Below are 93482 nucleotides of genomic sequence, written 5' to 3' on the forward strand. Positions count from 1 at the left end.
GGTTCAGGGATGTCGCAGAGCTCATGGACGAGGCCGAACACGACGTGCTGGCCTACATGGCCTTCGACGAGAGCCTGCGCTCGAAGCTGCACAGCACCAACCCGCTGGAGCGCGTCAACAAGGAGATCAAGCGGCGCACCAATGTCGTCGGGATCTTCCCGAACCGCGAGGCCGTCATCCGGCTCGTCGGCGCGCTCATGCTGGAGCAGAATGACGAGTGGGCTGTCTCGCGCCGCTACATGCCGGTGGAAAAGCTGACCGCCATATGCAACGATGATGGTGAGACGGCGACGATTGCCGCTCAGTGAACGAGCAACACCAGCTATGAAGAAGCAGGTGGACGCCAGTTCCTACACCACTCCTCGGGACACTATCCGCAAAACCGTGGCGTCAGACATTTTGATGTCGTGATAGCGCTCCAAGTACCAGACGATCCGCATCGGGCCGAGATGATACTTGCGCCGAAGATAAAGCACCTTTTCCTCGCGCTCAGGCGGCGTCCGATTGGCATGCCACTTGGGAATGGGTGGCGCGTTGATAAGGCCAGCTTCGCCGCGCTCCGTATAGGCTTGACGCCATCGGTAGAAGCTGGATCGGCCTATCCCGAAATAACGGCAAGTCCTCGCGACGTGACCGATCTCCTCCGCATGTCGCAGTATCCGCAACTTGCGTTGAACCTCTCGTTGATCCTTCGTCATGAACATCTCCTTCTTCCCAAACCCGGGAGATTAAAGGAAATGTCCCGCGAGTAACGGCATATCTACACGCGCCGGCCGTTTGGTGACGAGACGGCACGGTCGGCCAACCCGGGGCAACCCTCGTCGGCAAAATGCCGGACGAGAGTCCACAGAGCCGGTCGGCTCGTCAGGCGACCATGGCGTCTAGGTGCCAGAGGAACGAGCACGCCACATGAACCAGGTCGGGACCAGCGCGAGCAGGAATATGCCGCATACGATAAGGAAGCCGTCCTGAAACGCAGCGTTCGAGGACTGAATCATCACGGTCTTTCCCAAGAACGTTGCCGCGGCGGGCACGAGCTGAGAATCTGGTAGTCCCGAGACGTGCATGAGGCCGGCAACCTCACGCAAGAGTTCCATCGTCGTGGCGTTGTCGCTGGTCTGGGTCGCGGCAAAGGCGTCTGCGTGCATGATCGTGCGCCGCTCGATGAACACGGCCAGAAGGTTCACCCCGAAGGCGCCGCCCAGTTGCCGGATGAAGTTCGAAGCGCCCGAACCCTGGCCGAGAAGGTCCGGCGGCAGAACCTTGAGCGCCCCGGATGATATGGCGGGAAACACGAGACCTAACCCCACGCGCGACAGGATGGTCCACCAGGCAAGCGTCCAAAAGGCTGTATGGACATTTACTGCTGCCATCAGCCAGGAGGACCAGGCAAAGACCACCATGCCGATGCCGATCATGATCGGCGCAGACACTTTGTCGGACAATCGCCCGGCAATAGGAAAGACCAGCAGCATCGCAAAGCCCGCAGGCATCAGAAGAAGGCCCGCCTGCGTGGGCGTCATACCCTGAATCTGCTGCACGAAAACCGGAAGCAGATAGGTGGAGCCGAACAGCCCCGCCCCCATGATAAAGGCAACGACCGAGGCCGAGGAGAAGGCGAAATTCGCGAAGAGCCGCATGTCGAGCATGGGCTTGGCGGTGGTCATCTCCCAGGCGACGAAACCGATGGCCGAAGCGGCGGAAATCATGAAACCTGACAGGATGATGTTGGACTCCCATCCCAGCCGCTGCGCGTTCGACAGAGTGCTGAGCAGGACGGCAAGAAAGACAGACAGGATCGCCACCCCGACAAAGTCGAAGCCCGGAATCGGCCCGCTTTCCTCGCGGCTCGGCAGGAACAGGTTCGCCAGCAGGATGGCGAGGCCTGCGAAGGGCAGGCCCAGGTAGAAGACGAAGCGCCAATCGAAGGCATCCATGAGCACGCCGCCGATCCAGGGGCCCAGAGCCGGAGCCAGCACGACGCCGACGCCATAGATCCCCATGGCTGCGCCGCGTTTGTCAGGCGGAAAGACCTTGAACAGCATGATCATGGCCAGGGGCTGCACGATGCCCGCGGCCGCCCCCTGCACCACACGGGCCAGCGTCAGCACGGTCTCGTTCGGCGCAAGGCCCCCAAGGACCGAACCCGCAAGGAACACGCCCATCGCGGTGTTCATCGTCAGCCGCATCCCGAAGGCACGGTTGGTCCAGTCGGCCAGCAGCATCGTGGCGGTCATCGCCGCCAGAAAGCCGGTCGAAATCCATTGCGCCTGCACCGCGCTGATACCGAAAGCCCCCATCACCGCCGGGATGGCGACGTTCACGATCGTCGTGGACAATACGACCGAAATGGTCGCAACCATGATCGTGCCGGTCGCGAACCACTTGTAGGCGGGGCCGTAACGCTCGAAATATCGGTCAATCTGCGACATTGATGGAAACCTCGACCATCATGCCGGGCCTGAGTTCGGTGCCTTCGGCGTCGATCGACACGCGGATCGGCAGGCGCTGGGTCACTTTCGTGAAATTGCCCGAGGGGTTGGGGCTGGGCAGTAACGCAAGCTGACTGGTCGCCGCCCCGCCCATGCCGATTACTTCCCCCTCAAACGTTCGGCCCGAAAAGGCGTCGACGGTGATGCTCGCCTTCGACCCAACGTGGATCCTGTTATAATCGGTCTCCTTGACATTTGCATCGATCCAGACGTCATCCAGCGCGTGATACATTGCAATGCGCGTCCCTGGTGTCACATATTCGCCAACATCGACGAACGTCCCATCAACAATGCCGTCGAATTGGGACGTGATCGTGCGGTGCGCGAGGTCGATTTCCTGCAGGCTGCGGTCGGCCTCGGTGCCGGCACGTCCGGCAAGAACCGACGCAATCTGGGACTCCAGCACTTTCATTTGCTCTCCGTCGGCCTCGACGATGGCCAGGCTGGCGCGGGCGTTTTCGATCGCCGCGAAAGCGGCACGCTCCTGCTGGGCGGCGGTGTCCAGTGCCGCCCGGGACTCGTCGAGGGTTTGCTGCGACGTGATGTTCTGCTCGGCAAGCTTGATCGCCCTCTCGTGACGGGTCCGGGCGTTCGTCAATACGGCGAGCGATGCCTCATGGTTTGCATCTGCGGCAGCTATGCCGGCCAGGGCCGCGTCCCGCCGCGCAGAGAGCTGCTTCTCGAGCAGCACCTTGCGCGCCCGAAGCTCAGCCAGTTGCGCATCGGTTGCGGCAAGTCTTGACAGGACGGCATCGAGCTGCGGCTGCGCATATGCGCGGTCGATTGCGGCGACAAGATCGCCTTTTTCGACGGCGTCCCCGACGAGCACCGGCATCGCCGTGACCCGTCCAGCGACCTCGCTGGATACGGTGACGACCTTGGCCGCGATCCGGGCATCGTTGATGTGCACCTGCGTGAACCGCGCGACCAGCCACGGGGCGGCCAGCCAGACTGAAACGGCGACCACGGCGCCGATCACGATCAGTCTGGTCCATCTTGTGCGGCTGCGCCTCGGCAGGAGCGGCGGTGCCGGTTTGTCCGCGGCATCTTCGTCCGCAACGGATGCCGCCGCCTTTATGTTACCCATCTTGACCACTGTTCAATATATTCAATCTGGCCGCGATGCGGCTCAGGACGTTCGTCGCGATACGCAGATCCTGCCGGGAAATGCCCTCGAGAATTTCCGCGCGGCTCACCGCCGAAATCTCTTCCATCCTGACGATGAGAGGACGCGCATCCTTTGTCAGGTGCAATGTCTTGGCTCGCCTGTCCTCTGCGGAGGGTCGGCGTTCGATCAGACCCGTGCCTTCAAGCCCGTCCAGCAGGCGGACCAGCGTCGCCGCCTCGATCCCCAGGCTGTGCGCCAGTTCCACCTGCGTCACCGCCTCATTGCGCGAAAGTTCGAACAGCACGTTCCACCTTGCCTGGGACAGGTCGAGATCTCGGAACCGGAGGTCAAGATACCGCCTCCACATGCGCGATGCCGCCGCCAGGGAACGTGCAAAAGCCTCCAGGGGCTTGTTTTTGTCGGGGTCGGCTTGCATCGTTTTCTTCTTTCATCAGCTTGCCATTAGTTGCAATGCTAATTAATATGGCCTCACTTATATTGCAAGTGCCATTCCTTTACTGGAGCTTCATCAATGTATAGCAAGATCCTGCTTTGTTTCGACGGCTCGCGCGAGGGGCGGCTGGCGCTGCGCGAAGGGGCGCGGATTGCGCAGATGACAGGTGCGGAGGTGATCCTGCTGGCTGTGGTCGAGACGGGCGCGGGCAACGCGCTTGCGCAGGGCGCGGATGCTGGCGCGCTTGCCCACCAGCAAGCCGATTTCGAGGAGACCCTCGACGAAGGCCATCAAAGGCTTTCCGCCATGGGGCTGGCACCCGAGGTCCGCATGGAGTTCGGCGATCCCGTCGTGACGATCACAAGTGTCGCGACCGAAACCGAGGCTGATCTAGTCGTCGTCGGGCATCACCAGCAAGGCCTCTGGACGCGCTGGATGAGCCGGTCTGTCGCTGCCGGGTTGGGCGACGCGCTGAAATGCAGTCTTCTTCTCGCACAAAAGGATATCGAGGATTCAGAGCTTTTCGCAACGATTGAAGAGGTGTAGCCAAGAGGTACTTACACCGCACTACCGCAGGAAGCCGCGGAACCGTCGCAAGGCGACGGCGAACATCGCAGCACCGATCAGCGCCAGCGCCAGCAGTTGCGGCCAGACCAACGCAAGTCCCGCGCCACGAAACAACACCGCCTGTGCAAGCGCGATGAAATGGGTGTTGGGCGCCGCCAGCATGACGTATTGCACCACCTCGGGCATTGATTCCCGCGGCGTCATCCCGCCCGACAGGATTTCCAGCGGCAGCAGCACCAGAAGCAGCAGCATGGCGAATTGCGGCATCGAACCCGAGATCGTTGCCAGGAGGATTCCCAGCGACGTGGTGGCAAACAAGTGCAGAGCCGCGCCCACCAGGAACAGCGTCACCGATCCCGCCACCGGCACTCCCAGAACCCCCTGCACCATGAAGGTCAGCGACAGCCCCGTCGCCACAAGCACCACACAGCCCATGCTGAGCACCTTGCTGGTCATGATCTCGACCGCGCTGACGGGCATGACCAGCAGGTGCTCGACAGTGCCATGCTCACGCTCCCGTATCAACGCTGCCCCGGACAGGATGATCGACAACATGGTCACGGCGCTGATCACCGCCGTCAGCGCGCCAAACCAGCCAGGGTCCAGAGACGGATTGAACCGGGCGCGCAGCGCAAGATCGACCGGCACCACGGCCTCCTGCCCGGTCCAGCTGGTGATTTCCTGATTGACGATGGCCTGGACATAGCCCGCGCCGGTGAAGGCCTGGCTGACTCGTGTCGCATCGACGTTGAGCTGCAACTCGGGCCGTGCGTCCGCGACCAGGTCGCCTTGGAAATCCGGAGGGATGACGAGCGAGAACGTATCGATGCCCGCATCCATGCGCGCATCCATCTCGGCCATGTCGATCTGGTCGGGTGTCACGAAATAGGGCGGAAGGAACGCATCCGCAATCCGCCGCGACAGGGGCGAGGCATCCTCATCCACGATGCCGATCGTGGCGCGGTTCAGCGTCTCGGGCATAGCGGTGGCGTGGGAGTAGATGTCCAGGGTGAAGGCATAGAACACCAGCGCCAGGAGCAGCGGATCGCGCAACAGCCCGCGAAGCTCCTTGACCGCAAGATACAGCACATGTTTGGGGCGCATCGCTCAGGCCTCCTGTTTGCGTACGAAGAACGCCCCGAGCGCCACAAGCACCGGCACCAGCAGAAGCATCGGCGCGAAGGATGCGGCGAGATCGCCGAAGTCCAGCGCCTTGGCAAAGACCCCGCGCGAGATGGTGACGAAATGGCTCGTCGGGAAAACCTCGCCGATCACGCGACCCATGCCTTCCAGTGACGAGACCGGGTCGATGATGCCGCCATACTGAGTGGCCGGGATCAGGGTGGCCAGCGCGGTAAAGAACAGCGCCGCGACCTGGCTGCGGGTGAAGGCCGAGATCAGCAGGCCCAGCCCCGTGGCCAGGATAACATAAACCAGCGCCCCCGCCGAAAGCGCCAGAAGGCTGCCTTTGACCGGCACTCCGAAGACAAACACCGCCAGCGCCAGCAGCAGCAGGAAGTTGATAAAGCCCAGCACAACGTAGGGCACTTGCTTGCCCAGCAGGAATTCCAGCCGCAGGGCCGGGGTGACATAGAGGTTCACGATGGAGCCTGTCTCTTTCTCGCGCGCGACGGACAGGACAGCGAGCATCGCCGGGATCAGCATCAGCAGGAGCGGGATCACAGCGGGCACCATGGCCGCCAGGCTTTCGACATCGGGGTTGTAGCGATAGCGCATTTCCAGGCTGTAGCTGCCGGCGACCGCATCATCGCCATAGATTTGGCGCAGTTGATCGGTCAGCCAGTGAACGTGCATTCCCTGGACATAGCCGCGCACCGTGTCCGCACGCATCGGCATGGCGCCATCGAACCAGGCCCCGATCTCAACGGGGCGTCCGCGTTCGACATCTGCCGCGAAACCCGGCGGGATTTCCAGCGCCAGGCTGATTTCGCCCGCGCGCATCCGCTGGTCGATGTCGGCATAGTCGACGAGAGGTGGCTGTTCGTCGAAGTAGCGCGACCCGGCCAGGTTGTTGACATAGGACTGGCTGGCGATGGTCTGGTCAAAGTCGAGCACCGCGAACCTGAGATCCTCGACATCCATCGAAATGCCGTATCCCAGCACGATCATGAGGATCACGCTGCCGATGCTTGCAAGCGTCAGGCGGATTGGATCGCGGCGTAGCTCCAGCGACTCACGCCAGGAAAAACTCAGCAGCCGGGCAAGGCTGAACCGTTCGCGCCGCCGCCGTGGCGCGGATGACACCTCGGCACCGAGATCCACCTGATTGGTGGCCGCAGGCTTGCCGCTCGCGCCTTGCGCCCGTTCAAGGTGATGGATGAAGGCATCGTCCAGCGTCGCCGCGCCGGCGCCTTCGCGGATGGCTTCGGGCGTGTCGCTGACAAGCACGCGGCCCTCGTGCATCAGCGAAATCCTGTCGCAGCGCGTGGCCTCGGACATGTAGTGGGTGGAGATGAAGATCGTCACACCGTCTTGTCGGGACAGGTCCACAAGCGCTTGCCAGAAGATGTCGCGCGCCACCGGATCGACGCCCGAGGTCGGCTCGTCGAGGATCAGCACCTCCGGGCGGTGGATCAGCGCCACGGCCAGCGACAGCCGCTGACGGAGTCCTAGCGGCAGTCGCAGCGGCAAGCTGTCCAGAATCTCCTCAAGATCGAACCGGTCCGCAAGTTCGGCGATACGGGGCGCGATCTCGGCGGATGCCATGTCGAAAAGCCGCGCGTGAAGATCGAGGTTCTGACGGACCGTAAGCTCGGAATAGAGCGAGAAGGATTGCGTCATGTAGCCGATGCGCTTGCGCGTGGCCATGTCGCGTGCATCAACCGTTCGGCCGTCGATCCGCGTGGTTCCTTCGGCTGGTTCCACAAGCCCGGTCAACGCCTTCATCGTCGTCGTCTTGCCGCAACCGTTTGACCCGAGAAAGCCGAAAATCTCGCCCTTACCGATGCGAAAGCTAACGTCCTTGACCGCTTCGAAGTCACCGAACCGGACGGTCAGGTTTTCGGCCTCGACGACGTAGCCGTCGCGACCTGCCGGGTCAAGCGGCGGGACGGTCAGATCGTGGTGCCGGGCGCGCATTTTCGCGGGCAGGAGTGATATGAAAGCCTCATCGAGGTCGGCGGCCCCGGTGCGGTCCAGGATCTCGGCAGGACTGCCGGTGGCAAGCACCCTGCCGTCATCCATCGCGACCAGGTGATCGAACTCGGCGGCCTCTTCCAGATAGGCACTGGCGACGATCAGGCTCATGCCCGGACGCGTCGCGCGAATACGCGCGATCAGAGCCCAGAATTCACGCCGCGACAGCGGATCGACGCCCGTTGTCGGCTCGTCCAGGATCAGCAGATCGGGGTCGTGGATCAGCGCGCAGCACAGGCCCAGCTTCTGTTTCATGCCGCCCGACAGCTTGGCCGCCGGACGGTCGGCAAAGGGCGCGAGGCCGGTCGCCTCCAGCAGATCGGCGATCCGCCGGTCGCGCTCGCCCTGGCTCTCGCCGAAAAGCCGGCCGAAAAAGTCCACATTCTCCCGCACCGAGAGCGTGGGATAGAGGTTGCGCCCCAGCCCCTGCGGCATATAGGCGATCCGCGGGCAGATCCGGGCGCGATGCCTCGCACGGCGCATGTCGCCACCCAGCACGTCAAGCTGCCCCGCCTGCATCTTCCGCGCCCCGGCGATCAACGCCAGAAGGCTGGATTTGCCCACCCCGTCGGGTCCGATCAGGCCGACGATGCAGCCCGCCGGCAGGTCGATCGACACATCGTCCAGGGCCCGGACCTTGCCATAGAGAAGCGAAAGCCCCTCCGCCCGCACCACCGGTCCGGAGGCCGTCATTCCAGCACCCTGCCCTCGGCGGCTTCCGGCCAGGGCAGCGCGGGATCCAGCCGGACCCAGGCGACGCCGGGCAGGCCGGTCTTGATGTAATCGAGGTATTTTTCCAACAGCTCCGGCGCGATGCGTGCGCGGACCCGGAACATCAGCTTCTCGCGCTCGACCTCGGTCTCGACCGTTTTCGGGGTGAATTGTGCCACGTCCGACACGAAGGAGACCTCGGCGGGAATGACGATGTCGGGTGCGGCATCCAGGATCAGGCGGGCCTCGGTCCCCAGTCCGGCACGCCCCGCCGCGGCGGTTTGCAGGAAGAACGTCATATACACGTCGTTGAGATCAATCAGGTTGATCACGCGCCCGCCGGCACCTATGACTTCACCCGCCCGTGCAACGATGTACTGCACCCGTCCTGGCCGGGGCGCTTTCAACGTGCTGTCCTCGATCTCGACATCGATCGCCTCTATCGCCGCAGTTGCCGCCGCCACCGCCGCTTCGGCCCCGACCACTGCCGCTTCGGCTGCGGACACGCCGATCCGCGCCGCCGCAAGCCGCGCCTCGGCCGAGGCGACCGCGGCCTCGGCACCAAGCGCGTTCGACCGGTCGATATCGAGTTGCCGCTCGGACGCGATACTGTTTCCCGCCAGCGCCTTCGAGCGGGCGAACTGGCGCTGCGCAGCATCTAGGGCCGATTTCTGCTGTGCCAGAACCGCCTCGGCCGCGCGCACTTCGGCCTTACGCTGCTGGATCATCAGCCCGGCGTTTTCAACCGCGATCTCGGCACGGCGCAGTTCCGCCTCTGCCTGATGGCGGTTGGCTTTCAGCTGACGCGTGTCAAGCGCGGCCAACGGTTGCCCCGCCTTGACGAGCTCGCCCTCCCGCACCAAGATCGTTTCAATCCGTCCAGGAAGCTTTGAGGCCACATCGATCTCGACAGCTTCGACGCGTCCGTTACCGCGCGCAAAGCCCTCGGGGACCGCGCCGTTGCCGTTGTCTTGCCAGACCAGGAAACCCAGTACGGCCGCGGCAACGACAATCGCTGTGAAGAGAAGGTACCTGGTGTTTTTCATGCTGTGCTCGATTGCTGCTATGGGCCGGAATTCGTGAAATTTTCGAACGATCACTTCACCATTAAACTTTCTGCACCTGATCTTGTAAATGCGTCGATCAGCCCTGCTTGAGTGGTCGGACTCATCTTGCCCTTCGGCGTCGCATCGGGACTTGCCCGTGCTCACATCGCGAACACTGTCTGATGGATTGACGACTTATCGCGTGTTGCCTGACGAAACCAGAAGTTTCATTCCAATCTTCGAATGTTCCATGTTTTTTAATAGGTTTCCGAAGAGCTCGGCCCCCGACCGGGTTTCGCGTCCGGGACGTATGGCCGACACCCAAACCCGGTCGGGGGCCGACCTCTTCAGCAGATTGTCAGGCTGAAACCGGATCAGGAGCCCGCAACGGGTGCTGTTCGGTTCGTCCCGCTAGAAAACGACGTTTTCGACCCGCCCGAGTTTCCCGCACGCAAACTCATAAGACAGGCGCAAGAGCCTGAGAACGATTTCGATTTCCGCATTGTCCCTTGGCGCGTAGACCATGACCGCGGTTGAAGGGATTATGCCCGCCGCGGCCATCGGGTGTGGCTCTGCCCAGTCCAGTTCGTCGATCTGCGCCACCGTACCCTCCGGCAGCATCATGTGCAGGCTTCCGTCTTTCGGCGGGTGGATGTGGGCGAACTCATTACCGATCATGAAAGCCTCGCGGCAGCCGCAGCCGTGTCCATGTTTGAGGCACAACGCCTCGGCACCCGGAACCGATATCCGCGATGGCTGGCGGGTGACAAAGGGAAACTCAAAGGCCCTGTCCTTGAATGCGCGATGGAATTCGGGCTCGGGGTTTTGACTGATCTGCGTATGCGGGGCGCAGGGCGTGGTGACGGGCCCTGGCCCAATGCGTGGCGGTATCTTCAGCATCACAGTGTCTCCGCAAATCTGGATGGTTCTGTCTCGAAGGTGGTGGAAATTCCTGAGTGGCGATCTCCAGCGTGGTCACGGTTACGGTTTCATGCGGCGAGGTCAATGGGCTGGTTGGCGAGCGGCTGGTCGAGGGTTTCCCAGCCATCGACCTTGCGCATGACGATCTGCCCCGAGGCGAGTAGAGCCCAGAACAGCATGGGCGCCGTTGCGGCCTGGGGCAGCACGGTCTGGGTCTTGATGCGCCGCTTGAACTCGGCGTGCAGGCGTTCGATGGCGTTGGTCGTCCTGGCCGATTTCCATTGGCCGGGCGGCAGGCGGGTGAATGTAAAGAGCCGCTCGCCGGCTTCTTCGAGGCTGTCGGCGACCGCTCGGCACTTCAGCCGCCAATTGCGGAGGAAGGCCTTGCGCCGACGCTCGATCTCCACGGCCGTTTCGGCATAGATCATGTCGCGGTAATCCTCGGTCAGCTCGTCATGCAGCCGCTTCGGCGCATGCGCGAGAAGGTTGCGGTGCTTGTGAACCGTGCAGCGCTGGACGGGCGCGTCGGGCCAGAGCCCGGCCAGCGCCGCCTCCAGCCCGGGTGCGCCGTCGACGATGACGAAGCCGGGCTCACGCAGACCGCGCGCGCTCAGGTTTTCGAGGAACGCTCGCCAGGCAGCGGTCGTCTCGCCGCCCATGTTCTTCAGCCCGATCAATACCTTCTGGCCGTCGCGGCGCACGCCGACCGCCACGAGGATCGGGATCGCCGTGGCCCTTTTGTCGATATGCGCCTTGACCACCGTGCCGTCGAGGATCAGCCGGACGATGTCCTCGCCGCTGAGATTGCGGGCGGCCCATGCCTCCCAGTCGGTCTTCACCTTGCGCCAGGCCCGGCTGACGACATCCTTGCCCACAGCGCCGGCGAAGAGGGTCGAGAGCGCACGCTTCACGCGACGGGTGTTGGTCCCGGCGAGATAGGCGCCCGCGATCAGCGCCTCGGCCTTCCGGGTCAGCCGCCGGTAACGCGGCAGCGCCTGCGAGCGCCATTCGGTGGTCTTGCCGTCCGCACCTGCGATCCGCGCGCGAGGCACGCGGATCGTCTCCGGGCCGAAAGTGCCGACGATCTCCCGGTCTCGGTGTCCGTTGCGATAGCCCGTCGCCCCCTCGCTCTTGCGTTCATAGCGACCGCGCCCGAGCGCAGCCTCCAGTTCCTCCTCGAGGATCGTCTCGATGAAATCCCGCACCCGGCTGCGGACGCCGTCCTCAAGCGGATCCGTCCAGTCGCCCCCGATGAGTGGCGCAGCGCGATCAGTCTTGGTACTCTCTGCCATGGCGTAATCTCCTTCGGCGGTGCCAGCCGCCGTTCATGGTTGATTCAACACCTGGAGATTACGCCGCCCTCCAATTTTCCACCAACCCCGCGACAGGACCTCTGGTTATCCTTGGCCAGTCACAGCAGCTGTGTTGGCTAGTAGAAAGTCGCGGACCGATTGCGGTTCGTGGCCGGTCAGTTCCTCCACGTCGCTGGTGGCCACGTCCAGACACCCTTCGGCGATGGCCATGTCGAAAGACGAAAACACATCCGCCATGAATTCCGGCAGGCCATTCCCGACCATTGCGGACACCAGGGCGTCACGGGTGATCGGGACATAAGGGATTTCCTTGCCGGTGACCTCGGACAGGATCGCGGCGATGTCGGATTGACCAACGGTTTCGGGCCCTGTGACATCGCGGACTGTCGACCCGGTCTCGTACAGAAGGGCGGCGGCGGCGGCCCGTGCGCAATCGGCGCGTGTCACATAGCCCGCCTTGCCGGCCCCCGCCGCGGCATAAAGCGCGCCCGCCCCGACAGCCTGTTGTCCATTCATCAGCAAGAGATCGGCATCGAGGCAGTTCCGCAGAATTGTATGAGAGATGCCCGTCTGCTTGATCAATACCTCCGTCTCGCGGTGATCTGCCGCAAATCCGATCGGGCTGTTCTCGTCCGGGTTTGTGAGAGAGGTATAGACGATATGCGATACACCGGCCTTCTTTGCGGCAGAGACGGCGTTCCTGTGCGCGGCGAGCCGTTTGCCCGGCTCGAGATCGTCGGTCGAGATGATCAGCAGCCGACCGCCGCCCTCAAAGGCCGTGCCGAGCGCGGCCGGGTCATTGAAATCACCGGCTCTGACGTCGACCCCCCGTTCCAGCAACGCGGCGAGCTTGTTCGGTGTGCGGGTGATTGCGACGATGGGTGCGGCCCCGCGCGCCAGCAGATTTTCGATGACCTGACTGCCGAGTTGACCGGATGCGCCGGTCACGATGAAGGGGCCGTTGATTGCCTTGGACATGTTGTGTGCTCCTCTCCAGGGTTTCTTTTCAGCCGAAGCGAAAGGCGCTTTCGACCGCGCCCGTCACATGATCCTCTAATGTCTTGATCCCGCGGTCCGCGCCTGCAGCCCCGGCCACGACATGCAGCGGGATGAAGTGTTCCTCGCGCGGATGCGCGTCGCGCGCGCCTGGGGCCTGCGCCCAGTTCGCCAGCATCGCGTCGCGGCTGGCAGTATCGTCGAGTGTGACCGCATCGCTCAGCCAGCGGTCGAAATCCGTTCCGGCGATGGCGCCCGTCGCCCCGCCATGCATCGCCCGCATCATCACCGCCATGTTGTGGTAGGTATTGCCCGATCCGATGATAAGAACGCCTTCGTCGCGCAGGGGCGCCAGTGCCCGGTCGGCCGCCAGATGCGAACTCGGGTCGAGATCGGCTCGCAGACTGAGCTGGACGATGGGAATATCGGCCTCTGGGAAAGCCATCTTCAGCGGCACGAAGACGCCGTGATCGAAGCCGCGTGCGGAATCGGCCCCGGTCTCAAAGCCCGCGCCCTCCAAAAGCTTACCCACACGGGCGGCCAAGGCGGGATCACCCGGTGCCGGCCAGGTTAGCTGATAGGTATGTGGCGGAAAGCCGTTGTAGTCGAACAGCAAGGCCGGTGCGGGGTTGGACTGGACGGTAAACTCACGCTCCTCCCAGTGACCCGAGATCACCAGCAGCGCTTTCGGCTTCGCCGGCAGGTTGGCGGGCAAGGTCTCCAGAAACTCGCGGTGCTTGTCCCAGGTATCAGGTGGATCCCATTCCATGAAAAAGCACGGGCCGCCCCCATGAGGAATGAAAAGAGTTGGCATGCGGGTCATGTCTGTCCGTCCCTCTGGGTTTGCAGGACACCTCCGGGTGCCATTTGACCACTACGGAATATTTGATTAATGGTGCATATTAAAGTAGGTACGGAAAAGTAACCAATCTTCAGAAGCGTGGATACCGATGCCCAAGACCCCACCACAGTGCCCGATGGATTCGATCCTGCGTCTGCTCATGGGGCCGTGGACGACCTATATCATCTGGGTCCTGAGCGATCAGGGGCCGCAAAGATTCGGTGCGCTGAAACGTGCCGTGCCCGGAATATCGACCCGCATGCTGACCGAACGCCTGCGGATGCTTCAGAGCGCCGGAGTCATCTGGCGCGAACAGGCGGAGACAATTCCGCCCGCGGTCACCTATGGCTTGACGCCGCGTGGCAACGACCTGCGAGGCGTTCTGGACACACTGGGACATATCGCGGAACGATGGAAGGATGAGGGTGTCTTTGCAGACGATAAATTGAGGGCTGTTTGAATGTGCCAACTCGACAAATGCGCGAGTGCGCAAGCTTTGAGGAAGGCAAGACATGTGACACAACGCGTTCGATATCACGTTTTGGCATCAGGTGATTGGCATGAGGCAAAGTAAAATTGCCGATGTGCTGAGCGGAGCCAAGGTGGTCTTTCTGAGGTGTGGCTTCGAAGGAGCCAACGTCGATGTGATTGCCGAGGAATCCAAGGTGTCTAAGGCGACGCTTTACGCCCACTTCCCCAGCAAAAACATGCTCTTTCTGAGCGTTGTGCAGGCTGAATGTGACAGGCTTTCGGCCGAGATTTCCCGGCCGCTTTCAAGCGGCGACGAACCGCGAGTTGTTCTGGAAGAACTCTCGCGGCGCATGATCGGGCTGGTCATGGATAATGACTACATTCGCCTTTTGCGTGCTTGCATTGGCGCGGTTGCGGTACTGCCCGAGGCGGGCGAAATATATATGGAAGCAGGTCCCAGACGGGCCACCAGAATTGTCGGGCAAGTCCTTCAAGGCCTCCATGAGGCGGGGTCATTGAAAGTGCACGATGCTCAAAGCGCCGCAAGTCAGTTTATCCATCTGTCTGTTTCCGGCGTCATCATGCCGCGAATGTTAGCCGTCGACCAGCCGATCGATGCGGTGGAGCATTCCAAGAGGGCGGTTGACGCGTTTCTAGAGATATATTCAGCGGTTATTAGCTTGGAGTGAAGGAGCCAACTACCCGCTTGCAGATGCTAACATGGAGGCCGCGGTATCCCTGCTCAGAGCAGATCTGACCGAACGCTTGACGCAGGTGCCTATGCAGTCTACCCGTCGCCGGAACTTAACCGACCGGACGGTACAGAGATGACGATGCAGAAGCACTCGGCGGAACCAAGAAACGCGGCTCCGAGAATTCTTGGTGCGGCGCGGACGATCGCCGCGCGTGAAGGGGCGGGAAAGATAACGATCGAAGCGGTCGCGAAGGAGGCGGGGCTCAGCAAGGGCGGCGTGCTCTACAACTTTCCGACCAAGAAGGCTTTGCTTTCCGGCCTGTTGGATCAGATGCTGGACGCGCATCGGGAGCACCTCGGGAAAGTGCCGGAGCGACATCCGTCGCGCACCTTGCGTGGTCATCTTGAGACAGTTCTGCAATCGCAGGAGGTGGACGACGACCTGTCCATGGCGATACTCGCGGCCGCCGCATCGGATCCGCGGCTGCTCGACCCGCTGCGGGCTGAAATGTCCGGCGACATTGAGCGTATCCTGACCGACACGCAGGACAATTCGGCTGCCATGATCGCCATTCTGGCAATCCAGGGGTTGCGGTTCCAAAGGCTTCTGAAGCTGCCGGAAGGCGGCGGGAATATCAGAGACCGCGTCATCGAACGACTAAGGACAATAATCGATGAACTCGAATAGTAAGAACCGAAATTGGAAACGGATCGCTTCAGTCATTGTGCTGGTGGCTACGGCGGCCTTGGCTGTGCCGTTCCTTCCGGTGGCCGTGACCGATGTATTTGCCCAAACGGAAATGTATGGCGGCGAATCCGATGCCGCCGCGACCGAAGCACCGCAATATGATCGACCGGTCACGGTCGAAGTGACCCGTGCACTCAGCCGCGTCATCAATCGCTCCCGCGCGGTTGCCGGTCGCGTCGAACCCGCCCGCACGGTGGACATTGCGTTTCAGGTGCCGGGTCAGATCATTTCTCTCGACGTCGAACCGGGCGACAGAATTCGCCAGGGCGACGTGATTGCGCAGCTCGATCAGGCCGATTTCAACCTCGCCGTCGATCGGGCCCAGGCATCGTTCGACCTTGCGAACTCCGAACTCAAGCGCGCGTCAAGTCTCGCCGAGCGGGGGGTCGCAGCCGATGCGCGTCTCGAAGCAGCGCGCGCCCAGTTCGCACAGGCGGACGTGGCGCTTAGGGAGGCCCGGCGGCGGTTGTCCCAGACAAAAATCGTTTCGCCCTTCGACGCGATGGTGGCGCGGACCTTTGTCGAGGAATACGTCAACGTCACTTCGGCCGCGCCCGTCGCGCGCTTGCAAGATGTCAGCGAGATGCGGATCATGATCTCGCTGCCGGAAGAGCTTGCGTCTCTCGCCCGGTCTGCGCCCGACGCTTTCGACATCGTTGCAAGTTTTCCCGCAGTGCCGGGATACACCGCGCCACTCGCATTGCGGTCGTTTGCGACCGATGCAGACCCGACGGCGCAGACCTACGACGTGGAATTTGCAATCACTGGTGATATAGATCCCCGCATCCTGCCCGGCATGACGGCGGATGTGCGTATATCGAACGCGTCCGAGGAAGATCGTCAGCAATCCGTCATCGTGCCGGTTTCGGCAGTGGACACGACGAGCCGAACCGACCCGTCCATCTGGGTTTACCAGGAATCGTCCGGCCAGGTCGCGCGCAGGACGGTCCGGCTGGGGCTTCCGTTCGATAACGAGATTGTCGTTCTGGAGGGCCTGGAGGGCGACGAACTGGTCGTTTCCGGCGGCTGGTGGCGGCTCAGGGACAATCAGACAGTGACGGTTTCGGGTCTCTGACCCCGGAATATATTGGCAGGACCCGGATAGACTTATGGCAATGAGCATCTCACGCGCGAGCATCAAGCGTCCTGTGGCGGTTTGGCTGGCCATCATCTTCTGCCTTGTCGGCGGCTATTGGGGGCTGAACACGGTGGGGCGCCTTGAAGACCCCAGCTTCACCCTCAAGACGGCGCTGGTCTTTGTGCCCTATCCCGGCGCCACGGCCGTAGAGGTCGAAGAAGAGGTCGCCGACGTCGTCGAGAACGCGCTTCAGCAGATGAAGCAACTCGACCGGGTGGAATCGAAGTCGATGCCGGGCATGGCCCAGATCACCGTCGAGATCGAGATGACCTATGGTCCGGACGAGATCCCGCAGGTCTGGGACGAGATGCGTCGCCGCATCAGCGACGTCGAGGGGGATCTTCCCGCCGGCGCGCGCGCACCCATCATCAACGACGATTTCGGCGACGTCTATGGCATGTTCTATGCGGTGACGACCGAAGGACTGAACCCGTCGGAACAGCGCGATCTGGCCACCACACTGCGGCTCGGGTTGGTCACCGTCGATGGCGTCGCCAAGGTCGAGGTCCAGGGTCTTGCCGAAGAAGTGATCAACATCTCGATTCCCTCTGCACGGCTCACGGAACTGGGCCTTCCGCCGAACCAGATCCTGGGTATTCTCGCCGACGAAAACCAGGTGTTCATGAACGGAGAGATTACCGAGGGCCCGGCCCGGATCAGCCTGTCGGTTCCGGCGGGCTATGTCAGCCCCGAAGGGATCGAGGAGCTTCGGCTCGGCGTGCCGGGACAGGTCGGGCAGGTGGCGGTCTACGATATCGCCCATGTGACACGCGAGGAGGCCGAACAGCCCAGTCAGGTCATTCGCCAGAACGGAGCCCCGGCTTTCACCCTGGGCGTGTCGGCACTGACGGACCGGAACGTAGTCGAGGTCGGCAAGGCGGTCTCGGCCCGGCTGGAGCGGCTCAAGGCCGGGCTGCCGGAGGGGGTCGAGGTTATTCCGATCTACGAACAGCACGTCGTGGTGGACGAGGCGGTTTCGAGCTTCCTCGTCAGTCTCGGACAGTCGGTCGGCATCGTCATCGCCGCTCTAATGCTGACGATGGGCTGGCGCGCGGGCCTTGTGGTGGGCGCGACGCTCGGGCTGACCGTCTTTTCGACGCTGTTCTTCATGTCGGTCTTCGGCATCGCGATGGAACGGATCAGCCTGGGCGCCCTGATCATCGCCATGGGGATGCTGGTCGACAATGCCATCGTCATCACCGAAGGGATGGTGATCGGCGTGGCGCGCGGCAAGTCCGCGGAAGACGCCGCAGCCGAAACCGAAACCGCCACCTCGATCCCGCTGCTCGGCGCGACCGTGATCGGGATCATGGCGTTTTCCGGCATCGGTCTGTCGCCCGACGCGACCGGCGAGTTCCTGTTCTCGCTCTTCGCGGTCATCGCGATCTCCCTGCTGATGAGCTGGGCGCTCGCCGTCACCGTCACGCCCTATCTCGGCAAGCTGCTGCTTCGGGCGCCCAGGCAGGTCTCGGACGATCCCTACAAGGGCGCGTTCTACGGGGCCTACCGCAGGTTTCTGTGGCTGGCGCTGCGGACCCGTGTGATTGTCGTCCTGCTGATCGTGGCCATCACCGTCTGGTCCGTGATGGCCTTCGGTCAGGTCAAGCAGGCCTTTTTCCCGGCATCGAACACCCCGATCTTCTATGTCCAGGTCCAGATGCCGCAGGGGACGGACATCACCGTCACCGACGCCGAAATGAAGCGGCTCGAACAGATGCTTCTGGCAGAGGATGGCGTGACAGGCGTTACAACGCTTGTCGGGCGAGGCGCGAGCCGTTTCATGCTGACCTATAATCCCGAGCAGGCGGATCCCAGCTACGGGCAACTTATCGTCCGGGTTGCCGACGCCGAGGCGATCCCGCCTATCGCGCAACGGCTGAACCGGGATCTTCCTGCCGAATTCCCCCACGCTCTGATCCGCGTCGAAGAGATCGTGTTCGGACCGCCTGCCGGGGCCGATGTGGCGGTTCGTTTCTCCGGTCCCGATCCGGTCATTCTGCGTCGGCTCGCGGATGACGCGATGCGGATTTACGAAGATGCCGGAACGATCACCAATCCGCGGACCGATTGGCGTCAGCGAGAGATCGTTGTCGAACCCATTGTCAACGAGTCGCGCATGCGCCTGGCGGGGGCGACGCGCAGCGCGATCGCGGACACCATCCGCTACGGATCGTCCGGTTTGCGCGTCGGTGAGTTGCGCGAGGACGACGAGGTGATCCCCATCCATCTCCGCCTCCCCGAAAGCGAACGCGATGGCGTTGACCGCCTTCGGGACCTGTCTGTGTGGTCCGATGGAGCGGGGTCCTATGTCCCAATGGCCAACCTTGTCGGGGAGTTCGAAACACGCCTTGTCGAGGCGCTTGTCCACCGGCGCGACCGCGAACGGACCATCAGCGCCCTTGGCGGTGCGCGCGACGACCTGACCGCGGATGAAGCCTTCCGAAGTGTCCGGGCCGAGATCGAGGCCCTCCCGCTTCCCGACGGATATACGATGGAGTGGGGCGGCGAATATGAAAGTGCCCAGATGGCACAGGAGAGTCTGGGCAAACAGCTTCCGCTGGGCTTCCTCGTGATGCTGACAATCTCGATCCTCATGTTCAACAAGGTCCGCCAGCCTCTGATCCTGTGGCTTGTCGTACCGATGTCTGTGACGGGCATGGTCCTGGGATTGCTGTTCACAGGGTTGCCCTTTACCTTCACGGCCCTGCTTGGCTTCCTGTCGCTTTCGGGCATGCTGATGAAGAACGCAATTGTTCTCGTTGAAGAGATCGACCTGCAACGCGCGGAGGGTGTTCCGGATTACAAGGCAGTCATTGACGGGTCGGTCAGCCGTCTGCGCCCTGTGGTGCTCGCAGCCGGCACGACGATCTTCGGGATGATCCCCCTCCTGCCGGATGCCTTCTTCGCGTCGATGGCGGTGACGATCATGGGCGGTCTCGCATTCGCTTCGGTTCTGACGCTTGTCGCCGTCCCGGTACTCTATGCGCTCCTCTTCCGTATTCGTCTGCCGAGGGCGGAGAAGGATGGAAGCGGTTCGCAAACCAAGAAGGCCTCTGCTTAATGCCGTGAGTCAGAACGACCCGATCGCACCCGAAATCTGATGACTTGAGATTTGCCGTCTATCTCGCTATCAATCTAACATCTGTTAGATTGATAGCGAGCAGAGCGGATGTCTGGTCCCTCGACCACCTGAAAATTGTCGAACTCGGTCATGTTATTGTCGGCCCGCTTTCGGCGGCTTTACTCTCTTCTGTGATGGCGTGGATACGCCCTCCCCACCGCTTCTGGTAGGATGCCGGAAGCGGATCACGAGGAAGGAGTAAACAGATGACACCAGCTTCACTTGTCGCGATAGATTTGGCCAAGAACGTGTTTCAGGTTAACGGCGTTGATGGTTCCGGCGCAGTTCTATTTCGGAAAAAGCTTGGCAGGGACAAACTGAGGGATTTTTTCGGAAGAATGGAACCGACAAGCATTGCCATGGAGGCCTGCGCAACGGCCCATTACTGGGCGCGCGAGCTCTCGGGCTTGGGGCATAAGGTGCGCCTGATCGCGCCCCAGTATGTAAAGCCCTTTGTAAAACGCCAGAAAAACGACATGGCCGACGCCGAAGCGATAGCGGAGGCGGCTCAACGTCCGTCAATGAGATTTGTGGAGGCAAAGTCCGAGGAACAGCAATGCCGTTCAGCACTGTTTCGTACCCGAGACTTGCTCGTTCGGCAAAGAACACAGCATTGTCAATGCATTGCGGGCACATCTTGCCGAATTCGGGGCAGTTGCCGCGAAAGGCATGGCGCAACTGACGCGCTTGGAGGCTGTCCTGAACGCCGATGATCATGATCTTCCGGAGGCAATCGCTTCGCTGGACCGGGTTTATTTGCAGCGGATTGAAGAGCTCACGGCACAAATCGATGACCTGACACAACAAATTCAGGCCGAAGGCAAAACGCGGCCAGAGCTTCGTCGTCTTCAGACGATGTCAGGTGTCGGCCCCTTAACCTCGGTGGCCATTGATAGTTTTGCGCCAGATATGCGGACCTTTCGGCGCGGGCGAGATTTCGCGGCTTGGCTTGGCCTGGTGCCGAAGCAGCACTCCTCTGGTGGGCGTGATCGCCTTGGCAAAACGTCGAAGATGGGTCAGAAAGATATTCGTAGATTGTTGATCTCCGGAGCCATGGCTGTATTGCAATGGGCCCAAAGGTCAAAGCACATCAAAGACCCCTGGTTGGCGAGAATGCTTGCTAAGAAGCCGCGCATGATGGTTGCGGTCGCATTGGCAAACCGCATGGCGCGTGGCTTGTGGGCAATGATAGTTAAAAAGCAGGAATTCCGGTTGTCGCGACAAGCCGCAGTGGCATGAACAATCCGCGGTATGTGTGACAATCGGATAGGCGAGGAAGACGACACCAGGTAAGGGAAAGCGCATCGATTAGGTCTGAAACGGGAAAACCATTGGCAACCAAAGGGACTTGATCCCGGTTCTGTGATTTGGATCCGTTTCACAAACGACCATACCGGCCCGCGGCGCATGGAACGTCGCAGAAAGAGGTCTGACACATGGAAGTACTCGATCCGTATCCTCAGCTTGGATTGTTGTTATTTTTCTTGCCAAACCGGGCGCAATGGTATGGACCCCGCTGCCCTCGGGCGGTGTATCTTGGAAATGCAAACAGGAGGGTGCATGCTATGGAAATCAAAAGAATCGGCCTTGACTTGGCCAAATACGTTTTTGAAGTTCACGCCGTCGACAACAATGAAAATGTCGTGCTTCGAAAGACGCTGAGACGCGAAGCCGTTGCGCAGTTCTTCGCCGAGCTTGAGCCTTGCGTTGTCGGGATGGAGGCTTGCTGCGGATCGCACTATTGGGCGCGTGTTCTGACTGATCTGGGGCACGAGGTCCGGTTGATCTCGCCTCAGTTTGTGAAGCCTTATGTCAAGTCGAACAAGAATGACCGCAATGACGCTGAAGCTATTTGCGAGGCGGTTGGCAGGCCGTCGATGCGGTTTGTACCGCCGAAGTCGCCCGAGCCGCTGGAAATTCAAGCGGTCCACCGTATCCGCCAGCGTGTGGTTGCAAATCGTACCCGGCTTGTGAACCAGGTCCGAGGTTTACTTGGGGAGCACGGTGTCGTGGTGCCGCGAGATATCAACCGCATTCGGCGTACCCTTAGTGAAATTGCGGACGGTCAGTCGGGGGGCTTTGGCGGGCTCTTTGTCGAGATGCTGCGCGACATCCGGGAGGAGCTGGCTGAACTGGATGCACGTCTCGCTGGCTACAATCAACGGATCAAAAGCCTCTACCGCTCCAATGAAATGTGTCAACGCATCGGTCAGATCGAGGGGATCGGTCCGATTACCGCAACAGCACTCGTCGCCGCGGTTGGCGATAAATCTTGCTTCAGAAATGGCCGCCAGTTTGCCGTTTGGTTGGGCCTGGTGCCAAAGCAGCATTCAAGCGGCGGAAAAGCGCGGCTATTTGGCATAAGCAAACGGGGCGACAGGTACTTGCGGACGATGTTGATCCACGGCGCGCGCGGTACTGGGCCGCTCGGCCGGAAAAACCGATACGCGAAGCCAGTGGATCAACCGGATGCGGAAAAGACGTCATCCGAATGTCGTTGCAGTCGCCTTGGCAAACAAGAACGCAAGGATCGTTTGGTCGCTTCTGTCAAACGATCAGGAATACAATCGCGGACACATGGTCTGAGCCAGGCTAAGAAGGACCAAGTCAAGGAGGACTGAAAGGAATATTGCAACATCTGCCGGGAGATGGAGAAGGGTCACGCCCGTTGCTTCTTGAACCTGATGTGTGGATCGGCAAGGTCAACACCAATGCCTTAGGGGCGATGAGGGAGAAGCAAGCGGAAATCCATCGGGGCTCGCGGCGATGATCAATCAGGCCGCCCTAAGAAGCCGGATATACATCAGCAATCGCGACCTTCGATCCAGAGCCAAACAGACCGTTGCAATTAGGCGGGGTCCATATATATCCCACATGGGCTGTTCGAAGGGGCAGTCAGCAAAGACGTGGTCAGCCGCGCCTGGCGCAAAGTGAAGGTCGACTGGGATGCCTGGGTGACACGCAGCCTGGCCAATGAGGACATCGTTCGGCTGATCCTCGACGGCACGGTGATCAAGACACGCATCGACAAGAAAGCCACCAACATCTCGGTTCTGGCGGCCATCGGCGTGCGCCGGGATGGCCAAAAAGTGCTGCTTTCGATTATGAATATGGGCGGCGATGACCTGCCCCCCAAAAACTGGGCCATTCAAAAAGAGAGTTTGTTTTCGTAACGTTCAAAGCAACGAGGAGAACAGACGATGCGCAAATCACGTTTCACCGAAGAACAGATTGTGGGGATTTTGCAGGAGTATGCGGCCGGGGCAAAGGTTTCGGAGCTGTGCCGCAAGCACGGGATGTCGGATGCCACGCTGTATAAGTGGAAGGCCAAGTATGGCGGCATGACGGTTTCCGAGTTGCGGCGGCTGAAGGATCTTGAGGCCGAGAACGCCGAGCTGAAGCGTCTCTTGGCCGACGCGATGCTCGACAACGCGGGCCTGAAGGGGCTGCTGGCAAAAAACTCCTGACGCCTGCGCACCGCCGCGCCGCAGTGAGGAAGCTGATGGACGAGCATCGGTTCACGGAACGGCGGGCGTGCAGGCTGGTCGGGATTTCAAGGTCGAGCCTGGCCTATCGGGCGCGACCAGATCGCCACGCGCGGCTGAGAGAGCGCCTGATTACCTTGTCAGGCAAGCACCGGAGGTATGGCTATCGCATGCTGCATGCAAAACTCGTCCGCGAGGACTTCAGGGTGAACGTCAAGGTCGTCGAGCGCATCTACCGCGAAGAACGGCTGTGGCTGCGCCGCACAAAGCGCAAGAAGATCCCGCGCGAGGGGCGTGAGGGAGCCTGGTGCCCAATCGCACCCAACCAGCGTTGGTCGCTCGACTTCACCAGCGATGCTCTGGCCAACGGTCGCAAGTTCCGCACAGCCAACCTCAAGGACGACTGCACCCGGGAGTGCCCGGCGATCGAGGTGGACTTCTCGCTTCCGGGAGAGCGGGTCGTGGACATGCTGGAACGCGTGGCCCGTGAACGGGGCTACCCCGATATCCTGGTCGTTGATAATGGCCCGGAACTGCGTGGGCGGGCGCTGGATGGATGGGCTGATGATCACGGCGTTCAGCTCTATTTCATCGACCCCGGCAAACCGACCCAGAACGCCTATATCGAAAGCTTCAACGGGCGATACCGCGAGGAATGCCTGAACCAACACTGGTTCACCAGCATCGGAGAGGCCCGAAAGATCATCGAGGACTGGAGGATCGACTATAACACAGAGCGCCCGCACAGCAGCCTGAAGTATCAAACACCGGAGGAATTCGCAGCCGCGAGGCCCTTCGACAAAACACAATGGGCGCAGCCGCTTGAGCTACCTGACGGCTCCGCGCCTGCGCCCATTGCTCACGCCGCCGAATGATGGCAAACAGAAGGAGAACAGGCTCGACTTAAGGGTGGCCCTGAAAAAAGGGGCAGGTCAGCGAAAGCAAGGCTGCCTGGGCCGAATTTCTCGGCGATCTCGATGCGCGTGGCCTGAAACGACCGGAATTTGTCATTGTCGACGGGGCTTTCGGACTCGAGGCCGCGCTGGTCGCGCTCTGGGGAGAGGACCTGCCGATCCAGCGCTGCACAGTTCATAAACACCGCAACCTTCTCGGCCACGCCCCGAAACGCATGCAGGACGAATTGGCCGAGGATTACCGCGACATGATCTATGCTGAAGATGCGGCCGAAATCGACAAGCGTCGTAAGGCCTTCCTGCGCAAATGGCGGCTGAAATGCCGCGCGGTGGCGGACAGCCTGGAAGAGGCCGGGGACAGCCTGTTCACCTTCACGCGGCTGGACCCGTCACAATGGAAATCGGCCAGAACCACCAACGCCATAGAGCGCCTGAACGAGGAATTCCGCCGCCACATCAAGACCCAGACCGTGCTGCCCTGCGCCGAAACCGTGCCGATGCTTCTTTGGGCACTGATGGCATCGGGTCAGATCCAAATGCGGAAAGTGGATGGCTGGGAAACCTTGGCTCAGCCCGTCGCCCCGATCAGCCATGACCTCGCGGCCTGATCAGGCCCAAATTCCCATGCTCGGAGGACGCCGCCCAAGAATTTCCACCAGATTCGAGACACCACCTCGCCGAAGACCGAGACCCACTCGCCGAACTCCATCCTGCAGTGACGCCGCAGATGCTCTTGCCGTTCATAGCCGAAAAAGTTCCAGGGCTTCCATAGTCTTACCAAGCGAAACCGACGCGCTGGGAAAGCCGGTATTCCTTCTTGATTGATTTTCTAACATACGTTAGATTGCAGAAGATCCCGAATGGGGCGATAGGGAGGAGGCGTCATGAGTACGGCGCAGTTCGGGTCTTCGCGAGAAGATCTATCAATACGTTCGACTGTCTATGCGCGCGATCTGTTCGCCGGAAAGACCGTCGTTGTAACCGGCGCGGGCGGTGGGCTGGGCCTGGCGATTGCCGCTCTGTTCGCAAGGCTGGGAGCTAACTTGGCAATAAACGGGCGCAACCAGGAAAAGCTGGCTTCGGCCGGTGAGTTTCTCGAAAGCCTGGGCGCCAAAGTCCTTTCCAAATCCATGACCATCCGGGACCCCGACCAGGTAGAGGATTTTGTCGGCAAGGCAAATCAGGAATTCGGTTCAATCGACGTATTGGTAAACAATGCGGGGGGGCAGTTTCCACAGGCCGCGCTGGATTTTTCCCCGAAAGGCTGGAACGCCGTCATAGACACGAACCTCAACGGCACCTGGTGGATGATGCAATCCACGGCGCGCCATTGGGTCGAGCACAAGCAACCCGGTTCGATCGTGAACATCGTGGCCGACATCTGGCGCGGAATGCCCGGCATCGCGCATACCTGTGCGGCCCGCGCAGGGGTCATATACCTGTCGAAATCGGTCGCAGTGGAGTGGGCCTCGCATGACATCCGCGTGAACTGCGTGGCGCCGGGCTGTTGTGAGAGTACCGGGTTCAGTCGTTATCCCGAGGATGGGGCGGCAACATTCCAGGACTCCAATCCGATGCGGCGCGCAGGCGACGAATGGGATGTGGCAGAAGGCGTTGTCTATATGGCGGCCAATTCCGGGAAATTCGTGACGGGTGAAGTTCTGAACATCGACGGTGGGCAACAGATGTGGGGCGATCCCTGGCCAACAGGGCGACCGGATTATTTTCGGATTTCGTGACACGCGCGACAAATCTAATGGGGACAACAGAATCCAGATGATGACCAACGGAAAAAAAGAAACCGGGACTGACGATGGGGCGATACTGGAGTGTCGCGGGATTGAGCGGCGGTTTGGCGGTATCGTCGCTGTTTCAGATGTGGATCTCGTCATTCGACCCAAGGAGATCTTTGGCCTCGTGGGTCCGAATGGCAGCGGCAAGACAACGCTTACGAACGCGATCACCGGTTTCTACCCTCCGAATGTCGGGACTGTCCGGCTGGCAGGAAAGGAAATAACGGGCACCGCGCCCCACAAGGTTGCAAAGCTCGGGGTCGCCCGAACGTTTCAGAATCTTGCCCTGTTCAACGGGATGAGTGTTCTTGATAATATTTTGCTTGGGCGGCACATTCACATGAACCCCGGCGTTTTTCGTACGGCGTTGTATTGGTGGGCCGCACGCCGAGGAGAAATCGAGAACCGGAGAATCGTCGAGGAGGTTATCGAGTTTCTGCAGCTTGAAAGCATCCGGCACGAGATGGTCGATGGTCTTCCGATCGGCCTTAAAAAACGTGTCGAACTTGCGCGCGCGCTGGTGGCGGAACCGCAAATGCTGATCCTCGACGAGCCGATGGCGGGCATGAACCAGGAAGAAAAGGGATACATGTCCCGCTTCATCCTGGACGCGCGCGCCGAACGTGGCGTCAGCGTTCTGCTGATCGAGCACCACATGGATGTCATCATCGGCATTTGCGACCGCATGCTGGCACTGAACTACGGCGAAATGATCGCCAGCGGCATACCGAAGGAAGTCGTAAAGGATCCCAGGGTGATCGAGGCATACGTTGGAGGGGCGCATGGCTGAGGGGGCAACATTGCAAAATACCGCCAACGAGACATTCGGAAAACTGTTGGCGCGGAACGCGTCAAGACATGGATCGAGTATCGCGATTCGCGAGAAAGAGCGCGGAATCTGGAAAGAAAGCACCTGGGCCGAGTATGTGGAAGAGGTTCTGGCCTGCGCGGCCGGTCTTGAGAAGATCGGTGTGAAGCCGGGCAAGGCCGTTCTCATTCTCGGTGACAACCGCGCGCGGCTATACCAGGGCATGCTTGCGGTTTCGCTGCTCGGAGCCTACCCGATGCCGGCCTATCCGGGGGCGACGCTCGAAGAGCTTCAGCATTTCCTTGGCGAAGTCGAGATCGTTGCAGCCATCGGCGAAGATCAGGAGCAGGTAGACAAGATCCTTGAGGTGCGGACCGCGGGCGCGAGCGGCATCGCTCATGTCATATACGATGAAACGCGTGGGCTCGGGTTTTATGAAGACGACGGACTTATGTCATGGGATCACCTGATGGAAGTAGGTCGGCACGATCTCAACGAAGACCCGAGTCTCCGAGAGGCGCTTCTGAACAGAGCAAAACCAGAAGGTCCTGCAATCTTCATGCATTCTTCGGGAACAACCGGCAAGCCGAAAGGTATCGTTCTGAGCCAGAAGAACGTTCTGGCCGCGGCCCGGAATGGCCATGCGGCGGGTGCATTTGGAGAGAATGAGGAAATTCTTGCCTATCTCCCGATGGCCTGGGTTGGGGATTATGCAATTACGGTCGCGGCGGCCCTCTCTTTCCGGTTCACCGTGAACGTGCCGGAGCGACAGGAAACGGTCGTGCGGGACATGCGCGAAATCGCCCCGACCTTCTATCTGGCGGCACCCAGAAGTTGGGACCAGGTGCTGACGACAATCCAGGTTGGAATGGAGAATTCCACCCCATTGAAAAAGTGGCTGTACCGCTTTTTTATGGACCGAGCTGTTGCTGCCGAGACGCGTAAACTGAACGGAAAGAGCGGCGGCCTGTTGGAGCCGGTGGGCAGATTGTTGGGCGAGGTGATCGTCTTCGGCCCGATCAAGGACCAGTTCGGCATGAGCCGCTTGAAGAATGCGTTCACCGGCGGCGAGGCGATCGGCGAAGACACTTTCGTCTTTTATCGCGCTCTGGGAATCAAGCTGCGCCAGTTTTACGGGCAGACCGAGAGCGGCGCGATAAGCGCGATGCAGGCACCGAACGAGGTCCGTCTCCATGCCGTTGGCACACCCGCGCCGGGTGTCGAGGTCAAGATCGATGAGAAAGGCGAGGTTCTGTTGCGTTCGGAGAGCGTGTTCGCCGGTTATTTCAACAAACCGGAAGCGAGTGCCGAGGCCCTTGAGGGCGGTTGGCTGCATACCGGCGACGCCGGCTATCTGGAGGAGAACGGCCAGCTTGTGGTGTTGGGGCGCGTCTCCGAGGTCATGCATACCGCCGGGGGTGAACGCTATGTTCCGAACTATATAGAAAACCGGCTCAAATTCAGTCCGTACATCAAGGATGCGGCTGTTGTCGGCGCGGGACTGGACGAGCTGACGGCGATGGTCTGCGTGGATTTCGAAGCGGTCGGCCATTGGGCCGAGGTGAACGGCGTGCCTTACGTGTCCTATTCCGATCTGTCTCAGCGCGACGAGGTCGCGGCGCTGCTGCTCGAGGCGTTCCATCGGGTGAACAAGGCGCTCACTGAGCCATTGCGCCTGCAACGCTTTGTAAGCCTGCCGAAAGAATTAGACCCGGACGATGGGGAGATCACGCGCACTCGAAAATTGCGCCGCAAGGTCGTGGAGGAACGCTATGCCGATGTTATCGTGGCGCTCTACGACGGTTCAACAGAGGTCCATGTAAGCGCTCAGGTGACTTACGAGACTGGGGAAATCGGGAAGGTCGAAAGAAGCCTTCCCATCAGGGAGGTGTAAATGGATTGGGTCTTTCTAACAGAGCTTGCGATAAACGGTGCTTTGACGGGTCTGTTATATTCGCTTTTCGCCATCGGCCTCGTGCTGATTTACAAAGCCTCCTCGGTCCCTAATCTGGCGCAGGGCGGGCTGACGATGGTCGGGGCCTATGTGGTTCTTGCTCTGGCGCGCGATGTGGGTCTGCCGCTTTGGGCCGCAATCCCGCTTGCCGCAGTCCTCATGTTTGGCCTGGGGTTTGGTATTGAGCGTGTTGCTCTGCGCCGTCTTGCTGGCCGACCGGTCGTCATGATCCTGATGTTGACACTGGGACTCGACATTTTCCTTCGCGGCACAACGCTGGCGATCTGGGGTGGGACATCCCGATCGATGGAGTTGGGAGTCAGCTATGAACCATTGTTCCTCGGTGACATCTTCATCAGTCGCATCCACCTTGTCGGTGCCGGGGTCGCGATCGGTCTCTTTGTCGCCTTCATGCTGATTTTCCGCAGCCGAACCGGCATAAAACTGCGAGCGATCGCGGATGATTACATGGCTTCGTGGTCGGTCGGGATTTCGGTCGAGCGCGGCGTCGGGCTGTCCTGGGCTCTGGCATCGGTGGTTGCCGTTGCCGCAGGCGTCATCTGGGGCGAAATCCAGGGTGTCGATCAGGCGCTGTCTCTGCTGCTGCTCAAAGGTCTGGCAGTGGCTGTCCTGGGTGGCCTTGACAGTATTCTGGGTGCGGTGGTCGCCGGCATCATCCTCGGTGTCGTGGAAAATGTGGGCGCTGACTTCCTCGATCCGCTTGTCGGGGGGGGGAGCCGGGAGCTTATCGTCGCCGCTGTGCTCATTCTTACGGTCATGATCCGTCCGCACGGCTTGTTTGGTCATCATGACATCGAAAGGGTGTAAGGGATGTTCTATAGGCTCTCTGGTGTCCACCACGCCAACTACGTCTCCGACAGCCGCATCTTCAAGGTGCCCGCTGACCGGAATTTGGCTGTGTTCGTCCTGCTTTTCGGTCTTGCGGCGCCGTTCATCGTGCCGTCGCTCTACCTGAACAGCTACATGCTGCCTTGGCTGATCTGGACGGCTGCCGCGCTTGGGCTCAACCTGGTGACGGGGTGGGCAGGCCAGCTTCATCTGGGTTATGCTGCGGTGATGGCCGTGGGCGCGTATTCGGCGATCCACGCCGCGCGATTCGGGGTCCCTTGGGAGTTCGCCCTCATCATCGGCGGGCTGGCATCGTCGGTGATCGGCAGCCTGTTCGCCTTTGCCGCGTTGCGGGTGAAGGGGCTCTACCTCGCGCTTACGACGCTGGCGATGCAGTTCGTGATGGACTGGGTGCTGACTCACTCGCCGACGATTACGGGGGGCTCGCACGCATCGCTCCAATCTCCGACACTGGCGCTGCTCGGGCAAGAGATCACTTCCGATGCCGGCTATTATTATGTTGCCTTCGGATGGTGCGTCTTGGTGACGATTTTCATGCTGAATCTGAAACGCACCGGGCTGGGGCGCGCCCTGGTCGCCGTGCGGGAAAAGGATTTTGCCGCCGCGATTCTCGGGGTGAACAGTTTCTACTACAAGATACTGGCATTCGCGACGTCGTCCTTTATCGCGGGGGTCAGCGGTGCCTTGCTAGTTGCGACATTCTTCTTTCTCGCCGCGCCGGAGCAGTTTTCAGTGAACGTGTCGATCCAGGTGCTTGCGATGGTAATCGTCGGTGGCCTGTCCAGCATCATCGGGTCGTATTTCGGCGTTGCCTTGATCCTGCTTGTGCCGGGCCTAGTGAACGGGATTGTCGCGGGGGGGAGTCTGTCACTTGGAATGCAGATCAATGTCGAAACGCTGGCCCATATTCCGAATGCCGTCTATGGCGCGCTGATCGTCATAATCCTTCTGATCGAACCGCTGGGGCTCGGCAAGCTCTATGGCAACATCAGGGACTATCTGATGGTCTGGCCCTTCGATCAGCTCAGGAAGTAGAGAGGAATGACGATGCAACAAAAGGTCGAAATCCAGCCCATACTGTCGATGAACAGTGTCGAGGTGCTGTATGACAACGTTATGCTAGCAATCAAGGGTGTCTCGATTCAGGTGCCAAAGGGCAAGATGATTGCGCTTCTGGGCTCGAACGGAGCGGGCAAGAGCACCACTCTGAAAGCGATCAGTGGTCTTCTGAAGGCCGAACGCGGCCGCGTCAGCCGGGGCGAAATCAAGTTCGAAGACACCGACATTACCGAGATGCTGGCGCAAAAGCGCGTGGAGATGGGTATTTGTCACGTCATCGAAGGACGGCGTGTCTTTGAGCATCTGACCCCGGACGAGAACCTGACGGCAGCCGCACCGGCGGGCATGTCCCGCTCAGACCTGAATGGGGAAAAAGAGAAGATATACAACTATTTCCCCCGGCTTGCCGAGCGACGCAATTCGCTGTCGGGCTATCTGTCGGGCGGCGAGCAGCAGATGCTTGCCATCGGCCGCGCGCTGGTGACCCAGCCGAGCCTGCTGATGCTGGACGAGCCGAGCCTTGGGCTTGCGCCGTTCCTGGTGGCCGAGATCTTCGGCATCCTGCAAAAGATCAACCAAGAACAGGGCATGTCGGTTCTGCTTGTGGAACAGAACGCCCTGGCCGCACTGGAGATCGTTTCGGAAGGATATCTGATCGAGAACGGCCGCGTCGTCATGAACGCCAGCGCCGAAGCCCTCAAATCCAACTCCGACATTCAGGAATTCTATCTCGGCGGTGGAGAAGGCACGAATTTCCACAACGTCAAACATTATAGTCGACGCAAACGTTGGCTGAGTTGAGGTTCCAATCAGGCAGTGTTCAGGGAGGAAAAGATGAATCAACTTACCAGTGCGTTAGCCGTAATCTCGATGATGGGCGGCCTGATCACCGGGTCGCAGGTTATGGCCGAACCATTCAAGGTGGGCGTCTGTTATGACCTCAGCAAGGCATATACATTTGCCACGCCGCAGGTCTCGCAAGCCGCGATGGATCTAGCGAAGCTGACAAACATGAAGGGCGGGATCGGCGGCGAGCCAGTGGAAGTCATCGTGCGCGACCATGGAAACGAACCACAGCGTGGGATCGAATGCTATAACAGGCTCAGCCGCGAGGGGGTCTTTGTCTTCGATACACTGTCAACGCCGGTGTCCTTGGCGATCCTACCGCGCGCGATGCAAGACGAACGCATTCTCATGCAGTCTCTGGTGGGGCGCGGTGATGCCGTGGATGGCACAGTTTTCGACTGGGTCTATCCGGTCGGCCCGACATACTGGGGCCAGGCCGCCAATGATATCGGCTATATAAAACAATTGCACGATGGCGATCTTTCGGACGTCAAGGTCGGCTACATCTATTTCGACTACCCATTCGGGCAGGAACCGATCGAGATTCTCGAGACATTGGCGGAAAAGGAAGGCTTCGAGCTTCTGCTCTACCCTGTGCCGTTGCCCGGCAGCGACCAGTCGGGTGCCTGGTCGAAAATGCGCCGCGACAAGCCCGATCACGTGATCTCGTGGATGCTCGGCGGTGCCCATGTCGTTGCGTCGAAAGAAATGCAGCGCAATCGCATTCCAATGGAAAAGTACATTTCGGTCAACTGGCTGAACGAAGTGGATATCGCCAATATCGGAGCAAAGGCGGCCACCGGACTGAAGCGCGGCACCAATGTCGTCGGTGGTCTGGACGTACCCTTACGTACCGAGATCATCAGTGAACTTTACGACACCGGGCAGGGCTCCGGACCGTTGGCGAATACGCAGGATGTCTACTACAATACCGGGCTGGCGATGTATTCGATCATTTTCGAGGCAGCGCGGCGGGCGGTCGAACTGGAGGGCCTGCCGATCACGGCGCAGTCCTACAAAGCCGGTCTCGAAACTCTCGAAAAGTACGATGCGAACGGTCTGATGGCGCCGATCACGGTGACATCGGAAGATCACGGTGGCGGCGGCAAGACGCGTATCGAGATGTGGGACGGCGAGACCTGGGTGCCACAAACCGACTGGATCTCTGCATACAGTGATGTGGTGTGGGAGGTGGTCAAGGAAAGCTCCTCGAAATACGAGGAATGATGATCAGTTAGCCGAAGGGCCGGCGTCAGGGAAGGCGGTGCCGCGCTCGCATAACGATAAATTCGCCCTCCAATCAATCAATGGGAGAAGAAGATGAGAACCAAACAGCATATCAAGGCGATGGTCCTTACCGCCGCATTGGCGACAGCCGCGACAGCGGCGACTGCCCAGGACAAGGAGCCGATCCGTTTCGGACTGTGCTTCGACCTCAGCAAGTCCTACACGTTCATTTCGCCCCAGGTGGCTCAGGCTGCCCAGGACCTGGCGATGTACACCAACGAAAACGGCGGGATCGAGGGCCATCCGGTCGAAATCATCGTGCGCGATCATGGCAACGAACCACAACGCGGCGTAGAATGCTATGAGCAGCTCAAGCGCGACGGCGTTTTCATCTTCAACTTCTTGTCCACGCCGGTCACGAACGCGGTATTGCCGCGCGCGATGAAGGACGGCAACATTCTTATGCAGTCTTTCGTCGGCCGCGGCGACGCGGTGGATGGAGAGGTGTTCGAATGGGTTTTCCCGGTCGGCCCGACCTACTGGCAACAGGCAGCCAACGACGTCGCCTTCATCAAGGAGCAGATGGACGGCAATCTCGAAGACGCGAAGATCGGATTCATCTATCTGGATTATCCGTTCGGTCAGGAACCGATCGAAATCCTGAAGACCCTGTCCGAGAAAGAGGGCTTTGAACTGTCGCTCTACCCGGTTCCTCTGCCCGGGTCGGATCAGTCCGGCGCATGGAGCAAGGTCCGCCGCGACAAGCCCGACTATGTGATTAGCTGGCTGCTGGCCGGCGGACATGTGGTTGCCTCCAAGGAAATGCGCCGCAACCGCTTCCCGATCGACCGCTACCTGTCGGTCAATTGGCTGAACGAAGTCGACATCTCCAACATCGGTGCGGAAGAGGCCACAGGCATCCTTCGAGGGACAAACGTGGCTGGTGGCCAGGACGTTCCTCTCGTGGAAACGATGCTCGAAATGTATTATGTCAATGGTAAGGGAAGCGGACCCGAGAACTTGGTTCACGACGTGTACTACAACACCGGGCTGGCTATCTATTCGACCGGTTTTGAAGCCGCGCGTATCGCGATCGCCGAAGATGGCTGGCCGCTCACCCCCGAAAGCATGAAGGCTGGCTATGAATCGATCTCCGGTTTCGATGCAAATGGCCTCATGGCCCCGGTCACGGTGACCGCGGAAGACCATGGTGGTGGCGGCAAGACCCGGGTCGAGCAATGGGATGGCGAAACCTGGGTGCCGCTGACCGACTGGAGCGCCGACTACCTCGACGTAGTGTGGGAAGTGATCAGGGAAAGTTCCGAGAAGTTCAACGTCGAGTGAGCTTGCCCTCCCCCGCGGCGATCATGTCGCGGGGGCCTCGGATCGGCATTTGCAGAAAATATGTCTTTAAAAGGGAAGCAGAAATCATGAGCCCTATTGACGTGACGATTGAAGACGGCATCGCGACCGTGTGCATCAACCGGCCCGAGCAGAAGAACGCGCTGTCCGTGGCCGCGACGAACGGCCTGACCGACGCCTGGGAACGGATCGAGGTGGATGACAGCATTCGCGTGGCCATTCTGACCTCGGCCGATTGCGGTGTTTTCAGCGCCGGGCTGGACCTGAAGGAAGCCACCCAAATCGCGCGGGATGAGGGTGTCGATATTCTGTCCAAGATGCGCGATCCGTTTCACGAAACCATGCGGGCCTGTAAAAAGCCGATCATTGCCGCCATGACCGGATCCCTGATGGCGGGAGGCATGATGCTGACGCTCAACTGCGATCTTCGCGTTGGTCTCAAAGGCACCAAGGTCGGTATCACCGAAGTCAAGATCGGGCGCGGGTCGCCCTGGGCGGCTCCGGCGCTATCGATGCTGCCGCAACCCATCCTCATGGAAATCGTTCTGACCGGCGATCTGATGACGATCGAGCGGCTGCACGATTATGGGTTTACCAATTATCTGGAGGATACGCCGGAGGACGTGCGCGCGCGGGCGCATGCCCTTGCCAAGCGTATTGCCGGTATGGCCCCGCTCTCTGTGGTGGCGGCAAAAGGCAGCGTTCGGGCCACAATGGATCTCGGCTGCGCTGGCGGTCTGGAAGAGGGAAAGCGCCTGCATGAGGTCGTCTATGCCAGCAATGACGCGATCGAGGGCCCCAAGGCTTTTGCGGAAAAGCGCGCGCCGGACTGGACCGGAACCTGATGGAGGCCGAGATGACCGAACTTATTCGCCTTGAGAGGGATGGTCCTATTGGCATCCTGCGCTTTCTTCAACCGGAGAAGCGCAACCCTTACAGCATCGCGTTTGTCGAGGAATTGGTGGCGCATCTGCGCGAGGCCGACCGGGACGATGCGATCCGGGCTGTGATCATGACCGGAGGCGATCATTTCAGCAGCGGCGGCGATCTTGTCGGCTTCCAGGCCGAAGTCGCCAAGGGGGCAAGGGCCACATCCGAAATGATCGACAAGGTTCATGATGGGGGACGCGCGGCCTATCTCTTTCGCAAGCCGCTGATTTCCGCCGTTTGCGGCGTCGCCTATGGTGCCGGTCTGAGCCTCGCTCTGTCGGCGGATATTGTCGTGGCCGCCGAGGACGCACGGCTATGCGAGGTTTTCGCGCGCGTGGGTGGGTGCCCAGACACCGGTTCGAGCTGGTTGCTCCAGCAACGCGCAGGCGCGGGGGTGGCGCGGATGCTCGTGCTCACCGGCCGCGAGATCAACGGGCAAACCGCGAAAGACCTGCGCGTCGTGGAAGAATGCGTTCCGGCCGGGCAGGTCGAGGCGCGCGCGCTGGAAATCGCCCGCGAAATCGCCGCGCACCCGATGTTCGGGGTGCAGACAGCCAAACGCGTGATGCGCTCTGCGGCGGAATGTGGCTATCTCGGATCTCTGGACATCGAGCGAGATGCCCAATGCGTTCTGCTGGGCGCGCATGACTTCCCCGAGGCCATGAAGGCGTTCTTGGAAAAACGAAACCCCGAATTCAAGGACCGCTGAGGCGGTCGATACCACATCAGGAGTTCAAGGAGACCATGCCAATGAAGGTGCTAGTCCCTGTCAAGCGCGTGATCGACTACAACGTGAAGGTCCGCGTGAAGGCGGACGGATCGGGTGTCGATCTCGCCAATGTCAAAATGTCGATGAACCCGTTCGACGAGATTGCCGTCGAAGAGGCGATCCGCCTGAAGGAAGCCGGCAAGGCCGAAGAGGTCGTGGCGGTGTCGATCGGCGTGAAACAGGCGCAGGAAACGCTGCGCACGGCGCTGGCGATGGGCGCGGACCGGGCGATTCTGGTCGTGGCCGCCGATGACGTTCATAACGATATCGAGCCGCTCAGCGTTGCCAAGATCCTTGCCAAGGTCGTGGAAGAAGAGCAGCCGGGCCTCGTGATCGCCGGCAAGCAGGCGATCGACAACGACATGAACGCCACTGGACAGATGCTCGCGGCGCTGCTGGGCTGGAGCCAGGGCACCTTCGCCTCCGAACTCGACATCGAGGGCGACCACGCCAAGATCACCCGCGAGGTGGATGGCGGGTTGCAGACCATCAAGGTGAAGATGCCCACCATCGTCACCGTCGATCTGCGCCTCAACGAGCCGCGCTACGCTTCGCTGCCCAACATCATGAAGGCGAAGAAGAAGCCGCTCGAAGAGAAGACCGCCGAGGATTACGGCGTCGACGTGAGCCCGCGCCTCGAGGTGGTCAAGACCGACGAGCCCGAAGCGCGCCAGGCCGGCGAGATCGTTCCGGACGTGGATACGCTGGTGGCGAAACTCAAAGAGAAAGGGGTCGTGTAATGGCTGTTCTGCTGCTTGCCGAAGTGAATGACGGCGAATTGTCGTTCGACGCGACCGCCAAGGCCGTGGCCGCCTGCGCCAACTTGGGCGACGTGACCGCGCTCTGCGCCGGGGGTTCCGCCGCCGCCGCGGGAGAAGCGGCCGCAAAGATCGAGGGGGTCTCCAAGGTGCTCGTGGCCGAGGATGCCTCGCTGGGCCACCGCCTCGCGGAATCGACCGCCACGCTGATCGTGTCGCTCGCCGGCGATTATGACCACATCGTCGCCCCCGCCACCACCGACGCCAAGAACGTGCTGCCCCGCGTGGCCGCGCTTCTCGACGTGATGGTGATCTCGGATGTCTCCGGCGTCGTCGATGCCGACACGTTCGAGCGCCCGATCTACGCCGGCAACGCCATCCAGACGGTGAAATCGAAAGACGCCAAGAAGGTCGTTTCGATCCGGACCGCCAATTTCGACGCGGTGGGCGAGCAATCCGCCGCGCCGGTCGACACGGTTTCCGCCGCCGAGAACCCCGGCCTGTCGGAATGGGTCGAGGACAAGGTGGCCGAGAGCGACCGCCCGGAGCTCACGTCCGCCGGTGTCGTCGTCTCCGGTGGCCGCGGCGTCGGCTCGGAAGAGGATTTCGCGATCATCGAGAAGCTGGCCGACAAGCTCGGCGCCGCCGTGGGTGCCTCGCGCGCCGCGGTCGATTCCGGCTTCGCCCCGAACGACTGGCAGGTGGGCCAGACCGGCAAGGTCGTGGCACCCGATCTCTACGTCGCCGTGGGCATTTCGGGGGCCATTCAGCACCTTGCGGGCATGAAGGACTCGAAGATCATCGTCGCGATCAACAAGGACGAGGAGGCGCCGATCTTCCAGGTGGCCGACTACGGGCTTGTGGCCGACCTCTTCACCGCCGTGCCCGAACTCACCAAGAAACTCGGCTGAGGCTCGCAAGGTGCGCGATGAATGCCCACCCTACGCTTGACGGAAAAGGCCCGCCCGAAAGGCGGGCCTTTTTCTCGAGCGTGGGTTGGTTACTAAGCGCCGGACGAACTTCCTGAGGCGCGAGATCCTTACGGAAGTGACGCTTCGTCAGCGGGCAATCTGGATCATTGTCAGGAAAATAAAACACTTGTTAGATTTGTGAAAGTCTAAACATGGCGTCGCAGGAGAAAAACATGTCCCTGATCAAGAATTCCCCGACTTGGGCGTCCGATGAACACAAGATGTTCGCGGACAGCACCCGCAAGCTTTTTGATGCTGAAATGGCTCCGAACATCGAAAGATGGGTAGAACAGGGCATAGTCGACCGTGAATTCTGGTCAAAGGTCGGCGAACAGGGTGTCATGGGTGGCTCGATTGCCGAGGAATACGACGGGTTCGGCGGCGGCATCAGCTTTGATGCGATTACCGTTTACGAGCAGGGCCGCGCCGGTGACACCGGGTGGGGCTATGGCATCCAGTCGATCGTCATCCATTATCTCGATGCCTATGGCAGTGAAGAGCAGAAAAAGAAGTGGCTTCCGCGGCTGATCAGCGGCGAGAGCGTTGCAGCAATCGCGATGACCGAACCGGGAACGGGGTCGGATCTTCAGAACGTCCAGACCTATGCGGAAAAGGACGGCGACCACTACAAGATCAACGGTTCGAAGATCTTTATCACCAACGGTCATACCGCCGATATCATCGTCGTCGTGGCCAAGACGGATCGGGGTGCGGGTGCCAAGGGCGTGTCGCTGATCATTCTGGAAACCGAGGGCGCGGAAGGTTTCCGCCGTGGACGGAACCTGAAGAAGCTGGGAATGAAGGGCTCTGACACAGCCGAGCTGTTCTTTGAGGATGTGCGCGTGCCGACGGCCAACCTGCTTGGCCCTGAAGAGGGGCAGGGGTTCTACCAATTGATGAAGCAGCTGCCCTGGGAGCGCTTGATGATCGGCATTACCGCGCTTGGGTTTATCGATTTCGCCATCGACCAGACGGTCAAATACGTTCAGGACCGGAAGGCGTTCGGCAACAGGATCATGGATTTTCAGAACACCCGTTTCAAGTTGGCGGAATGCAAGACCAAGGCTGAATTGCTGCGCAGCTTCGTGAATGACGGGATTGCGCGACTTGAGACCGGGGAGCTTGACGCTGCCACGGCTTCGATGGCGAAATGGTGGGGCAGCCAGACGCAGAACGAGGTCATGCACGAATGCCTGCAACTGCACGGCGGTTACGGATACATGATGGAATATCCGATCGCGCGGCTTTACGCCGACAGCCGTGTTCAGATGATCTATGGCGGCACGAACGAGATCATGAAGGAACTGATCGCCCGTTCGATGGATGTCTGATCGGCCCGGCGCCGGGTGGAGTCACTCCTCGCCCGGTCCGAGGATCTCGTCGCTGTGTTCTCCAAGCCGTGGGGCCGGTCGGCGGTCGTGTCGCGCGGGGGTTGCCGAGAACCGAACCGGCGGGCGTGTCGTCCAGATGGGGCCTTCGGTTGGATGTTCGATCTGCTGGAAAAAGCCCGTCGCGGCAAGATGGGGATCGTCTGGCAGATCGGAAAGGTTTCGTACCGGCATGGCGGGAATATCGGCCTGTTCCATCAAGGCCAGCCAGTCCTCTGTTGACCGTGTCAGCGCAAACCGGGCCACCAAGTCGTAAACTGCGCCGATGTTGCGACTGCGCACGTCCATATCCGTGACCCAAACGTGGTCGAGCATGTCTTCACGCCCGACCGCCTTGAAGAATCGCGCCCATTGCGTGTTGGTGTAGGGAAGGATTGTGATGCAGCCATCCGCGGTCTGCACCGGGCGTCGGTGAGGCACCAGCATCCGGGAATAGCCGAAATTCTGCGGCGTCTCCTCGAAAGTGGCGCCGTCCATATGTTCGGCCAACAGGAACGCCGTCAGAGTTTCGAACATCGGCACCTCGACATGCTGCGCTTCACCCGTGCGCTCGCGGTGGAACAGAGCTGCAATAACGGCATAGGCCGCCGTCACGCCGCCAAGTTTATCTGCGAGGATCGTCGGGGCATAGGCCGGCGGCGCGTCGGGGTCGCGCAAGGTCGACAGGCTGGCCAATCCCGATACCGACTGGACGATGTCGTCGAATGCGGGTTTGGCGGCATAGGGTCCGTCCTGGCCGAAGCCGGTGGCGGAGACCGTGATCAGGTCCGGGTTCTCGCGGCGCAATGTTTCGGGATCGAGAGACAATCTGGCAAGCGCCGCGGGCCGGATGCTGGAAATCATCACATCGGCATCGGTCAGCAGCTTGCGCAGGCGCTCGCGGTCCCGCTTTGTCTTGAGATCCAGAACGACGCTGCGCTTGTTGCGATTGGTGCCCAGAAAGGCTGCCCCCATCAGCTTGTTCCGTGACGGTTGGACCTGGCGCAAGAAATCGCCCTCGGGGCCTTCCACCTTGATCACATCGGCCCCCAGATCGCCCAGCATCTGCGTGGCCAGCGGGCCAAAAACCACTGACGTCAAGTCGATGATCCGGACGCCCTCTAGGATGGCAGTGTTCTTTGCGGCCGTCATTTGGGTCGATTTCCAGTTCTAGGAACGAGAGCCGAATTCGGCGCGAATGGCGGCGCCGTCGGCATCGAAAGCTGGGGAAGGGCCAAGCGCGGCCTCGGTGCCGCCGCGCCGTATCGGAGGCATCGCAACGCTCACCGGTCCGGAGGGCGTGGCGATGGTCGACCGGTCGAGTTGAGGGTGATCCGACAGAGAGGCCACATCGTTCACCGCCGCCGAAGCGATGCCCGCGCCATCGAGAAGCTTTAACAACTCGGCACGTTCGTGCACGCCGAACACGGACTTGATAAGGGCTTCGAGTTCGGATTTGTGCGCGATCCTGGCCGAATTGTCATGGAAACGCGGATCATTGGCTAGCGCCGGATCGCCTAGAATCTGTGCGCAGAACCGGTCCCACTCGCGGCTGTTCTGGACCGAAATGACGACCAGATCACCGCCCCGGCAGCGAAACGCGCCGTAAGGGCATATGACAGAGTGGCCAAGCCCGGTTCTGGGCGTGGGCTGATTGGCATAGTCGTGAAAGAGGAGCGGAACCGCCATCCAGTCGGCCATCACGTCGAACATCGCCACCGAGACGCCGTTGCCCTTCCCGGTTTGGTCGCGCGCAACGAGGGCCTCGCAAATCCCGGCATGGGCGGTCATGCCGGTGGCAATGTCGCAAACCGACACGCCAACCCGGCCCGGCGCGTCCGGCGTGCCGGTCACCGAGGCAAGACCGCTTTCGCATTGCACCAGAAGGTCATAGGCCTTGGCGTTTCGCATCGGGCCATCTTCGCCGTATCCGGTGATGTCGCAGGTCACGAGGCGCGGAAACCTCTCTCGCAATGTGGCCGAATCAAGCCCCAGCTTTTTCAGCGCGCCGGGCAGAAGATTCTGGATGAATACATCCGCGCTTTCCAGAATCCTCAGCAGAATCGCCTGGTCTGCTTCATCCTTGATATCCAGCGCGACTGATTCCTTGCCCCGGTTCAACCATGTGAAATAGGCGCTTTCGCCATTCGCGGCGGTATCGTAGGCGCGTGCAAAATCGCCCACGCCCTTGCGTTCGATCTTGATCACGCGCGCACCGGCATCGGCCAGCCGCGACGAGCAGAAAGGCGCGGCCACCGCCTGTTCGAGCGCAATAACGAGCTTGCCTGAGAGGGGGGCTGAGTCTGTGATGGACATGGCGACCTCGCAAGTGATCCTGAGAGCTTGACAAAATCTAACGGATGTTAGAAATAAGGTCAATACGCTCAATCGGATACTGGACCATTTGAAGGAGATCGCAGGTGCCGGACGCCACAGGGCCAGATCAGATTTTTCAGCGCGCACTCGCCGACAAGGAAATCGTGCTTCCCAGGTGCGATGACTGCGGGGCCTTTCACTTCTTTCCCAGGGTCTTGTGCCCGCATTGCCATGGCACCGCGATTTCTTGGAAACCTGCAAGCGGCAAGGGCCGGGTCCACACCACTACGGTGGTGCGCCGCAAGCCCGAGCGTGGCGGCGACTACAACGTGTGCATGGTCGAACTGGAGGAAGGCGTTCGGATGATGAGCAGGGTCGAGGGTGTCGCCCCCGGCGATGTTGTCATCGACATGGCGGTGACCGCTTTCGTGGGCGAGGCCGAGGGCGCCCCGGTGGTGCTTTTCAGACCGGCGGAGGCATAACGCATGACCGATCAACTTAGGGGAAAATCCACGATCGTGGGCACCGGACACGCCGGTTTCGGCGAGGCGCATGGGCTGACGGCCTATGACGTCATGGCGCAATCCGCGCTTGCCGCGCTCGGCGATGCCGGGCTGACGCTGTCGGACGTGGACGGGCTGTTCTGCACCATGATGGAAGACAGCATGCCGGCGCTTATGGCGGCCGAGTATCTGGGCATTCAGCCGCGCTTCATCGACGGCACCATGTCGGGCGGGTCGTCCTTCGTGAATTATCTGACATCCGCGACCATGGCGCTTGACGCCGGTCTGTGTGATGTCGCCCTGATCGTTTACGGCTCGAACCAGCGCACCGCGTCGGGCAAGCTGGTGACGGCCTCGCGCCCGCCGGCCTATGAGGCGCCGTATAATCCGCGCTATCCGATTTCCGCCTATGCAATGGCGGCGGCGCGGCACATGCACGAATACGGCACCACCCGCGAACAACTGGCGGATGTGGCTGTCGCTGCGCGGGCCTGGGCGCAACACAATCCAGAAGCGTTCGAGCGCGGGCCGCTGACGCGCGAGGACGTACTCGGCGCGCGCATGGTGGGAGACCCGCTGACGACGCGGGATTGCTGTCTGGTGACCGATGGCGGTGGTGCGGTCGTGTTGGTCCGCGCTGACCGCGCCAGGGACTTTCCCAAGCCGCCCGTCTATGTGCTGGGAAGTGCGGCGGAAAGCTCGCACAGGCAGATCTCGCAGATGAAGGATTTTACCGTGACCGCGGCCAGGGCATCGGGCAAGCGCGCCTTTGCGGCGGCGGGAGTGTCGCCGGGCGATATCCAAGCGGTCGAACTGTATGACGCCTTCACCATCAACACCATTCTGTTCCTCGAAGACCTTGGCTTCTGCGCCAAGGGCGAGGGAGGAGCTTTTGTCGAAAACGGGCGCATCGCGCCAGACGGGGCCCTGCCGGTCAATACAAACGGCGGTGGTCTGTCCTGTGTGCACCCCGGCATGTACGGCATTTTCACCGTGATCGAGGCGGCCCGCCAGATCCGGGGCGACGCGCCCGGTATTCAGTTGAACGATATCGACTTGGCGCTGGCGCATGGCAACGGCGGTGTGCTGTCCAGCCAGGTCACGGCCATTCTGGGATCACAAGCCACGCTCTGACAATCAAGGGAGGAAAGATCATGCCATTGGATTTCGAGGCACTTTCAAACTGGGATTTCGAAGAAATCGAGCAAACACTGACCGAGCGGGATACCATGCTGTACGCGCTCGGGCTGGGGTTCGGCGAGGATCCCACCGACAAGAAGGAACTGGCATTCGTCTATGAGGACGGCCTGAAGGCGGTTCCCTCTATGGCCGTTACCCTGGCGTATCCGGGCTTCTGGTTGCGTAATCCCAAGACCGGCGTGAACTGGCAGAAAGTGCTGCACGGCGAGCAATGGCTGGATATCTACAAGCCGCTGCCGGCAAAGGGCAGGATTATCGGCCGCAGCAAGATCGACTTCATCTCGGACAAGGGCGAGGGCAAGGGCGCGGTTATCTATCAGAGCCGCGAGATCATCGACGCGGACAGCGGCGACAAGCTGGCACGCGTCGCGATGTCGGCCTTCTGCCGGGGCGACGGCGGATTCGGCGGCGAGAACAGGCCCGGCCCGAAGCCGGCGGTGCTGCCGGACCGGGCGCCCGATCACATATGTGATATCGAAACGCTTCCGCGCCAAGCCCTGATCTACCGGCTCAGCGGCGACATGAACCCGCTGCATGCCGACCCCGATGTCGCGCGGTCGGTCGGGTTCGACCGACCGATCCTGCACGGTCTGGCGACCTATGGTCTGGCTGCCCGGGCGATTCTCAAGTCGGTGCTGGATTACGACTCCGCCCGGCTTGTCGGGCTGGACGTGCGGTTCTCCGCGCCGGTCTATCCCGGCGAAACGGTACGGTTCGAAATCTGGGAAGAGGGCGGCGAGGCCCGGTTCCGCGCGTCTATCCCGGCACGCGATGTCCTGGTGTTGAACAACGGCGCCGCGCGCTTCGCATGAGGTAAAGGCGATGACCCAACCGCTCAAGGACATCCTGGTGCTGGATCTCAGCACCCTTCTTCCCGGCCCGATGGCGACGCTTATGCTCTCCGAGGCCGGGGCCGAGGTGATCAAGTTCGAACGTCCCGAAACGGGCGAGGACGCGCGCCACACGGATCCCAAGATCGACGGTGAGAGCATCGGGTTTGCCGTGCTGAACCACGGCAAGCGATCTGTGGCCATCGATTTGAAATCGAACGACGCGCTCGATGCGCTGCGTCCCTTGCTCAAGAAGGCCGATGTTCTGGTCGAACAGTTCCGCCCCGGCGTGATGGAGCGGCTCGGGCTTGGATATGAGGCCGTGCGCGCGATCAATCCGGGCATCGTCTATTGTTCGATCACCGGCTACGGCCAGACCGGGCCAATGGCCAGCGCGGCGGGCCATGACATGAATTACGTGGGCGATGCCGGCGTTTTGTCGCTGAGCCGCGGACCGGAGGATCAGCCAACGACCCCCTTCGGGTTGGTCTCCGATATCGGGGGCGGCACTTATCCTGCGGTGGTGAATATCCTGCTTGCGCTGATCGCACGGCAGGAGAGCGGGAAGGGAGCTCATCTGGATATCGCGATGGCGGAGGGCGCATTTGCCTTTGCTTATTGGGCCCATGCCGAAGGCGTGATCGCCGGGCAGAGCATCGAAAACGGCGGCAGCCGCCTGACCGGAGGACTGGCGCGCTATCGGCTTTATTCGGCGGCGGATGGCCGGCAGATCGCGGTCGGGGCGCTGGAAGAGAAATTCTGGCAAGCCTTCTGCGATGTGATTGGCCAGCCTCAGGATCTTCGCGACGACTGGAGCGATCCCGTTGCCTGTTCCGCAGAAGTTGCGCGCCGTCTCGGAAGCCAGCCGTCAGCGCATTGGGAGCCATTGCTGTCGGCGGCGGACTGTTGTTGTTCGGTGGTGAAAACACCCTCCGAGGCCGCCGCCGATCCGCATTTCGCTGCGCGGGGCGTGTTCGAGCGGAAATTGAACATTTCCGGCCGGGAGGTGCCTGCGCTTCCGCTGCCGATCGCGCCGGAGTTCCGTTCGCCCGAAGGGTCTGCCAGACGTGCGGCGGTCTTGGGAGAAGACAACGCCCGCTTCGGCGTGGAATCGCGGAAGAAAGAATGAATCCCGTTGACGGGCAGGTTTTGAGTCTGTATTCTAACATTTGTTAGAAAATCGAGAGGGAATTATGGCACTGTCGAAAGACCACCTGCCGGCAGAAGCGGAGCGGTATGTCATGCCGTCGCATTTTGTCGAAAGCGACAGCCTTGAAGTACAGGGTTTCGTGTCCGAGGCTTTGCGTGATCTCCCCGCGGATGCGTCCAGCCGTGACAAGGCGATCCGCCTGTTCGAAGCGGTTCGCGACGATATCCGTTACGATCCCTACTGTTTCGCGCTAGACGAGGATTCGTATCGCGCCAGCCGGATTGCCGGGGCAGAAGCGGCGTTTTGCGTGCCCAAGGCAATCCTTCTCGCGGCCTGCCTGCGGGCCGTCGGTATCCCCGCCGCTCTGGGGTTTGCAGATGTGCGCAACCACCTGAATACACCCAAGTTGCAGGAGCTGATGGACAGCGACCTGTTCATCTACCACGGCTACGTCCAGTTGTGGCTGGACGGTGAGGTCTACAAGGTCACGCCCGCCTTCAACATGGAGCTGTGCGAACGATTCGGGGTCAAACCACTGGTTTTTGACGGCTATCATGATGCTCTCTTCCACGAGTTCGACGAACAGAACCACCGGCACATGGAGTATGTGAATGACCGGGGGCTTTATGTTGACGCGCCGATCACGGAGTTCCTCGCGGCCTTCCGGGAAACCTACCCGAAACTGGAAGAGTTCAACCGCGAACGCATTTCCAGGGGTTCAAGCGGCTATGATGCCGGTTTTGCAAAGGAGGGAAGTTCTTGAAGTATCTTGAGGACTTCGAGCCAGGGCAGGTCTTCCGCTTCCGCAGCGCACCGATGAGCGCGGACGCGATCAAGGCATTCGCTAGGGAGTGGGACCCGCAACGGCTGCACACCGACGAAGACTATGCGACGACAGTACATGGCAGCCTGATCGCCTCAGGCTTCCAGACGATGCTTGAAGTTTTCCGACCGATCATGACGGGGTTCATGGTCGATGTCGCCAATATTGGCGGCATGGGCTTCGACAATCTGCGCTGGGTGCGGCCGGTCCGCCCGGATGAGCCGCTTGATATCGAATTGAAGATCAACTCGGTCACGCCGTCCAGAAGCAAGCCCGGTCGGGGTGTTCTGAATTATTCGATCAACGCAAAAAACCCCAAGGGAGAGATCGTCTTTACAACCGAAAACCCCGTGATGGTGCAGAGAAAACAAAATGACACAGTCTGACAAGCCAAGCGGCGACCAGGAAGATCTTCGTCTGCTGCGGGAAAGCGCGCGAACGCTCTTTGAACGCGCGGGCGGGAGCAAAAGAGCCCGAACACTCCGGGATGCCGGCGGCGGCTGGGACGCGGACATGATCCGCAAACTGGCCGAAGCGGGCGTCTTCGGGGTGACCGTTCCCGAGGAAGACGGTGGGCTTGGCATGGGCCTGGCCGCCGGGGGCGTCATAGCCGAAGAGGTCGGACGCGTGATTGCCCCGGAACCGGTCGTGCTTACCGTCGGACTGAGCCTTGGCCTTCTGCGCCGTCTTTGTCCCAATGACGCGAGGATGGCACAGCTCATCGGCGGAGAGACCGTCCTGGCGGTCGCCTGGCAGGAACGCGGCCCGAACGGTGGCCCGGCCGAAGCAAGCTGCCGCTACGAGAACGGCAAACTGACCGGCGGCAAGGCCTGGGTGGTCGGTGCCGCCGGCGCACAGGGTTTTCTGGTCGTAGCCGAAAGTGACAATGGTCCGGTTCTCGTCCTGGCAGAGGCGGGCGCGGACGGGCTTTCCGTCGAAGAGCGCAGACAAGCCGATGGCAGCGCAATGGGCGAGCTTTCGTTCTCCGGCACTCCAGCCGAGGAATTGGCCAGTGGTGGTGCGGTTCAGGGCACGCTTGCCGAGGCGGTCAACGATACGACGGCGCTTGCCGCCGCCGAGCTTGTCGGCCTGAGCGAGCGCGCCTTCGAGATCACGCTGGAGTACATCAAGACCCGGGAGCAGTTCGACAAGCCCATCGGGTCGTTCCAAGTCATCCAGCACCGTGCCGTCGACCTGAACGTGATGTGCGAGGTCGCACAATCGGGGGTCCGCGAAGCTCTCGGGCTGATGGACGGGGAAACCGATCCGAAAGCGCGGGCGCGGCTTGCCAGCCGGGCCAAGGCACGTGCGGTCACCGCCGCCAGGAAGATCACGCGCGACGCCATCCAGCTGCACGGGGCGGTCGGATATACCGACGAATATGACATCGGGCTTTACCTGAATCGGGCGCTGGTTCTGTCCGCGTGGCTGGGCGACGACGCCTATCACAGACGGCTTTGGTTCGAGGCGCGGGAAGAGGAAGGAGCCGCTCAATGACTGACTGGAACGCAATGAGCGATGCGGATTTCCGCAAAGAGGTGCGCGGGTTCTTTGAGGCGGAATATCCCGAAGAGTTGCGCCATCTGCCGCACCGCCCCAAATTCGCCGAAATCGAGCATTGGCATCGCAAGCTGCATGCCAAGGGATGGGTCGCTCCGGCCTGGCCTGCGGAATATGGCGGTATGGGGCTGAACGCGGCCAAGCTTCTGATCTTCTACGAAGAACAGCAACGCTGGGGTGTGAACCGCGGTCGTGACATGGGCGTGCAGATGGTCGGGCCGCTGATCATCAAGTTCGGCACTCCGGACCAGAAGGAGTATTGGCTGCCGCGTATATTGAGCTGCGAAGACATCTGGTGTCAGGGCTATTCCGAGCCCGGTGCCGGATCCGATCTGGCCAACCTGCGCACACGCGCGGAGAGCGATGGGGACGATTTCGTCATCAACGGCCAGAAGATCTGGACGACGATGGCGCATGACGCCACGCACATCTTCATGCTGGTGCGCACAGATCCGGATGCACCAAAGAAACAGCAAGGCATCAGTTTCCTGCTGGCACCGATGGACCAGCCCGGTGTCGAAGTGCGCACCATTACGACGCTCTCTGGAGAAACCGAGTTTTGCGAGGTCTTCTTCGACAATGCCCGCACGCCTCGGGAAAACCTCGTTGGCGAGTTGAACAAGGGCTGGACGATGGCCAAGGCGCTTCTGAGTTTCGAGCGCATTTTCATTGGTTCGCCGAGCCTGGCCCAGAACGCTCTGGGCCAGCTCGAAAGCTTTGCCCGGGGCCGTGGCGCCTTTGACGATCCGGTGTTCCGGGACCGATTTGCGCAGGCCGCCCTCGACGTTGAGGATCACGCCGCGCTCTACGCGCGATTCGCCGATCAGCTCAAGCGCGGGGAAACGCTGGGCGCGGATGTCTCAATGCTCAAGATCTGGGTGACCGAGTGCTTCCAGCGCATTACCGAACTGATGATCGAGGCGGCGGGCCCGGATGGCGGCACGATTGGCCCGCTTCAGGTCGGAAATGTGAGCGTGGACGTCCTGTCGAGCTTCTACAAGGCCCGGCCGACAACGATCTACGGCGGATCGAACGAGATCCAGCGCAACATCCTCTCCAAGGCCGTCCTCGGATTGCCTGGCTGAGCCCACACCAATCTCCAACGAAGGAAGAGAATCATGTCGGAGCGTTATGCAAAATACGACAAGCTGAAATTTGACTACCCGGTGGATCGCGTCCTGCGCATCACGTTCGACCGGCCCGAGACCTTCAATTCCGTGGATGCCGAAATGCACACACAGATGACGGATATGTGGATCGATATCGACCGCGACCCCGACATCAACGCGGTTATCGTGACCGGGGCGGGCAAGGCGTTTTCAGCGGGCGGCGATTTCAGCCTGATCGAAAAGATGATCGGGGATTCGCATGAGATCATGAAGACGTGGAAGGAAGCCAAAGACCTCGTCTACAACATCATCAACTGCAATAAGCCGATCATTTCCGCAATCAATGGCCCGGCGGCCGGTGCCGGTCTTGTGGTGGCCATCTTGGCGGACATCTCGATCGCCGGCAAGAAGGCGAAGATCGTCGATGGTCACCCGCGTCTGGGTGTTGCCGCCGGGGATGTTGCGGCGATCATCTGGCCGCTGCTGACCTCGATGGCCAAGGCGAAATATTACCTGATGACCTGCAAGCCGGTGTCCGGCGAAGAGGCCGAGCGCATTGGCCTCGTGTCGATGTGTGTCGAGGATGACGAATTGCAGCAGATCGCCCTGGATACGGCGGTGGAACTGGCCAACGGTTCGCAAAGCGCGATCCGCTGGACCAAGTATTCGCTGAACAACTGGCTGCGCCAGGCCGGGCCGATCTTCGATGCCTCGACCGCATTGGAAATGCTTGGTTTCATGAGCGAGGACGTGAAGGAAGGCGTGTTGTCGCACCGCGAAAAGCGCGCGCCGAATTTCCGCAAGGACTGCCCGCTTTAACCCGGGAATGGAGGCATGGTCATGTCTGACGACGTCTACAGAGACATAGCTCAAGCCTATGCCGCCGCGGCAGAGAAGGCCCCCGGTCTGAAATCGCGATTTGCGGCTGCCGGATTCGATCCGGCGGCTGTGACATCGCTGGCGGACCTGTCGCGTCTGCCGGTGATGAAGAAAGAAGACCTTCTGAAGATCCAGCGCGACAACCCGCCCTTCGGCGGATTCCTTGCCTCCGATCTGAAGGATGTCGGGCGGATCTACGTCTCACCCGGCCCGATCTTCGAACCGGCGCTGCCGGGCGGTGGCGGGCACGGGCTGGATCTGCTGTTCAAGGCAGTGGGCGTGGGTGCGGGGGACATCATCCTGAATACCTGGATGTATCATCTCGTGCCGGCTGGGTTGTTGTTCGACGAAGCGGCGCAGGCCGCAGGCGCCACGGTCATTCCCGGTGGCGTGGGTAATACCGAGCTTCAGGCACAGATTATCGTCGAAACCGGCGTGACCTCGATCTGTGCCTCGACCGCGTTTTTCCTGACACTCGCGGACAAGGTGATCGAAACCTATGGCCGCGACGCGTGGACGGTGAAGACCGCCTTCCTCGGGGGCGAGATGGGCGACTGGATGGCCAAGCGCCGCCGGATCGAGGCCGATTATGGCGTGTCGACCTGGGCCGCCTATGCCACCGCCGATCTGGGCCTTGTCGGCTATGAGGATGGCGGCGAAGGCTATCTGGTCCACCCCGACCGCGTGGTGCAGATATGCGATCCGGTCAGCGGCGCGCAGGTGACTCATGGCGAACCGGGCGAGGTTGTCGTGACCGCCCGCGACGCCACCTGGCCGATGATCCGGTTCGGCACCGGCGACAGTGCATTCGCGCTGGAAAGCAACGCGGATGGCAGCGTCAGCCGTATTTCAGCATTGCAGGGCCGGGTCGGCGCGGCGGTAAAAGTGCGCGAGATATTCGTCTATCCGCGAGTGATCGAGGAAGTCATCATCGCCGCGCCGGGCGCCAAGGGCGCGCAGGCCGTGGTGACGCGGGAAAACGATCGCGACATGATCCGCATTTCTCTTGTGCTTGACGATGACGCTGACGCATCCGCCGCCGAGAAAGCCGCCGCCGAGGCCTTTCAGCTTCATGCAAGGATCCGTGCCGACGCGGTTAACATCGTCGCCGAGTTGCCGGAAGATGCGGACTTGATCGTCAACCAGAAAGATGGTTGACGGCCTGTCCGAAACCTCCGTGACCAGCAGGCGGAACGCCAAACGGCGGCAGGGCAACCAACCTGCCGCTCTCATCCGTCACGCACAGAGCGCCTCCTTCGCAGCACGGTATTCCCTGTCGAGACGGTCAACGTAGTCCGCTGTCGTCGTCACCGCATGCACCGCGCCGATCCCCTGGCCGCTGCCCCAGATGTCGCGCCAGGCCTTCGGGCGGACGTCGCCGGTGGAGAGGTTGAGCTTGTTGCCTTCACCGGTCAGGTTGTCCGGGTCAAGCCCGACCGCCCGGACCGACGGTTTGAGATAATTGGCGTTCACGCCGCTGAAATAGCTGGTGTAGAGAATATCGTCGGCGCCGCTGTCGACGATCATCTGCTTGTAGCTTTCGGCGGCGACAGCTTCGCTGGTGGCGATGAACGGCGAGCCGATATAGGCGAAGTCGGCGCCCATGGCCTGCGCTCCCAGAACGGAGCGCCCTGTGGCAATGGATCCCGACAGGGCCAGCGGACCGTTGAACCATTCGCGGATCTCCTGAACCAGCGCAAAGGGCGACAGGCCACCTGCGTGGCCTCCTGCACCGGCGCAGACCGCGATCAGCCCGTCGGCCCCCTTGTCGATGGCCTTCCTGGCAAACCGGTTGTTGATCACGTCGTGCAGCACGATACCATCGCAGCTGTGCGCCGCCTGGTTCACGTCTTCCCGCGCGCCCATCGAGGTGATCCAGATCGGCACCTTCCAGCGGGCACAGATCTCGACGTCGCGTTCGACCCGGTCATTCGAGCGGTGCACGATCTGGTTGACGGCGAAGGGCGCGGCCGGCCGGTCGGGGTTGGCCTGATTATGCGCGTCGAGCTCTTCGGTGATGCGTTTGAGCCAAGCGTCCAGCTGGGGTGGCTCTCCATCGGCTTCGCGCGCGTTCAATGCCGGAAAGCTGCCGATCACGCCGGCCTTGCACTGGGCGATGACCAGGTCAGGTCCCGACACCAGAAACATCGGGGAGCAGATCACAGGCAGGCGCAGACGGCCCAGAGGGGAGTCTTTGTACATGGTCCATTTTCTTCATAACTTCAGATATTTCCGGCGAATCCGAGGTTTACACCAAAGTGTTTGGTAGACACTCATACAGAGCGAAACATCCCTGCCGGAAGATCACAACGGGAAAAGACGGCACCGTGAATTTCACATGAGTCTGTTTTTCGACGCCAGGGTATGTGCGGTGAGCCACCCCATCCTTAGCGTGGCACGAGCCGACTCATTCGGGAGGAAGAAGCGGTGCCATTGCTCTACAGCCGCTCGGAGGGTGTCGGTCGGATGACCTTCGATTTTCCGCAGAAGAAGAATGCGCTTGACCAGGACGCACGCAAGGAGATGGAGCGTATCGTCACGGAAGTCCGGGATGACGACCGTGTCCGCGCGCTGCTGATCGGCGGAACCGGTGGCGCGTTCTGCGCGGGTGGCGACATCAACACATTCGCCGGCTCGACCCCCGTCGCCATGCGCAACCGTATGAAGCAGCAGCACCGCGTCACACGGATGCTCCATGATCTGGAAAAGCCGGTGATAGCGGCGGTCGCGGGACCTGCATTCGGTGTCGGGTTCAATATCGCGCTGCTGGCCGACGTGATCCTGGCCGCACCGTCGGCCCGGTTCTGCCAGGCCTATGCGCGGGTGGCGATCGTGCCCGATGGCGGGGGGCTTTACCTGCTGTCACGGGTGGTCGGGACGCAGCGCGCCAAGGCGATGTTCATGACGGCTCAGGTGATCGGCGCGCAGGAGGCACGCGATCTGGGGATCGTTCATGCGATTCACGACGAAGACGCGCTGGAGCCGGAAGCCTCTGCGCTTGCCGCGCGACTGGCCGAAGGGCCGACCCGTGCCTTCGGGCTGGGCAAGGCGATGCTGAATCGGGGCATGGATTGCGACCTTGCCACCTACCTTGAGATCGAGGCCACCGCCGAAGCCTTTATCATGCAGACCGAGGATCACCGCGAAGCTGTGGCCTCTTTCAGGGAAAAGCGCCAACCGCGCTTTGGCGGAACATGACGGCGGCGGCCGGCCCCCTGTCCGGTCTCAGGGTGATCGACCTGGGCCAGGTCTACCTCGGCCCCTATTGCGGGCTGATGTTCGCGCTCATGGGGGCCGAGGTCATCAAGGTGGAGCCGCCCGGCGGCGACAGCATCCGCGGCATCGCGGGCGGGCGCGAAAACCCGGCGGCGATGATGCTGAATTCCAGCAAGCAAAGCGTGGTGATTGATCTTCAGTCGGACGAAGGGCGCTCCGCGCTGCTGGCGCTGGCCGATACCGCCGACGTGCTGATCGAGAATTCCCCGGCCCGGCACGATGGAAAAGCTGGGGCTGGGGTGGAAGACGCTCTCGGCCCGCAATCCGCGTCTGGTCATGGGGTCGGGCAAGGGCTACGCCGCCGATTCCGTCTACCGCGATGCGCCGGCGATGGATTTTCCCATTCAGGCCCTGACCGGACTGATGTCTGTGACCGGGTTTCCCGATGGCCCGCCGGTGAAATGCGGCGCGGCGATCACCGATTTCCTCGGCGGCATCCACCTGTTCGGCGGCATCATGGCGGCGCTGCATGCCCGCGGCACGACCGGGCGCGGCGACTTCGTTCAGATCGCCATGCAGGACGTGACGCATCACGCGCTGGCGTCGAATATCTCCAGTTTCCTGCTGGCGCCTGAGGGGTTTGCGGACCGTGCAGGCAACAGCCAGGCTGTGCTCAAGGTCGCGCCCTACGACCTGTTTCCGGCGCGGGACGGGCAGGTGGCGATCATGTGCCTGAACGATCGTCACTGGGATCAACTGAGCCGTGCCATGGGCCGGCCCGATCTGGCCGAGGATCCCGAACTGGCCGAGGGACCCGCGCGCTGTGCGCGGCGCGCCGAGGTCGATGGCTGGGTCGCGGAATGGACCACGCAGCATACCCGCGCCGAGATTTTCGCGACTTTGAGCGACGCGCGTGTGCCGGGCGCGCCTGTGCGCACCCTGGCCGAGGTGGTGGCAGACGAGGACATGCGCGCCCGCGGCATGGTCCACGACCTTCCGCACCCGGATCTGGGAACGATCCCCGTACCCGGGTCGCCGATGGAATTTGCCCGTCACGACCGCGTGGCCCCCAGGCCCGCCCCGGAAGCGGGTGCCGATACGGCGTGCGTGCTGGACGCATTGCGCCAGGCCGGGCTTTCCCCACTCTCAGAGGACAGAAACTGACATGTTCAAGCTCGATCCGGAACTGGAAGATTTTCGCCACGAGGCCCGCAAGCTGGCCGAACGGGAGTTCGCCCCCATGGCCGCCTATTGGGACGAGAAAGAGGAATTTCCGGCCGCCAATCGCGACAAGCTGGCCGAGCTTGGCTATCTAGGCATGTTCATCCCCGAGGAATACGGCGGGTCCGGCGCGCCCGTGGTGCAAGGCACCGTCTTTCTGGAGGAAATGGCGCGGGTCTGTTTCAACACCGCGCTGGTCTCGCAGCTTTACCTGAATGGTCCGTCGCGGGCGATCAGCGTTCTGGGCAACGACGAACAGAAAAAGCGGTTCCTGCCGGACATGGCGGCGGGCAGGAAATTCATCGCCATTGCCATCAGTGAACCCGAAGCGGGATCCGCAGTCACCGACCTGCGCACCACGGCCACCAGGGACAGCGACGGCTGGGTGCTGAACGGCAACAAGTGCTGGTCGACCGGGGCACATGTGGCCGATTATGCGCTGGTCTTCTGCCGTTTCGGCAAGGCCAGTGGGGCGAGGGGGATCGGCGCCTTTGTCGTCGATCTGAAGAAACCCGGCGCGCGGATCGGCCACATATCGCTCAAGATGGGTGGCCGGGGTCTGACCGAGGCCGAGATCATCCTGGAAAACTACAAGGCCGGTCCCGAGGATGTGCTGGTCGAAGGCGATCCGGAAAGCTCACGTTCCTTTGCGCTTCTGATGAGCAGTTTCGGACCCGAGCGTGTGGGCAATGCGGCGATGTGCGTGGGTCTGGCGCAAGGCGCCTTCGAGGCGGCCAAGGAATATTCCGAGATCCGTCATCAGTTCGGACGTCCCATCAACGAGTTTCAGGGCCTGCAATGGAAGATCGCCGACATGGCGACGCAGATCCACGCGGCCCGGCTCATGGTCTATCGCGCCGCCACCAACCCGGCGCCGAACGGCTTTCCCGACCCGATGGACGCGACCATGGCCAAGCTCTATGCCAACGAAATGGCGCAACGGGTCACGAACGAGGCGCTGCAGATCCACGGCCACAACGGCTATACGCGTGAATACCCGCTGGAACGCATGGTGCGAGACGCGCGCGGCTTCGCTCTTGGCGGTGGCACGGTCGAGATCCTGCGCAACACGATCGCCGCCATGGTCTATGGCCACAGCTTCAACCAGCGGCGGGGAGGGTAGGGCGCATGCATCCTTCCTTGCTGACCACGGATCAGATCGCGCTGAAGGACGCGGCGCGCAAGCTGGCGCTGGGTGAATTCCGCGACCGGGCCGCGCGCTGGGACCGTGAGGGCATCTACCCCGACGAGAACCACCATCGCCTGGGCGAACTCGGCTATCTGGGCATGACCATCCCCGAGGAATTTGGCGGCGGCGGGGTTTCGCTGGTGGATTGCTATCTGGTGATCGAGGAACTGGCGAAGGTGGATTTCAATACCGCGCTGATTGTCCATGATCAGAACGTCTCGCCCCGGATCATCGCCACTTGCGGCAGCGACGCGCTCAAGCGTGCCTTCCTGCCGCGCTTCGCGGCGGGCGAGATCGAATGTGCGATTTCCTGGACCGAGCCGGAGGCAGGATCGGACGCGACGGCCGTGACGACCTCGCTGCGGCCCGATGGCAATGACTTCGTACTGAACGGCGGCAAGATCTTTACCACCTTCGGTGACCGGGCCGATTACCTTCTGGTCTATGCGCGGTTCTGCGACAGCAAAGGGGCGCGCGGCATCGGCACGGTTCTGGTGGAACGCGAGAGCCCCGGCGTCACGGTGCACATCCTCGAACAGAAGATGGGCGCGCGCGGCTGCAACGAATGCGAGATCCATTTCGACGATGTGCGGGTTCCGGCGGAAAACATCGTGACCGAGGGTCTGGCCGGAAATTCCAGCGGCTTTGTCCGTCCGCTTGGCGTGTATAACGGCACCCGCGTCGGCATGGGGGTTCTGGCGCTCGGCGTGGCCGAGGGCGCGTTCGATTTGGCCTGTGACTACATGAAAACCCGCCGCCAGTTCGGCAAGGCGCTGTCCGACATGCAGGGCCTGCAATGGATGATGTCGGACATGAAGGTGCAGATCGAGGCCGCCCGGTCGCTGTGCTACACCGCGCTGTCGCTGATCGACCGAGGCCAGCCCGATCCGACGCTGTCCTCGATCGCCAAGGTCCAGGCCACCGAGATGGCGCAGCGCGTGACCCACGACGCCATGCAGATGTTCGGCGGTTACGGCTATTTCGGCTCGCTGCCGCTGGAGCGGATGGTGCGGGACGTACGGATGCTGACGATCACCGGAGGCACGACACAAATTCACAAGAACGGGATCGCACGGGCGCTGTTTGCCGACTGACGGATTTTCGCCTGAGGGAGGGGCGGTCATGGCAAGTGACATCACAGTTGAACGCAAGGACGGTCTGGCCATCGTGTCGCTGAACCGGCCGGACAAGCTGAACGCGCTGACCCTTGAGATGCGGGTCGAGCTCATGGACAGCTTCCGCCGGATGCACACCGACCCCGAGGTCCGGGCGGTGCTGCTGAGAGCCGAGGGGCGTGCCTTCTGTGCGGGAGCGGACATCTCGACCATGGGCAAGGACGATGTCTGGGGCGACCTTGCGCGTCTGCACCGGGCACATCAGATGATCCTGTCGATCTACAATTGCGAAAAGCCGGTGGTGGTGGCGGTGCGTGGGCCAGCGGTGGGGATCGGGCTCAGCATGGCGCTGGCCTGCGATGTCCTGCTGCTGTCCGAGACCGCGAAACTCGGTCAGGTCTTTCGCAGGATCGGCTTGGCCCCGGATGGCGGCGCGGCGTTCTTTCTTCAGAACCTGATCGGACGGCAGCGGGCGACAGACCTTGCCTTCTCGGCCCGGCTGGTGCCCGCGCAAGAGGCCCTGAGCCTGGGTCTGGCGAGCCAGGTGCATCCCGACGACGCGCTCGATGACGCCGCAGCGGAATATGCGGCAGACCTGGCCGCGGGTCCGACCTTTGCGCTGGCCGGGGCCAAGCGGTTGATGCGGGCCGCGCTGCAACCTTCGCTTGAGAGCTTTCTGGAAACCGAGGCCATCATCCAGGGGCAAATCATCAAGAGCGCAGATCACGCCGAAGGCATCGACGCCTTTCTGAGCAAGAGACAACCGGTGTTCCGAGGGGCATAGCCACTTGGTGCGCGGCCCGACATGACAGGGGAAGATACGGCGATGGAATCAGTAATTGCCAGACTCGGATGGGTGTCGCGGATCATCACCTATGCCGCGACGGCTTTGGCGGCCCTGATGATGGTCCACGTCACGCTCGATGTCATCCTGAGCCAGTTCATCGCCGAGCCCCTGTCGGGCACGGTGGATTACGTGTCGTATTATTACATGGTCGGGCTAGTCTTTCTGCCGCTTCCCTTCGTCGAATACACCAACGAGCACATCAAGGTCGACCTGATCCACGATCTGCTCCCGACGGGGGCGAGGACCGCTCTCGACATGCTGGCTCTGGCGCTGTCTGCGGTGTTCTACGGGCTGCTCACCTGGCAGACCTGGATCGATGCCGTCGAAAAATACCTCATCGGCGAGCAATCCATGGGCATGGCGGCGGTGACCGTCTGGCCCGGTCGCTTCTGTCTGCCTCTTGGTGCGGGGCTGATGGTTCTGCTCTTGCTGGCCAAGCTGATCCAGAGGCCTTTCACCGACGCTGGCATGGCCGGCCCCAATCACGACATGTACGAATAGGAGTGGAACGGTGAGCTTTTTCCAGATCGGCCTTTGCGGCATCGTTTCTGTCATCCTGCTGGTCTTGCTGCGCGTTCCGATCGCGGTCGCGCTGGGTATCGTGTCCTTCTTCGGGTTCTGGGCGATGCTGGGAAGCGGCGCGGCTTTCGGCCTGCTGACGGCGGTGCCCTATGACTTCGCCGCGCACTGGACGCTGAGCTCGATCCCGATGTTCCTCTTGATGGGCTACGTCTGTTACCAGACCGACATCACGCGCGGGATCTTCAAGGCCGCCCGGGTCTGGCTGTCATTCCTGCCGGGCGGGCTGGCGGTCGCCAGCGTGGGCGGCGCGGCGCTGTTTTCGGCGGCGGCGGGCTCCAGCCTGGCCTGCGCCGCGGCGATGGGTCGGATCGCGGTGCCGGAAATGCTGAAGCGCGACTACGATCCCGGGCTGAGTACCGCCGTGGTTGCCGCGGCCGGCACCATGGGATCACTCATCCCGCCGAGCATCCTTCTGATCATCTACGGTATTTTTGCCGAGGTCGCCATCAGCAAGCTGTTTCTGGCCGCGATCGTGCCCGGCGTGCTGACGATGCTGGGGTACTGGGCGGTGATCATCGTTCGTGCGCGGATCAATCCCGCGCTTGCGCCGCCGCTCGACGAAAGCGCGACATGGTCCGAACGGCTGGAGGCCCTGAGCGAAACATGGCCCGTGATCTTGCTGGTGGTGGGCGTTTTCGGCGGTCTGTTCACCGGAATTTTCACACCCACACAGGCCGGGGCTGTCGGGGCGGCGTTGTCCTTTGCGATTGCGGCGGCGCGCGGCACCCTGAACTGGAAAGTTTCCAGGATCGCGCTGATGGACACTGCAAAAATGACCGCGGCGATCTTCATCATCGCGGTCGGTGCCAACCTGTTTTCGAGGTTTCTCGCGATCAGCGGTATCCCCGAAGCGATGACGGACCTGGTGATTGATCTGGGGGCCAGCTATGTGATGCTGGTTTTCGGCACGGCCGTGATCTTTTGCCTGCTGGGCATGATCCTCGATCCGCTGGGCATCCTGCTGCTGACGCTGCCGATCCTTCTGCCGATATACGAGGCGAACCATATCAGCCTGATCTGGCTGGGCGTGCTTGCAACCAAGCTGGTCGAGATGGCGCTGATCACGCCGCCGGTCGGGCTCAACGTCTTCGTGATCAAGGGAATCGTCGGTGATGCGGTTCCGATTTCGCTGATTTTCAAGGGGGTCTTGTGGTTTTTGGCCGCCGATGTGGTGGTCCTGATCATCATGGTCGCCTTTCCCGAACTGATCATGTTCCTGCCGGAGCTTGGAAATTGGAACTGCCGTGGTGAAACCCGCGCAACAGCGGGTCTTTGACAAAGAGGAGGAGACCACATGAAACTGACGAAAATACTGACGATACTGGCGGCGGGTGCCGTGCTGACGGCGACCCCGGTCCTGGCCGAAAAACGGGTGACGATCAGCAGCTGGACCTCGCCCAATCACGCAACTTCTCGCGGCCATGAAGCCTTTGCAGAAATGACCGAGGCTGAATTTCCCGATGCCTTCGACTTCAAGCTGTTTTCCGGCGGTGCCCTGCTCGGTGCCAAGCCGACGCTGTCGGGCCTGCGCGACGGTGTGGCCGACGTGGGCTTGTTGGCGCTGACCTATTTCCGGTCGGAAATGCCTTACGCGCAGCTCGTTGCCGATCTGGCGCTTCTGGGCGAAGACCACTATGCCATGGCCGGAGCGACGAGCGAGTTCGTGATGCTGCACTGCCAGCCGTGCAAGGATGAGTTTGCCAGGAACGGCATGGTGGCGCTTAGCGGGATCAGCACGGCGCCTTATGTATTGCTGACCACCGGGCCGATCGTCGAAATCAGCGACATGCAAGGGGTCAGGCTGCGCACGGGCGGGTCGGTCTGGGACCGCTGGGCGACACGGCTTGGGGCAGAGCCGGTAAACGTGCCGTCGAGCGAGATGTACGACACGATGAGCCACGGTGTCGTCACCGCTGCGGTGCAGCCGGTCGGTGCGCTCAAGGGGCACAGCCTGATCGAGGTTGCCAAGCACCTGACGGAGTTGCCGCTGGGCACCTATCATTCCGGTTCGATCTTTGCCGCCGGCCCGGACTTCTGGGCCTCACTTTCGCCGGAGCAACGCGAGCAGTTCGCCAAGAACCTGCCCGAAGCCGTGGCGCAGACCGAGGTGTATTACGAAACCGACGATCTGGACGTGCTGAAAGAGGCGGGAGACCTTGGTCTGGAGGTGCACGAACCCTCGCCCGAGTTGCTTCAGGATCTGATCGATTTCCGCACCGCCGATGTTGAAGAGATCGCCCGAATCTCACGCGAGGAACGCGGCATCGAAGATCCGGAGCCGCTGATCGCGACCTATCGCGAGCTGATCGAGAAATGGCACGGTCTGGTTGAGCCGCTGCATCCGATCCGCGACAACCCGCAGCCCTATGCCGATCTTCTGCGCCAGGAAATTTATTCCAAGATCGACCTGGCAACCTACCCGAACTGAGTCGTCTCAGACAGAAACGCAAAGTGGCCCTCTGTAAGGAGGGCCGCTTTCGTATTGTCCGATCGCCTGGTCAGAGCGTGGCTTCGGTGCCCAGGATATTCGTCACCTGGCTGGACAGGACACCGCCGTTGCCGTGGGCCAGGGCCAGCTCGGCGCCGTCGATCTGGCGGTCTCCGGCTTCGCCGCGCAGCTGTCGCACCGCTTCGACCAGCGTGAAGATGCCGTACATGCCGGGATGGACGCAGGACAGCCCGCCGCCATTGGTGTTGACCGGCAGATGACCGCCGGGCGCGATGCCGCCGCCTTCGACGAAGGCGCCGCCCTCGCCTTTTTTGCAAAAGCCCAGATCCTCAAGGAACAGGATCACGTTGATGGTGAAGGCATCGTAAAGCTGCACCACGTCAATGTCGGCGGGTGTGACCCCGGCCATGTCGCGCGCCGCGGCACCGGACTGCGCGGCCCCGGTCGCGGTCAGGTCGGGCATTTCGGAAATGTCGCGGTGGGTGGTGCCTTCGCCGCCCCCCAGCAGATAGACCGGTGGTCTGGGGTGATCCTTCGCCGTCTCGGCCCGCCGCATTATCAGCGCGCCGCCACCGTCCGTGACAAGGCAGCAGTCGCGCACCCGCAGCGGATCCGAGACCGGCCGCGAGGCAATGACATCCTCGCGCGTCAGGGGATCGCGCATGAAGGCTTCGGGGTTCTTCCGGGCCCAGGCGCGCGCCGCCACCGCCACGTCGGCCAGCTGTTCGCGCGTGGTGCCGAACTGCGTCATGTGACGGTCCGCGGCAAGCGCGTAGGACGACAGCGGGAACAGCGGCTTGTAGGGGGCCTCGTAGGTTGGCAAGCCGAGCGCGGTCATCAGCTTGCCCGAGGCGGTGCGCTGGTTCGACCCGTAGGCGATCAGCACGGTGTCGGCGAGCCGCAACTCCAGCAGCATCGCGGCCCAGAGCGTGTGCGACAGGAACGACGAGCCGCCCATGCGGTTGTTCATGGTGAACCTGGGGTTCAGCCCCAGTTCCTGCGCCAGCGTCAGACCCGAAAGCATGTCCAGCGGCTGGCAGGTGGCAATGGCGTCGACCTCGCCAAGCGACACGCCGGCATCGGCCAATGCGCCATGCACGGCCTCGACGGTGATTTCCATCGCGCTCTTGCCATGGGCCTCGCCGCATCCCGCCAGCGCGGCGCCGACGATGGCGGCTTTTCCCCGCAAACTCATGATGCACCTCCTTCAGGCCGGAACACCACGGCGGGGCCGCCGTCTGCCCCTTCGCCGATCGACGCGGAGACCTTCAGCCCGGCCGCGATCTCGTCATGCGCGATCCCGTCCACGCGCGACATCATGCGCACGCCTTCGTCGAGGTCCACCAGCACCACGTTGTAATCGCCGCCCCGTTCGGGTTTCCGGCGCACGATTGTCCGCGCATAGATCGTTCCCCGTCCCGTGGGAGCCACCCATTCAAGGTCCGCGCTGCCACAGGCCGGGCAGATCACCCGCGGATGAAAGACATGGCTGCCGCAGCCGCCGCATTTCTGAATCTCGAAGACGCCGTCGGCCAGCTTGGCGGCAAAGACGGCATCGGGCCCCGGGCCCTTTTCCATGCCTGTCATCTCAGAACCCGATGTGGAACCCGCCGTTCACGCTCAGGTGCTGGCCGGTGATGTAGGATGCCGCATCGGACAAGAGGAAACAGACAGGCTGCGCCACTTCCTCCGGAGTGCTCATTCGGCCCATCGGAATCTGTGCCATGTACTTGTCGGCAAACTTGTCCGAGCGGATCGTTTCGGTCATCGGCGTTTCGACCATTCCGAAACAGACCGAGTTGACGTTGATCCCGTAGCGGCCCCATTCGCGCGCGGCGCTCATCGTCAAGCCGAGTACGCCGGACTTGGCGGCGCCATAGTTGATCTGCCCGATGGTGCCGCGGCGGCCGGCATCGGAGGAGACGTTGACGATGGCGCGGCGCGCGGCGCTGTCCGGATCCTTCTGGGCCTGATCCCTGTAATAGGTGCCCACGGCCTGAAGACAGGCAAAGACACCGGTGAGGTTGACGTCGATGACCTGCTGCCAGGTGGCACGGTCCATCTTGTGGATCATCGCGGCGCGCACGATGCCGGCATTGTTCACCAGCCCGTTGATGTCCCCGAATTCGTCGAGGCTGAACTTCACCAGTTTCTCGGGAAAGTCCGGGTCGGCCACGTTCCCGACGAGGGCGCGGGCATTGCTTCCGATCTTTTCGGCGGTTTCCCTGACGCCGTCTTCGTTGAGATCGTTCACCACGACCCTGGCGCCCAGCTCGGCCGCCAGCTCCGCCACGCCGCGGCCGATCCCCTGTCCGGCGCCGGTGACGATAATCACCTGATTTTCCAATGACATCGGGTTTATCATGTCTGTCTCCTCACTTCATTCGCTTGTTGCAGTTTAGTCGCTGCCGTCGGGCGCTGGTTGGCCGGGCGGCGGTGAGATCCGCTTGATCACGGCATCGCCATGCGCCAGGCGTTGCCCGTCCTGATTGAGGACCTCGCCCTGAACGAACACCAGTTTGCGCCCGCCCCCGGCAATGCGCGCGCGTGCCGTCAGCACGTCGCCCTCGACCGCCGGGGCGACGAAGCTGGTGGTGAGAGAGCGTCAGACAGCGATGACCGGGACGGCCTTCGCCCGCAAAGGCCGCGCAGAAGGTGACCGCGTTGTCCAGCATGGTTGCGAAGACCCCGCCATGCACCGCGAAGGCGCCGTTCAGGTGGTCGTGCGTGATCGGCAATTGCAACTCGGTCTTGCCCTCGGACCAGGAAACGAAGCGGACGCCCAGCAAGGCGTTGAACGGGGCGGGAACCTCGGGTTTGCCATTCTGTGCGCTCATTTCAGGTGGCCTTCCGATCGCGCGAAAACACCACGATGACCGCCGCCAGCACCGCGACAGCAGCGCCGCCGCCGACCGCGCTGGGGATCGGAACAGCCAGCATCGCGGTCGAGGGCAGGGCGAAGGCCAGACCGGCAATCCCGAGCAGAAGCCGCGCGATCGCGCCTCTGGGGCCGGGTTCGATACGACCGACGCCCAGCAGATACCCCTGCAATCCGGCGCAAATCAGCAGGACGCCGATACCCGCGCGCAGGATCGTCAGGAGACTGTCTACGAACCCGGCCTGAAGGGTGTAGGCGGGATCGAGCACGAAGAAGAAGGGCAGCACATAGATGACGGTGCCCAGCTTCATCGCCTCATAGGCCGCAGCGAAGGGTCGGGCCTGGGCAATCGCCGCCGCGGCGAAGGCCGCCAGCGCGACGGGCGGGGTGATGTAGCTGAGCATGCTCCAGTAGAGGATGAACAGATGCACGCCGATCGGGTCGAGCCCGCCGGCGATCAGGGTCGGGGCCAGAGACACGGCGAGGATGACATAGGCCGCCGTCACCGTCATACCCATCCCGAGGATGAAGCTGGTCAGGGCCCCCAGAAGCAGCAGCAGGAAGGTGTTGCCGCCCGCGATGAAAAGCAGATCGTTCGAGATCGTGCCGGACATGCCGGTCACCGCCAGCCCGCCGACAATCAGCCCGACCGCCGCGAGGATCGCGACCAGTTCGACAAAAAGCCGCCCCGTCGCCACCAGGAAGCTCACCAGCTCCCGCCGCCCCCAGCGTGATTTCGACAGCAGCTGGTTCAGAACGATCAGCAGCGCGGTCGCATAGAATGGGGCGATCGCCTCGCGCTTGAGATAGAGCAGCATCCAGATGAGAAGCCCGAAGACCGCGAGGAAGTACCAGCCTTCACGCAGCACCTTGCCGAATCTTGGAAGATCGGAGCGCGGCACGCCTTTCAGCCCGTTGCGCGCCGAATAGGCGTCGATCTGGGCGAAGAGGCCGAAGAAGTAGAGCAGCGAGGGCAGCACCGCCGCAACCACGATGTTGGTGTAGTCGGTCAGCAGAAAGCTTGCCATGACAAAGGCCGTGGCCCCCATGATCGGCGGCATCAGCACCGCGCCGGTCGAGGCCGCGGCCTCGATCCCGGCGGCATAGCTGGGCCGGAAGCCCACCTTTTTCATGGCCGGAATGGTGATCGAGCCGGTGGTGAGCACATTGGTGATGACGCTGCCGCTCATCGATCCGGTCAGCCCGCTGGTCAGGACGCCGACCTTGGCGGGGCCGCCCCGGACATGCCCGAGCGCGGAAAAGGCGATGTCGATGAAGAACGGCCCCGCGCCTGTGTGCTGCATCGCGACCCCGAAGATCATGAAGCCGACCACAAGGTTGACGAAACTGCGCATCGGGATGCCCAGAACGCTTTCGCCGCTCATGGCGTGGAAGATCGCCGTCTCGACCGGCGGGCGCTGGAACCCCTGGATCGGGCCCGGCGCATAGTTGGCGATCATCGGGTAGACGGAGAACATCAGGATGACCGCAAAGAGCATCCAGCCCCCGGTGCGCCGCGCCGCCACGAGCAACAGGAACCAGAAGGCGAAGCTGGCAATCACGGCATGGATGGGGGCCGCGAAGTCCCAGCCCTTGTTGACCACGCTGCGCCCGTAATAGGCAAAAAACGCGCAGGTGATCAGCGCCAGAAGGGCCAGAAAGTAATCCCACCATCGCGTCGACCCATGCGGGTTTGTCTTGCTGCATGGAAAGACAAGGTAAACGAGCGGCAACGTCAGCAGCAGCATCACGTAGAGGTAATGAATCTCCAGCAGCCGGACGTTCATGAAGAACCCGAGATTGAAGAGATGGTTGATCGATGCCGCGGACAACAGAACCGCCGATGCGGCGAGCAGCCAGCGAAGGTAAGGGGGCAGGGTGCCCATGCCCAACGGCGGTGCCGAGGCGTCCTGCGTTTGCTGTGACATGCGCGATTCCCGTGTTGTCCCGGCTTTCCGATAGCGCGCGGCACCTTTACGGCGCCGCGCCGCGGTGTCTCAGCGGAAAAAGACGTCGTGACCGGCGGTTTCCAGCGCCTCGGCGCGCACCTTCATCCAGGCCGCCGTGAACGCTTCCTCATCGTCCGGAGCGCTGTCGACAAAGCCTCCCCAGGCGTCTGCAAGAACCTTCTGCCGATCCACCAGCTTGTCCTGGTTTTCCTGCGCTTCGGGCGTCCACAGACCCTTTTCCGTGAAGTAGGCGATGCTGCCATCGCTCCACGGCATCACCCAGGACAGGATCTGACGATCGACTCCGTAGGCATTCGCGCCGGGGGCGGCGTCCTTGTAGTCGTCAAAACCGGCGTCGAGCGCGGCGACGATGTTGCGCACCTCGGCGGCATCCTGATCGGCTTCGGTGACGAGGATCGGATAGGGATATTGCGCCATCGGCAGCGGAGAGGCGGGGTCGATGGCCGGCCCCACCGACACCATGTGCGGCGTTACATACGGCGTCACGCTGGTATAGCGCTCCCATGCTTCGGTCTGGTCCGCCGGGGTTTCGAGCCACTTGAGACCGCGCGGGCTGGACTCGATCTGGTAGTTCACTGTCGTCGTTGTCAGCGCAAATGCGGCATCCACGCGATCTTCAAGAATGCCTTTGAGGGAATTCACATAGCCCGAGAACTCGACAGCCTCCACGTCGTCCCATGTCAGGTCCGCAAAGGCCAGCAGACCCTCCATGTTGACATCGATCGCCGGCGAGCTTGCGGCGCGACCGACCCGTTTGCCCTTGAGGTCCGTAATCGTCTCGATGCCGGCATCGGCCGCGACGGCCACACCCAGACCGTAGTCGCCGACAGCCTGAAGCACCGCGCGGATCGGCTGCGGGCCCCATTCCGGCGAGGCGAACAGGAAGACGCCTTCGCCGGCGAAATAGGAGGCGATGCCGCACAGGCAGTAATCCACCGTGCCATTCTTGAGAGGCGTCATCCGCGAGACGTCGTTGCGCCCCGGAAGCACCCGAATCGTCGTTCCGAAACGGCTGCGCATCATGTTGCCGATGGCAATCGAATGCGCATGGCCGGCCGACCCCGTGTCGTAAGCCGACCAGGCGATGACGTCGGGCAATTCGATGTCCTGCGCGCCGACCGGTGCGGCCATCGCCAGACACCCGGCAGCCGCGATGCTTGTCCATCTGAAGTTCATGGTAGTCTCCTCCTTGTTGGTTGTCCGGCAAGGCCGGGAGGTAGGCCTAAAGTTTCGAGAATGGCACGGTCTTGTCCACGCGTATGTCCGGCGGCAGCCCGAGAATACGTTCGCCGATGATCGTGCGCTGGATCTCATCGGACCCGCCGGCGATCCGGTTGCCCGGCGCCGTAAGATACTCGTTGCGCCAGCGCGCGGCATCGTCGTCGTCGGCCGCCGACACGCCCGCCGCAGTGCCCGCCAGTTCCATCCCGAAGGCGCCCATCTCCTGCCGCAGCCTGCCCAGCAGCAGCTTTCCGATCGAGCCTTCCTCGCCCGGCGCCTCGCCGCGCGACAGCGACGTCATGACCCGGTAGGAGGTGAATTCCAGCCCGCGTTGCCGCGCGACGAAATCCGCGATGCGCGCGCGCACTGCGCCGTCCTCAATGGCCGGACGCCCGTTGCGTTGGACGCGGGCGGCAAGGGCGATCAGCTCCTCGGCGCGCGCCCCGCCGCTGGCGCGCCCGACCGAGATGCTGAACCGTTCGTTCATCAGCGTCGTCAGCGCCACCTTCCAGCCTTCGGATTCGCCGTCCAGTCGGGCGCTGTCCGGCAGTCGCAGGTCGTCGATGAACACCTCGTTGAAGCTGGCACCGCCCGAGATCTGGCGGATCGGACGTGTCTGGATGGCCGGATCGGACATTTCCACCAGGAACATCGTCATGCCCTTGTGCTTGGGCACCTCCGGGTCGGTGCGGGCCAGAAGGATGCCGTGGCTGGAATAATGCGCGCCCGAGGTCCAGACCTTCTGGCCGGAAATCACCCAGTCGTCGCCATCGCGCCGCGCGCGGGTTCGGATGCCGGCCAGGTCGGAGCCGGCGGCAGGTTCGGAAAACAGCTGGCACCAGATGTCCTCGCCGGTCAGGGCGCGCGGCAGAACCGCTTTTTTCTGATCCTCCGTTCCGTGGACCATGACCGTCGGCCCGACCAGCCCAATCCCGATCAGGAAGACATTCGGCGGCACCGCATAGCGCCCTTCCTCCTGGTTCCAGATCACCTGTCCGATGGGGGTGGCGTCGCGGCCGCCGAAGGCGCGTGGCCAGGTCAGCCCGGCCCAGCCCGCTTCGGCCTTGCGGGCCTGCCAGTCGCGCGCCCGTGCGACCTCGTCGGCATCGCGGGCCATGAAGTGATCCTGAGCCTTTTCGCTGCCATCCCGCAGGGTTGCGTTGGCTTCCAGCCATTCCCGCGCTTTTGCGCGAAACGCGGCTTCTTCGGGGCTGTCGCTAAAATCCATGTGTCCGGTTTTCCTGTCAGCTTGCGGCCCGTGGGGTGTCCGCCAGATGCCCGAGCAGCCGTTCGCGCCACATGGCGGCCGGGCCGAGTTCTGCCTTCAACTGCCAGCCGCGCCGCAAAAACAGATGCGGGTCGGCGGCCCATGTGAACCCGATACCGCCATGAAGCTGGATCGATTCCTCGGTGGCGAATTGCACCGCATCGAGCGCCGTGAGGCGCGCGACGGCGGCGGCTTCGGGCAGTCGGCTGTCGCCGCTCGCCAGCGCCCATGCGCCGAAGAAGGCGTTGGACCGCGCCAGTTCGATCCTGGCGAACATGTCCGCGAGCCGGTGCTTGACCGCCTGAAAGCTACCGATCGGTCGCCCGAAAGCGTGCCGGTCGCCGGCGTAAGACGTGGTCAGGGCCAGCGCGCGCCCGGCAAGACCGATCTGTTCGAAGGCCGCCAGCACCGCGGCGCCGTCCAGAAGGCGCCGGATCGCCGCGGCATCCGAGCCGGGCAGCAGGTCGACCGGCGTGTTGTCAAAGACGATCTCGGCCGCCGGGCGTGTGCGGTCGATCGGGTCAAGCGCTCGGATCGTCACGCCCGGAGCTGCGAGATCCGCAAGATAGAGACGCGATGTGCCCTCTTCATCGGTCGCGGCGACAAGCGCGTGGGTCGCCGCGGCGCCGAAGGTGACCGGCGCTTTTCGTCCCGACAGGCGATCCCGCGCCACTTTCGCCGATACGGTGTCCGGGGCGAGACCCCCGCCTTCGGCAAGCGCTGTCGCCATGATCGTGCGGCCCTCGGCAATGCCGGGCAGAAACGATTTACGCTGGTCTTCCGTCCCGGCGGACTGAAGCGCCGGAACAGCCATACACAGGACCGGGAGGCAAGGCACGGCGGCCAGGGAGCGGCCGATTTCCTCGGCAAGGGTGGCCAGTTCCACCGCGCCCATCCCCGAACCGCCCTCTGCTTCCGACATGGCGAGGCCGAGCCAGCCGCCTTCGGCCAGGGCGGACCAGGTTGCCGTATCGAACCCTTCTCCGCTGTCGAGCCTATTGTGCGCGACCTCCAGGGTGGCGTGATCGCCAAGCATCCGGGCCAGGGTTTCGCGAATGGTATCCTGCTCCTCGGAAAAACCGAAATTCATGCCGGTGCACCTCCTTGCGGCTGTGGATGCCGAGTGCTTGCCGGTCGACGGTAGGTTGGCGGTCGGGCGCGACCAAACACTAACGGCCGGCGGCCGTGAAAAACCACATATGTGCAGTGTCGTGTCGAAAACGCTGAACGGGAGCAGGAAGCGGGGTTTATCACGAATGTGATTGATTCACGTCGGACCAGCGATATCTGCCGCTTCAATTGATAATTTTGGCGCTTATACCCTACCTTTCGAAAGCGCCTTAACGGCGCGACGAAGTTTTTCGCCGGGGAGGCGATTGATAAGAATGGGATTGAGCGACATGGAAACTGTGGGCCTTGGATTTTGCTATGAGGATCTGCCGGTGGGGCGCAAGTTTCGGACCATCGGCCGCACGGTGACCGAAACCGACATCACGAATTTCGTCAGCGTTACCGGCATGCTCGAAGTTCTGTTCATCAACAGCGACTTCCGCGAGAAGGAATCCAACATACCCGGCTTCGCCGCCCCCGGCTCACTCGTCTACTGCTTCATGGAGGGTCTGTTGACCCAGTCCACGATGCAGCACACGGGCTTTGCCTTTCTGGAAATGGAACTGAAGGTTCTGGGGCCGACATTCGCGGGTGACGCGGTCCATTGCGAGGTCGAGGTGACCGAGTCGCGCCGCTCGAAGAGCCGACCGAACCGCGGCCTGGTCCGGACCCGGAACAAGGTTTTCAAGCAAACCGGAGAGCAGGTTCTGGAATACACGCCCCTGCGGATGATCAAGGCACGCACGACGGACAAGGAACCGGGAGAGGCCTAGACCTGTCTCATATGCGCTGCAGAAAGTCGATCCTGGCAAAATATGGCTGGACTGCGGCGGGGGTTTTGGAGGTACCCGGGGCGCATAGACTAACTGGAGACAACGATCATGAAAACCGCGCGATCTGAGGCAACTGGACCTGCCGGACGCACATCGGAAGGGCCACGGTCGCTGAACCGGATCCTGGCGCTTTTCGATCTGGTGGCGCAAAGCGACCGGCGCATGTCCCTTTCTGAGCTCAGCAGCGCGCTGGATTGCCCCAAGAGCAGTTTGCTGGTGCTGCTGCGCCCTCTCACCGAAAAAGGTTACCTGATGCGCGAGAACGACACGTACTTTCTCGGACCAAGGATTTTCCAGTTCGCACAGACCATCCTGACCAACCACCCGTTCGAGTCGGTCCTGCGCGGGGTGATGAACGACCTTGTCAAAAAGACCGGCGAGACGGTCCTTTACGCGGTTCGGGATGGCGATCGCGTGGTCTATTCATCCGTCATCGAAAGCCCGCAGCCGGTCCGCTATGTTGCCCAGACCGGTGTCGACCGGCCGCTGTTCTGTTCGGCATCGGGCCTGGTCATGCTGGCCCATGACACGCCGCAGGAGCTTGACGCGTATTTTCGGCGGACGGAACTGGCGCCGCTAACCGGTAATTCGATCACCGACGAACAGGAACTGCGGCGCATCATTTCAGAGATCCGCAAGACCGGGTATGCCACAACGGTCGGCACGGCGCATGTCGACGCCGCGGGGTTCGGAGTCCCGGTGTTCCGTTCGGATGGAAACCTGGCCGGGGCCTTGGTGATCGGCGCGCCCCTGGAACGCGCAGCCCGGAACAGGAAACTTTGTGTGACAGCGGCCAAAGCGAGCGCCGAGCAACTTTCGATGGCGCTTGGCTATCGTCCCGATCAGACGGGGCCGTCCATGCATTAGGCCCCCGAGGCTATCTTTGCATAGGAACCCGCGTCACCTCAGTCCCAGTCCGCGTGCGATGATGCCGCGCAGAATCTCGCGGGTGCCGCCCCGGAGCGAGAATGACGGCACCGCAAGTGCGGTGTAGGCCAGCACCGCGGCGTAGCTGTCGCCGCCTCCGGGCACGGCGGGGCGGGAGACGAGGCTGCGGGCAAGACGCGGAATATCCTGCTCGAAAAGCGCACCCAGATCCTTGACGATGGCGGCCTGAAGCGCGGGGTTCTTGCCCTCGTTCAGCATCCCGGCGACCGACCGCGACATTTGCCGCAGCACCATCAGATGCGCGGACAGGCGGCCGATCTCGGCCTGCTGGGCCTCGGTGGCGTCCTGGCGCAGCACGCCGATCAGTTCCTCGATCAGCGCGAAGGACGACAGGAACCGTTCCGGTCCGCTGCGTTCGAAGGCCAGTTCGCTCATGACCTGCGACCAGCCCTCGCCCTTTTCGCCCAGCAGCGCGTCGGATGGCAGAAAGGTGTCGTCGAAGATGACCTGGTTGAAATGATGCTCGCCGCCCAGGTCGATGATCGGGCTGATCTGGATGTTTTCGGTGGCCTTGAGATCAATGAGGAACTGGCTCATCCCGCCGTGACGGTCTTCGCTTTTGCCGGTGCGGCAGAACAGGATCATGTAATCGGCCACATGCGCATAGGTCGTCCAGACCTTTGTGCCGTTGACGCGGAAACCGCCCTCGACATCGGTGGCGAGGGTGCGCGTAGCCGCCAGGTCCGAGCCGGAATCGGGCTCGCTCATCCCGATGCAGAAACACAGCTCGCCCGCGGCGATGCGCGGCACGATTTGGTGTTTCTGGTCTTCGGTGCCCTTGGCCAGAATCAGGGGTCCGCTCTGACGGTCGGCGATCCAGTGCGAGATCACCGGCGCACCGGCGGCCAGCAGCTCTTCGGACACGACATAACGTTCCAGCGCGCTGCGCGCGTGCCCGCCGTACTCCTCGGGAAAGGTCATGCCGACCCAGCCGCGCTGCGCCAGCCTGCGCGAAAAGTCACGACTGAACCCGTTCCAGGATTCCGCGCGCTTTTCGGGCGGGAAATCGGCCAGCTCTTCGGCCAGAAACGCGCGGACCTCTTGCCGGAGGTCGTCGTGATCGGCACCGGGCGGGGGTGGAGGAAATGCGGTGAGGGTCATGCCGGGGTGCCTTGTGCCGTGCTGTCGGTGATGAAATGCCAGAAGGTGCCCTGGGGGCTCGACAGGGCGGCCCGTCCCAGCTCCCTGGTCCAGTCCAGTTCGGTGCCGAACTCGTCACGCCAGCTCCAGATCCGTTTGGTGAAATGGTGCAGCGCGTGTTCCTGGGTATAGCCGATGGCCCCATGAACCTGATGGGCCAGCGCACCGACCGTTTCCGCCGCGTCTCCGGCGCGGATCTTGGCGGCGGCAACGGTCAGCGCAAAGGCGGGCGTGTCATAGCTGTCGGCGGCCATTTCGGCGGCGGTGCGCGACGCGGCGGTTTCTCCGGCCATCGTCGCGAGATAGTGTTGAATGGCCTGAAACTTGCCGATCGGCCGTCCGAACTGGACCCGGTCGTTGGCATACTCGACGCTCATCGACAGGATGGTCTCCATCGCGCCGGCCGTGGCCAGACTGCGGACAAGCGCCCCCAGCCCGCGCATTCCGCCGAGCGACCGGGGCAGGGGGGCGGCATCGGCCTCTGTCAGCGCAAGATCGACCTTTACATCGTCGCGCGGCATCCCGGCGAGATCCTGCGCCGGGGCGACCGTCAGATCCTTGACCGGCAGGGACAGAACATGATCGGCGCCGTCCAGCGCGGCGATGGTCACGATCCGGTCGGCCCAGCGGGCAAAGGGCACCAATGTCAGCGGCCCGCTTGCATGCACGGCAGTCCCGCGCCGTTCCAGCCGCAGCCCCGCGCCCTCGGCGATGGTCAGCCTGCCACCGGGCAGGGCCAGATCCACGCGCGCCAGCACCGCGTTCGCGATCAGCGTTTCGGCCAGCGGCAGGGGCAGGCCATGTGCCCCGGCGATGCGCACCAGCCTGAGCGCCTCGGCTGCGGGCACGCCGAAACCGCCGGCCTCTTCGGGGACCAGCGCCATGTGCAATCCGGCCTCTTCGATCCGCGTCCAGAGGGCCTCGGGGCAGTGCCCGGCAGCGGCGTCCTCGCGCAGGGCATGGCTGACATGGTCGCGGAAAAGCCGCTCGGCCATGTCATGGATCATCGAGTCCATCAGGTGGTCCTTTCAGAAGGTGCGGCGCCGGAGGCTGATGTGCCGTGTTCCGGTTTGCTGTGCCGCGCATGGGCTGATTGGCCGTCGGGGGCCGTCGAATGACGCAGCGGCGGCAGATGCAGCCGTGTGCGCAAATCCTGACGGAACGCCCCGGCAGCAGGCGGCGCCCCCCCGTCCCTGCGGTATTTCTCAAGACAATCGGCGATCTTGTACCCGATCTCGGCGGGGCTCGCCGGGTCCGAGGGCGAACCGGGATGCGCCGCGACCGAGGTTTCGGCCAGAATTTCGTTCCCTTTGCGCAGGCGGACATGGACCGCCCCATGGTCCACGCCGACGCGATCCTCCCCCGCATCCGGTTCGGTCTCGATCACCACCATGTCCATCAGGCGACGGATCTCGGGGCGATGGGGGCTGTTTCCCTCGAAATCCGCAAGCCCGACCCGGCCCTGATGCAGGGCCGTGGACAGGGTATAGGCTGCACAGAACTTGGCTTCCATTCCATCCTTCGGATCAACGACATGCAGGGGCACCATGACGCCCTTGGGCACCGTCATTTCGATCACGCAGCCCTCGGGCACCGCGTCTCCGCCGCGTTCCGCGTGAAGGTGCCGCCCGGCGGCGATCATCCTGTGCGTGAGATAGCAGCAGGGATAAAGCTTGCGCGACACGCTGCCCAGATCGATCCCTGGCACCACCTCGGCGGGGTCGGCGGCAAGCCCGTCCGGGCCGGCGTAAAGATCGAAAAAACCGCGCGGCGCAAAGATGTCGGGGGCGCCGGTGATTCCGGCTTCGGCCATGCGGGCGGCGTGCAGTCCGACAAGGGCGGCGTTGCCGGCCTGGATCGGCTTGGCCATCGCGCCGAAATTGATCTGCAATCCGCCGGCCAGCGCCGCGGCCAGCGACAGCGCGTTGCCGATGGCCTCTTCGCCGAGGTCAAGCTGATGGGCGACCGCCGCCGCCGCGGCCACGGCCCCGATCGTCGATGTGGCGTGCCAGCCCTTGTCGTAGTGACCAAAGCCCAGGATCTCTCCCAGCGCGACATTGACGGCCGTTCCCACCGCAAGCGCGGGGGCGACCCGGGGCGCCGTCTCGGGCCGCGCGTCCGCCATGGCCAGCAGCGCCGGCACGAAGACCACACTGGGATGCGTGACACTGAGCGTGTGGACATCGTCGAAGTCGAGCGCATGACCGGCGACGGCGTTGAGGAACGCGGCCCGTTCGACGCCGGCCTTTCCGACCGCGCCCGCCGGCCTGGCCGCTTCGTCTCCGTCAAGTGCCGCCAGCCGGCGGACCACCGGCTCGTGCCACCCGCCATAGATGACGGCCACCGTATCCTCCACGCAAAGCGCGGCCTGCTCGGCATTTGCGGCGTCCAGCCGATGTGGCGCAACGATGAACCGCGTCAGAAGGCGGGTGAAATCACTGGTCATGTCCTGATCCTCTCTGGTATTGCACTTTGCCTCATGTCGGGAGGTGCTATCAATTCGGGTGACCACCTGTTTGCACATATGTGTTGAAGAAGGCTATTTGCGTTGTGATTTCCGCCGATCTGCGGCAGCCTACGTGCAAACCTTCATCTGAATCCCTTTGAGATCGGGTGCCGGGCGTGTCAGAAAAGCTGCGAGAAGAAGGGCGAGCGCGGCTTGGGGGTGTCGGTGTGACTGGTCTGGAAGGCAAGGGCGCGAACGCGACAAGGCATTGCACCACGCCTTTTCCGACGTACGTTCTTTTCGCAAAGATTCGCAATTGGGGCCGTCGGGCAGTCGCTCTCGCGGTTCCCGCGCTGGCGACATGAGCGCGTTGCGGGCGGCAGGGGATGAACCGGAACTGACGCCATCGCTGTCCGACCGGCGTGTCGGGCGCAGTCGGATCTTCCGACGCTTTGCAGGCAGGCCACACGGCTTTGGAAAAGCGGGGGCAGATGTCGTCCATTGACGTTCTGAAACGGTCCGCCGTGCGCAACCCGATTGCCGCTGTCTGTCTGATGATCTGTCTTGGCGGTGGCATCGCGCAGGGTGTCTTCCCCGCCAGCGGCGTGTCGGTCGCGGCCGTGCCGTTTTTCGGCGTCTATCTCGTGATCGCGTTCCGCAACATCGCCCGCGTCGGATGGGTGCTGCTTTTCTTCTCGTTCGCGATTGCCGTTCTGGCGCTGGCCGATGGTATCGAAACGCACATTTTCGCCGAGGCGGCGGTGCGTGTCGTTTTCCTGTCCGCGCTGCTGACGGCTGTCGCATTCCTGCGCATCGCGGCCACCCAGGATCCGGTTGTCGAGGTTGCCGGAGAATTCCTGACGGTGCAGCCGCCGACCCGCCGCTACGCCTCTCTGGGTGCGGGGGGCCATCTGTTCGGCGTGCTTCTGAACCTCGGCGGGCTCGGCGTGATGCTTGAGGTCATCATGAAAGGGTTGACGGCCCATCGCCATGAAATGGACGATTTCGTGTTCGAGGCCCGCAAGCGCAGGATGGTGAACGCCTGTATGCGGGGGTTTTCCTCGATCGCGTTCTGGACGCCGTTCGGGATCGCTCTCAACCTGATGATCCTCACGATTCCGGGGCTCGAATGGGCGAATCTCGCCCCTTACGGAATTGCGCTGGCCGGGGTGCTTTTCCTTCTGGGGTGGCTGCTCGACACGGTGGAATGGTGGCGCCCGCCCTCGGCGCGCGGCCGGGCCCCGGCCCTGACCGGAGACTTGCCGGGCTGGGCGCATTGGGCGGTCGTGATCGTTGCCGGCCATGTCCTTGTGCTGGGGGGCGCCGTGGTGGTGCTGGACAGGGCGACCGAATACAGTTTCCAGACCGTCCTGATCACCATCGTGCCGGTTTATGCGCTTCTCTGGTCGGGTCTGCGGACGGGCATCGGCAGCATTCCCGACATGTCGTGCCGATTCGTGGCCCAGGCACCGCGATTCGCGACCGAGATGAGCGTCATCGCTTCGGCGGGGTTCATCGGCCTTGTCGCGCTGGAAGTGGTCCCGGTCGAATGGATTGCCGACCACTTGGGCTGGATTGCCACCCGGCCTGTCCTGACCGTCGTGCTGTTGATCATGACGGTGTTCCTGACGGGACTGCTGGGTGTGCACCCGATGATCTCGGTCGTGCTGCTGGCGGAAGTGGTCAACCGCATCGGTGTGGATGGTCTGTCGCCGCTCGCTCTGGGCCTTGCACTGGCTGGCGGCTGGAGCAGCATCATCTGCATGGGGCCTGCCATCACAGCCGTCGTTTATGCCTCCTCCATCGTCGGGGAACGGCCAGTGACCATCGGTTTGCGCTGGAACGGAATGTTCGGTCTTGCCAGCATCGTCCTCATCACGCTCATTGTCGGTGGCGGTGTCGCTACAGGGCTGCTCTGAGCGCTGGAGATTTTTCATCCGGGTCCGGGTACGGCCAATCGCACATATGTGTTCGATCATGCCTGTCACATGCCGGAAGGTGCCGGATCGCGTGAGTTCCACTACAGTTGTTCTGCGCAAATTCCCCGCGAATTCCCCGGTGGTCTACCAGGGAAACAGAAGCATCGGAGCGACGACCCATACGATGGATGGCCAAACGAAACCCACGCGTCGCAGCAAGGTCACGGGGCTGCAGGACGCAGCGCATCTGGCCCGGGACGCCTTGCAGGAACGTCCGGAGCTTTGCCTTGGCGGATTGTTCAAGCAGGGCCGGCCGGTCGCATTGGTGCGCGCGCTGCTGGCTGCGGGCGCAAAGGACCTGCATGTCTATTCATCGCCCGGCGCCGGCTATGACGTCGATCTGATGATCGCGGCGGGCGCGGTCGAGCAGGTGTTCATTCCCGGTGTCACGCTGGAAAACCGTCTCTGCCCCAATTTCCGAAGCGCGGTCGAGGCAGGGCAGGTGACCGCCCATGCACTTGATGCGCTGACCGTGGTGGGCGGGCTGATGGCCTCGGCCCATGGTGTTCCGTTCCAGCCGATCGACGCGCTGCGCGGGTCGGACGTCCTGAAGCACAATCCGCTGATCCGCGAAATCGACTGCCCCTTCTCGGGGCGCCGTATCCACGCCGTCGGACCGATCCGGCCCCGCGTCACGTTTCTGCACGCGCAAGAGTCCGACCGCTGGGGAAACCTGCGCCATCTCAGCACGATGATCTATGCCGATCAACTGATGGCGCGTGCCTCGGACATGGTCATTGCCAGCGTGGACAGGATCGTGCCGGACGAGGTCGTTCTGGACGATCCGGCGCGGGTAACGGTGCCGGCCCACTATGTCGATGCCGTGGGCGAGGTGCCCTACGGCGCGCACCCCACCGCGAGCTTCCCCAATTACGCGATGGACGAGGATCATATCGACGCCTACGCAGATCTGGGCGATGCCGCCCGGACCGGCGACCGCGCCCGGCTGGACGAGTATATCGCGCGCCATGTGACCGGGCCGAAGACCCAGGACGACTATATCAAGGCGGTCGGCGGCGCCGAGCTTTTCGCCCGGCTCGAAGCGGAGGCGCGGAAAGAATGAGCGCGGCAATTTCCCCCCTTGAGCAGATGGTTGTCGTGCTGGCCCGCGACTTGGCCGATGGCGAACTGGGCGCGGCGGGTGCTGCGGCCCTGGTGCCGATGGCGGCGATCGCTCTGGCGCGAGAACTGCACGCGCCCAACCTGACAGTCGGTGGAGAAATGTTCTTCAATCCTGAGCCGGGTCGTTTGTATCCCTCGATGCTGGACGACCGCGCCCTGGGCCGCTGCGAAGCCGCCGAAACCTTCATCGAGCTTTTCGGCCACAGCCATCACGGGCTGGATTTCTTCTTTCACAGCGGCTTGCAGCACGATGCCTTCGGCAACATCAACCTGCATCACGTCGGTGGCACGCTGCACGCGCCCGGGATTCGCGGGCCGGGGGCGGCCAACCTGTCCTACTGCCACACCTCGACGCGGTTCTACATCTGCCCCACGGTTCATACGGCGCGAAATTTTGTCGAGAAAGTAGATTTCATCACCATACCGGGGCACCTCTCGGGGCCCGAGGCGAAACGCGCCGCCGCCCTGACAAATGAGGGGCCGCGGTTCGTGGTGACACCCCGCGCGGTTCTGGATTTCGACCCGGCGACGCTGCGGATGCGGCTGAAATCGGTCCATGCGGGCACGACCGCCGAAGAGGTGCAGCGCCACACGGGGTTCGAGCTTGGATTCTCGGGCGACGTGCCAACGACGCCGCCGCCAACAGACGACGAGCTGTCAATCCTGCGCGAGCGGGTCGACAAGACCGGCACTCTGCGCGCCTGAAGCGCGGATGCCGATAACTTTGAACAACCACTGGGAGGAAGAGATGTTCAAACGCATGATGACTGAAAACCGGCGGGCAATCGGTGCCGCGGCGGCCTTGAGTGCCATTCTTGTCGGCGGGGCGGTTTCGGCCAAGGACCTGACGATGGGGACCACGAGCCCGACGTCCAGCCACTTCACGATCTCGGTCGCGATGAGCAAGGCGATCGAGACCGGCATGGAAGATACCACCGTCAATGTGATCGAGACCGGCGCCAGCGTGGACAATGTCCTGCGCCTCGCACGGGACGAAATCGATCTCGGCCTTGCCACCACCGACATTCTGATCGCGGCCCGAAACGGCTCGGGCAAGTTCGAAGGCAACGCCGTTCCCGACACGGTCGCGCTCTATCCCTACAGCGCGTCGGTCCTGCTGATTGCCGCAACCGAGGAGTCGGGTGTGACCTCGCTCGAGGATCTGGATGGCAAGAAGTTCAATCCGGGTATCCGGGGATCGGCGGCCGAGAACCTGACAACCACCGTACTGTCGATGTTCGACATCAACGCCGACCTCGTGCACGGGGCCGTCGGTGACGCGGTCGAAGGCATCAAGAACCGCCAGATCATCGGCTACAGCAAATACGGGGCCGCAAACTCTGTCGATGCAACCCTGCAAGAGTTGATGACCAGCACCGAGATGCGGTTGATCGGCTTTTCCGAGGAGCAGGAGAAAGCGGCAACGGAATCCATGGAGGGCGTCGGTTTCACGACCCTTCCCGCGGGGCTTATCCCGGGGTCCGAAGAAATGCGGGTGCCCAAGCTCAATGTCTTCTTCCTGACCCGCACCGGCGTCATGGACGACGACACCGCCTATGACATCGCCCGCAGCATCCACCAGAACATGGATCTGCTGGTCGAGGCCTGGCCGCAACTGGCGGAATACGACATCGCCGCCGATGCCGTCGCCACCATCGAGACCGGTATACCCTATCATCCAGGCGCGGCGCAGTACTGGAAAGAAGCTTTAGGAAACTGATTCCGCCCGGCGGACAGTCGCACAGCCGGTCAAACGGACCGGTCGAGCGGGGCGCCCCATGCGCCCTGCCGTCTCGGGAGGGAACATGAGACAATCATCGAGCGAAGCTTCGCCTTGGGAACGGCGCGGCGCGCAGGCACTCGGCGCGTTGTTCGCGGCATTCGTCGCACTGCATTTCTACAATGCCCTGTACGGACAGTTCGAACCGCTGGTTCAACGACCGATCTTTATCGGCTTCGGTCTGGGCGGTGCCTTTTTCCTCTACGCCGCGCGCGCGGCGCGGACCGGCGGTCGAAGCGGCCTGGAACGGGCCATCGACATCACGCTCGGGCTGCTGGCCTTTGGCGTGTGCCTCTATGTGATCCTCAACCGGGATCGCTTTTCCGACATCATGGTGCAGTACGGCCCGCTCGACAAGGCGGCCGGTCTGCTGGCCGTCGTGCTGACGCTCGAAGCGGCCCGCCGGGTGATCGGCTGGTTTCTGCCCTTGCTGGCGCTGTCTACGGTCCTCTATTATTACTTCGGGTATGATCTGATTGACGGGAGCTGGCGCCCGCCGCGGGTTTCGGCGCGCACGGCGGTCGAGACCTTCTACAGTTCGACCACCGGCATCTTCGGCTATCTTGCGGATGTGGGCGCGCGGGTCATTACGATCTATGTGCTTCTGGGGGCGTTGCTGCTGTCCACCGGGGCGACCGACGTGTTCATGAAAATGGCCACCTGGATCGCCGGACGCACGTTTGGCGGTCCCGCCAAGGTCTGCGCCCTGTCCTCGGCGATGTTCGGGACAGTGACCGGATCGGCGGTGGCCAATGTGATGGCGACGGGTTCGATCACCATCCCCACGATGAAGCGGCTGCGCTATCCGCCGGCCTTTGCCGGGGCGGTCGAGGCGGTTGCGTCTTCCGCCGGTCAGCTGACGCCGCCGGTAATGGGGGCGGGGGCGTTCATCATGGCCGAGTTCCTGAACATTCCCTACACCCAGATCGCCGTGGCAGCGGTCGGTCCTGCGTTTCTCTACTACCTCGCGATATGGCTCGGGGTGGACCTTTATGCGCGCCGCACGGGCCTTCAGCCCACGCCGAAAAACGAAATGCCGAAACCGGCGGATTTCCTGGCCCCCGACAAGGCGATCCCGCTGTTTCTTCCCATCGGGACGGTGATCTATTTCCTGTTTCAAGGCTATACACCGAGCTTTGCGGGCGCGGCGTCGATCATCGTTCTGATCCTGACCTGCGCGGTCGTGCGCCCCTTTTCCCAGGAGGCCCGGGTGCAGGGGCTGCGCGCCTGTTGGGCCGGACTGGCCCGGGACGTTTACGAAGGGATGGTCGAAGCCGGCCGCGCGCTGGTGATGATCGCTGCGCTGCTGGCCTGTGCCGCGATCGTGGTGAAGGTCCTGACGGCGACGGGCGCGGGGGTGAAGATCTCGAACCTGCTGTTTTCGGTGTCCGATCAGGGCCTGATCGTCGCCTTGCTGCTGGCGGCGGTGCTGTCGATCGTGCTGGGTATGGATGTGCCGACGACCGCCTCTTACGTTCTGGCGGCGGCAGTCGCGGCCCCCAGCCTCGTGCGGCTTGGCCTGCCGGAACTGACGGCGCATCTGTTCGTGTTCTACTACGCGATCCTGTCGGCCATCACGCCACCGGTCTGCGCCAGTGTCTATGCGGCGGCCGCGCTGGCCGGGGCCAACTTCTGGAAGGTGGCGGGTCGCGCGCTGGTGCTCGCCGGGGCGGTCTATGTGGTTCCGTTCCTGTTCGTGTTCAGGCCGGGCATCCTGGCGCAGGGCGGGACCGGTCAGGTCGTTCTGGATGTGGGCGTGGCAAGTGCCGCGGTCTTCGCCGTCAGCGTCGGGTTGACCGGCTATCTCAGGGGAACGCTGCGGCTTCTCGGGCGGGGCATGTTTCTGGTGACGGCTGCTTTGCTGTTTTATGCTGCGCCGATGGCCGACATTGTGGGGGGGCTGGCGCTGATCGGACTGGTGGCATGGCGGCTTCTGCGCGGAGAACGGCGGATTGCACAGAACGGATAATGCATTGCTTCGCAAAGCAAAGGGCCACCGCTGAAAACCGGCGACGGCCCTGTTTGCGTTCGGCCCCGAGCGCCTGTGCGCGCGGGTTCAGGTCATCCGGAAATAGGGATGGGCGATCTCGTCGGAGGCCTTCACGAAGGTCACTTCGACCCTGGCTCCGATATGCACCTTTTCCGGATCGTCGGTCTGGATCCGGCTCATCATCCGCGGGCCTTCCTCCAGTTCGATCAACGCAACGACGTAAGGCACGTCGTCGGCAAAGGCCGGGCCTGCCGGGCGGCGGGCGATGGTGAAGCTGTGTACCTCGCCGCGCCCGCTGACCGTGTCGAATCTCAGGTTGTCGGAATGGCAATGCGGGCAGATCGCGCGCGGATAGAAGTGATGCTTGCCGCAATCGCCGCAAAGCGGGATGTCAAGGCGGCCTTCCTGCGCGGCCTCCCAGTAGGGGGCGCTGTCGTGGTCGATCACCGGAAGCGGTTTTTCAGGGCTCATGGGCTCAGTCCTTCTGCAAAATCACGGTCGCGCCGGAGGACAATGTGCCCCCCGTGCCATGCACCAGCGCGGTCTCGGCACCCGCGACCTGCCGGTCGCCGCAGACGCCCCGCAACTGGCGGCACGCCTCAATCAACAGAAACATTCCGTACATGCCCGGATGCAGTGCCGAGAGGCCCCCGCCATTGGTGTTCATCGGAAAGGCGCCGCCGGGCGCCGTGCGCTGACCCGAGACAAAATCGCCGCCTTCGCCGATCTTGCAGAAGCCAAGCGCTTCGAGCGTCAAAAGCACCGTGATCGTGAAACTGTCGTAGACCTCGACCACGTCGATATCCGAATGGCTCACCCCGGCCATTTTCATCGCGGTTTCGCCGGCCTTCTGCGCGGGCAGCAGGCGGGCGAGATCCGGCATCTCTCCGATGGCCCAATGGGTATGCGCCTCGCCATAGCCCTTGACCGCGACGGGGGCGGTCTTGAGGTCCCTGGCGCGTTCGGCGGTGGTCATCACGATGGCCCCCGCGCCGTCGGTGACAAGACAGCAATCGAGCAGGTGCAGCGGTTCCGAGATCATCGTGCTGGACAGCACATCGTCAACGGAGAGCGGATCGCGCCGCGTCGCGGCGGGGTTCAGCTGCGCCCATTTCCGGGTGGCGACGGCAATCTCGGCCAGATTCTCGGAGGTGGTGCCGTATTCGTGCATGTGACGCCGCGCCGCCATCGCGTAGCCGCCCACGGGCGTCGGCATCCCGTAGGGTGTTTCGTGCTGCATCGACAGGACCGAGGGACGTCCGCCCAGATTGCGGCTGCGCAGGGATTTCTGGTCGGAACTGTAGACGATCAGGGCAACCTCGCAATAGCCCTCGCGCAGCGCCATCGCGGCGTGGGCGACATGCGCCTCGAAGGCCGAGCCGCCGATATTGGTGCCATCGACATAGGTCGGCATGATATTGAGGTATTCGCCCAGCGTCACCGTGGCGAGCTGTCCGGGCCCAGGCACCCCCCACATGCCGGCGGTCAGAAGACCGTCGACATCGTCCAGCGTCAGGCCGGCTTCCTCGACGGCGGCCTTCGCCACCAGGGCGGCATGGCCCAGAACCGAGGCCTTGGTGACGAATTTCCCGTCCTCGATAGGCGCGTCGGCAATGCCGACGATCACCGGATCGCGTCCGTTCTTCATATGCTCTTTCCCTTTGTTGTCCGGTCGTATCCCAAAGCGGCCCCGATGTCAGTTCGGGCGCATGGTCTTGGCAATCAGCGTGCGCTGAATCTGCGAGGTCCCGCCGCCGATGGTGCTTTGCATCCCTTCGCGGAAATACCGTTCCATATCGGCCTCGGGCAGCATGGAATGACCGCCGAGGATCTGCATGCCGTTGCGCGTGACGGTCTGAAGGGTCTCGGAGGCAAAGAGTTTCGCCATCGAGACTTCGCGCGTACAGGGCGTCTTGGCCGCGGCCAGGCTGGCCGCGCGATAGACCAGCAGCCGCGCGGCGTCGACCTGGGTCTGCATGTCGGCCAGCATGTGGCGGATCACCTGAAAGTCGAAGATCGGCTTGTCGAACTGGATCCGTTCATGCGCGTAGCGCAGGGCATCGTCCACCGCTGTCTGGGCATTGCCGACATAGGCGGCGGCCACGGCGACACGTTCCAGTTCCAGATGGTCGGTGATGATCGACCAGCCCGCGTTCTCGGTGCCCAGCAGCGCGTCCGCCGGCAGTTTCACGTCGTCGACGAAAATCTCGGTGGTGCCGGTCGCGCGCCGCGCCAGGGTCGGCAGTTTGCGGATGTCCAGCCCCTCGGTATCGTTGGGGATCAGGAAGACCGACAACCCCTTGTGCTTGGGCGCGTCGGGGTCGGTGCGGGTCAGCATGGCGAGGATCGCATTGTCGGCCGTCGCGCCCGAGCACCAGAGCTTCTGCCCCTTGACCACCCAGCCATTGCCGTCGCGCCGCGCACGGGTCCTGGTCGAGGCCGCGTCCGACCCGGCGCCGGGTTCGGAAATCGAGATCGAGAAGCGGATGTCGCCATCCAGGAACGGCTGGATGTAACGCTCTTTCTGTTTGGGCGTGCCGAATTTCTCGATATTCATCGCGGTGAAGGTGGCCACCATCAGGCCGGTCGAGAAATCGAAGCCGTATTTCGCCAGCCCCTCGCACATCAGCGCGTAATCCATGATGTCGCCGCCCAGCCCGCCGCTTTCCTCGGAGAACAGGATGCCGAGCCAGCCCTGCCTGGCCACCTTTTCATAGGCCTCATAGGGGTATTCGCGCTCGAGGTCGCATTTGCGGATGTAGTCGCGGCCGATCTCTTCGTCGATGAAACGCTCGACGGTCGCGCGCCACATCTCCTGCTCGGGCGTCAGAAAGTTCATGCGCTCTCTCCTTTGGTGGTGTCGTGCGCGGCCCGGATCTTGGGCGGTTCTCCGGGGCGATCGAGGCGGGTCTTTCGAATCAGCAGGCTGAACTCACAGCGCATCACCGTCTCGTCCCGCTGGTTGATGCCTTCCAGCTTGCTGGTCACGACACCGTGCTGTTCGTCGTGATCCTTCAGATCGACGATTTCGACGCGGGCCCAGAGAGTGTCGTTGATGAAGGTTGGCCGCAGAAAACGCAGCTTGTCACAGCCATAGAAGGCGGCTAGCACGGAACTTTCGAAGGGGATCATCGCGTTGACGATGGAAAACACGAGGCTGCCCTGAACGAGGCGCTGACCGTAGATCGCCTCCTTGGCATGTTCGATGTTGGAATGCAGTTCGAGCCAGTTTCCGGTGAGCATGCAGAAATTGACGACATCGGTTTCCGTCATCGTCCGCCCGCTCGAAACGCCGATCTGGCCCAGTGACAATTCTCCGAATGGGTGACGTATCACGTTGGATTCTCCTGTTGGTCCGCTTTGGGCGACAGCACGATCAGGGCATCGGCAGCGACCAATCCTTTCCCGTCTGCCCGAACCATCGCAGGGTTGATTTCGATTTCCGAGATCAGATCGGCGTTTTCGGCGAAGAAAACAGATATGCGTGAAATGAGGTCCGCCAGGGCCCCCCTGTCGGCGGGTTCCGCGCCGCGCAGCCCCGCCAGCAACCTGGCACCCGGGCCCGAATCCACCATCGCCTCGGTGGTTTGCGGCCCTGCGGGGGCAAGCCGAATTTCGGCCACGTCGATCAGTTCCACAAGAATGCCGCCGGGGCCGGCCAGAACGATCGGGCCGAAGGTGTCGTCGCGTTTGCATCCGATGATCCATTCGGCCACGGACCCTTCTTCCATTTCCTCGATCAGCGCCGTGCCGCCCGCAAACCGTTCCGCCATTTCGGCGGCGGCCTGTTTCGCCTCTTGAGGCGAGAGACCCAGTCGGACGAGACCATGATCGGATTTATGCGGGTAGTCGTCGTGACACAGCTTGGCGACACATCGCCCCTCGGCGGGATCGCGTTTCGGCACCGGTATGCCGATCCGTTGCAGCAGGTCCTTCGCGTCGGCCTCGTGGACCACTTTGCGCCCGGCACGTTGCCAGTTTTCCAGTGTTTCCCTCGGGGTCATGCCACTTCTCCTGTCGTGGCCGCCAGCGCCGCAAGGCCCGACGCCGCCCGCGCGGGCGAATCATAGACCGGAACAGCGCGTTCGCGCAGAGCCTCGCCCGACGCATTGCTGCGCGCCGCGCCGGTCCAGACGATCAGGATCGGCTTGCCGGTGCTGTCGAACGCCTCGGCCAAAGCCTCGATGAACTGCTGATCCGGCACAAATGTGATAATTGCGATGGCGATATCCACGCCCGGATCGGCCGCTACGGCCTCAAGGCAACGGCCGACATAGGTGGGATTCGCCAGAACGACGCCGGTCAGATCGACCGGATTCGAAACCGAGCCGTAGAACGGCACGTAGCGCGACAGCGCGGTCTGCGTCGCCTCGTCCAGGACCGGAACCTCGAAACCGGCGCTTTCGGCCAGGTCGGTCATCTCGACGCCGAGCCCGCCGGTGACAGAGATGATGCCGACCCGGTTGCCGGCAGGCCGCCTGCCCGCGGCAAGGGCCGTCACCGCATCGACGGCAGCCACGGATTCGCGGGCGCGGATAACCCCGGTTTCGCGGAAAACCGCGCTGATCACCCGGTCGTCCCCGGCCATCGCGCCGGTATGGGACTGGACAGCGCGCGATCCGGCGCGGCTTCGTCCGCCCTTGATCGCAACGACGTGCTTTCCGTCGCTCGTGAGCCGTCGGGCAGCCTCGGCAAAGCGGCGTCCGTCGCGCAGTTCCTCGACATAGCACAGAACCACGCGGATCTGCGGATCGTTGCCGAGATATTCGAGCAGATCCGCGGCGGTCAGATCCGTTTCGTTGCCGCTGGAGACGATGGCATTGATCCCCACACCACGTTCGCCCAGACGCAACGCCATAAGGCCGCCAAGCGCGCCTGACTGGGAAATCATGGCCACGGGGCCGGGCCTGAGACCGTTGAACATCGGGCTGAAGGTCAGTTGCAGGTCCGACGCGGGGCGCACCACGCCTTCGCAGTTCGGTCCGACCAGACGAAAGGGCGCGTCCTGCATGATCCGGCGCAGCCGCATCTCGTTTTCATGCCCGTCGTCCCCGGCTTCCGAAAACCCGGAGGTCACCCCGACCACGACTTTCACATCGAGCCGGGTGCAGGTTTCCAGCGCATCGAGAGCGACGCCGACCGGGGTCGCCAGAACGACCACGTCGATCGGGCCTTCGATCTCTTCCAGGCTGCGTGCTGCCGCAAGCCCCTCGATTTCGCCGCCCGAGGGGTTCACCGGGATGATTGTGCCGCCGTAACCGTTGCTCTTCAGCAGGGCCATCACGGCCTGCCCAAGCTTGCCCTTGGTGCGGGACGCCCCGACGACCGCGATGGTGCTGGGATCGAACAGAGCGTCCAATGCCTCTGCAACCGAATGTCGGTGTTCCGCCACTCGATTCGTGTTTGGCTCAACCATTTCTTCCTCCGTCAAGTAAAAGTTTTGATGTTCGTTTCGGCGATCTAACGGGCGTTCGATTGTTCTCGCAATGGATTTCGGTTCCGGAGAGACTGAGGGCGCTGGATCAAGAGGTTGGGGCTTGACGACCGAGAAATGAAATTCCGGGAGACTATCGAGTGAAGATAACAGACGGGCCGCTGAGCGATCTCAGGGTGATTGAAATGGGGCATGTGATTGCAGCGCCGATGTGTGGAGCTCTGCTTTCCGATTTTGGTGCCGATGTGATCAAAATCGAACGGCCGGGACAGGGCGACATGCTGCGGGTTCTGAGTGCGCGCACCAAGGATGGTGTGGGTGCCTGGTGGAAGACCCTGGCGCGAAACAAGCGACTGGTGGCGCTGGACTGGAAGTCCGACGATGGGCACGAGGTTTTGCGCCGTCTGATCGAAAACGCGCAGGTTCTGATCGAGAACTTCCGCCCCGGTGTGCTTGAAAGGGCGGGATTGGCGCCAGAGGTTCTACATGGCTGGAACCCGGATCTGGTGATCGTGCGGATCTCGGGCTATGGCCAGACCGGGCCGCGTTCGTCGTGGCCGGGTTTCGGTCGGGCCGGCGAGGCCATGAGCGGGTTGGCGCACATGACCGGCTTTGCCGACAACGCCCCGATGCACCCCGGCTTTCCCGCCGCGGATTCGACCACCGGCCTGATGGCGGCCTACGGCGCGATGATGGCGCTTCATGAGGTGCAGAACGGCAGCGCCAGGGGCCAGGTGGTTGACCTGGCCATCTTCGAGCCGCTTCTGCGCCTGATCGACTATCACGTTCCGACGCGGACCGGCGCGGGACTGCCGGTTGACCGAAACGGCCTTCAGTCACCCAATTCCTACGCGCCGGCGGGGGTGTTTCGCGCCCGGGACGGCAAGTGGGTCACTATCAGCGCGGGCAGTGCGGCGACCGGGCGGCGCCTTCTGGAGGCCGCGGGCGGCAAGGAATGGGCGGAACAGCCGCAATTCCAAAGTCTGGAAGGCTTTGCGGAGCATATGGACGAGATCGTGGACCGTCTCGGCGCATTCGTGGCCCAGCATGACGCGCAGGAGGCGATCGACATCTTCCAGGCCCACGATGCAGTGGCGGCGATGGTCTATGACGTCGATGACATCCTGGCCGATCCGCAGATCGCCGCGCGCGGCGACATCGTGGGGGTCGAGGGCGACGACACCAAGGTCGTCGGCCCCGTGCCGAAGCTGGACAAGACGCCGGGCCGGCTGCGCTGGCTCGGGCGCAGAGATCTGGGCGCTGACAGCCGGGCAGTGCTGGACGAACTCGGATACGACGCCGGGCAGATCGACACCCTTATCGAAAACGGCACGGTAGCCGAGCCGGACCGCTGAAAGCGGTCTGCAAGACAAGAGAAGAAAGCAATGACCTATCAGATGACATCCGATCAGCAGGGAATCCGCGATGCGGTTCTGCGGATTTGCGAAGAGTTCGACGACGAATTCTGGCTCAACCGGGATCGCGAAGGCGGCTTCCCGCACGAATTGCACCAGAAGCTGGCCCGCGATGGCTGGCTGGGCATTGCCATCCCCGAAGAATACGGCGGTGCCGGTCTAGGCATTGTCGACGCTGCGATCATGATGCAGGCGATCGCGGAATCCGGCGGCGGCAACAGCGCTGCCTCGGCGATCCATATGAACATCTTTGGCCTGAACCCGGTGGTCAAGTTCGGGACCGAAGACCAGAAGAAGACCTATCTTCCGCCGCTCGTGGCCGGTGAACAAAAGGCCTGTTTCGGTGTCACCGAACCGACAACCGGGCTCGACACGACCAAGCTGAAAACGCGCGCCGTGCGGCAGGGTGACCGCTATGTCGTGCATGGGCAGAAGGTCTGGATTTCGACCGCGCAGGTCGCCGACAAAATCCTGCTTCTGGCCCGCACCACTCCGCTGGAAGAGGTCAGGAAACCGACCGAAGGTCTGAGCCTGTTCTACACCGATCTCGACCGGACGTTCGTCACGGTGAGCGAGATCGAGAAGATGGGCCGCAAATGCGTCGATTCGAACGAGCTGTTCATCGACGGGTTGCCGATTCCGGCCGAGGATCTGATCGGCGAGGAAGGTCAGGGCTTCCGCCAGATCCTGCACGGGCTGAATCCCGAAAGGGTGTTGATCGCCGCCGAGGCGGTGGGTATCGGGCGCAACGCGCTTCGGCGCGCCGCGGATTACGCCAACGAGCGTGTCGTCTTTGGCAGGCCGGTCGGCCAGAATCAGGGGGTGCAGCACCCGCTGGCCGCCTGCTGGGCGGAACTGGAAGCGGCCAATCTCATGGCGATGAACGCCGGCGCGCTTTACGACGCCGGCAAGCCCTGCGGCAACGAAGCCAATGCAGGCAAATACCTGGCCGGCGAAGCGGCGGTGAAGGCGACGCAGACCGCGCAGCTGACCTTCGGCGGTTTCGGATATGCCAAGGAATACCATGTCGAGCGGCTTGTGCGGGAAGCCATCCTGTTCCGCATCGCGCCGGTCACCCCGCAACTGGTGCTGTCGTTCATCGCGGAACATGCGCTCGGCCTGCCGAAGTCCTACTAGTTTGGAATATCGAAGGAAGACCCATGCGAATTGACGGAATGGATGCCATTTTCGCCCCTCGTTCTGTTGCCGTGATCGGCGCGTCGAGTGACCCCAAGCGCATCGGCGGACGGCCGGTGGATTTTCTCATACGTCACGGGTTCGACGGCCCGATCCTGCCGATAAATCCGAAGTCGCCCGAGGTGCAGGGTCTGACGGCCTATCCGTCGATCTCCGAGGCCCCCTTAACCCCGGATCTGGCGGTGATCGCGCTGCCGGCGCCGCTGGCCGTTCAGGCGGTCGAAGAATGCGCTTCCCGCGGCGTGCGGGGCGCGGTGATCTTCAGTTCGGGGTTCTCCGAGGTCGATGACGCAGGCGCCGCGCTTCAGGCGCGCATGGTCGACATCGCGCGCGAAGGCGGCATGCGGCTTGTCGGGCCGAACTGCCTTGGTATCGCCAACGTGCGGCACAATCTCTACGCAACCTTCACGCCGGGGGTCGAAAAGCACCTGCCCAGGCCCGGCGGCGTGTCGATCGTCAGCCAGAGCGGCGCCTTCGGGTCGTATTGCATGACCCTGGTCAGGATGCGCGGCCTGGGGGTCAACCTCTGGGCGACGACAGGCAATTCCTGCGATGTCGACTTTGCCGATGCCGTGGCATATTGCGCGCAGGATGACGAAACCCGCGTGATCATGGGATACCTCGAAGGCGCGACCGACCGCGACAGGCTGGTCGAGGCCCTTGAACTGGCGCGCGCCCGGGAAAAGCCGGTGGTCATGATGAAGGTTGGGCGCAGTGCGGTGGGTGCCGAGGCCGCGCAGTCGCATACCGCTTCGCTGGCGGGGTCCGACGCGGTCTATGACGCGGCCTTCCGGCAATACGGCGTCTACCGGGCGCAATCGGTCGACGAAATGTTCGATGTGACCTATGCCTGCGCCGAATCGGCGTCGATGATGCAGGGCGACCGGCTGGGCCTTGTGACGGTCTCGGGCGGCGTCGGGGTGCTGATGGCCGACGAAGCCGAGAAACTGAAACTGGACGTGCCCGCGCTTCCGGGTCACGCGCAGAAAAAACTGAAAGAGGTGCTGCCCTTCGCCGGCGTCCGAAACCCGGTCGATGTGACGGCGCAGCTGGTCAACCAGATCGACCTTCTGGAAACCAACATGGATGTGTTGTTCGGAGACGGCGAAATCGACGGAGCCATCATCTTCATGTCCACGGTCGGTCTTGTCGCCGACCTGAACGAAGCCATCCGGACAGGGCTGGAGCGCATCCGCGAGAAGTATCCCGGCCGGCCGATGCTGTTCTGTTCGCTGACGGAACCGGACGGTCGTGCCGCATACGAAAGGTCGGGGTTCATCGTGTTCGAGGAACCGACCCGTGCGGTCCGCGCGATGGCCGCATTGCGCTATTTCGCCCGGTCCTTCGCACGGGCCGGCGAACATGACCCCATACCGGAACTGCCCGACCTGTCGCCGTTGCCGGACGGCATGGTGAACGAGATCGAGGCCAAGGTCCTGCTTGCCGAGGCCGGCATCGCGATCGTGCGCGAAACCCTGGCTAGGACCCCGGAGGCGGCGGCCGAGGCGGCGGTCGAGATGGGCTTTCCGGTCGTGCTCAAGATCGCTTCGCCCGACATCCTGCACAAATCCGATATCGGCGGCGTGGCGCTGAATCTGCGCTCGGTCGAAGAGGTCCGCTCTGCCGGGGCGCGAATCCTGGAACTGGCGTCCGAAAAGGCACCCGATGCGCGGATCGACGGGCTGGTCGTGGCGGAACAGGCAGCACCGGGACTGGAGGCCATACTCGGCGTGACCCGGGATCCCGCGTTCGGCCCGGTGGTCATGTTCGGTCTGGGCGGGGTGCTGGTCGAGGCCCTGGGAGACGTGTCCTTCCGGGTCGCGCCTTTCGGGCCCGCCGAAGCGCGCCGCATGATCGACGAAATCCACGGTCGAAAGCTGCTGGACGCCTTCCGGGGCGCGCCCGAACGCGACATCGGAGCGCTCGCCGACGCCCTTTCTCGGCTGTCAGCCTTTGCCGCGCATCACGGGACAGCGCTCGAGACAGTTGATGTGAACCCGATGATCGTCGGAGCCGATGGGCAGGGCGCCGTGGCCGCCGACTGTGTCGTCATTCCAACCGGCAGGGAGGCCACTGACAACCGAGCCTGACATCTTCCCGATCCCCTGGCAGCAAGCGACGGACTGTCCGCGGTTTTCTAACAGTTGACAGAAAATACATACGCGGCCAAACTACTTTCTGAATACTGTTCATATAATAGTATGCTGGGAGGAGATCATGGAAGACGCGCATCAGACGCCGGTGAAGAGCGGCGGGGATTGCATCGTGAAATCAGTGGCCCGCACCTGTGAAACGTTGGTGTATTTCGACGAGGTGCGTCGACCGCTTTCGGTAGTGGAAGTATCCAGGAAACTGGGGTATCCGCAATCGAGCACCTCGGCGCTCCTCAAGAGCCTGGTCAAGCTCGGGTTCCTGAGCCACGATGCCCGAAACAAGAACTACTTCCCCACCGAACGCGTCCCTCTTCTGGGGGGCTGGATGAATCCGGATCTGTTCGGCGAAGGCATCATCCAGCGGCTGCTCAAGGCGATCGCGCAACGGACGCAGCATGTCGTTGTCCTGGGAACAAAGAACGGCGACGAAGCCGAGTATGTCCAAGTAATCCGTCCGAAGAAGTCGCCGATTCACCACATTTCACTCGGCACGCGGCGTCCGCTGGGTAATTCCGGGGTGGGGCGGGTCCTGATGAGCCGCTTCAGCGATGAAGACGTGTGCCGCCTGTTACGAAAGATCAATGCCTATCGTGCGCCCGACGAACCGGCGGTGGACGTGAAGGCCTTCATCGCTTCGTTGACCGAGACCCGTGCCAAAGGATACTATCGTTCGACCGATCAAGTCGTCAAAGGCGCCGGGTTGATCTCCATGCCTTTTCCCAGCCATCAGAATTCTCGCCTTTTTGCCGTCGGTGTTGGTGCCCCGACGGATGTCATCCTGCGATCCGAGAACGAGATTGTCAGGATCATGCGCGAAGAAATTGTTCGGAATCTGGGAAAGAGAGGTCATGATCCCAAGGTCTGTTGAACATCGGTGTTCGTCCGACGTGATTTCTGGTTCACCCTAAATCCCGCGGCGACGACTTCCCGTATCGGATTGTCGGAGTCCTGTGCGGTTGTCGATCCTCTGGTGCAGGCGAATGTTCTGGTCACAGTGATGTCCAGAAAAATGGCTGTGTTCGATATTTGATCCAGATATTTTCTGGACCGGCTTTCAGAACCTATTCGGGACCGGACAATTTCGGACAGCTCAGCCGAACTGCTGGTCCGTCAAATCGCGGTGTCGCCCGTCCCGAAATGCCTGATCGACCAGCATGGAAAGAATTTGCCCGCCAAGAAGGGCCCGTGCGCCGCTATGCGCTCCATCGCCATTTCATCGCGACCCTGCAGACAGTCTTGCTTCCCGCCGCAGTCTTTTGCTGGACGGACCGCTGAACCGCCGGTGCAAACGGAGTAGAGTTTCACGGCGCGGTCAGCCACGACGATGTGGCCGGCGGCGCGATGACGACCAACGCGGTCGCCGCATGGCTTCACTTTACCGGGTTTTACGGAATTATCGTCGCGCAGATCCCGCCGGAGCGGACCACGGCAGAGTGGCAGGTGCCGTTCGACGCGCCCGACATTCCGAATGCGTCGGTCAGCGAGGAACTGATCCTGTCCCACGTGACCGAGAAGCGGACGCTGCCGCGGCCATTGTTCGCGCAATCGCATATATGTGCGATCTGGTGGCGGAACAGGGGTGGGCGGCGCTTCCGCATTGACCGGGCCGCGTGCCGGGTGATCGCCTCGAACGAGGAACATTCGCCAACGGACGGGGCCATGAGGCACCCGTGAAGGCAAGGAAGTCGGCCGGACGCGGGAAGCGTCTGCCGGCGCAGGGAGGAAGAACTGCGATGACTGTATCGAACGGACTGGATCGTCTTGCCGCAGGCGCGGCGCTGATAATCGCGGGGGCGCTGGCGCCACAGGTGGCCCCGGCCGAGACAACCCTCAAGGTGGCGGACACTTTCCCGCCGGGCCATTACATCGTCGAAACCGGCACCGAATACTGGAAGGAGCGTGTGACCGAACTGACCGACGGCGAGATCAAGTTCCAGTATTTCGGCGCCGGGCAGATGGGCTCGCTTCGCGACATGTTCTCGATGGTGCAATCGGGCGTGGTGGACATAGGTTATGTGCCGCCAGCCTATAACGGGGGCACGATGCCGCTGGCCGGTGTGCACACGCTGCCGGGACTGTTCTCGCAAAGCGCCGTCGGCACACCGGCATTCTACGATACGGTGACGTCTGGAGCGATCCTGGAGAACGATTTCCTGAACAACGGGATGCGCCCCCTCTGGGGCGTGATGACCTCCACCTACAATCTGTTCACCCGTGGCAAGGAGATTGACGGTCTGGAGGATATCAAGGGGCTCAAGCTGAAGACCATCGCCGGGAACATGGCGGAATCGGTCAAGGCCCTGGGCGGCGCCCCGGTCGATATTCCCAGCCCGGAAATGTAAGGTGCGGTTTCTCGCGGGACATCCCGTTTGTTGATTATAGCTTTTCTCTGAGTGCTTCGTAAGGCGTCTTTCCGTTGTGCGCGCCGTGCGGTCTGTGGAAGTTGTAGAAGCGTTCCCATTCGCCCAGCTTTGCTTCGAGATCGACATCGCCTTTGTAGCTGAGCAACTGGTAAAACTCCTGCCCATCCGACCTGTGTGACCGTTCCACCTTACCGTTCAGCTGCGGCGTACCGCGCTTGATGTAGGCATGGCGGATGCCAAGATCCTCGACATGCCAGTGGAATTTCGCCTGGAACTCATGGCCATTATCCGTCCTGATTTCGCGGATGCGAAATGGGAACTTTTCAACGACGTGATTAACAAAGTTGATCGCATTGG

General features: G+C 62.3%; 83 protein-coding genes and 6 pseudogenes (1 of these 89 only partly in view). 57 read left to right on the forward strand and 32 right to left on the reverse strand.

Translation table 11 applies throughout. The features are described 5' to 3' along the window. Positions 1–308, forward strand: the end of a protein-coding gene (locus G568_RS0107945; protein WP_026757525.1) for an IS256 family transposase. 889 nt of this gene lie to the left of the window's left edge; 308 of the gene's 1197 nt are visible here — the last part of the coding sequence; its start codon lies off the left edge, out of view; its stop codon occupies positions 306–308. Between the two features lie 54 nt (positions 309–362). Here the strand turns inward: G568_RS0107945 and G568_RS18495 are convergent. The 4 genes and pseudogenes from G568_RS18495 to G568_RS0107965 form a co-directional block, all read right to left on the reverse strand. Next, positions 363–698: pseudogene (locus tag G568_RS18495) on the reverse strand (helix-turn-helix domain-containing protein); the annotation flags it as partial. Between the two features lie 183 nt (positions 699–881). Continuing rightward, the gene (locus G568_RS0107955) at positions 882–2432 is read right to left on the reverse strand and encodes a DHA2 family efflux MFS transporter permease subunit (protein ID WP_026757526.1); all 1551 of its coding nucleotides are present in this window, start codon (positions 2430–2432) and stop codon (positions 882–884) included. Then, the gene (locus G568_RS0107960) at positions 2419–3579 is read right to left on the reverse strand and encodes an HlyD family secretion protein (RefSeq protein ID WP_026757527.1); all 1161 of its coding nucleotides are present in this window, start codon (positions 3577–3579) and stop codon (positions 2419–2421) included. The genes G568_RS0107955 and G568_RS0107960 overlap by 14 nt, the downstream gene beginning before the upstream one ends. Next, a complete protein-coding gene (locus G568_RS0107965) occupies positions 3572–4036 on the reverse strand; it encodes a MarR family transcriptional regulator (RefSeq protein ID WP_037373854.1) in 465 nt (154 codons plus the stop codon). The genes G568_RS0107960 and G568_RS0107965 overlap by 8 nt, the downstream gene beginning before the upstream one ends. A 96-nt stretch (positions 4037–4132) precedes the next feature. On the opposite strand from G568_RS0107965, the gene G568_RS0107970 reads away from it, so the two are divergent. Then, a complete protein-coding gene (locus tag G568_RS0107970) occupies positions 4133–4600 on the forward strand; it encodes a universal stress protein (protein WP_026757529.1) in 468 nt (155 codons plus the stop codon). 21 nt (positions 4601–4621) lie between these two features. Here G568_RS0107970 and G568_RS0107975 read toward each other — a convergent pair whose 3' ends face one another. From G568_RS0107975 to G568_RS0108005, 7 genes are all read right to left on the reverse strand, one after another. Then, positions 4622–5725 (reverse strand): ABC transporter permease, encoded by a 1104-nt coding sequence (locus G568_RS0107975; protein WP_026757530.1) that lies wholly within the window; start codon positions 5723–5725, stop codon positions 4622–4624. Positions 5726–5728: 3 nt separating this feature from the next. After that, positions 5729–8470, reverse strand: coding sequence for a ribosome-associated ATPase/putative transporter RbbA (rbbA, locus tag G568_RS0107980; RefSeq protein WP_026757531.1), 2742 nt, complete (start codon positions 8468–8470; stop codon positions 5729–5731). Further along, a complete protein-coding gene (locus G568_RS0107985) occupies positions 8467–9699 on the reverse strand; it encodes an HlyD family secretion protein (protein WP_245582902.1) in 1233 nt (410 codons plus the stop codon). Before G568_RS0107985 ends, rbbA begins: the two co-directional genes overlap by 4 nt. Before the next feature lie 246 nt (positions 9700–9945). Next, positions 9946–10434 (reverse strand): luciferase domain-containing protein, encoded by a 489-nt coding sequence (locus G568_RS0107990; RefSeq protein WP_026757533.1) that lies wholly within the window; start codon positions 10432–10434, stop codon positions 9946–9948. A gap of 89 nt (positions 10435–10523) precedes the next feature. Further along, entirely contained in the window at positions 10524–11747 is a 1224-nt protein-coding gene (locus tag G568_RS0107995; RefSeq protein ID WP_084627360.1) for an IS256 family transposase, read from the reverse strand. Between the two features lie 105 nt (positions 11748–11852). Then, entirely contained in the window at positions 11853–12746 is an 894-nt protein-coding gene (locus G568_RS0108000) for an SDR family oxidoreductase (protein WP_026757535.1), read from the reverse strand. A 28-nt stretch (positions 12747–12774) separates the two neighbouring features. Beyond that, positions 12775–13587 carry a DODA-type extradiol aromatic ring-opening family dioxygenase gene (locus G568_RS0108005; protein ID WP_026757536.1) on the reverse strand — a complete coding sequence of 271 codons (813 nt, stop codon included), beginning with the start codon at positions 13585–13587 and terminating at the stop codon, positions 12775–12777. 154 nt (positions 13588–13741) lie between these two features. On the opposite strand from G568_RS0108005, the gene G568_RS0108010 reads away from it, so the two are divergent. The 23 genes and pseudogenes from G568_RS0108010 (at position 13742) to G568_RS0108125 (ending at position 38854) form a co-directional block, all read left to right on the forward strand. Then, on the forward strand, positions 13742–14065 hold the full coding sequence (locus tag G568_RS0108010) for a winged helix-turn-helix transcriptional regulator (protein ID WP_026757537.1): 324 nt from the start codon (positions 13742–13744) through the stop codon (positions 14063–14065). Between the two features lie 100 nt (positions 14066–14165). After that, on the forward strand, positions 14166–14765 hold the full coding sequence (locus G568_RS0108015; RefSeq protein ID WP_037373859.1) for a TetR/AcrR family transcriptional regulator: 600 nt from the start codon (positions 14166–14168) through the stop codon (positions 14763–14765). Between the two features lie 138 nt (positions 14766–14903). Further along, entirely contained in the window at positions 14904–15458 is a 555-nt protein-coding gene (locus tag G568_RS0108020; RefSeq protein ID WP_245582904.1) for a TetR/AcrR family transcriptional regulator, read from the forward strand. A 79-nt stretch (positions 15459–15537) separates the two neighbouring features. Beyond that, on the forward strand, positions 15538–16593 hold the full coding sequence (locus G568_RS0108025) for an efflux RND transporter periplasmic adaptor subunit (RefSeq protein WP_245582905.1): 1056 nt from the start codon (positions 15538–15540) through the stop codon (positions 16591–16593). A 34-nt stretch (positions 16594–16627) separates the two neighbouring features. Beyond that, the gene (locus tag G568_RS0108030) at positions 16628–19717 is read left to right on the forward strand and encodes an efflux RND transporter permease subunit (protein WP_026757541.1); all 3090 of its coding nucleotides are present in this window, start codon (positions 16628–16630) and stop codon (positions 19715–19717) included. 266 nt (positions 19718–19983) lie between these two features. After that, positions 19984–21016 (forward strand): annotated as a pseudogene (locus G568_RS18500) (IS110 family RNA-guided transposase). 326 nt (positions 21017–21342) lie between these two features. After that, positions 21343–22363, forward strand: a pseudogene (locus G568_RS18505) (IS110 family RNA-guided transposase). Positions 22364–22653: 290 nt separating this feature from the next. Next, a pseudogene (locus G568_RS0108045) lies at positions 22654–22899 on the forward strand (transposase); the annotation flags it as partial. Positions 22900–22977: 78 nt separating this feature from the next. Next, a protein-coding gene (locus G568_RS18510; RefSeq protein WP_157084333.1) for an IS3 family transposase occupies positions 22978–24137 on the forward strand; the annotation gives its coding sequence in 2 pieces (ribosomal slippage) (positions 22978–23230 and positions 23230–24137; 1161 coding nt in all). A 62-nt stretch (positions 24138–24199) separates the two neighbouring features. Further along, positions 24200–24784, forward strand: a pseudogene (locus tag G568_RS19910) (transposase); the annotation flags it as partial. 276 nt (positions 24785–25060) lie between these two features. Beyond that, positions 25061–25915 carry an SDR family oxidoreductase gene (locus G568_RS0108065; protein WP_026757545.1) on the forward strand — a complete coding sequence of 285 codons (855 nt, stop codon included), beginning with the start codon at positions 25061–25063 and terminating at the stop codon, positions 25913–25915. 40 nt (positions 25916–25955) lie between these two features. Then, a complete protein-coding gene (locus G568_RS0108070) occupies positions 25956–26759 on the forward strand; it encodes an ABC transporter ATP-binding protein (protein ID WP_037373885.1) in 804 nt (267 codons plus the stop codon). Continuing rightward, positions 26752–28671, forward strand: a complete 1920-nt coding sequence (locus tag G568_RS0108075) for an AMP-dependent synthetase/ligase (protein WP_026757547.1) — start codon at positions 26752–26754, stop codon at positions 28669–28671. The genes G568_RS0108070 and G568_RS0108075 overlap by 8 nt, the downstream gene beginning before the upstream one ends. Then, positions 28672–29559 carry a branched-chain amino acid ABC transporter permease gene (locus G568_RS0108080; RefSeq protein WP_026757548.1) on the forward strand — a complete coding sequence of 296 codons (888 nt, stop codon included), beginning with the start codon at positions 28672–28674 and terminating at the stop codon, positions 29557–29559. It abuts the gene before it with no gap. 3 nt (positions 29560–29562) lie between these two features. Continuing rightward, positions 29563–30636, forward strand: coding sequence for a branched-chain amino acid ABC transporter permease (locus G568_RS0108085; protein ID WP_026757549.1), 1074 nt, complete (start codon positions 29563–29565; stop codon positions 30634–30636). Between the two features lie 12 nt (positions 30637–30648). Then, entirely contained in the window at positions 30649–31461 is an 813-nt protein-coding gene (locus tag G568_RS0108090) for an ABC transporter ATP-binding protein (protein ID WP_026757550.1), read from the forward strand. A 33-nt stretch (positions 31462–31494) separates the two neighbouring features. After that, a complete protein-coding gene (locus tag G568_RS0108095; RefSeq protein ID WP_342664612.1) occupies positions 31495–32733 on the forward strand; it encodes an ABC transporter substrate-binding protein in 1239 nt (412 codons plus the stop codon). A 93-nt stretch (positions 32734–32826) separates the two neighbouring features. Then, a complete protein-coding gene (locus G568_RS0108100) occupies positions 32827–34077 on the forward strand; it encodes an ABC transporter substrate-binding protein (RefSeq protein WP_026757552.1) in 1251 nt (416 codons plus the stop codon). Between the two features lie 86 nt (positions 34078–34163). Continuing rightward, on the forward strand, positions 34164–34940 hold the full coding sequence (locus tag G568_RS0108105) for an enoyl-CoA hydratase/isomerase family protein (protein ID WP_026757553.1): 777 nt from the start codon (positions 34164–34166) through the stop codon (positions 34938–34940). An 11-nt stretch (positions 34941–34951) separates the two neighbouring features. Then, a complete protein-coding gene (locus tag G568_RS0108110) occupies positions 34952–35734 on the forward strand; it encodes an enoyl-CoA hydratase/isomerase family protein (RefSeq protein WP_026757554.1) in 783 nt (260 codons plus the stop codon). A 41-nt stretch (positions 35735–35775) separates the two neighbouring features. Continuing rightward, a complete protein-coding gene (locus G568_RS0108115; RefSeq protein ID WP_026757555.1) occupies positions 35776–36534 on the forward strand; it encodes an electron transfer flavoprotein subunit beta/FixA family protein in 759 nt (252 codons plus the stop codon). Further along, a complete protein-coding gene (locus G568_RS0108120; RefSeq protein WP_026757556.1) occupies positions 36534–37463 on the forward strand; it encodes an FAD-binding protein in 930 nt (309 codons plus the stop codon). The genes G568_RS0108115 and G568_RS0108120 overlap by 1 nt, the downstream gene beginning before the upstream one ends. A 233-nt stretch (positions 37464–37696) precedes the next feature. Continuing rightward, positions 37697–38854: an acyl-CoA dehydrogenase family protein gene (locus tag G568_RS0108125; RefSeq protein WP_026757557.1), complete on the forward strand. Its 1158-nt coding sequence runs from the start codon at positions 37697–37699 to the stop codon at positions 38852–38854. Between the two features lie 21 nt (positions 38855–38875). Here G568_RS0108125 and G568_RS0108130 read toward each other — a convergent pair whose 3' ends face one another. Together G568_RS0108130 and G568_RS0108135 are read right to left on the reverse strand one after the other, a co-directional pair. Beyond that, a complete protein-coding gene (locus G568_RS0108130; protein ID WP_026757558.1) occupies positions 38876–40042 on the reverse strand; it encodes a CaiB/BaiF CoA transferase family protein in 1167 nt (388 codons plus the stop codon). 18 nt (positions 40043–40060) lie between these two features. Then, positions 40061–41206 carry a CaiB/BaiF CoA transferase family protein gene (locus G568_RS0108135; RefSeq protein ID WP_026757559.1) on the reverse strand — a complete coding sequence of 382 codons (1146 nt, stop codon included), beginning with the start codon at positions 41204–41206 and terminating at the stop codon, positions 40061–40063. A gap of 104 nt (positions 41207–41310) precedes the next feature. Here G568_RS0108135 and G568_RS0108140 point away from each other — a divergent pair, with 104 nt between their 5' ends. The 10 genes from G568_RS0108140 to G568_RS0108185 all read left to right on the forward strand — a co-directional run bounded on the left by G568_RS0108140 (position 41311) and on the right by G568_RS0108185 (position 50418). Beyond that, positions 41311–41688, forward strand: coding sequence for a Zn-ribbon domain-containing OB-fold protein (locus tag G568_RS0108140; protein WP_026757560.1), 378 nt, complete (start codon positions 41311–41313; stop codon positions 41686–41688). A gap of 3 nt (positions 41689–41691) precedes the next feature. Continuing rightward, positions 41692–42843 (forward strand): thiolase, encoded by a 1152-nt coding sequence (locus tag G568_RS0108145; RefSeq protein WP_026757561.1) that lies wholly within the window; start codon positions 41692–41694, stop codon positions 42841–42843. Positions 42844–42863: 20 nt separating this feature from the next. Beyond that, positions 42864–43721: a MaoC/PaaZ C-terminal domain-containing protein gene (locus tag G568_RS0108150; RefSeq protein WP_026757562.1), complete on the forward strand. Its 858-nt coding sequence runs from the start codon at positions 42864–42866 to the stop codon at positions 43719–43721. A 10-nt stretch (positions 43722–43731) separates the two neighbouring features. Further along, on the forward strand, positions 43732–44868 hold the full coding sequence (locus tag G568_RS0108155) for a CaiB/BaiF CoA transferase family protein (protein WP_026757563.1): 1137 nt from the start codon (positions 43732–43734) through the stop codon (positions 44866–44868). A 64-nt stretch (positions 44869–44932) separates the two neighbouring features. Beyond that, positions 44933–45652: a transglutaminase-like domain-containing protein gene (locus G568_RS0108160; protein WP_026757564.1), complete on the forward strand. Its 720-nt coding sequence runs from the start codon at positions 44933–44935 to the stop codon at positions 45650–45652. Then, the gene (locus tag G568_RS0108165; RefSeq protein WP_026757565.1) at positions 45649–46098 is read left to right on the forward strand and encodes a MaoC family dehydratase; all 450 of its coding nucleotides are present in this window, start codon (positions 45649–45651) and stop codon (positions 46096–46098) included. The genes G568_RS0108160 and G568_RS0108165 overlap by 4 nt, the downstream gene beginning before the upstream one ends. After that, complete coding sequence (locus G568_RS0108170; protein ID WP_026757566.1) at positions 46085–47209, forward strand: acyl-CoA dehydrogenase family protein; 1125 nt, start codon at positions 46085–46087, stop codon at positions 47207–47209. Before G568_RS0108165 ends, G568_RS0108170 begins: the two co-directional genes overlap by 14 nt. Then, positions 47206–48357 (forward strand): acyl-CoA dehydrogenase family protein, encoded by a 1152-nt coding sequence (locus tag G568_RS0108175; protein WP_026757567.1) that lies wholly within the window; start codon positions 47206–47208, stop codon positions 48355–48357. Before G568_RS0108170 ends, G568_RS0108175 begins: the two co-directional genes overlap by 4 nt. A 33-nt stretch (positions 48358–48390) precedes the next feature. Continuing rightward, positions 48391–49200: an enoyl-CoA hydratase/isomerase family protein gene (locus G568_RS0108180; RefSeq protein WP_026757568.1), complete on the forward strand. Its 810-nt coding sequence runs from the start codon at positions 48391–48393 to the stop codon at positions 49198–49200. Positions 49201–49221: 21 nt separating this feature from the next. Then, the gene (locus tag G568_RS0108185; protein WP_245582906.1) at positions 49222–50418 is read left to right on the forward strand and encodes a phenylacetate--CoA ligase family protein; all 1197 of its coding nucleotides are present in this window, start codon (positions 49222–49224) and stop codon (positions 50416–50418) included. Between the two features lie 78 nt (positions 50419–50496). Here G568_RS0108185 and G568_RS0108190 read toward each other — a convergent pair whose 3' ends face one another. Continuing rightward, positions 50497–51462, reverse strand: coding sequence for an NAD(P)H-dependent flavin oxidoreductase (locus tag G568_RS0108190; protein ID WP_026757570.1), 966 nt, complete (start codon positions 51460–51462; stop codon positions 50497–50499). Positions 51463–51687: 225 nt separating this feature from the next. Here G568_RS0108190 and G568_RS0108195 point away from each other — a divergent pair, with 225 nt between their 5' ends. The 9 genes and pseudogenes from G568_RS0108195 to G568_RS0108230 all read left to right on the forward strand — a co-directional run bounded on the left by G568_RS0108195 (position 51688) and on the right by G568_RS0108230 (position 59858). Further along, positions 51688–52458 carry an enoyl-CoA hydratase/isomerase family protein gene (locus tag G568_RS0108195; protein WP_245582907.1) on the forward strand — a complete coding sequence of 257 codons (771 nt, stop codon included), beginning with the start codon at positions 51688–51690 and terminating at the stop codon, positions 52456–52458. 77 nt (positions 52459–52535) lie between these two features. After that, positions 52536–52682, forward strand: a pseudogene (locus G568_RS20805) (CoA transferase); the annotation flags it as partial. A gap of 73 nt (positions 52683–52755) precedes the next feature. After that, on the forward strand, positions 52756–53640 hold the full coding sequence (locus G568_RS18515; protein WP_281168992.1) for a CaiB/BaiF CoA transferase family protein: 885 nt from the start codon (positions 52756–52758) through the stop codon (positions 53638–53640). Position 53641: 1 nt separating this feature from the next. Continuing rightward, a complete protein-coding gene (locus tag G568_RS0108205) occupies positions 53642–54820 on the forward strand; it encodes an acyl-CoA dehydrogenase family protein (protein ID WP_026757572.1) in 1179 nt (392 codons plus the stop codon). A gap of 5 nt (positions 54821–54825) precedes the next feature. Continuing rightward, the gene (locus tag G568_RS0108210; protein ID WP_037373861.1) at positions 54826–55980 is read left to right on the forward strand and encodes an acyl-CoA dehydrogenase family protein; all 1155 of its coding nucleotides are present in this window, start codon (positions 54826–54828) and stop codon (positions 55978–55980) included. Positions 55981–56008: 28 nt separating this feature from the next. Beyond that, positions 56009–56785, forward strand: a complete 777-nt coding sequence (locus G568_RS0108215) for an enoyl-CoA hydratase/isomerase family protein (RefSeq protein WP_026757574.1) — start codon at positions 56009–56011, stop codon at positions 56783–56785. A 42-nt stretch (positions 56786–56827) separates the two neighbouring features. Continuing rightward, complete coding sequence (locus tag G568_RS0108220; RefSeq protein WP_026757575.1) at positions 56828–57349, forward strand: TRAP transporter small permease; 522 nt, start codon at positions 56828–56830, stop codon at positions 57347–57349. Between the two features lie 10 nt (positions 57350–57359). Continuing rightward, a complete protein-coding gene (locus G568_RS18520; RefSeq protein ID WP_051202854.1) occupies positions 57360–58706 on the forward strand; it encodes a TRAP transporter large permease in 1347 nt (448 codons plus the stop codon). 18 nt (positions 58707–58724) lie between these two features. Then, the gene (locus tag G568_RS0108230) at positions 58725–59858 is read left to right on the forward strand and encodes a C4-dicarboxylate TRAP transporter substrate-binding protein (RefSeq protein WP_026757576.1); all 1134 of its coding nucleotides are present in this window, start codon (positions 58725–58727) and stop codon (positions 59856–59858) included. Between the two features lie 70 nt (positions 59859–59928). On the opposite strand, the gene G568_RS0108235 is transcribed toward G568_RS0108230, so the two are convergent. From G568_RS0108235 to G568_RS0108270, 8 genes are all read right to left on the reverse strand, one after another. After that, entirely contained in the window at positions 59929–61074 is a 1146-nt protein-coding gene (locus G568_RS0108235; protein WP_026757577.1) for an acetyl-CoA acetyltransferase, read from the reverse strand. Then, the gene (locus G568_RS0108240) at positions 61071–61457 is read right to left on the reverse strand and encodes a Zn-ribbon domain-containing OB-fold protein (protein ID WP_245582908.1); all 387 of its coding nucleotides are present in this window, start codon (positions 61455–61457) and stop codon (positions 61071–61073) included. Before G568_RS0108240 ends, G568_RS0108235 begins: the two co-directional genes overlap by 4 nt. Before the next feature lie 10 nt (positions 61458–61467). Continuing rightward, complete coding sequence (locus G568_RS0108245; protein ID WP_026757579.1) at positions 61468–62244, reverse strand: SDR family NAD(P)-dependent oxidoreductase; 777 nt, start codon at positions 62242–62244, stop codon at positions 61468–61470. Between the two features lie 33 nt (positions 62245–62277). Continuing rightward, a complete protein-coding gene (locus G568_RS20670; RefSeq protein WP_245582909.1) occupies positions 62278–62439 on the reverse strand; it encodes a PaaI family thioesterase in 162 nt (53 codons plus the stop codon). Between the two features lie 278 nt (positions 62440–62717). Next, positions 62718–64685, reverse strand: a complete 1968-nt coding sequence (locus G568_RS0108255) for a TRAP transporter permease (RefSeq protein ID WP_026757580.1) — start codon at positions 64683–64685, stop codon at positions 62718–62720. 69 nt (positions 64686–64754) lie between these two features. Continuing rightward, positions 64755–65903 carry a TAXI family TRAP transporter solute-binding subunit gene (locus G568_RS0108260; protein ID WP_026757581.1) on the reverse strand — a complete coding sequence of 383 codons (1149 nt, stop codon included), beginning with the start codon at positions 65901–65903 and terminating at the stop codon, positions 64755–64757. Between the two features lie 46 nt (positions 65904–65949). Continuing rightward, a complete protein-coding gene (locus tag G568_RS0108265; RefSeq protein WP_026757582.1) occupies positions 65950–67176 on the reverse strand; it encodes an acyl-CoA dehydrogenase family protein in 1227 nt (408 codons plus the stop codon). 16 nt (positions 67177–67192) lie between these two features. Further along, complete coding sequence (locus G568_RS0108270) at positions 67193–68305, reverse strand: acyl-CoA dehydrogenase family protein (protein WP_026757583.1); 1113 nt, start codon at positions 68303–68305, stop codon at positions 67193–67195. 310 nt (positions 68306–68615) lie between these two features. Here G568_RS0108270 and G568_RS0108275 point away from each other — a divergent pair, with 310 nt between their 5' ends. Together G568_RS0108275 and G568_RS0108280 are read left to right on the forward strand one after the other, a co-directional pair. Beyond that, the gene (locus tag G568_RS0108275; RefSeq protein WP_037373862.1) at positions 68616–69098 is read left to right on the forward strand and encodes a MaoC family dehydratase; all 483 of its coding nucleotides are present in this window, start codon (positions 68616–68618) and stop codon (positions 69096–69098) included. 108 nt (positions 69099–69206) lie between these two features. After that, a complete protein-coding gene (locus G568_RS0108280) occupies positions 69207–70025 on the forward strand; it encodes an IclR family transcriptional regulator (protein ID WP_037373864.1) in 819 nt (272 codons plus the stop codon). Positions 70026–70058: 33 nt separating this feature from the next. Here the strand turns inward: G568_RS0108280 and G568_RS0108285 are convergent, their stop codons facing one another. From G568_RS0108285 to G568_RS0108295, 3 genes are read right to left on the reverse strand one after another with little or no spacing between them, the layout of a single operon-like run. Next, positions 70059–71207, reverse strand: a complete 1149-nt coding sequence (locus G568_RS0108285) for an acyl-CoA dehydrogenase family protein (RefSeq protein ID WP_026757586.1) — start codon at positions 71205–71207, stop codon at positions 70059–70061. Then, the gene (locus tag G568_RS0108290; protein ID WP_026757587.1) at positions 71204–72262 is read right to left on the reverse strand and encodes an acyl-CoA dehydrogenase family protein; all 1059 of its coding nucleotides are present in this window, start codon (positions 72260–72262) and stop codon (positions 71204–71206) included. The genes G568_RS0108285 and G568_RS0108290 overlap by 4 nt, the downstream gene beginning before the upstream one ends. Further along, on the reverse strand, positions 72262–73692 hold the full coding sequence (locus G568_RS0108295) for an MmgE/PrpD family protein (RefSeq protein WP_026757588.1): 1431 nt from the start codon (positions 73690–73692) through the stop codon (positions 72262–72264). The genes G568_RS0108290 and G568_RS0108295 overlap by 1 nt, the downstream gene beginning before the upstream one ends. A gap of 491 nt (positions 73693–74183) precedes the next feature. Between G568_RS0108295 and G568_RS0108300 the strand changes: the two genes are divergently transcribed. The 5 genes from G568_RS0108300 to G568_RS0108320 all read left to right on the forward strand — a co-directional run bounded on the left by G568_RS0108300 (position 74184) and on the right by G568_RS0108320 (position 80542). After that, positions 74184–75611, forward strand: a complete 1428-nt coding sequence (locus G568_RS0108300; protein WP_037373865.1) for a hypothetical protein — start codon at positions 74184–74186, stop codon at positions 75609–75611. A 91-nt stretch (positions 75612–75702) separates the two neighbouring features. Continuing rightward, on the forward strand, positions 75703–76734 hold the full coding sequence (locus G568_RS0108305) for a CoA transferase subunit A (protein ID WP_245582911.1): 1032 nt from the start codon (positions 75703–75705) through the stop codon (positions 76732–76734). After that, positions 76731–77498, forward strand: a complete 768-nt coding sequence (locus G568_RS0108310; RefSeq protein WP_026757591.1) for a CoA-transferase — start codon at positions 76731–76733, stop codon at positions 77496–77498. Before G568_RS0108305 ends, G568_RS0108310 begins: the two co-directional genes overlap by 4 nt. 55 nt (positions 77499–77553) lie before the next feature. Continuing rightward, positions 77554–78513, forward strand: a complete 960-nt coding sequence (locus tag G568_RS0108315) for a TAXI family TRAP transporter solute-binding subunit (protein WP_245582912.1) — start codon at positions 77554–77556, stop codon at positions 78511–78513. An 85-nt stretch (positions 78514–78598) separates the two neighbouring features. Continuing rightward, on the forward strand, positions 78599–80542 hold the full coding sequence (locus G568_RS0108320; protein ID WP_245582913.1) for a TRAP transporter permease: 1944 nt from the start codon (positions 78599–78601) through the stop codon (positions 80540–80542). Between the two features lie 87 nt (positions 80543–80629). On the opposite strand, the gene G568_RS0108325 is transcribed toward G568_RS0108320, so the two are convergent. The 6 genes from G568_RS0108325 to G568_RS0108350 are packed head-to-tail and all read right to left on the reverse strand — an operon-like array spanning position 80630 to position 85979. Then, on the reverse strand, positions 80630–81034 hold the full coding sequence (locus G568_RS0108325; RefSeq protein ID WP_026757594.1) for a Zn-ribbon domain-containing OB-fold protein: 405 nt from the start codon (positions 81032–81034) through the stop codon (positions 80630–80632). Positions 81035–81038: 4 nt separating this feature from the next. Next, positions 81039–82211, reverse strand: coding sequence for an acetyl-CoA acetyltransferase (locus G568_RS0108330; RefSeq protein ID WP_026757595.1), 1173 nt, complete (start codon positions 82209–82211; stop codon positions 81039–81041). Positions 82212–82259: 48 nt separating this feature from the next. Beyond that, positions 82260–83402 carry an acyl-CoA dehydrogenase family protein gene (locus tag G568_RS0108335; protein ID WP_026757596.1) on the reverse strand — a complete coding sequence of 381 codons (1143 nt, stop codon included), beginning with the start codon at positions 83400–83402 and terminating at the stop codon, positions 82260–82262. Beyond that, a complete protein-coding gene (locus tag G568_RS0108340) occupies positions 83399–83836 on the reverse strand; it encodes a MaoC/PaaZ C-terminal domain-containing protein (RefSeq protein WP_051202856.1) in 438 nt (145 codons plus the stop codon). Before G568_RS0108340 ends, G568_RS0108335 begins: the two co-directional genes overlap by 4 nt. Positions 83837–83895: 59 nt before the next feature. After that, positions 83896–84567, reverse strand: coding sequence for an acetate--CoA ligase family protein (locus G568_RS0108345; RefSeq protein WP_026757598.1), 672 nt, complete (start codon positions 84565–84567; stop codon positions 83896–83898). After that, complete coding sequence (locus G568_RS0108350) at positions 84564–85979, reverse strand: acetate--CoA ligase family protein (RefSeq protein ID WP_245582914.1); 1416 nt, start codon at positions 85977–85979, stop codon at positions 84564–84566. The genes G568_RS0108345 and G568_RS0108350 overlap by 4 nt, the downstream gene beginning before the upstream one ends. 158 nt (positions 85980–86137) lie before the next feature. On the opposite strand from G568_RS0108350, the gene G568_RS18530 reads away from it, so the two are divergent. The 6 genes from G568_RS18530 to dctP all read left to right on the forward strand — a co-directional run bounded on the left by G568_RS18530 (position 86138) and on the right by dctP (position 93104). Further along, positions 86138–87352: a CaiB/BaiF CoA transferase family protein gene (locus G568_RS18530; protein ID WP_037373868.1), complete on the forward strand. Its 1215-nt coding sequence runs from the start codon at positions 86138–86140 to the stop codon at positions 87350–87352. A 30-nt stretch (positions 87353–87382) separates the two neighbouring features. After that, positions 87383–88549 (forward strand): acyl-CoA dehydrogenase family protein, encoded by a 1167-nt coding sequence (locus G568_RS0108360; protein ID WP_026757600.1) that lies wholly within the window; start codon positions 87383–87385, stop codon positions 88547–88549. A 23-nt stretch (positions 88550–88572) separates the two neighbouring features. After that, positions 88573–90699: an acetate--CoA ligase family protein gene (locus tag G568_RS0108365; protein WP_026757601.1), complete on the forward strand. Its 2127-nt coding sequence runs from the start codon at positions 88573–88575 to the stop codon at positions 90697–90699. A gap of 127 nt (positions 90700–90826) precedes the next feature. Then, complete coding sequence (locus tag G568_RS0108370; protein ID WP_026757602.1) at positions 90827–91630, forward strand: IclR family transcriptional regulator; 804 nt, start codon at positions 90827–90829, stop codon at positions 91628–91630. Between the two features lie 473 nt (positions 91631–92103). Then, positions 92104–92436 (forward strand): hypothetical protein, encoded by a 333-nt coding sequence (locus tag G568_RS0108380; protein ID WP_157084335.1) that lies wholly within the window; start codon positions 92104–92106, stop codon positions 92434–92436. Positions 92437–92495: 59 nt separating this feature from the next. After that, a complete protein-coding gene (dctP, locus tag G568_RS0108385) occupies positions 92496–93104 on the forward strand; it encodes a TRAP transporter substrate-binding protein DctP (RefSeq protein ID WP_026757604.1) in 609 nt (202 codons plus the stop codon). Between the two features lie 34 nt (positions 93105–93138). Here the strand turns inward: dctP and G568_RS0108390 are convergent. Continuing rightward, positions 93139–93482, reverse strand: a 344-nt coding sequence (locus G568_RS0108390) for an integrase core domain-containing protein (protein ID WP_037373872.1), incomplete at its 5' end; no start/stop codon positions are given.

It is taken from the genome of Sediminimonas qiaohouensis DSM 21189, from assembly GCF_000423645.1.
GTDB classification, from domain to species: domain Bacteria; phylum Pseudomonadota; class Alphaproteobacteria; order Rhodobacterales; family Rhodobacteraceae; genus Sediminimonas; species Sediminimonas qiaohouensis.

Excerpts from the sequence above, each read along its gene's own strand:
- G568_RS0107955 (WP_026757526.1), bottom strand. The coding sequence starts at position 2,432 with ATGTCGCAGATTGACCGATATTTCGAGCGTTACGGCCCCGCCTACAAG.
- G568_RS0107960 (WP_026757527.1), bottom strand. The coding sequence starts at position 3,579 with ATGGGTAACATAAAGGCGGCGGCATCCGTTGCGGACGAAGATGCCGCG.
- G568_RS0107965 (WP_037373854.1), bottom strand. The coding sequence starts at position 4,036 with ATGCAAGCCGACCCCGACAAAAACAAGCCCCTGGAGGCTTTTGCACGT.
- G568_RS0107970 (WP_026757529.1), top strand. The coding sequence starts at position 4,133 with ATGTATAGCAAGATCCTGCTTTGTTTCGACGGCTCGCGCGAGGGGCGG.
- G568_RS0107975 (WP_026757530.1), bottom strand. The coding sequence starts at position 5,725 with ATGCGCCCCAAACATGTGCTGTATCTTGCGGTCAAGGAGCTTCGCGGG.
- rbbA (WP_026757531.1), bottom strand. The coding sequence starts at position 8,470 with ATGACGGCCTCCGGACCGGTGGTGCGGGCGGAGGGGCTTTCGCTTCTC.
- G568_RS0107990 (WP_026757533.1), bottom strand. The coding sequence starts at position 10,434 with ATGCTGAAGATACCGCCACGCATTGGGCCAGGGCCCGTCACCACGCCC.
- G568_RS0107995 (WP_084627360.1), bottom strand. The coding sequence starts at position 11,747 with ATGGCAGAGAGTACCAAGACTGATCGCGCTGCGCCACTCATCGGGGGC.
- G568_RS0108000 (WP_026757535.1), bottom strand. The coding sequence starts at position 12,746 with ATGTCCAAGGCAATCAACGGCCCCTTCATCGTGACCGGCGCATCCGGT.
- G568_RS0108005 (WP_026757536.1), bottom strand. The coding sequence starts at position 13,587 with ATGACCCGCATGCCAACTCTTTTCATTCCTCATGGGGGCGGCCCGTGC.
- G568_RS0108010 (WP_026757537.1), top strand. The coding sequence starts at position 13,742 with ATGGATTCGATCCTGCGTCTGCTCATGGGGCCGTGGACGACCTATATC.
- G568_RS0108015 (WP_037373859.1), top strand. The coding sequence starts at position 14,166 with ATGAGGCAAAGTAAAATTGCCGATGTGCTGAGCGGAGCCAAGGTGGTC.
- G568_RS0108020 (WP_245582904.1), top strand. The coding sequence starts at position 14,904 with ATGACGATGCAGAAGCACTCGGCGGAACCAAGAAACGCGGCTCCGAGA.
- G568_RS0108030 (WP_026757541.1), top strand. The coding sequence starts at position 16,628 with ATGGCAATGAGCATCTCACGCGCGAGCATCAAGCGTCCTGTGGCGGTT.
- G568_RS0108065 (WP_026757545.1), top strand. The coding sequence starts at position 25,061 with ATGAGTACGGCGCAGTTCGGGTCTTCGCGAGAAGATCTATCAATACGT.
- G568_RS0108070 (WP_037373885.1), top strand. The coding sequence starts at position 25,956 with ATGACCAACGGAAAAAAAGAAACCGGGACTGACGATGGGGCGATACTG.
- G568_RS0108075 (WP_026757547.1), top strand. The coding sequence starts at position 26,752 with ATGGCTGAGGGGGCAACATTGCAAAATACCGCCAACGAGACATTCGGA.
- G568_RS0108080 (WP_026757548.1), top strand. The coding sequence starts at position 28,672 with ATGGATTGGGTCTTTCTAACAGAGCTTGCGATAAACGGTGCTTTGACG.
- G568_RS0108085 (WP_026757549.1), top strand. The coding sequence starts at position 29,563 with ATGTTCTATAGGCTCTCTGGTGTCCACCACGCCAACTACGTCTCCGAC.
- G568_RS0108090 (WP_026757550.1), top strand. The coding sequence starts at position 30,649 with ATGCAACAAAAGGTCGAAATCCAGCCCATACTGTCGATGAACAGTGTC.
- G568_RS0108095 (WP_342664612.1), top strand. The coding sequence starts at position 31,495 with ATGAATCAACTTACCAGTGCGTTAGCCGTAATCTCGATGATGGGCGGC.
- G568_RS0108100 (WP_026757552.1), top strand. The coding sequence starts at position 32,827 with ATGAGAACCAAACAGCATATCAAGGCGATGGTCCTTACCGCCGCATTG.
- G568_RS0108105 (WP_026757553.1), top strand. The coding sequence starts at position 34,164 with ATGAGCCCTATTGACGTGACGATTGAAGACGGCATCGCGACCGTGTGC.
- G568_RS0108110 (WP_026757554.1), top strand. The coding sequence starts at position 34,952 with ATGACCGAACTTATTCGCCTTGAGAGGGATGGTCCTATTGGCATCCTG.
- G568_RS0108115 (WP_026757555.1), top strand. The coding sequence starts at position 35,776 with ATGAAGGTGCTAGTCCCTGTCAAGCGCGTGATCGACTACAACGTGAAG.
- G568_RS0108120 (WP_026757556.1), top strand. The coding sequence starts at position 36,534 with ATGGCTGTTCTGCTGCTTGCCGAAGTGAATGACGGCGAATTGTCGTTC.
- G568_RS0108125 (WP_026757557.1), top strand. The coding sequence starts at position 37,697 with ATGTCCCTGATCAAGAATTCCCCGACTTGGGCGTCCGATGAACACAAG.
- G568_RS0108130 (WP_026757558.1), bottom strand. The coding sequence starts at position 40,042 with ATGACGGCCGCAAAGAACACTGCCATCCTAGAGGGCGTCCGGATCATC.
- G568_RS0108135 (WP_026757559.1), bottom strand. The coding sequence starts at position 41,206 with ATGTCCATCACAGACTCAGCCCCCCTCTCAGGCAAGCTCGTTATTGCG.
- G568_RS0108145 (WP_026757561.1), top strand. The coding sequence starts at position 41,692 with ATGACCGATCAACTTAGGGGAAAATCCACGATCGTGGGCACCGGACAC.
- G568_RS0108150 (WP_026757562.1), top strand. The coding sequence starts at position 42,864 with ATGCCATTGGATTTCGAGGCACTTTCAAACTGGGATTTCGAAGAAATC.
- G568_RS0108155 (WP_026757563.1), top strand. The coding sequence starts at position 43,732 with ATGACCCAACCGCTCAAGGACATCCTGGTGCTGGATCTCAGCACCCTT.
- G568_RS0108160 (WP_026757564.1), top strand. The coding sequence starts at position 44,933 with ATGGCACTGTCGAAAGACCACCTGCCGGCAGAAGCGGAGCGGTATGTC.
- G568_RS0108170 (WP_026757566.1), top strand. The coding sequence starts at position 46,085 with ATGACACAGTCTGACAAGCCAAGCGGCGACCAGGAAGATCTTCGTCTG.
- G568_RS0108175 (WP_026757567.1), top strand. The coding sequence starts at position 47,206 with ATGACTGACTGGAACGCAATGAGCGATGCGGATTTCCGCAAAGAGGTG.
- G568_RS0108180 (WP_026757568.1), top strand. The coding sequence starts at position 48,391 with ATGTCGGAGCGTTATGCAAAATACGACAAGCTGAAATTTGACTACCCG.
- G568_RS0108185 (WP_245582906.1), top strand. The coding sequence starts at position 49,222 with ATGTCTGACGACGTCTACAGAGACATAGCTCAAGCCTATGCCGCCGCG.
- G568_RS0108190 (WP_026757570.1), bottom strand. The coding sequence starts at position 51,462 with ATGTACAAAGACTCCCCTCTGGGCCGTCTGCGCCTGCCTGTGATCTGC.
- G568_RS18515 (WP_281168992.1), top strand. The coding sequence starts at position 52,756 with ATGGAAAAGCTGGGGCTGGGGTGGAAGACGCTCTCGGCCCGCAATCCG.
- G568_RS0108205 (WP_026757572.1), top strand. The coding sequence starts at position 53,642 with ATGTTCAAGCTCGATCCGGAACTGGAAGATTTTCGCCACGAGGCCCGC.
- G568_RS0108210 (WP_037373861.1), top strand. The coding sequence starts at position 54,826 with ATGCATCCTTCCTTGCTGACCACGGATCAGATCGCGCTGAAGGACGCG.
- G568_RS0108215 (WP_026757574.1), top strand. The coding sequence starts at position 56,009 with ATGGCAAGTGACATCACAGTTGAACGCAAGGACGGTCTGGCCATCGTG.
- G568_RS0108220 (WP_026757575.1), top strand. The coding sequence starts at position 56,828 with ATGGAATCAGTAATTGCCAGACTCGGATGGGTGTCGCGGATCATCACC.
- G568_RS0108230 (WP_026757576.1), top strand. The coding sequence starts at position 58,725 with ATGAAACTGACGAAAATACTGACGATACTGGCGGCGGGTGCCGTGCTG.
- G568_RS0108235 (WP_026757577.1), bottom strand. The coding sequence starts at position 61,074 with ATGAGTTTGCGGGGAAAAGCCGCCATCGTCGGCGCCGCGCTGGCGGGA.
- G568_RS0108240 (WP_245582908.1), bottom strand. The coding sequence starts at position 61,457 with ATGGAAAAGGGCCCGGGGCCCGATGCCGTCTTTGCCGCCAAGCTGGCC.
- G568_RS0108245 (WP_026757579.1), bottom strand. The coding sequence starts at position 62,244 with ATGATAAACCCGATGTCATTGGAAAATCAGGTGATTATCGTCACCGGC.
- G568_RS0108255 (WP_026757580.1), bottom strand. The coding sequence starts at position 64,685 with ATGTCACAGCAAACGCAGGACGCCTCGGCACCGCCGTTGGGCATGGGC.
- G568_RS0108260 (WP_026757581.1), bottom strand. The coding sequence starts at position 65,903 with ATGAACTTCAGATGGACAAGCATCGCGGCTGCCGGGTGTCTGGCGATG.
- G568_RS0108265 (WP_026757582.1), bottom strand. The coding sequence starts at position 67,176 with ATGGATTTTAGCGACAGCCCCGAAGAAGCCGCGTTTCGCGCAAAAGCG.
- G568_RS0108270 (WP_026757583.1), bottom strand. The coding sequence starts at position 68,305 with ATGAATTTCGGTTTTTCCGAGGAGCAGGATACCATTCGCGAAACCCTG.
- G568_RS0108275 (WP_037373862.1), top strand. The coding sequence starts at position 68,616 with ATGGAAACTGTGGGCCTTGGATTTTGCTATGAGGATCTGCCGGTGGGG.
- G568_RS0108280 (WP_037373864.1), top strand. The coding sequence starts at position 69,207 with ATGAAAACCGCGCGATCTGAGGCAACTGGACCTGCCGGACGCACATCG.
- G568_RS0108285 (WP_026757586.1), bottom strand. The coding sequence starts at position 71,207 with ATGACCCTCACCGCATTTCCTCCACCCCCGCCCGGTGCCGATCACGAC.
- G568_RS0108290 (WP_026757587.1), bottom strand. The coding sequence starts at position 72,262 with ATGGACTCGATGATCCATGACATGGCCGAGCGGCTTTTCCGCGACCAT.
- G568_RS0108295 (WP_026757588.1), bottom strand. The coding sequence starts at position 73,692 with ATGACCAGTGATTTCACCCGCCTTCTGACGCGGTTCATCGTTGCGCCA.
- G568_RS0108300 (WP_037373865.1), top strand. The coding sequence starts at position 74,184 with ATGTCGTCCATTGACGTTCTGAAACGGTCCGCCGTGCGCAACCCGATT.
- G568_RS0108310 (WP_026757591.1), top strand. The coding sequence starts at position 76,731 with ATGAGCGCGGCAATTTCCCCCCTTGAGCAGATGGTTGTCGTGCTGGCC.
- G568_RS0108315 (WP_245582912.1), top strand. The coding sequence starts at position 77,554 with ATGATGACTGAAAACCGGCGGGCAATCGGTGCCGCGGCGGCCTTGAGT.
- G568_RS0108320 (WP_245582913.1), top strand. The coding sequence starts at position 78,599 with ATGAGACAATCATCGAGCGAAGCTTCGCCTTGGGAACGGCGCGGCGCG.
- G568_RS0108325 (WP_026757594.1), bottom strand. The coding sequence starts at position 81,034 with ATGAGCCCTGAAAAACCGCTTCCGGTGATCGACCACGACAGCGCCCCC.
- G568_RS0108330 (WP_026757595.1), bottom strand. The coding sequence starts at position 82,211 with ATGAAGAACGGACGCGATCCGGTGATCGTCGGCATTGCCGACGCGCCT.
- G568_RS0108335 (WP_026757596.1), bottom strand. The coding sequence starts at position 83,402 with ATGAACTTTCTGACGCCCGAGCAGGAGATGTGGCGCGCGACCGTCGAG.
- G568_RS0108340 (WP_051202856.1), bottom strand. The coding sequence starts at position 83,836 with ATGACGGAAACCGATGTCGTCAATTTCTGCATGCTCACCGGAAACTGG.
- G568_RS0108345 (WP_026757598.1), bottom strand. The coding sequence starts at position 84,567 with ATGACCCCGAGGGAAACACTGGAAAACTGGCAACGTGCCGGGCGCAAA.
- G568_RS0108350 (WP_245582914.1), bottom strand. The coding sequence starts at position 85,979 with ATGGTTGAGCCAAACACGAATCGAGTGGCGGAACACCGACATTCGGTT.
- G568_RS0108360 (WP_026757600.1), top strand. The coding sequence starts at position 87,383 with ATGACCTATCAGATGACATCCGATCAGCAGGGAATCCGCGATGCGGTT.
- G568_RS0108365 (WP_026757601.1), top strand. The coding sequence starts at position 88,573 with ATGCGAATTGACGGAATGGATGCCATTTTCGCCCCTCGTTCTGTTGCC.
- G568_RS0108370 (WP_026757602.1), top strand. The coding sequence starts at position 90,827 with ATGGAAGACGCGCATCAGACGCCGGTGAAGAGCGGCGGGGATTGCATC.
- G568_RS0108380 (WP_157084335.1), top strand. The coding sequence starts at position 92,104 with ATGACGACCAACGCGGTCGCCGCATGGCTTCACTTTACCGGGTTTTAC.
- dctP (WP_026757604.1), top strand. The coding sequence starts at position 92,496 with ATGACTGTATCGAACGGACTGGATCGTCTTGCCGCAGGCGCGGCGCTG.